Origin of the sequence: Hymenobacter edaphi (assembly GCF_003258365.1) — a bacterium.
In the GTDB taxonomy this organism is placed as follows: Bacteria; Bacteroidota; Bacteroidia; order Cytophagales; family Hymenobacteraceae; genus Solirubrum; species Solirubrum edaphi.
The window spans coordinates 395,429-509,499 of the sequence record NZ_QHKM01000004.1 but is presented as its reverse complement, the minus strand read 5'-3'; the positions used below and the strand labels follow the sequence as shown (position 1 = coordinate 509,499).

The 114,071-nt window shown below is 66.6% G+C and carries 91 protein-coding genes and 1 tRNA gene (2 of these 92 running past the window's edge); 42 read left to right on the top strand and 50 right to left on the bottom strand.

The window, feature by feature from the left end:
• The 6 genes from DLM85_RS15395 to DLM85_RS15370 form a co-directional block, all read right to left on the bottom strand.
• Positions 1-506, bottom strand: the 5' portion of a protein-coding gene (locus DLM85_RS15395) for a MerR family transcriptional regulator (RefSeq protein ID WP_111478993.1). The gene continues 397 nt to the left of window position 1, outside the view; 506 of the gene's 903 nt are visible here — the first part of the coding sequence; the start codon lies at positions 504-506; the stop codon falls past the left edge of the window.
• 24 nt (positions 507-530) lie between these two features.
• Positions 531-1,025, bottom strand: coding sequence for a sterol desaturase family protein (locus DLM85_RS15390; protein WP_111478992.1), 495 nt, complete (start codon positions 1,023-1,025; stop codon positions 531-533).
• Positions 1,026-1,389: 364 nt separating this feature from the next.
• Positions 1,390-2,199 (bottom strand): enoyl-CoA hydratase/isomerase family protein, encoded by an 810-nt coding sequence (locus DLM85_RS15385; protein ID WP_111478991.1) that lies wholly within the window; start codon positions 2,197-2,199, stop codon positions 1,390-1,392.
• 240 nt (positions 2,200-2,439) lie between these two features.
• Positions 2,440-4,695, bottom strand: coding sequence for a ComEC/Rec2 family competence protein (locus tag DLM85_RS15380; protein WP_111478990.1), 2,256 nt, complete (start codon positions 4,693-4,695; stop codon positions 2,440-2,442).
• Between the two features lie 112 nt (positions 4,696-4,807).
• A complete protein-coding gene (locus tag DLM85_RS15375; protein ID WP_111478989.1) occupies positions 4,808-5,254 on the bottom strand; it encodes a GNAT family N-acetyltransferase in 447 nt (148 codons plus the stop codon).
• Between the two features lie 137 nt (positions 5,255-5,391).
• The gene (locus DLM85_RS15370; protein ID WP_111478988.1) at positions 5,392-6,468 is read right to left on the bottom strand and encodes a PhoH family protein; all 1,077 of its coding nucleotides are present in this window, start codon (positions 6,466-6,468) and stop codon (positions 5,392-5,394) included.
• A 145-nt stretch (positions 6,469-6,613) separates the two neighbouring features.
• On the opposite strand from DLM85_RS15370, the gene DLM85_RS15365 reads away from it, so the two are divergent.
• The 5 genes from DLM85_RS15365 (at position 6,614) to DLM85_RS15345 (ending at position 9,490) form a co-directional block, all read left to right on the top strand.
• A complete protein-coding gene (locus DLM85_RS15365) occupies positions 6,614-7,387 on the top strand; it encodes an SAM hydrolase/SAM-dependent halogenase family protein (protein WP_111478987.1) in 774 nt (257 codons plus the stop codon).
• Positions 7,388-7,492: 105 nt separating this feature from the next.
• A complete protein-coding gene (locus tag DLM85_RS15360) occupies positions 7,493-7,840 on the top strand; it encodes a putative quinol monooxygenase (RefSeq protein ID WP_111478986.1) in 348 nt (115 codons plus the stop codon).
• A gap of 97 nt (positions 7,841-7,937) precedes the next feature.
• Positions 7,938-8,474, top strand: a complete 537-nt coding sequence (gene hscB, locus DLM85_RS15355; protein WP_111479123.1) for a Fe-S protein assembly co-chaperone HscB — start codon at positions 7,938-7,940, stop codon at positions 8,472-8,474.
• A gap of 24 nt (positions 8,475-8,498) precedes the next feature.
• Positions 8,499-8,580, top strand: a tRNA-Leu gene (locus tag DLM85_RS15350).
• Between the two features lie 256 nt (positions 8,581-8,836).
• Entirely contained in the window at positions 8,837-9,490 is a 654-nt protein-coding gene (locus DLM85_RS15345; RefSeq protein WP_111478985.1) for a beta/alpha barrel domain-containing protein, read from the top strand.
• Positions 9,491-9,588: 98 nt separating this feature from the next.
• On the opposite strand, the gene DLM85_RS15340 is transcribed toward DLM85_RS15345, so the two are convergent.
• From DLM85_RS15340 to DLM85_RS15315, 6 genes are all read right to left on the bottom strand, one after another.
• A complete protein-coding gene (locus DLM85_RS15340) occupies positions 9,589-10,431 on the bottom strand; it encodes an oxidoreductase (RefSeq protein WP_111478984.1) in 843 nt (280 codons plus the stop codon).
• Between the two features lie 370 nt (positions 10,432-10,801).
• Entirely contained in the window at positions 10,802-17,857 is a 7,056-nt protein-coding gene (locus DLM85_RS15335) for a tandem-95 repeat protein (RefSeq protein WP_111478983.1), read from the bottom strand.
• 454 nt (positions 17,858-18,311) lie between these two features.
• Entirely contained in the window at positions 18,312-19,229 is a 918-nt protein-coding gene (locus DLM85_RS15330) for a DUF6929 family protein (RefSeq protein ID WP_111478982.1), read from the bottom strand.
• 150 nt (positions 19,230-19,379) lie between these two features.
• Positions 19,380-21,440, bottom strand: coding sequence for an RICIN domain-containing protein (locus DLM85_RS15325; protein WP_111478981.1), 2,061 nt, complete (start codon positions 21,438-21,440; stop codon positions 19,380-19,382).
• A 141-nt stretch (positions 21,441-21,581) separates the two neighbouring features.
• Positions 21,582-21,803: a hypothetical protein gene (locus tag DLM85_RS15320; RefSeq protein ID WP_111478980.1), complete on the bottom strand. Its 222-nt coding sequence runs from the start codon at positions 21,801-21,803 to the stop codon at positions 21,582-21,584.
• Between the two features lie 338 nt (positions 21,804-22,141).
• The gene (locus DLM85_RS15315; RefSeq protein WP_111478979.1) at positions 22,142-22,813 is read right to left on the bottom strand and encodes a response regulator; all 672 of its coding nucleotides are present in this window, start codon (positions 22,811-22,813) and stop codon (positions 22,142-22,144) included.
• Between the two features lie 299 nt (positions 22,814-23,112).
• On the opposite strand from DLM85_RS15315, the gene DLM85_RS15310 reads away from it, so the two are divergent.
• The gene (locus DLM85_RS15310; RefSeq protein ID WP_111478978.1) at positions 23,113-23,325 is read left to right on the top strand and encodes a hypervirulence associated TUDOR domain-containing protein; all 213 of its coding nucleotides are present in this window, start codon (positions 23,113-23,115) and stop codon (positions 23,323-23,325) included.
• Positions 23,326-23,508: 183 nt separating this feature from the next.
• Here the strand turns inward: DLM85_RS15310 and DLM85_RS15305 are convergent, their stop codons facing one another.
• On the bottom strand, positions 23,509-25,080 hold the full coding sequence (locus DLM85_RS15305) for an amino acid permease (RefSeq protein ID WP_111478977.1): 1,572 nt from the start codon (positions 25,078-25,080) through the stop codon (positions 23,509-23,511).
• Between the two features lie 209 nt (positions 25,081-25,289).
• Here DLM85_RS15305 and DLM85_RS15300 point away from each other — a divergent pair, with 209 nt between their 5' ends.
• Positions 25,290-25,784: a hypothetical protein gene (locus DLM85_RS15300; protein WP_111478976.1), complete on the top strand. Its 495-nt coding sequence runs from the start codon at positions 25,290-25,292 to the stop codon at positions 25,782-25,784.
• Positions 25,785-25,886: 102 nt separating this feature from the next.
• Here DLM85_RS15300 and DLM85_RS15295 read toward each other — a convergent pair whose 3' ends face one another.
• Both DLM85_RS15295 and DLM85_RS15290 read right to left on the bottom strand, forming a co-directional pair.
• Positions 25,887-30,227 carry a T9SS type A sorting domain-containing protein gene (locus DLM85_RS15295; protein ID WP_133257083.1) on the bottom strand — a complete coding sequence of 1,447 codons (4,341 nt, stop codon included), beginning with the start codon at positions 30,225-30,227 and terminating at the stop codon, positions 25,887-25,889.
• A 338-nt stretch (positions 30,228-30,565) separates the two neighbouring features.
• The gene (locus DLM85_RS15290; protein WP_111478974.1) at positions 30,566-31,918 is read right to left on the bottom strand and encodes a T9SS type A sorting domain-containing protein; all 1,353 of its coding nucleotides are present in this window, start codon (positions 31,916-31,918) and stop codon (positions 30,566-30,568) included.
• Between the two features lie 219 nt (positions 31,919-32,137).
• On the opposite strand from DLM85_RS15290, the gene DLM85_RS15285 reads away from it, so the two are divergent.
• Positions 32,138-33,514: an MBL fold metallo-hydrolase gene (locus tag DLM85_RS15285; protein ID WP_111478973.1), complete on the top strand. Its 1,377-nt coding sequence runs from the start codon at positions 32,138-32,140 to the stop codon at positions 33,512-33,514.
• Positions 33,515-33,676: 162 nt separating this feature from the next.
• Here DLM85_RS15285 and DLM85_RS15280 read toward each other — a convergent pair whose 3' ends face one another.
• Complete coding sequence (locus DLM85_RS15280) at positions 33,677-34,411, bottom strand: MOSC domain-containing protein (protein WP_111478972.1); 735 nt, start codon at positions 34,409-34,411, stop codon at positions 33,677-33,679.
• A gap of 210 nt (positions 34,412-34,621) precedes the next feature.
• Here DLM85_RS15280 and DLM85_RS15275 point away from each other — a divergent pair, with 210 nt between their 5' ends.
• From DLM85_RS15275 to DLM85_RS15265, 3 genes are all read left to right on the top strand, one after another.
• Positions 34,622-35,893, top strand: a complete 1,272-nt coding sequence (locus tag DLM85_RS15275; RefSeq protein WP_111478971.1) for an exonuclease SbcCD subunit D C-terminal domain-containing protein — start codon at positions 34,622-34,624, stop codon at positions 35,891-35,893.
• Positions 35,894-35,912: 19 nt separating this feature from the next.
• Positions 35,913-36,368 (top strand): endonuclease domain-containing protein, encoded by a 456-nt coding sequence (locus tag DLM85_RS15270; protein WP_111478970.1) that lies wholly within the window; start codon positions 35,913-35,915, stop codon positions 36,366-36,368.
• 85 nt (positions 36,369-36,453) lie between these two features.
• Positions 36,454-39,891, top strand: coding sequence for an SbcC/MukB-like Walker B domain-containing protein (locus tag DLM85_RS15265; RefSeq protein ID WP_111478969.1), 3,438 nt, complete (start codon positions 36,454-36,456; stop codon positions 39,889-39,891).
• 15 nt (positions 39,892-39,906) lie between these two features.
• Here the strand turns inward: DLM85_RS15265 and DLM85_RS15260 are convergent, their stop codons facing one another.
• The gene (locus tag DLM85_RS15260; protein ID WP_111478968.1) at positions 39,907-40,986 is read right to left on the bottom strand and encodes a DUF6687 family protein; all 1,080 of its coding nucleotides are present in this window, start codon (positions 40,984-40,986) and stop codon (positions 39,907-39,909) included.
• A 39-nt stretch (positions 40,987-41,025) separates the two neighbouring features.
• Positions 41,026-41,343, bottom strand: a complete 318-nt coding sequence (locus DLM85_RS15255; protein WP_111478967.1) for an HNH endonuclease — start codon at positions 41,341-41,343, stop codon at positions 41,026-41,028.
• A gap of 246 nt (positions 41,344-41,589) precedes the next feature.
• Here DLM85_RS15255 and DLM85_RS15250 point away from each other — a divergent pair, with 246 nt between their 5' ends.
• Both DLM85_RS15250 and trxA read left to right on the top strand, forming a co-directional pair.
• Positions 41,590-42,024: a hypothetical protein gene (locus DLM85_RS15250; protein ID WP_111478966.1), complete on the top strand. Its 435-nt coding sequence runs from the start codon at positions 41,590-41,592 to the stop codon at positions 42,022-42,024.
• A gap of 117 nt (positions 42,025-42,141) precedes the next feature.
• Complete coding sequence (gene trxA / locus DLM85_RS15245) at positions 42,142-42,450, top strand: thioredoxin (RefSeq protein WP_111478965.1); 309 nt, start codon at positions 42,142-42,144, stop codon at positions 42,448-42,450.
• Between the two features lie 186 nt (positions 42,451-42,636).
• Here trxA and DLM85_RS15240 read toward each other — a convergent pair whose 3' ends face one another.
• Entirely contained in the window at positions 42,637-43,422 is a 786-nt protein-coding gene (locus DLM85_RS15240) for a tetratricopeptide repeat protein (RefSeq protein ID WP_111478964.1), read from the bottom strand.
• Between the two features lie 198 nt (positions 43,423-43,620).
• On the opposite strand from DLM85_RS15240, the gene lpdA reads away from it, so the two are divergent.
• Both lpdA and DLM85_RS15230 read left to right on the top strand, forming a co-directional pair.
• A complete protein-coding gene (gene lpdA, locus DLM85_RS15235) occupies positions 43,621-45,015 on the top strand; it encodes a dihydrolipoyl dehydrogenase (RefSeq protein ID WP_111478963.1) in 1,395 nt (464 codons plus the stop codon).
• 88 nt (positions 45,016-45,103) lie between these two features.
• Positions 45,104-45,748 carry a hypothetical protein gene (locus DLM85_RS15230; protein WP_111478962.1) on the top strand — a complete coding sequence of 215 codons (645 nt, stop codon included), beginning with the start codon at positions 45,104-45,106 and terminating at the stop codon, positions 45,746-45,748.
• Between the two features lie 61 nt (positions 45,749-45,809).
• On the opposite strand, the gene DLM85_RS15225 is transcribed toward DLM85_RS15230, so the two are convergent.
• The 3 genes from DLM85_RS15225 to DLM85_RS15215 all read right to left on the bottom strand — a co-directional run bounded on the left by DLM85_RS15225 (position 45,810) and on the right by DLM85_RS15215 (position 47,043).
• A complete protein-coding gene (locus tag DLM85_RS15225; protein ID WP_111478961.1) occupies positions 45,810-46,340 on the bottom strand; it encodes a hypothetical protein in 531 nt (176 codons plus the stop codon).
• A gap of 119 nt (positions 46,341-46,459) precedes the next feature.
• Positions 46,460-46,672, bottom strand: coding sequence for a hypothetical protein (locus tag DLM85_RS15220; RefSeq protein WP_111478960.1), 213 nt, complete (start codon positions 46,670-46,672; stop codon positions 46,460-46,462).
• Positions 46,673-46,719: 47 nt separating this feature from the next.
• Positions 46,720-47,043, bottom strand: a complete 324-nt coding sequence (locus DLM85_RS15215; RefSeq protein WP_111478959.1) for a hypothetical protein — start codon at positions 47,041-47,043, stop codon at positions 46,720-46,722.
• 171 nt (positions 47,044-47,214) lie between these two features.
• Here DLM85_RS15215 and DLM85_RS15210 point away from each other — a divergent pair, with 171 nt between their 5' ends.
• Positions 47,215-50,613 carry a DEAD/DEAH box helicase gene (locus DLM85_RS15210; RefSeq protein WP_111479122.1) on the top strand — a complete coding sequence of 1,133 codons (3,399 nt, stop codon included), beginning with the start codon at positions 47,215-47,217 and terminating at the stop codon, positions 50,611-50,613.
• Positions 50,614-51,194: 581 nt separating this feature from the next.
• The gene (locus tag DLM85_RS15205) at positions 51,195-53,660 is read left to right on the top strand and encodes a TonB-dependent receptor domain-containing protein (protein WP_243635971.1); all 2,466 of its coding nucleotides are present in this window, start codon (positions 51,195-51,197) and stop codon (positions 53,658-53,660) included.
• A gap of 42 nt (positions 53,661-53,702) precedes the next feature.
• Here the strand turns inward: DLM85_RS15205 and DLM85_RS15200 are convergent, their stop codons facing one another.
• A complete protein-coding gene (locus tag DLM85_RS15200) occupies positions 53,703-54,245 on the bottom strand; it encodes a GNAT family N-acetyltransferase (RefSeq protein WP_165822153.1) in 543 nt (180 codons plus the stop codon).
• Between DLM85_RS15200 and DLM85_RS25095 the strand changes: the two genes are divergently transcribed.
• Positions 54,235-55,740: a tail fiber domain-containing protein gene (locus tag DLM85_RS25095; RefSeq protein WP_165822152.1), complete on the top strand. Its 1,506-nt coding sequence runs from the start codon at positions 54,235-54,237 to the stop codon at positions 55,738-55,740. The two genes, DLM85_RS15200 and DLM85_RS25095, sit on opposite strands and share 11 nt — an antisense overlap.
• Here DLM85_RS25095 and DLM85_RS15185 read toward each other — a convergent pair.
• A complete protein-coding gene (locus tag DLM85_RS15185) occupies positions 55,706-56,812 on the bottom strand; it encodes a pectate lyase family protein (protein ID WP_111478955.1) in 1,107 nt (368 codons plus the stop codon). The genes DLM85_RS25095 and DLM85_RS15185 overlap by 35 nt on opposite strands.
• Before the next feature lie 497 nt (positions 56,813-57,309).
• Here DLM85_RS15185 and DLM85_RS15180 point away from each other — a divergent pair, with 497 nt between their 5' ends.
• Entirely contained in the window at positions 57,310-58,020 is a 711-nt protein-coding gene (locus tag DLM85_RS15180; protein WP_111478954.1) for a DUF1345 domain-containing protein, read from the top strand.
• A 150-nt stretch (positions 58,021-58,170) separates the two neighbouring features.
• Here the strand turns inward: DLM85_RS15180 and DLM85_RS15175 are convergent, their stop codons facing one another.
• The 3 genes from DLM85_RS15175 to DLM85_RS15165 all read right to left on the bottom strand — a co-directional run bounded on the left by DLM85_RS15175 (position 58,171) and on the right by DLM85_RS15165 (position 59,882).
• Positions 58,171-58,596: a VOC family protein gene (locus DLM85_RS15175; RefSeq protein WP_111478953.1), complete on the bottom strand. Its 426-nt coding sequence runs from the start codon at positions 58,594-58,596 to the stop codon at positions 58,171-58,173.
• 92 nt (positions 58,597-58,688) lie between these two features.
• A complete protein-coding gene (locus tag DLM85_RS15170) occupies positions 58,689-59,096 on the bottom strand; it encodes a VOC family protein (protein ID WP_111478952.1) in 408 nt (135 codons plus the stop codon).
• A 90-nt stretch (positions 59,097-59,186) separates the two neighbouring features.
• The gene (locus DLM85_RS15165) at positions 59,187-59,882 is read right to left on the bottom strand and encodes a helix-turn-helix transcriptional regulator (RefSeq protein WP_111478951.1); all 696 of its coding nucleotides are present in this window, start codon (positions 59,880-59,882) and stop codon (positions 59,187-59,189) included.
• Between the two features lie 388 nt (positions 59,883-60,270).
• On the opposite strand from DLM85_RS15165, the gene DLM85_RS15160 reads away from it, so the two are divergent.
• Both DLM85_RS15160 and DLM85_RS15155 read left to right on the top strand, forming a co-directional pair.
• Positions 60,271-61,050, top strand: a complete 780-nt coding sequence (locus DLM85_RS15160) for an MBL fold metallo-hydrolase (RefSeq protein ID WP_111478950.1) — start codon at positions 60,271-60,273, stop codon at positions 61,048-61,050.
• 576 nt (positions 61,051-61,626) lie between these two features.
• A complete protein-coding gene (locus tag DLM85_RS15155; protein WP_111478949.1) occupies positions 61,627-62,310 on the top strand; it encodes a hypothetical protein in 684 nt (227 codons plus the stop codon).
• A gap of 248 nt (positions 62,311-62,558) precedes the next feature.
• Here DLM85_RS15155 and DLM85_RS25090 read toward each other — a convergent pair whose 3' ends face one another.
• Positions 62,559-62,972 carry a hypothetical protein gene (locus DLM85_RS25090; protein WP_133257081.1) on the bottom strand — a complete coding sequence of 138 codons (414 nt, stop codon included), beginning with the start codon at positions 62,970-62,972 and terminating at the stop codon, positions 62,559-62,561.
• Between the two features lie 35 nt (positions 62,973-63,007).
• Entirely contained in the window at positions 63,008-65,326 is a 2,319-nt protein-coding gene (locus DLM85_RS15150; protein ID WP_111478948.1) for a GH92 family glycosyl hydrolase, read from the bottom strand.
• A 645-nt stretch (positions 65,327-65,971) separates the two neighbouring features.
• Here DLM85_RS15150 and DLM85_RS15145 point away from each other — a divergent pair.
• Positions 65,972-67,459, top strand: coding sequence for a pectate lyase family protein (locus DLM85_RS15145; RefSeq protein WP_133257080.1), 1,488 nt, complete (start codon positions 65,972-65,974; stop codon positions 67,457-67,459).
• Between the two features lie 138 nt (positions 67,460-67,597).
• Here DLM85_RS15145 and DLM85_RS15140 read toward each other — a convergent pair whose 3' ends face one another.
• Entirely contained in the window at positions 67,598-68,101 is a 504-nt protein-coding gene (locus tag DLM85_RS15140; RefSeq protein ID WP_111478946.1) for a nuclear transport factor 2 family protein, read from the bottom strand.
• Between the two features lie 186 nt (positions 68,102-68,287).
• On the opposite strand from DLM85_RS15140, the gene DLM85_RS15135 reads away from it, so the two are divergent.
• From DLM85_RS15135 to DLM85_RS15115, 5 genes are all read left to right on the top strand, one after another.
• Positions 68,288-69,481 (top strand): lactonase family protein, encoded by a 1,194-nt coding sequence (locus tag DLM85_RS15135; RefSeq protein WP_111478945.1) that lies wholly within the window; start codon positions 68,288-68,290, stop codon positions 69,479-69,481.
• Between the two features lie 335 nt (positions 69,482-69,816).
• Positions 69,817-70,500: a hypothetical protein gene (locus DLM85_RS15130; RefSeq protein ID WP_111478944.1), complete on the top strand. Its 684-nt coding sequence runs from the start codon at positions 69,817-69,819 to the stop codon at positions 70,498-70,500.
• A gap of 73 nt (positions 70,501-70,573) precedes the next feature.
• Positions 70,574-71,194 (top strand): hypothetical protein, encoded by a 621-nt coding sequence (locus DLM85_RS15125; protein WP_111478943.1) that lies wholly within the window; start codon positions 70,574-70,576, stop codon positions 71,192-71,194.
• Entirely contained in the window at positions 71,173-71,985 is an 813-nt protein-coding gene (locus DLM85_RS15120; protein WP_111478942.1) for a sensor histidine kinase, read from the top strand. The genes DLM85_RS15125 and DLM85_RS15120 overlap by 22 nt, the downstream gene beginning before the upstream one ends.
• Complete coding sequence (locus tag DLM85_RS15115; RefSeq protein WP_111478941.1) at positions 71,972-72,649, top strand: response regulator; 678 nt, start codon at positions 71,972-71,974, stop codon at positions 72,647-72,649. The genes DLM85_RS15120 and DLM85_RS15115 overlap by 14 nt, the downstream gene beginning before the upstream one ends.
• 133 nt (positions 72,650-72,782) lie before the next feature.
• Here DLM85_RS15115 and DLM85_RS15110 read toward each other — a convergent pair whose 3' ends face one another.
• The 6 genes from DLM85_RS15110 to DLM85_RS15085 all read right to left on the bottom strand — a co-directional run bounded on the left by DLM85_RS15110 (position 72,783) and on the right by DLM85_RS15085 (position 80,989).
• Positions 72,783-73,019 (bottom strand): hypothetical protein, encoded by a 237-nt coding sequence (locus tag DLM85_RS15110; RefSeq protein ID WP_111478940.1) that lies wholly within the window; start codon positions 73,017-73,019, stop codon positions 72,783-72,785.
• A 54-nt stretch (positions 73,020-73,073) separates the two neighbouring features.
• Positions 73,074-74,540, bottom strand: a complete 1,467-nt coding sequence (locus DLM85_RS15105; RefSeq protein WP_111478939.1) for an efflux transporter outer membrane subunit — start codon at positions 74,538-74,540, stop codon at positions 73,074-73,076.
• Positions 74,541-74,821: 281 nt separating this feature from the next.
• Complete coding sequence (locus DLM85_RS15100) at positions 74,822-78,025, bottom strand: efflux RND transporter permease subunit (RefSeq protein ID WP_111478938.1); 3,204 nt, start codon at positions 78,023-78,025, stop codon at positions 74,822-74,824.
• 324 nt (positions 78,026-78,349) lie between these two features.
• A complete protein-coding gene (locus DLM85_RS15095) occupies positions 78,350-79,567 on the bottom strand; it encodes an efflux RND transporter periplasmic adaptor subunit (protein WP_111478937.1) in 1,218 nt (405 codons plus the stop codon).
• A 105-nt stretch (positions 79,568-79,672) separates the two neighbouring features.
• Positions 79,673-79,939 carry a hypothetical protein gene (locus DLM85_RS15090; protein ID WP_111478936.1) on the bottom strand — a complete coding sequence of 89 codons (267 nt, stop codon included), beginning with the start codon at positions 79,937-79,939 and terminating at the stop codon, positions 79,673-79,675.
• A 291-nt stretch (positions 79,940-80,230) separates the two neighbouring features.
• Positions 80,231-80,989 carry an SDR family NAD(P)-dependent oxidoreductase gene (locus tag DLM85_RS15085; protein WP_111478935.1) on the bottom strand — a complete coding sequence of 253 codons (759 nt, stop codon included), beginning with the start codon at positions 80,987-80,989 and terminating at the stop codon, positions 80,231-80,233.
• A gap of 182 nt (positions 80,990-81,171) precedes the next feature.
• On the opposite strand from DLM85_RS15085, the gene DLM85_RS15080 reads away from it, so the two are divergent.
• Positions 81,172-81,471 (top strand): winged helix-turn-helix transcriptional regulator, encoded by a 300-nt coding sequence (locus DLM85_RS15080; protein WP_207891034.1) that lies wholly within the window; start codon positions 81,172-81,174, stop codon positions 81,469-81,471.
• Between the two features lie 79 nt (positions 81,472-81,550).
• Here DLM85_RS15080 and DLM85_RS15075 read toward each other — a convergent pair whose 3' ends face one another.
• Together DLM85_RS15075 and DLM85_RS15070 are read right to left on the bottom strand one after the other, a co-directional pair.
• Positions 81,551-82,927, bottom strand: a complete 1,377-nt coding sequence (locus tag DLM85_RS15075; RefSeq protein ID WP_111478933.1) for a sensor histidine kinase — start codon at positions 82,925-82,927, stop codon at positions 81,551-81,553.
• Between the two features lie 148 nt (positions 82,928-83,075).
• On the bottom strand, positions 83,076-83,753 hold the full coding sequence (locus DLM85_RS15070) for a response regulator (RefSeq protein WP_111479120.1): 678 nt from the start codon (positions 83,751-83,753) through the stop codon (positions 83,076-83,078).
• Between the two features lie 183 nt (positions 83,754-83,936).
• Here DLM85_RS15070 and DLM85_RS15065 point away from each other — a divergent pair, with 183 nt between their 5' ends.
• Positions 83,937-84,158 carry a hypothetical protein gene (locus DLM85_RS15065; RefSeq protein WP_111478932.1) on the top strand — a complete coding sequence of 74 codons (222 nt, stop codon included), beginning with the start codon at positions 83,937-83,939 and terminating at the stop codon, positions 84,156-84,158.
• A 33-nt stretch (positions 84,159-84,191) separates the two neighbouring features.
• On the opposite strand, the gene map is transcribed toward DLM85_RS15065, so the two are convergent.
• The 3 genes from map to DLM85_RS15050 all read right to left on the bottom strand — a co-directional run bounded on the left by map (position 84,192) and on the right by DLM85_RS15050 (position 86,493).
• Positions 84,192-84,959, bottom strand: coding sequence for a type I methionyl aminopeptidase (map, locus tag DLM85_RS15060; RefSeq protein WP_111478931.1), 768 nt, complete (start codon positions 84,957-84,959; stop codon positions 84,192-84,194).
• A gap of 102 nt (positions 84,960-85,061) precedes the next feature.
• Entirely contained in the window at positions 85,062-85,499 is a 438-nt protein-coding gene (locus DLM85_RS15055; RefSeq protein ID WP_133257079.1) for a hypothetical protein, read from the bottom strand.
• 52 nt (positions 85,500-85,551) lie between these two features.
• Positions 85,552-86,493: a DMT family transporter gene (locus tag DLM85_RS15050; RefSeq protein ID WP_243635969.1), complete on the bottom strand. Its 942-nt coding sequence runs from the start codon at positions 86,491-86,493 to the stop codon at positions 85,552-85,554.
• Between the two features lie 139 nt (positions 86,494-86,632).
• Between DLM85_RS15050 and DLM85_RS15045 the strand changes: the two genes are divergently transcribed.
• The 3 genes from DLM85_RS15045 to DLM85_RS15035 all read left to right on the top strand — a co-directional run bounded on the left by DLM85_RS15045 (position 86,633) and on the right by DLM85_RS15035 (position 91,080).
• Complete coding sequence (locus DLM85_RS15045) at positions 86,633-87,943, top strand: replication-associated recombination protein A (protein WP_111478928.1); 1,311 nt, start codon at positions 86,633-86,635, stop codon at positions 87,941-87,943.
• A 376-nt stretch (positions 87,944-88,319) separates the two neighbouring features.
• On the top strand, positions 88,320-90,086 hold the full coding sequence (sppA, locus tag DLM85_RS15040; protein WP_111478927.1) for a signal peptide peptidase SppA: 1,767 nt from the start codon (positions 88,320-88,322) through the stop codon (positions 90,084-90,086).
• 148 nt (positions 90,087-90,234) lie between these two features.
• Positions 90,235-91,080: a purine-nucleoside phosphorylase gene (locus tag DLM85_RS15035; RefSeq protein ID WP_243635968.1), complete on the top strand. Its 846-nt coding sequence runs from the start codon at positions 90,235-90,237 to the stop codon at positions 91,078-91,080.
• Between the two features lie 75 nt (positions 91,081-91,155).
• Here the strand turns inward: DLM85_RS15035 and DLM85_RS15030 are convergent, their stop codons facing one another.
• The 3 genes from DLM85_RS15030 to DLM85_RS15020 all read right to left on the bottom strand — a co-directional run bounded on the left by DLM85_RS15030 (position 91,156) and on the right by DLM85_RS15020 (position 94,865).
• Positions 91,156-91,566 carry a hypothetical protein gene (locus tag DLM85_RS15030; RefSeq protein ID WP_133257078.1) on the bottom strand — a complete coding sequence of 137 codons (411 nt, stop codon included), beginning with the start codon at positions 91,564-91,566 and terminating at the stop codon, positions 91,156-91,158.
• A gap of 92 nt (positions 91,567-91,658) precedes the next feature.
• Entirely contained in the window at positions 91,659-92,507 is an 849-nt protein-coding gene (locus DLM85_RS15025; protein ID WP_165822151.1) for a DUF4249 domain-containing protein, read from the bottom strand.
• Positions 92,508-92,528: 21 nt separating this feature from the next.
• The gene (locus DLM85_RS15020) at positions 92,529-94,865 is read right to left on the bottom strand and encodes a TonB-dependent receptor (RefSeq protein ID WP_111478924.1); all 2,337 of its coding nucleotides are present in this window, start codon (positions 94,863-94,865) and stop codon (positions 92,529-92,531) included.
• 316 nt (positions 94,866-95,181) lie between these two features.
• On the opposite strand from DLM85_RS15020, the gene fabG reads away from it, so the two are divergent.
• Together fabG and DLM85_RS15010 are read left to right on the top strand one after the other, a co-directional pair.
• Entirely contained in the window at positions 95,182-95,931 is a 750-nt protein-coding gene (fabG, locus tag DLM85_RS15015) for a 3-oxoacyl-[acyl-carrier-protein] reductase (RefSeq protein ID WP_111478923.1), read from the top strand.
• 145 nt (positions 95,932-96,076) lie between these two features.
• On the top strand, positions 96,077-96,757 hold the full coding sequence (locus DLM85_RS15010; protein ID WP_111478922.1) for a YiiX family permuted papain-like enzyme: 681 nt from the start codon (positions 96,077-96,079) through the stop codon (positions 96,755-96,757).
• 140 nt (positions 96,758-96,897) lie between these two features.
• Here DLM85_RS15010 and DLM85_RS15005 read toward each other — a convergent pair whose 3' ends face one another.
• Both DLM85_RS15005 and DLM85_RS15000 read right to left on the bottom strand, forming a co-directional pair.
• A complete protein-coding gene (locus DLM85_RS15005; RefSeq protein ID WP_111478921.1) occupies positions 96,898-98,055 on the bottom strand; it encodes a hypothetical protein in 1,158 nt (385 codons plus the stop codon).
• 98 nt (positions 98,056-98,153) lie between these two features.
• Entirely contained in the window at positions 98,154-98,885 is a 732-nt protein-coding gene (locus tag DLM85_RS15000; RefSeq protein WP_111478920.1) for a hypothetical protein, read from the bottom strand.
• A 138-nt stretch (positions 98,886-99,023) separates the two neighbouring features.
• Between DLM85_RS15000 and DLM85_RS14995 the strand changes: the two genes are divergently transcribed.
• The 5 genes from DLM85_RS14995 to DLM85_RS14975 all read left to right on the top strand — a co-directional run bounded on the left by DLM85_RS14995 (position 99,024) and on the right by DLM85_RS14975 (position 104,186).
• The gene (locus DLM85_RS14995; protein ID WP_111478919.1) at positions 99,024-101,102 is read left to right on the top strand and encodes a VWA domain-containing protein; all 2,079 of its coding nucleotides are present in this window, start codon (positions 99,024-99,026) and stop codon (positions 101,100-101,102) included.
• Positions 101,103-101,157: 55 nt separating this feature from the next.
• The gene (locus DLM85_RS14990; protein WP_111478918.1) at positions 101,158-101,679 is read left to right on the top strand and encodes a ferritin; all 522 of its coding nucleotides are present in this window, start codon (positions 101,158-101,160) and stop codon (positions 101,677-101,679) included.
• A 100-nt stretch (positions 101,680-101,779) separates the two neighbouring features.
• Positions 101,780-102,214 (top strand): hypothetical protein, encoded by a 435-nt coding sequence (locus tag DLM85_RS14985; RefSeq protein ID WP_111478917.1) that lies wholly within the window; start codon positions 101,780-101,782, stop codon positions 102,212-102,214.
• Positions 102,215-102,297: 83 nt separating this feature from the next.
• Positions 102,298-103,224, top strand: coding sequence for a pseudouridine synthase (locus tag DLM85_RS25510; protein ID WP_165822150.1), 927 nt, complete (start codon positions 102,298-102,300; stop codon positions 103,222-103,224).
• 8 nt (positions 103,225-103,232) lie between these two features.
• Positions 103,233-104,186: an alpha/beta hydrolase gene (locus DLM85_RS14975; RefSeq protein ID WP_207891033.1), complete on the top strand. Its 954-nt coding sequence runs from the start codon at positions 103,233-103,235 to the stop codon at positions 104,184-104,186.
• A gap of 66 nt (positions 104,187-104,252) precedes the next feature.
• Here the strand turns inward: DLM85_RS14975 and DLM85_RS14970 are convergent, their stop codons facing one another.
• Complete coding sequence (locus tag DLM85_RS14970) at positions 104,253-104,621, bottom strand: DUF4260 domain-containing protein (protein WP_111478915.1); 369 nt, start codon at positions 104,619-104,621, stop codon at positions 104,253-104,255.
• Between the two features lie 98 nt (positions 104,622-104,719).
• Entirely contained in the window at positions 104,720-105,304 is a 585-nt protein-coding gene (locus DLM85_RS14965; RefSeq protein WP_111478914.1) for a Crp/Fnr family transcriptional regulator, read from the bottom strand.
• A gap of 351 nt (positions 105,305-105,655) precedes the next feature.
• Between DLM85_RS14965 and dnaK the strand changes: the two genes are divergently transcribed.
• Positions 105,656-107,614: a molecular chaperone DnaK gene (gene dnaK / locus DLM85_RS14960; protein WP_111478913.1), complete on the top strand. Its 1,959-nt coding sequence runs from the start codon at positions 105,656-105,658 to the stop codon at positions 107,612-107,614.
• A gap of 64 nt (positions 107,615-107,678) precedes the next feature.
• Here dnaK and DLM85_RS14955 read toward each other — a convergent pair whose 3' ends face one another.
• On the bottom strand, positions 107,679-108,386 hold the full coding sequence (locus tag DLM85_RS14955) for a hypothetical protein (protein WP_165822149.1): 708 nt from the start codon (positions 108,384-108,386) through the stop codon (positions 107,679-107,681).
• A gap of 109 nt (positions 108,387-108,495) precedes the next feature.
• A complete protein-coding gene (locus DLM85_RS14950; RefSeq protein WP_133257076.1) occupies positions 108,496-109,176 on the bottom strand; it encodes a hypothetical protein in 681 nt (226 codons plus the stop codon).
• A 287-nt stretch (positions 109,177-109,463) separates the two neighbouring features.
• On the opposite strand from DLM85_RS14950, the gene DLM85_RS14945 reads away from it, so the two are divergent.
• Together DLM85_RS14945 and DLM85_RS14940 are read left to right on the top strand one after the other, a co-directional pair.
• Complete coding sequence (locus DLM85_RS14945) at positions 109,464-110,606, top strand: FAD-dependent monooxygenase (RefSeq protein ID WP_111478910.1); 1,143 nt, start codon at positions 109,464-109,466, stop codon at positions 110,604-110,606.
• Between the two features lie 143 nt (positions 110,607-110,749).
• On the top strand, positions 110,750-114,071 hold the 5' portion of the coding sequence (locus tag DLM85_RS14940) for a reprolysin-like metallopeptidase (protein WP_111478909.1). Its footprint extends 2,357 nt past the window's final position; 3,322 of the gene's 5,679 nt are visible here — the first part of the coding sequence; it begins with the start codon at positions 110,750-110,752; its stop codon lies beyond the right edge, outside the window.

Here is a 114,071-nt window from a genome sequence, read left to right as displayed (position 1 = left end):
ATGGGCAGCGCGTCGACGGCGGCCAGCAACTTCTGGCGCAGCAGGTGCGTGGCCAGGTGCTCTTGGGCCGGGTTCAGGCTGCCGGTCTGCCAGAGCACGCCCACTCTATATAGAAAGGGGTACACGATGTTCATCACCGTGGCCTCGAAGCCAATTTCGTCGGCCGCGTGCGACAACACGCAGCTCAGGCGCCGCTCGTCCATGTCGAGGGTAGCGGTGAGCAGGGCGGTAATCTGGGGGTTGAACTGGTGCGGGTCGTCGCAGCAGGCGGCCACGGCGCGGCACAGCTCCTGCTCCGAGAGGCTGGCCACGTGCGAGATGCGGTGCCCCCGCTCGCAGAGCGTGGCCACGTTAAGCAGGCGGCGTAGGTCCGAGTCGCAGTAGGTGCGGATGTTGGTGGCGGTGCGCTCGGGACAGAGCACGCCGTAGCGCTGCTCCCACATCCGGATGGTGTGCGCCTTGATGCCCGAGAGGCTTTCCAGGTCCTTGATTGAAAACTGTCCCACGATAATCGGGTGCTAATAGGTGGGCTAGGTGGTGCGAGGCGGAGCAGCGGCGGCGCGTTTGGCCGCCTGCCGGCGGGCCAGGGCAAAAAAGCGGGGCGACACCCACAGCAGGCCAAATTCCTCGCTGCCGTCGCGGCCGGTGGTTTTGTGGTGGGTTTTGTGGGCCATGTTCAGGGCCCGCAGGTAAGCGTTGTCGGCGCGTTTCCAGAAGCGCAGGCGGCGGTGAATCAGCACGTCGTGCACCAGAAAATACACGGTGCCGTAAGCCGCAATGCCCGCCCCGACCCAGTAGCGCCAGTCCTTGCTGGCCCCGCCGTACACCATCAGCAGCACCGAAATGGCCCCGTACACCACAAACGAGAGGTCGTTGCGCTCGAAGCGGTGCGGGTGGCGCACGTGGTGCGAGCGGTGCACAAACCACAGCGGGCCGTGCAGCACGAAGCGGTGCATGAACCACGCCACGAATTCCATTCCCAGAAACGTGAGCCCCGCAAGGGCCAGACCGGCAGGCAGATTCATGTGGAGCTAACCGCCGATGCGCGCAGATGTTTGCAAACCTTGCCGCGCCCGGCCAAAATGAACGGTTCGAAACCGGAAGATACGTAGCTCGGCCGCAAAAAGTAGCAGCCTGGGCGGCATCGATTTGGCAGCCAGCGGGATGTAGTAACCAGCACAGGACGGCGACACCAGCCGTCATTGCGAGGACGAAGCAACCCTTCCTCCAGCAGCCCCGCCGAGACAACTAGCACTACCCGAAAACGACACCGCCCGAAACTGTAGACGACAGTTCCGGGCGGTGCTCATGTGGTGGTTGGCACATTGATCAAGACCACTTGCTTCGGCTATGCCTCGCAATGATGGCGGGATGAACCAACGGCAACTGCTAGTTCCAGGTAATCTTTTCCTTGTTCAGGAAGGCCGAGATGCCGCGGCGGCAGTCTTCCGAGCCGCGGGCTTCGGCGTTGAGGCGGGCGGCGTAGCGCAGGCCTTCTTCCAGGGGCAGCTCGGGCAGGCGGGCCAGCATTTCCTTGGTCACCTCCATGCTCTGGGCCGAGTTTTCGACGCAGAGGCGGCGGGCAAAGCGGTAGACGTGACCGGCCAGCTCGTCGGCGGGCACCACCTCGTTGATGAGGCCGTAGCCCACGGCTTTGTCGGCGCCGAATACGTCGCCGGTGAGCAGCAGCTGCTTGGTACGGGCCTCCCCGATTTTGCGCAGCAGAAACACGCTCACGATGGCCGGCAGGAAGCCGATTTTCACCTCCGTGTAGCCGAATTTGGCCTCGGGCACGGCGAAGGCGAAGTCGCAGAGCGTGGCCAGGCCGCAGCCGCCGGCCAGGGCGTGGCCTTGTACCTGGGCAATGACGATTTTCTTGAGCGTGTAGATCTGGTGGAACAGCTGCATCAGGTGCGTGGAGTCGGCCAGGTTCTCGTTGTAGCCGAAGCCCTGCAGCTCCTGAATGTAGGCCAGATCGGCGCCGGCGCAGAAGGCCGGGCCTTCGGCACGCAGCACGATGACCTTGCAGGCCAGGTCGTTTTCAGCGTATTCGAAGGCTAGTTTCAGCTCCGAGACGAGCTCCGAGCTGAGGGCGTTGCGTTTTTCGGGGCGGTTGAGCGTAATGAAGCCGATGGAGTCATTGGCCTCGTAGCGAATGTACTGCAACGCTTCGAGCTCCTGGGTAGCCATGTCTTCCATGAGTTGTTGCGTGGTCGGTGTGGTGGAGGGCCCGGCGGCGCGTTGTTCTCCCGACCGGAGAAGTGGAGCCCGAACGGCCCGGTGCGCGGCAGTGGCCCGAAAAGGGCGTGAGTCAAACCTAACAAAAATGATGCGACAATGAAAGAAGTCAAGGCCGCATTGCCTAGGTTTGGGAGAATGTACGGAGTAACGAAGAATTTGGACGGCGTCGCCAATCAGATACTCGCTTGAAACGGACCGTTAGTTGCCCGCGCCCGGCCGCACCACTTCCACCCAGGCGCCCTGCATGGTCACGTCGTGCACGCGCAGGCCGGCGGCCTGCAATTGGGGCGTGAGTTGCTCCACGTACCAGCGCCGGCACGAGGAATCGAACACGTACACCGGCTTGGGGCCGAAGGTAGCGCGCAGCTGCTCAGGCCACACCCGGGCGTTGCGGCGCAGCACCACCACGTCGACGGCCGCCGGGCGCTGGCCCTGCCACAGCCGCCCGTGCACCCAGGCCACGCGGCGGCCGTGCCAGCTGAGCAGCACCGGGCCGCGCCGGGGCAGGGCCCGCACGGCGGCGGCCGTGGTGTCCCAGCCGGCCACGTAGCGCACCCGGCGGTTGCCGCGCCCGATCAGGCCGGGCAGCACGCGGTAGGTTTGCTCGGTGTTGTTGAGCGGCAACGAGTCGGGCGTCATCACCAGGGCGGCGGCGCCGTCGTGCAAACCCACGGCCGAGCGGCGCGGGATGCTGTAGATGATCAGACGCTGGTCCTGGGCGGTTTCGCGGGCCTCGGCCACGCGGCTGTAGGCGAAGCCCACGGCCACCGCCACGCCCGCGCCTAGCCACACCAGCCGCCGCCACGCCAGAAAGGCCAGCCCGGTGCCGATGAGCAGGTAGAGCAGCCAGGTCTGGGCGGGCGTAAGGTGAATGCCCTGCACCAGGGCACCCGGCAGGGAGCGGCCCACGAGGACGATATACTCGTTGAAGCACCAGATCAGCCCCTGAAACACCCAGCCAATGCCTTTCGGCACCCAGAGCAGCCAATCGGCGCCGGTTTGGGCCGCCAGCCATTCCATCGGCAGCGCCACGGCTTGCAGCAGCAGCCCCACGTACAGCGCCACCGAGGAAATCGGCACGGCTATCAGGTTGGAGAGTAGAAAGTTGAGCGGGAACTGGTGGAAATAGAACAGGCCCAGCGGAAACGTGGCTACCTGCGCGGCTATCGACAGGGCAATGGCCTGCCAGATACCGTCGAGCGACCAGCCGACCCAGCCCGTGAGCTTCTGCTGCCGCTTCGACTGCCAGGGCCGTTTTTTCTTCGCCATCCACTCCTGCGCGTCGATTTTGCCGCCGATGAGCGGCTGCAGGTATACGATGCTGAGCACGGCCAGAAACGAGAGCTGAAAGCCCACATCGACCAGCAAATAAGGGTCGTAGAGCAGCAGGCAGAAAGCGGCCACCGATAGCGTGTTGTACATGTTGCTCTGCCGCCCCGAAGCCTTGGCCACGGCCACGAAGCTAAACATCACCGCCGCCCGCAGCACCGAGGCCGAGAGGCCCGTCAGGAAGGCGTAGCTCCAGATAACGAGCAGCCCCAGCGCCGCCGACCAGTACCGGAAGCCGCGGGTGTGGCCGAAAAAGCGCCGTAGAAACAGCTGCAGCACGGCAAACAGCAAACCCACCTGCAGCCCCGACACGGCCATGATGTGCGTGGTGCCGGTGCTGGCGTAGGCCTGCTTGGTTTCGGCGTCCACGTCGTCCTTCAGGCCCAGCACCAGCGCGTCGGCAATGGCAAACTCGCGCGGGGCCGTCACATAGCGCCGGAACACGCCGTCGAGCCGCCGGGCGCACTGCATGCTCCAGAGGCGCAGCCAGCTGGGCGGCGCCTGCCCGATGATGCGGTACTGGTCGGGGTGAATGAACTGCTGGTGGTAAATCTGGTGGTAAGCCAGGTAGCGGCGGTAGTCGAACTCGCCGGGGTTGAGCGGGGCCTTGGCCGGGGCCGGGGCGCCGCGCACCAGCCACAGGTCGCCGTACTGCGGCGCGGCCACTGCGGCCTCGTAGCGCGGGATAGAAACGCGGATGCCGCCCCGCGCCGGGCGCCACTGCCCCGCCACCCGCACGGCCGACACCCGCAGCGTGGTAGCGTAGGTGTTGGGGCGCACCACCGGCCCGTCGTCGACCACGGCGCGGTAAAACTCGATATCGGGCTGCTGGTAGAGGTGGTCGGGCTGGCGGCTTTCGGTGGCGCGCTGGGCCACGGTGGTGCCGGCCAGCACCGTCATCAGTAGGCCTAGCACGCCCACGGCGTCGTTGAGGCTGGGCACGTTTCGGCGCACGGCCCATAGGTGCGCGGCCAGGAACAGGGCTACGGCGCCGGCCAGCCAGGGCAGCAGCTCCGGCAGCGAGGCGGCCCAGTAAAACCAGATGATAATGCCGGCAATCAGCGCCAGCACGAGGCGCACGGCCGGATGGGTAGCCCACGGAATCGTGGTGGTACGGATAGCCATTGACAGATCGAAACAAAAAATCCTAACCCGGTAATCACCGCCGAAGCAGCAAGGGCCGAGTTAGGAAAAATCTGTTGCGCAGGCAAGAGCCGGCTAGTACCGAGGCCGTCTATTACGCCGAAACGGGCCTTATCCAGCGCATCTTGTAGTGCTCGATGCCGGCTTCGGTGAACTTCTCCCCCACCGTCTCGAAGCCGTGGCGCAGGTAGAAATTCACCGCCGTCAACTGCGCGTGCAGATATACTTCGGCGTCGGAGTGTTCAGTGGCCACGTCGCGCAGCACGGCGAGCAGCAGGGCCGCACCCACTTGCTGATTGCGGTAGCCTTCGAGCACGGCAAAACGTTCCAGCTTCACGCCATTCTCGGTTACGCGCCAGCGAGCGGCGCCGCAGGGCGTGCCGTCGGCGGTGCGGGCCAGGTAGTGCCGGGCGTCGGTCTGATCGTGCTGGTCGTGCTCTTTTTCAGCCGGCACGCCCTGTCCTTCCACGAATACTTGGTGGCGGATAGCAAAAGCGGCTTCGAGGTCGGCAGGTGCGGTGACGCGGTGGGCAGTGGTCATGAGGAAATCAATTCAAAGGCCGCCGCGCGAAACGAAGCGGCACAACGGCTTAAAAATAGTGGTGCCACGGTTTTGAGCCGTGGCACCACCCGTTGAATCGTTCACGAAATCGGAGCAAGCCGACTCTACGTCGCCATTTAGCTCTGCTCGTGGTTGACGGGCAGCTCGTCGGCGGGCCGGTCGTCGGCCTGGTCGCTGGGGCGCTGGCCGGGCTGGTAGTAGCGGGCCGGACGCACGGGCCGCTCGGCCTGGGCGCGCTGCTGGTCGGCGTCGTGCTTGTCGTAGGCCAGCACGATTTGCTTCACCAGGCGGTGGCGCACCACGTCCTCGGCCGACATTTCCACGAAGGCAATGCCGGGCACATCCTGCAGGATATCCAGCGCCTGAAACAGGCCCGACTTGATTTTCGTCGGCAAGTCCACCTGGCTCCGGTCCCCGTTCACCATCACCTTCGCGTTCGGGCCCATGCGGGTCAGAAACATCTTCAGCTGCGAAGGCGTGGTGTTCTGGGCCTCGTCCAAGAGCACGAAGGCGTGGTTGAGGGTCCGGCCGCGCATGTAGGCCAGCGGGGCTATTTCGATGGTCTTGTTTTCGAGGTAGAACTTGAACTTCTCCGGCGGGAGCATGTCCTCCAGCGCGTCGTAGATGGGGCGCAGGTAGGGGTCGACTTTCTCCTTCATGTCGCCGGGCAAAAAGCCCAGGCTTTCCCCGGCTTCCACCACGGGGCGCGAAATGATGATTTTCTTGACCTCCTTGTTTTTGAGCGCGCGCACGGCCAAGGCCACCGAAATGTAGGTTTTGCCCGTCCCGGCCGGCCCGAGGGCAAACACCAAGTCGTTTTTGTTGACGGCATCCACCAGGCGCTGCTGGTTGGCCGTTTTGGCCTTGATGACGCCGCCCTTGGCCCCGAACAGAATCACGTCGGGGGAGGAAGCCAGGCGCGCATCCTGCATTTCCTCGTCGGAAGCGCCCACGTACTGGGCCACGGTTTTGTCCGTCACCTGCCCGTATTCGTGGTAGTGCTCGATCAGCGAGGAAAGGATGTCGTTGATGCGCTGGATGACGGCCGTCTGGCCCTGGATTTTTATTTCGTTGCCGCGCGAGATGATTTTGCTGCCGGGAAAGGCAGCGGCCAACTGGCGGATATTCTGGTTATCGGGCCCCAAGAAGTCGATGAGCGACACATTCTCGAGCGTGATGACTTTTTCGACCAAACTAATTAGGAGAGTAAACGCCTAAGGCGCAGTGATGGGAAGAAAAGAGCCCGTAGCGAAAAGCGGTCAGTCCGGGCCGAATGCCTACTTTTGCCGCCCCACGGGTGGGTAAAACAATAGTACGCATTCTTCTTAGAAACGGCGAATGGCGCTGATTACGTTCCTCTCGGACTTCGGCTACCGCGACCATTACGTGGCCGCGGTGAAGGCGCGCCTGCTGCGCCTGGCCCCCGCCGCGCCGGTGATGGACATCACCCACGCCATCGAGCCCTTCAACGTGGCCCAGGCGGTGCACGTGCTCGGGGCCGTGTTCGCCGATTTTCCGGAAGGCACCGTGCACCTGATCGGGGTGGATGACCACGGCGTAGGGCGCCGCGGCTGGCACGCGGCCAGCTGGCGCGGGCACCACTTCGTGGCGGCCGACAACGGTATCCTCACGCTGCTCACCGACGCGCGCCCCGACGACCTGGTGCAGCTGCCCACGCCCGCCGAGTGGCCCGCCTCCCCCACCCGCGACGTGCTGGCCCCCGCCGCCGCGCACCTCGCCCTGGGCCGCCCCCTCACCGACCTGGGCCCCTTGAGCACCGAGCTTTACCAGCTGCTCAACCGCCAGCTGCGCCTGCAGGACCACCGCATCACCGGCCACGTGGTGCACGTCGACCACTACGGCAACCTCATCACCAACATCACCCGCGAAGCCATCGAGGCAGTGGGCCACGGCCGCTCCTGCACCATTCACTTCGGCCGCGAGGCGGTGCGCGACGTGGCCCGCCACTACCAGATGGCCGACCCCGGCGACGCCGTGTGCGTGTACAACAGCCAGCAGCAGCTCTGCATCGGCGTCAACCAGGGCAACGCCGCCGAGCTGCTCGGCCTGCACTTCGACTCGCAGGTGGACGTGCGGTTCCCGCAGGAATAGGTGAAATGGTGAGGTGGTGAACTGGTGAGTGTTGTTCTATTTGCGCGAAATGCGCGGTTTGGCCTCCCAAACATCAAACTCACCACCTCACCATTTCACCAGCTTATGCTAATAAGAATCGTGCGCATGACGTTCCGGCCCGAGGCCGTGGCGGAATTTCTGGGCGTGTTCCGGGCCTCCGAGGACCAGATTCGGCAGCAGCCGGGCTGCCGGCACATGGAGCTGTGGCAGGACGCCGAGCAGCCGCACGTGTTCTGCACCCACAGCCACTGGGACTCCGCCGCCGACCTCGATGCGTACCGCCGCTCTACGCTGTTCGGCGAGGTGTGGCCGGCCACCAAAAAGCTGTTTGCTGCGCCCCCGCTGGCGTTTTCGGTGAACCCCGTCACGGCCGCCACGGCCCAGCTGCCGGCCGTACCCACGCCGGCCGCGCCGCCCGATTCGGTGCTGTAGCCCGCCGCGCCACCGGCCACCGACTTCAGCTGTCCGGGAGCTTTTCCCGTTGATGCTGTTTTACCTTTCGCGGCCCGTTTGCGCCGCGCTTCCCCGCATGCAGCCCGATTACTTCGCCTTCTACGACCTGCCCGAGAGCTTTCTGCCCGACGAAAAAGCCCTCAAAGCCAAATACTACGCCCTGAGCCGGCAGTACCACCCCGACTTCCACGCGACGGCCGCACCTGAGGAGCAGCGCCGCGTGCTGGAGCTGTCGACGCTGAACACCAACGCCTACCGCACCCTCAGCCACTTCGACCTGCGCCTGCAATACGTGCTGCAGCGCCACGGCCTGCTGGAAGAAGGCAAGCAGGAGCTGCCCGCCGACTTTCTAATGGAGGTGATGGAGCTGAACGAGCAGCTGATGGAGCTGGAGTTTGAGCCCGACCCGGCCGTGGCCGCACAAGTGCAAACCGAAGTGGAGCGGCTTGAAAATGAGCTGAAAGCCGAAGCCCGCCCGGTGCTCGAAGGCTACGCCGCCCTGCCCGCAGACCAGCGCCCGGCCGCCCTGCTGCGGGTGCGCACCTACTACCTGAAACGGCGCTACCTGTTGCGCATCCGCGAAAGTCTGGCTAAGTTTGCCACCCGATCCTGAACAACGGTCCGCGTTGTTCCTCTTGCCCAGATGGCGGAATCGGTAGACGCGTTGGTCTCAAACACCAATACCGCAAGGTGTGCCGGTTCGACCCCGGCTCTGGGTACAAAAAAGCCCCTCCGCAGCTCTGCGGAGGGGCTTTTTGCTTATCGACGCGGCAGTATCGTTAGCACGCTGATGTCATCCAGAAGCTTCTGTTCCCACGTTGCGTCAATGGATTTGCGGTGGTTTTGCCATGGCAGCTGCCAGTTTAGGGAAGGAGTAATTGAGCCCGGCAGTGCGCCGCCCTCTCGCCGCCGCCGCCGTATTACCGCGTAGCAGCTGCCCACACCGGGTAGTTTCCGACTTTATTCTGACTGCTTATGGCCCGATTCACCCGCGCCGATGCCGTGGCCCAGGGGCTGCGCAGCCCGCTGATTCCGGTGTTTTACCACGCCGAAGCCGCTTACGCCCGCCAGGTGCTGCAGGCCTGCTACGAGGGCGGCGTGCGACTGTTTGAGTTTACCAACCGGGGCCCGAATGCCTTTGCCATCTTTGCCGAGCTGCAGCGCTTCGTGGAGGCCGACTACCCCGACCTGCTGCTCGGGGCCGGCACCATTTACACGGTGGACGAAGCCGAGCGGTTTATCGGGGCCGGGGCCGATTACATCGTGCAGCCCGTCATCAGCGCCGAGGTGGCCCGGCTGTGCCAGCGGCACGACCTGGCCTGGCTGCCGGGTGTGCTGACGCCCAACGAAATCTACCAGGCCGATCAGTTGGGGGCGGCGTTTGCCAAGCTGTTTCCGGCCAACGTGATGGGGCCCGACTACCTGGCAGCCCTGCGCGGCCCGCTGCCCAAGGTGCGCATCATGGCCACCGGCGGCATTCAGCCCACCAATGAGGCCGTGGGCGCCTGGCGGCAGGCCGGGGCCGCGTGCGTCGGCATCGATTCGCGGCTGCTGGACACCGCCACGCCCGCCGCCCTGACCGCGCAGATCCGGCAGCTGCTGGCGGCCATGCAGTTGCCGTCGGCATAGGCCGGTTCTTCGGCAACGCAGAAGCGGCGCCCCGCGCCAGCCGATGGGGCCAGCTCCGGACGCTGCTTAGGCTAGCGCTGCCAGCGGGCAGCGAGGATTTACTCCGGGAAGTCGGCCGAGTCGCCGAGGCTGGCCACGCCTTCCAGTTCCTGCACCAGGGCCACGAACTTCTCACGGGCGCCTTTGACGGCGGCTTTGCCCAGGGGCAGGTGCAGCGGCGGGTTGTCCTGGCGCACGAGGTCGAACATGATCTGGGCGGCGCGCTGCGGGTCGCCGGGCTGGCGGCCGCTGTAGCCCTGGATGCCGGCCAGGTTCTTGCCCACGGTGTCCTCGTAGTCGGGGATGCTGGTCGTCACCACGTTGGCCGAGCGGCCGGCCCAGTCGGTGCGGAAGCCGCTGGGCTCGATGTTGGTGACTTTGATGCCGAGCGGGCCGACCTGCTGGGCCAGGCTCTCGCCGATGGCTTCGAGGGCAAACTTGCTGGCGTTGTACACGCCCACGCCGGGGAAGGTCTTCAGCCCGCCGATGCTGGTGATGTTGAGCACGTGCCCGCTGCGCCGCTCGCGCAGGTGGGGCAGCACGGCCCGCAGCACGCGCAGCGGCCCGAACACGTTCACCTCAAACTGCCGCTGCACTTCCGCGTCGTCGATTTCTTCGATGCTGCCGAGCGAGCCGTAGCCGGCGTTGTTGACCACCACGTCGAGGTGGCCCAGGGCCTGAATGGCCTCGGTGACGGCCTGCTTCACCTGCGCTTCGTCGGTAACGTCGCAGACGACGCCGCGGCCGTTGGCGCCGGCTTTTTGGGTGAATTCGTCGGCCTGCTGCTGCTGGCGGAAGGTGGCGGCTACTTTGTCGCCGTTCTGCAGGATGAGGTCGGCCAGCGCGGCGCCGAAACCGGTGCTGACGCCGGTAATAAACCAGTGCTTGGGAGTTGCGGACATTAGCTCTTGCGTAGAGAGTGAATGGAGCGCCGGGCCAAACGGCCGCGGCGGGGTTGTTCAACTGCCAGCGCCGGGCGAAGGTTTTGATTGGGCTGGTTTCAGCAACCACGTACGTTCCGCCAGCAGTCGTCCCGAGCGCAGCGAAGGACCTTGCTTGCACCCTGCACTGCCGTTACTTACGAAGCGCGGACAACTTTCCTGAAAACGCCATCTTGCCCGGGCGACGGGACGTTGGTGACTCCGTTTCTCGTTCGTGCGTGGTTCGACGAAGGTCCTTCGCGGTGCTCAGGATGACGGAATAGTATAACCTCAAAGCAAAAAAGCCGCTGCCCGGGCTGGGCAGCGGCTTTTTCGAGCTAATCAGCGAAGCTTACTGCTTCACCACGCGCTGGCTGAAGGTCTGGCCCTCGGCCGTGCGCACGCGCAGCAGGTAAGTGCCGGCGGGCAGCGTCGTCACGTCCAGGGTGGCGGGCTGCGCGGCGTCGAAGCTGGCGGTGCGCAACTGCTGGCCGGTGGCGTTGTAGAGGGTAGCCGTGGCCGGGCCGGTGGCGCCCGTCAGGCCCACGCGCAGACGGTCGGTGGCCGGGTTCGGGTAGGCGCTCAGCGTCACGCTGGCCGCTTTGCCGAAGCCCACAACGCGCACGTCCGTGGTGGTGGCCGTGCCGTCAGTATCCACCTGGCGCAGGCGGTAGTAGAGCGTGGCGCCGAGGCGGGCAGCCTGGGCATCCACGAAGCGGTAGTCGCGGGCTACGGTGCTGTTCACCTGGCCGGCCACTTCGCCTACTTTCTCGAAGCGGCGGCCATCCGTGGAGCGCTCCACCTCGAAGCGGGCGTTGTCCTTTTCCTGGGCGGTGGTCCAGGTCAGCAGCGCATCCTGCTGCTGGGCGCGGGCATTAAACTCCACCAGCGTGACGGGCAGCGGGCCGAAACCGATGCTGAAGGGCACGGCCTGGGTGTTGGTGCCGCCAAACTCGTCGACCGTCGTAACCGTCACCGAGTACGAGCCGGCGCGCAGGTTCAGCCGGGTGCGGTCCACCACGGTGATGGCACCGGTGGTCGAATTCAGCGCCAGGCCCAGCGTATTCAGCAAGGCGGTGCCGGCCGCGTCGGTGCTGGCCGCGCGTACGCCGGCGTCGGTGACGGTGGTCTGGCTGGTCGTGCTGTTGAAGCTGTACTCCCCGCCGTTAGCGTCGAAGGCGCTGGTAATCAGGTCGCCGTTCTGGTAGGCCGTGGCCAGGCTACCGCCCTTCAGCGGAGCCGCCGTGTACTGCGAGCTGTTGTCGAGGCCCACCGGAATGGCGTAGAGCGCGGCCGCCGATTCGGCCCCGGCGTTGTCGACGGCGAGGTAGCTGAAGAAGGCATTGCCCACGAAGCTGCTCACCGGATCGAAGCGCAGGTTGCCGGCGGTGGCGGCGGATACCGTAAAGCGGCCGCCGCTGAGTGTCACGGGGTTGTAGTTCACGCCGTCGGCCGCGTAGTAGAGCGTGCCCTGCGTGCTGGCATCCGGCAGGCTGGTCAGCACGAAGTTGCTGATCGAGCCGTCGGCGTCGCGGCCGCTGAGCGGGCTCAGGGCCTGGGCCGTGGCGGCGGTGTTGCCGTCGGGGGCAGTCAGCTGGTTTTGCAGCCCGTTGGCCACCGGCGCCTGGTTGAGCAGGCTGGTGGTGAAGGTCTGCGTGTCATCGGCCGTGTTCGACTGCGCCGTGCTGGTCGTCGTGGCACCGATTACCGTGAAGGCCGTCGTCGGCGCCGGGAACGTGATGGAGTAGGCCAGTGAGGCCTCCTGCCCGGCCGGCAGCGTGGCCGTCGGCGGGAAGGTCACCAGGCCCGAGGGGGCGTAGGTGCCGCCGCCCGAGATGCTGACGGTGGCCGGGTCGAGGCCGGCCGGAATCTGCACGCTGAAGCCCACGTTCTGGGCCGGCGAGGGGCCGTCGTTCAGGGCGCGCACCAGGTAGGTCACGGGCTGACCGGCCAGCACGGTGCTCGTCAGGGCCGTGCCCTGGCTGCGCACCACCGGGCGCACGTTGGTCAGCGCGTTGATGCCCACGCTCGTCACGGCCGTGTTGTTGGCGGGCGAGCCGTCGCTGCTGGCCGAGCCCACGCTGGCCACCGCCGTCAGCGGGCCCGTGCCGGGCGTCGTCATGGTGATGGTGTGGGTCAGCGAAGCACCGGCCGCCAACGACGCCGCGCTCGGGAAGGTCACCAAGCCGGTGGTGCTGTTGTAGGCATTGGCGACAACGGCCCCGCCGGCATCGGTTACCACCACCCCGCTCAGGCCGGCGGGCAGCGCCACCTGCTGCTGCACGGTGCTGGCCGCGGCGGTAGCATTGTTGGTCGTGGTCAGGGTGAAGGCCACCGGCTGACCGGCCGTCGGCGCCGCCGGGCTGGCCGTCAGCGTCACGCCCAAGTCCACGGCCGAAGTGGTGGGCCGCAGCACGCTGGTGGTGGCGGTGCTGGTGTTGTTGGCCCGGTTCAGGTCGTTGGTAGCGGCCGTGGTGCTGGCCACGACGGTAGCGCTGATGGCGGCCACGTCGGGGGCGACGAAGGTGATGGTGCGCGTCACGGCGCCGGCGTAGCCCACTGCTACTTCGGTGCGCGTCGGGAAAGTCACCACGCCGGTAGCGGCGTTGTAGGCGTTGCTGATAACGGCACCCGCGTCGTCGCGCACCACCACACCCGTCAGGTCGGTGGGCAGCTGCACGGTCATCGTCACGCTGGCGGCGGGCGAGGTGCCGTTGTTCACGGTGCGCACGCTGTAGACCACCGGCGTACCGCTCACCACCACGGCCGGACCAGCCACCGTCGTCACCACGTCCGAAGCCCGGGCGGTGCTGACGGTCAGGGCGCTGGTGTTGTTGCTGGTCACGTTATCGGCCGAGGCGCTGGTCACGTAGGCCAGGTTCGCGAAGGAAGCCGCGGCCGGAGCGTCAAAGGAAATCGTGTTCGTCACCGACTGGCCGGGGGCCAGGGCGGCAATAACCGGGTAGGTCAGCAGCGTCTGGTTGGGCTGCACGTCCACGGCGCCGGTGGTGCCGGCGGGCAGGTTGCTGGTGTAGCTCAGGCCTGTCACGGCCGGGGGCAGGCGCAGCATCTGCTGCACGTTGTAGGCCGTGGTGCCGCCGTTGTTGGTGGTCGTCAGGGTGTAGCTCACGCGCTGGCCGGCCGTCACGCTGGTCGGGCCCACCAGGCTGGTGGCCACGTCGGCGTTGGGGTTGATGGTCACGAGCGTAGTGGCGGCGTTGTCGCCCATCACCGGGTCGGCCGAGGTGCTGCTGACGCTGGCGGCGGCCATGAGCGGGCCGTAGGCCGGGGCGGGCAGCTGCACGGTGGTCGTCTGGGTGGCGCCGGCCTGCAGGCTGGTAGCGGGCCAGCTCACCACGCCGGTGGTGGCGTTGTAGCTACCGCCGCCCGCAATGGTCAGCGTGGCCGGGTTCAGGCCCGCGGGCAGCGTCAGGGTGCTCACCACGCCGGCCGCCGCGCCGGGGCCGGCGTTGTAGGCCGTGGCCGTCAGCGTCAGGGTGGTGCCGGGGGCTACGTTGCTCACCGGGCTGCCGCCGCTGGTGGCCGTTACCCCGGCCAGCAGGTTGGCTGCCGTGCCGCCGGTGGCCTGCACGGTGGTCGAGGCCGAGGCGGCGTTGTTGCCGGTGTTCGTTTCGCCGCTGGCCGACGTAGTCACGCTGGCCGTGGCCACGAAGGTGGTAGCCGTAGCCGGGGCCGGCACCGTGATGGTGTTGGTTACCGACTGCCCGGCCGGCAGTACGCTTAGGCTCGGGAACGTCACCACGGTGGTGTTGGTACCGGCGCTGTAGGCGTAGGTGCCCTGGTTCGAGACGAACAGGCCCGTCAGGTTGCCGGGCAGGCTCACCGTCTGCGTCACGTTCGTCGCGGCCGAGGGGCCGGCGTTGCGCGTCACCACGGCGTAATTCAGGGCCGTGCCGGTGCCCGCGCTGGCCGGTGCGCCGAGGGCGGTGGTCAGGTCGAAGCCGGTGGCCACGTTCAGCGTCGCGCTGCTGGTGTTGTTGCTGGTCGTCAGGTCGGGCGTGGTGGCCGTGGCGCTGGCCGCGCCGGTTACCGGGCCGCTGCCGGGTGCCAGGAAGGTGACGCTGTTGGTCACGCTGGCGCCGTTGGCGAGGCTCGTGGTCGGGAAGGTCACCAGGCCGGTGGCCGCGTCGTAGCTGCCGCCGTTGGAGAAGGTCAGCGCGCCGGCGGTGCCCGGGCCGGTGAGGCCGGCGGGCAGCTGCAGGGTGGGCGCCACGCCCGAGGCCGCAGCCGCGCCGTTGTTGGTCGTCACCTGGGTGAAGGTCACCGACTGCCCGGCCGTTACCGTCGAGCCGCTAGCCGGGGCCGTCAGGCTCACGGCCAGGTCGGCGGTGGTCGGCAGCACGGTCACGGCCAGGTTGGCCTGGTTGGTGACGGCGCCGGCCGCGTCCTGCACCGTGTAGCTGGCCGTAGCCGTGCCCACGAAGCTCGCCGTCGGGGTGAAGGTCACCTGCCCGTTGCTCACGGCGAAGGTGCCGCCGGTCACGCTCAGGCTGGTTTGCTGGCCCGCCACGTTCGGGTTCAGGTCGATGGAGCCGGTGTTGAAGCTGTTTTCCGGGTCCACGTCGTTGGCCAGCACGTTGATGGTCGTGCTCGTGCCGGTCATGGTCACCGCGTCGGCCACGGCCGTGGGCGAGAGGTTGCAGGTGCCGAAGTACACGTCGTCCACGGCCAGGTCGTTGCCGCCGATGGCCGTGCTCACGTTGCGGATTTCAAACGTGGCCGAGGTGCTCGTGCCCGAGTACCACACGTCGGAAAACTGCACCCACTGGTCGGGCGACTCGTTCAGGGTGATGGTGCCCGATACCGATTCGCCGTTGATGACGAAGCCCAGCTCGGGCACGCCGCTGTTGCTGCCGGGGGGCAGCAGGTTGTTGAAGAACGCCGAGAAGGTGTAGTAGCGGCCCGGCTGCACGGTCACCGTCTGCGCGTAGAGCGTGCGGATGGAAGCCGCCCCGTTTACCATCAGGAAGTTATCCGAAGTGCCGCCGGTGTGGCCGGTGCCCACGAAGCTCGGGTGGTAGGTGTTGGCGCTGGTACCCACCGCGTAGGTGCCCTCGGGGTAGATGCCCGAGGCGCCGTTGCCCACCACGTAGCCCGACGACACGTAGCGGTAGTTGGTGCTGAAACCGGTGTTGCCGCTGGTGAAGGCCGGGTTCTGCAGCAGGTTCGAGCCGGTGGCCGAGGTGCAGGCCGAGTTGGTGCTGAACACGCGCAGGCTCACCGTGGCCGCCGTCGAGCACAAAGACGGCGTGCCGTTGTCGCAGGCCGTGTAGGTGAAGAAGTCGGGGCCGGTGTAGCCGGTGGCGGGCGTGTAGGTGTAGGTGCCGTTGGCGTTGAGCACCACCGTGCCGTGGGCCGGGGCCGTGCCCAGCGTCACCGTGATGGGGTTCTGCTCCTGGTCGTAGTCGTTGAGCACCACGTTACCGCTCACGCTGGAGTTCAGCGGCACGTCGCGCGAGTCGTTCACGGCCACCGGCGGGCGGTTCACCACGTTGATGGTGTAGGTAGCCGCCGCCACCGAGCGCATGCCCTGGTCATCGACGGCGTAGTAGGTGAAGCTGGTGGTGCCGATAAAGCCCGCGTTGGGCGTGAAGGTGAGCTGCGTCAGGTTGGGCGTCTGAATCAGCTGGTCCACCGTGACGGGCGTGCCGTAGCTGGCCAGCGTGCCGTTGGCGGGCAGCGAGGCAATCTGGTAGCCGAAGATGCCGCCGTCGGGGTCGGCGCCGCTGGGCAGGGGCGTCAGGTTGTTGCCCACGGTCGTCAGCGCGCCGCTCACGTTGTTGGCCGTCGGCGGCAGGTTGCCGGGGCCGGCGCACAGGGCCGAGTTGGGCACTACCTGCTTCGAGATGCCCGCCGCCGTGTTGGCGTACTGCAAAGTCAGCACGTTGTCGGTCGTGCCTTCGCCGTAGAAAATCAGCAGGTGGTGCAGGCCGGCCGTCAGGTACACGGTGCCGCTGCGCTCCTGGGCGCTGTGGCCACCGCCGTTGTTCACGGTGGCCGAGGCCACGGTGGGCGTGGTGGCCAGCGCCGCCGCGTCCAGCCAGAGGTAGGCCGCGTCGTCGGAGTTCAGGTAGAAGGTGTAGGTGCCACTTGCGGGCACGTACAGGCTGCCGCGGTAGCGGGCGCTGTAGCCGTTGGCGTTGGCATCGGTGCCGGTGCCGGCGCCGGCCGAGACGAGGTTGCCCCAGCTGGCGTTGGTGTCAAAATCCAGCAGCGCGTCGTTGCGCCGGAGCGCGGGCGTGCGGCTGGCGAAGAAGCTCATGTCGTCGGCGTAGTAGCCGTTGTAGTACTCTGCCGTCAGGCCGCTGCGCGAGGTGCCGTCGAGGTACGAGCCGCCGCAGTTGCCGCCGGCCACGGCCACGGCCTGAATCGGAATGGTGAAGGTGGCCGCGTTGGAGGTCAGCCCCGCGTCGTCGGTGGCCGTGTAGGCGAAGGTGGCGTTGCCGCCCGAGAAAGTCGGGGCCGGGTCGAAGCGCAGCGTGGTGGCCTGGGCGGCCGTCAGCTGGATAGCGGTGGTCACTTCCACGTACCGGTTGGGGTTCAGGAAGGCCGGCGAGTTATAATACAGCACGCCTTCGTTGGCGGCGGGCAGCCGCGTCACGGTGTAGTAGCCGATAGGCCCGTCGGTGGTGGCGCTCAGCGCGCTGATGCCGGTCTGCCCGGCCGTGCTGGCCAGGCTGGCCGCGTTGGTTACGTTGTTGGCCACCGGCGCCGTGCGGCACCAGGTTATCTGCTCGACGCCCACGACCTGGTTGCCGGGCGCGCCGGTGTAGGTGTTGCGGTAGGTGAGCGTGATGCTGGTCACGGCGCCGCCGTAGGTCGCCGTCACCGTCCCGTCGGTGGTGTTGGTCACGTCGCCCGTACCGGTAGCCGTGGCCGTAGCGGCGGTCAGCGTGGGCGAGTTGATGTTGTTGTTGGCCTTGGCCAGCGTCGGCAGCACGGCCGCACCGTTGTTGCTGCCGGCAAACCTCACCTCGTCGGTAAACGTCGGGCCCTTGTCAATGTCCAGCAGCCGGATGGTGAGCCCGGTCACGGCGCGGTTGAAGGTGAACGTGATGGTGGAGTACCGCTCGGTCACCGCCGTGGTACCGGCGTAGATGTTCTGCCAGTACAGCGACGTAACCCCGTTGACACCCTGGGTGTTGAGCACGGCCGTGTTGCCGGCTTCGGCGGCGGCCGAGTAGTAGCCGCTGCTGCCGATGGTGGTCAGGCCCGCGCCCGTGGGCACGGCTACGGCGCTGCGGTTTTTCCAGTCGCCGCTGAAGTCGCTGTTGCTGAAGGCCAGCGTGGTGGTGGCCGCCGCCGAGCACTGCGCCGCCGCCCGGTTGGTCAGTCCCAACGAAAGGAAGACGCCCAGTAGCGTCCACAAGCGTAAGGTTCTTCGCATATGAATCAAGTGAAGTGAATCAAACTAGACTTTCCAAGGAATAACCCTCAGGCATCCAGCCGCAAATTTACTTCACTCGAATACAAAAAGTCCTATTACACCATAAGCCCAACCATTATACCCTGGTTAAAGAACGATTAAATTTAAACCTAATAATGACCAATATTGAACTAAATAATGACTATTCCCATAATTGGACTCATTCCCAATCCGGGAATCAACAGCTTAAATATATCCTATTACACAAAATCCAAGCGCTGACTATTCTCTACTAGCCTGTAGCTTATCTATTCAGTATTTTTTTGGGAAGAGCCCGAAAACCGGTCGGCGCAGCCTCAGCGGCTACGCCTGTATATACCGCAGCGGCGCCGCACAACGGAAGCGAGGATAGGTGTGCGCACGCGGCGCCCGACCACCACGGCACATTGGCGCAAGCTCAGCCGTGGGCGGCGGCCTACAGCGTCAGCGCTACTTCCACCGCCGTGGAGCCGCCCGCGTCGTCGTCGGTCACGAGCAGCAGCTCGTAGCGGCCGGGCCCGAGGCAGCGCCGCACCGCCACGCCCTCCACCTTGCCCCGGTACGGCTGGCCGTCGGGCCGGCGGAGCAGCGCCAGGTCCACCGGCACGGGCCGGGCGCTGCGCCGCTGCGGGTCGAGCACGCCCACAAAGGAGCCCAGCACGGCCCCGTCGGCCACGGGGTCGGTGGTATCCTCCACCGAGGCCGTCACGAACAGCCGCCCCTCGAACGCTACCGCACCCGACAGCCCGGCCGGCTTCCCGTCGATACTGGGCAGGGCGTAATACTGCACTTCAATGGCCGGGGCCTGCGCCGTGCGGTGCCGCACAAAATCGAGCGTTGCGGCCAGCGGGCAGTGAAACACGAGGTTGCCGGCGGCCGTGCCCACGCTGCGCTGCATCAGCAGCAGCGAATCGGCGGTGGTGGCGGCGGCCTCTAAGTTCAGCGTCAGCCCGGCCGGCAGCTGCGCGCGCAGTAGCTGGTAAAGCGGCGTCAGCGACAACGGATACACGGTAGCGGCGGCGGGCGCGTTGCCGCTCAGGGCTATCCAGTAGCCCACTTCGCGCGCCGCGGTGGCTCCCGAGCCCAGCGCCAGCAGGGCCGTGCCGCCCTCGGCCGCGGGCACGGCGGTCAGGCATTCCAGGTCAGGCTTAAGGCTTTTGGGAATGCGCCCGGCGCTGAAATGCGCCGTTTCAAACAACGTCACCGGCTGGCCGGCCTCCAGCTTCCGCGCATCGAAGCAGTAGAGCAGCGGCGCATCGTCCCCGATGATGTACACCGTGTCGCCCACCAGTTCCACCCCCGAGGCCGAGGGCAGCTTGGGCAGCTGAATTTCGCGCAGAATAGTGGCTTGCATGGGCGGGTTCGAGTTGTTAGTTGTTAGTTGTTAGTTGTTAGTTAGCTACGCCTGGACGCCGGTGCCGGGTTGTCCTGCTTTTTCTTTTTACTCATCTGGCGTCTGGTCTGCCCTGACAACCGACAACTCGCAACTGACAACTCCCCTCCCCTACTGCTTGGTGATGGTAAATTCCACGCGGCGGTTCAGGCGGCGGGTTTCCTCCCGCTCGTTGCTGGAGCGGGGCTTGCTGCCGCCGTAGCCGATGGTGCTGATGCGCTCCTCCCCCACGCCCCGGCTCACGAGGTAGCGCTTCACTTCGGCCACGCGCTGCTCGCTCAGCACCTTGTTTTTCTGCGCGTCGCCCTGGTTGTCGGTGTGGCCTTCGAGGCGAATCTGCACCGAGGCGTTGTCGAGCAGCGTGCGCGAAAGACGGTTCAGCTCGTTGTAGGAGCCGGCGAGCAGGCTGGCCTTGCCCTGGGCGAAGATGATGGTGGGCAGCTCCAGCTTGGCGCCCACGGCCGCGGGCAGCACCAACAGCTCGATGCTGCGCTGCCCGGTTATCAGCACGGTATCGGTGGCGGTGAGGAAGCCACCGGCGGTGGCCGCCAGGCGGTAGCGGCCCGCTGGCAGCGTAAACTGGAAGTTGCCTCCCGCCGCGTCGGTGCGGCCCGAGGCGTTGAACACCATGTCGCCGCCGAGGCGCTCGGCCTTCACCTCGGCCAGTACCGGCTTGCGGGTGCGCGCGTCGAGCACGCGGCCCGTCACCAGCCCGCGGGCCGGCTCGGCGCGGGTGGCCACGGGCACCGGGGCGGGCTTGGCCGTGTCGGCGGGCGGGGTCAGGCCCGCGGCGGCCCGCACAATGTCGGCCGGCCCGGTGGTGGTGCGCGACAGGGCCCAGTACGCCGATTTGCCGTCGGGCCCGAGCAGGAAATAGGCCTCGAAGCCGGCGCTGTTCACGCCGGGGCCCAGGTTTTGCGGCTCGCTCCAGCGGGCCCAGGTATCGTCCAGGCGCTCGGTCACGAAGATATCGGCGCTGCCGTAGCCGGCGTGGCCGTAGGAGGCGAAGTAGAGCGTCTTGCCGTCGGGCGCCAGCCAGGGGGCAAAGTCGAAGCCGGGCGAGTTGACCACCGGGCCCAGGCTGCGCGGCTCGCCCCAGCCCCCGGCGCCGTCGGGCAGGCTCACGTAGAGGTCGTTGCCGCCCTGCCCGTCGGCGCGCTCCAGGCTCATCAGCAGCGCTTTTTCGTCGGCGGGCTGAAAGAACGTGGTGGACGTGCCGGTGGAGTAGTAATTGGTAATTTCCAGCGACTCCACCTTGCCCCAGCCATTGCCCACGCGCCGCGCCCGTGACACCCCTTCGTCGCGCGAGCCGCCGTCGCGGGGCTCGTACCAGCCGCGCACCAGCAGGGCGTTGCCGCCGGCCAGCACGGCCTGCACGCCGTTGTGCTGCGGGGTATTCAGCGCGTCGAGGCGGGTGGCCGGGCTCCAGGTCTGCCCGCCGTCGGTGGTCTGGCTGGTCCAGATGTCGCCCGACTCGGCCACGCCCTCCTTGTTGCCGGCGTAGCGCGTGCGCACGAAGTACATGGTGTTGCCGTCGGGCGTGAGCACCGGGTGCAGCTCGTTGGCCGCCGTGTTGATGGCCGCCCCGAGCGGGCTGGGCTTGCCGAACGTGGGCGCGCTGGCCGCCACCTGCAGGCGCAATGGAAACAGCCGCCACTGCTGCGTGGCCCGGCCCTGGTAGCGCTGCAGCACCACGGCCGTGCCGTTGGCCTTGTCCGAGTTGGCCACGGCCAGGCACATGGCGTCGTTGCCGCGGCTCATCAGCGCGGCACTGCCCACCGGGCCGGCCGCCACCAGCTTCCACTGCTGAAACAGCCCGCCCGAGTAGGGCCGCTGCGTCACGGGGCCGTTGTCGGCGGGGCCGTCGGCCGTGAGGCACTTGCCGCTGTGGCGCACCTCAATGCGAAACCACTCGCTGCCGCTGCTGATGGGCACGAAGCGCCACTGCTGGCTGGGGGCCTGGGTGAATTCCCACTGCACCACGGCGGCGCCGGCTTCGGCCGCCGCGCCGCGCACCTCGAGGGCCCGCCCGCTGCCCCGGGCCACCACCCCGTACCAGGTGCCGACGGCCGGCGCGGCCACTGCCTGCGCCCCGGCCCGCAGCGGGCCCAGGAGCGTGAGTATCCAACATAATCCAGCTACGCAACGCAACAGCACGGGGGGAGTAGGCATGAGTAAGCACACTTGTTCTGGTGCGCAAGTTAGCCGAAATACGCCCCGGCGGCTGCCCCCGACACGCCGCCGCCCGGCTTGCGGGGGCAAGTCGGGCGGCCAAAGCGGGTCGGATCGACGAATCAGGGGCGGGGCCGCTGCCTAACTCGCATTGCTGATATACTTGAAACGCACAAACCGTTCGTTTTCGTAAATGGCGGTGAAATGGCCGCCCGGATCGGCAGCGGCGGCGGAAGCGGTGCTGCGCCGCGGCTCACTCACGGAGCGGGCGGGTACCCCGGCATCGGTGGTCGGCACAGCCGGATACGCACCGGGAATCACGCCGGGTACGTGGCAGATGAACGAGAGTATCTTTGAAGCCATGACGTTGAACAGGTGAAGTGGAGGTGGAAAAGAGGCAAAAAAGAGGTCAACCCAGGAAGCGCGCCGTTCAATATGAAGTAAGACTTATTTTATTGAACGATGCTAAGATAAATAAATATCTGGCAAAAAGCATATCCGTACTAACCCGTAATTTCAGCTACGTGCCAGCACTTATTAGGAACTGATTATCAGGGCTTACATTCATCATTTCACTCCTTATCGGCCCCCAGACCCCGATTTTCCAGGTCAGGCCCGGCTTTTCCTGGTCCAAACCAACCTAAACACAAACGCCCGGCCTTGCGTAGGCCGGGCGTTTGCGCTGCACGCAAGGGCTGCTTTTAGTCGATGAGCTTGTGGCGCAGCGCGTACTGAATCAGCCCCACTACCGACTTGGAGTTGGTCTTGGTCAGCAGGTTTTTGCGGTGCGACTCCACGGTCCGCTCACTGATAAACAGCTTTTTGGCAATCAGCGAGTTGGGCAGCTCGTCGGCAATCAGCCCCAGCACCTCCTTTTCCCGGGCCGTCAGCTCCACCGGGCGCTCCTCGCGCACTTCGGCGGGGGGGCTGGGCCGCGGCAGGTTCTGCAGCAGCGTGTCGCCCACTTCCTGGCTGAAAAAGCGGTGGCCGGCGTATACCCGCCGGATGGCTTCGATCAGCTCCTTTTTGCTGGTATTCTTCAGCAGGTAGCCCGCCCCGCCGGCATCGAGCACGTCCGTCACCGAGCTGTAGTCGAAATACACCGACAGCGCCATGGCACGCACGGCCGGGTGCCGCTGCTGCATCAGCCGGATCAGGTCGACGCCGCCCATGCCGGGCATGTTCAGATCGACGATGGCCACGCGCACGGCGGGCTGCTGCTGCAGCTGCTCCAGAGCTTCGTAGCCGCTGCTAGCGGTGGCTACCACGCGCACATCGTCGAGGCCCTTGAGCAGGGAGCTGATGCCCTCGATGACGAGCGGATGATCATCGACCAGTAATACCTGAATGATTTCGCGGAGAGGTTCGCTCATACAATCGATTTGTGGCTTCTATAAACGAAGGCGGGTGGCCCGGCCAGCCCGCCGATACGGCCCGTTATCAACGGCGGACGGCTAATTACATTGCGTGCGAAACGGTGGGTGCGGTGCATGAGCAAGCGGGTCGCGGAGGGCAAAACACTGCAAAATAAGCACGGAAGCGCGCATTCGGCTGCAAACCTGTTCAGTTTCCGCTGCGTATCGGGCGCCGCCACGCGGCGCGGCGGCCGGCCTTCGACCAACGCGCTCCGGCAGCCGTACAACATCCGGGCCATCCGCTAACGGCCCCTGGTATGCGCAAAGGCACTTTGGTTTCCTGGAAATACGGCACCGGCCGGGCCACCGGCAAGATCGAGCAGACCTTCAAGGAGTCCGTTACGCGGCAGCTGAAGGGCGCCAGCGTCACCCGGCACGGCACCGCCGACAACCCGGCGTTCCTCATTGTGCAGGCCAGCGGCGAACGGGTGCTCAAACTCCAGAGCGAGCTGCAGCGCACCGCCGACTGACCACGCCGCCCGGGTTGCGCCCCGATTTCTGCGCCCCGCGGGGCCGATTCATGCTCTTTCACCGGTGTCAGGAGCCGCGGGGCCGGCCGGCGGTTGCATAGCCGGCCCGGCATATTTATTTCCAGTAAAAAAGCCCCGCCGGAAGGTCCGGCGGGGCTTTTTTAGCGGCTAACGAAAGCGCGGTTATTTCTGCTCGATAAACGCCTGCTCTTCCAGCTCCGTCGGCACCACCACGATGCCCTGCTGCAGCTTGGAGTTCTGCCGGCCGTAGATGAAGTACACGATGAAGCCCAGCAGCATCCAGCCCAGGGCCAGCTTCAGGGTGTTCGAGTCGAGGGCCAGGATCATGGCCAGGCAGATCAGCGCGCCCAGGACCGGCACCAGCGGGAACGAGGCCGAGGACAGCGGCGAGCGGAACGGCCGCGGCTGATCCGGGTCGGAGCGGCGCATGATCCACACCCCGATGGACACGAGCACGAAGGCCAGCAGGGTGCCGAAGGAGGTCAGGTCGCCGGCCAGGGAGCCGGGCACGAAGGCCGCGAAGGCGCCCACGAACACCAGCAGAATCAGGTTGGACTTGTAGGGCGTGTGGAACTTCGGGTGCAGGTCGGAGAAGGCCTTGGGCATCAGCCCATCCTTGGCCATGGAGAAGAACACGCGGCTCTGGCCCATGAGCATCACCAGGATAACCGAGGAGAAGCCGGCCAGAATGGCCACCACCACGGCCGTCGACAGCCACTCGTAGCCGGGCATGTGCTCCTTGATGGCGTAGGCCACCGAGGCTTCGCCGCCCTTGGCCGGGTCGGCAAACTCGCGCCAGTTGGCCACGCCCGTCAGCACGTGGCCGAACAGGATGTAGAGCACGGTGCACACGGCCAGCGAGCCGAGAATCCCGATGGGCATGTCGCGCTTGGGGTTTTTGGCCTCCTGCGCGGCCGTCGACACGGCGTCGAAGCCGATGAAGGCGAAGAACACGATGGCGGCGCCGCCGAGGATGCCGCCCCAGCCGTGCTTGTTCCAGGCGGTGTATTCGCGCACCACTTCACCGGCGGCATTTTTCACCGGCTCGGCGTTTTCGGGAATCAGGTAGGGCGTGTGGTTGGCGGGGTTGATGAACTGCCAGCCTACCGCAATGAATACCAGCACGATGGCCACTTTCACCACCACGATAACGGCGTTGAAGGTAGCCGACTCCTGCGTGCCTTTGATCAGCAGCAAACTCAGCATGATGATGATGAACAGGGCCGGCAGGTTGAGCACGCCGGTGTGCATCACGCCGTTGACGGCGGCGCTTTCAAAGGGCGAGTGGCTCCATTCGTAGGGTATACTGGTGCCAAAAACCGCTAAGAGCTTGTTGAGGTACTCGCTCCAGGCAATGCTGACAGTGGCCGCCCCGAGGGCGTATTCCATGATCAAAGCCCAGCCGATAACCCAGGCCACGAACTCGCCCATGGTGGTGTAGGCGTAGGTGTAGGCCGAGCCGGCAATGGGAATCATGGCGGCGAATTCGGCGTAGCAGAGGCCAGCGAAAGCGCAGCCGATGGCGGCCACGATGAAGGCCAGCGTCACGCCCGGGCCCGAGGCCTGGGCGGCCGCGGCGGCCGTGCGCACGAACAAGCCGGCGCCGATGATGGCCCCGACGCCCAGCGCGACGAGGTTGGCCGCGCCGAGGGTGCGTTTCAGCGCGCCTTCGCCCGAGGCGTTGGCTTCGCCCAGCAGCACGGCCAGCGGTTTTTTGGCGAAAATGTTTGCCATTAGATGATTGGGATGGGGAGAATTTTAGAGAGAAGGTGGTCGTGAAGCGGCCCGATATGCGGCAAGCCGACACCCCGGGGCCCGAATATAGGCAGAATCCGGCTCCCGCAGATGTTGGCCCGGAACTTGTCAAAGCCTCCGCGGGCCGATTAAACCCCCGGGCCCGCCGGCCCTCTAAGCCGGTAGATTTTCCAACTGACTCACTTCCGATGAAAAAGATGCTTTTCCTGCTGACGGTTGCCACCCTCAGCTTCGCCAGCGCCCAGGCCCAGACCACCCCGCCCGCCAACGGTGGCGGCTACCAGGGCCAGGGCCGCGGCATGGGCCGCGAGCAGCGCACCCCCGAGCAGCGCGCCGATATGCAGACGCAGCGCCTGACCAAGCAGCTTAGCCTCACGACCGAGCAGCAGCCCAAGGTGCGCGCCATCTTCCTGGCCCAGACCAGCGAAGTCGATGCCGCCCGCGCCCAGATGACGCCCGGCAGCCTGGACCGCGACGCCATGCGCCAGAAGATGCAGGAAGGCCGCGCCCGCTACGACGAGCAGCTGAAAGCTGTGCTCACCCCCGAGCAGTTCACCACCTACCAAACCCAGCGCGAGGACCGCATGGAGCGCACGGGCGAGCTGAAAGACGCCCGGAAAGAGGGCAAAAAAGAAGGCAAGGTGAAAGCCAAGAAGGACAAGGTGAAAGTGAAGGCCGGCTAAGCCCTGCTCCTGCCCGGCCCCATAACACAGCAACGCCCGTCCTCGGCCGAGGACGGGCGTTGCTGTGTTATGGGGCCGGGCAAGCGCCGTAGCGCCGGCGTGCTATTCCACCACCAGCCGAACGGCCCGGGCGCCGGAGCGCACCAGGTACACGCCCGCGCGCAGGCCAGCCGGCAGCACCAGCCGGGCATTGCCGGCGGCGTCGGCCGTGGCTTTGGCTACCGGGCGGCCCAGCGCGTCGAGCACCTGGACGGTGGCCCCGGCGTCGGCGCCGGTGAGCAGCGTGGCGGTGCGGGCCGGATTGGGGTACAGCGCCAGGCCGGCGGCCGACTGTCCACTGGCCGCCACGGTGCGCACCGCCGAGTAGGTGGCCGTACCGTCCTGATCTACCTGCCGCAGGCGGTAGTACAGCTGGCTGGCGCCCACCGGCAGCTGCTCGTCGAGGTAGCCGTACTGGCGCGTGGTGCTGCTGTGGCCCGCGGCGGCTACCGAGCCGAGGCGACGGAACTGCTGCCCGTCGAGGCTACGCTCGACCTCGAAGGCGGCGCTGTTTTTCTCGGAGGCGGTGGTCCAGGCCAAGCGCACCGCCTGCTGGCGCCGCGCGGCCGTGAAGGCGGTCAGCTCGACGGGCAGCACGACGCTGCCCTCGGTCACGTAGAACTCCGAGAAGTGGTCGGCCACGGTGGTTTCCAGCCCGAACCAGCCGGCCGCGTCCGGGTCGGCGGCGATGAGCGTGGCGGGCAGCAGGCGCACCTCGCCGGTCGTGGCGTTGTTGCCCAGGGCGCAGTCTTCGTTGGTGCCGCTGTACTGGGTCAGGCTGAGCCCGGTGCGGGTGGCGGCATACTGCAGGCGCGTCAGCTCGCTGGGCGCGCCGAACACGCGCAGCATCACGGTGCGGCCGTCGAAGCGCACGACTTCGCGCACCCCGTTCCCGTTCACCATCGTGGCGTTCAGGTGCCAGTTGCGGTCCAGGTAGTACTTGCCCGCGTCGTCCTGGCGCACGGTGCCGGTCGAGCCGGTGCGCAGCACATCCACGGAGAAGTCGCCGAGGCTGGGGCCGCTGTACTTGTAGCCGAGGACCACCTGCCCGCCGGAAGTCAGCAGGTAGTGCCAGGCATCGTCGTTGATGCTGGGCGTGGGGGCCACCACGGTGGCGCAGTCGTTGGGCGTGCCGCTGTTGTACACGTTCAGCGGGGCAAAGGCCAGCCCGGTGGTGGTACCGGCGGCGGTGGTCACGCTGATCGGGCCGGCGGTGGCGCCGACCGGCACCTTCACGCTGATGCTGGTGGCCGACAGCCGCGTGACGTCGGGCGCGGACAGGCTGCCGAAGCGCACCGTGCTGGCGCGGGTGAAGTCGGTACCGGTGAGGGTGAGCGACAGGCCGGGCAGCTCGCTGGGGGTGCTCAGGGCCGTGAGCGTGGGCGTGGTCTGCAGCGCGGCGAAGAAGGCCGTGGGATTGGCCTCGGTGCCAGGCCGGGTGAAGCTGCCGAAAGTGGCGCTGCCCTCGTAGTCGCCCACCATGTAGGCGCTGCCCTGGTTATCAACGGCTACGTTGCGGGGGTAGTCATTGGTGGCGCCGCCGGCCCGTACGGCCCAGGTGCAGGCACCGGTGGCGCCGGTGTAGCGCGCCAAAAAGGCTTCGACCGTCCCGCTGCCGGGCGCCGTCAGGCTGGTGGTGGCCACGGGGCTGACGCCGTAGGCCGAGGTGCGGAAGGTCGTCGTGCCCGTGAAGCCGGCCGATACGAACACGTTGTGGTCTTCATCGGCGCTGACCTCGCAATTCTGCCCGAGCACGCCCCCGCCCGGCACCACCCACTCGCAGGCGCCGGTGGCGGCGTTTAGCCGGGCCACGTACAGGGTTTGGCCCGTACCACTCGGCAGCGTGATGGTGGTAACGGGGGTGACGCCGGGCGCCGAGGAAGTGAAAGCAGCCACGTTCTGGTAATAGCCCGCGACATAAACTTTACCGCCCTGCACGGCTACGCCCGAACCGGCGTCCCCGCTGTTGCCCCCGCCCTGCACGGCCCAGGCGCAGGCGCCCGTAGCCTGGTCGAACCGGGCCACGTAGCTGTCGGTGCTCCCGGCGACGGAGGTCAGGAGCAGGCTGGTGGCCGGGCTTACGCCGAAGCCGGAGGTGGGGAAGCTGGCCGTGCCGGCAAACTCGCCCGTCACGTACAGGTTGCCGAGCGTATCGAGGGCAATGCCCCGGCCGTGCTCAAACTGGTTGCTGGTGCCCGCCTGCACGGCCCAGGCGCAGACGCCGGCGTTGCTGAACCGGGCCACGAAGATGTCCCGGCTGCCAGCCGAGCTAAGGGTAAACGTGGTCGGGCTCGGGGCACCGGGCGCGGAGGTCGGGAAAGCCATGCTCCCGGCAATGCTGCCCGTAATGAAGGTCGTGCCCGCCTCGTCTACCGCCAGGCCAAAAACGTAATTGAAGCCGCTGCCGCCCGCTCTTGTCGCCCAGGCGCAGGCCCCGGTGGCGCCGTCGAAGCGGGCCAGCAGTACGTCGCCCGTGCCGCTGGCCGTCAGCGTCTGGCTGGTAGCAGGCGCCGCGCCGGGCGCGGAAGTAGTCAGGACGGCCGTGCCGTCGAAGATGGCCGTCAGGTACACGTTGCCGGCGGCATCGGTGCCGATCTGGCACTGCTTGTTCATGTGGTTGTTGGTTCCCATCTCGGCCTGCACCGCCCACAGCCAGTTGCCGGCCGCGTCGCGCTTGGCGAGGAACATGTTTTCGCCGGTGCCCTTGCTGATCAGCCGGGTGGTGCCGAACTGCAAATGCCCCCGAAACCGGCCCGCCACGTACTGCTTGCCCGCGCTGCTGGCCACGGCGTCGCCGTAGGAGTAGCCCCCGGTGCCGATTTCCGTCGCGGCCGGGGCCTGCCAGACGCCGGCGGCCGTGAGCTTGCCCAGAAAAGCACTATTGCTGGCCGAAACAGCATCTCCAGGAGTTACAAACTGGGCCACGCCGTTGACGATGCCCGTCGAGTACACGTTGCCGCTGGCATCGGCCGCCACGCCGTAGCCTACGTCGAGGCCTTCGGCGCTACCGGCTTCCGCGGCCCAGGTGCAGGCGCCGGTGCTGGCAAACTTGGCCACGAACACGTTGCCGCTGCTCCCGCCGATGCCGCTCAGCGTCGTCGTGGTCACGGCCGGGTTGGAGGGCCCGGAGGTGGTGAAGGTAGCCGCTCCTTCGAAGCTGCCGGTCAGGTACACTGTGGCGCCGGTACCAGTGCCGATGCTCGTCACGCCGTAGCCATAATCACTGGTAATGCCCCCGGCTTTCACCGCCCAGGAGCAGCTGCCGTCGGCGGTGCTGAAGTTGGCCAGGAAAACATCCGTGTATCCCGCACTGCTCGTAATCAGCCCTCGGCCCCCAAAAGAGGCCGGGGCTGCCGCCGTGCCGTTGAATGAGCCGGCCACAAAGACGTTGGTGCCGTTGACGACCAGGCTGCGGCCCTCCTCCAGGTTGTAGCCAACGCTGCCGGCCTGCACGGCCCAGGCCCAGAAGCCCGTGGCCGGGGTAAGCTTGGCCACGAAGATGTTTTCGCCGTCGTTGGCCGCCAGGTTCAGCACGGTCGGGGCATTGCCGCCGCCGCGCACGAAGCTGGTGTTGCCCTTGTGCCGCCCCGTGATATACACGTTGCTGCTGGCGTCCAGGGCAATGTCGTAGCTGACTTCGTCGTTATAGCCCCCCGCCTTGGCCGTCAGGTTGCAGGCGCCAGTGCTGGCAAACCGGGCCACGAAGATGTCGTTGGAATAGTCGTTGGCGACGTTCGGGGTGAGCGTGGAGGTGGTGACAGCCGCGCCGGGCGCGGAGGAAGTAAAGGTGGCACTGCCCGTATAGAAGCCCGTTACGTAGGCGCTGCCCGTGGCATCCACCGCCACGCCGTAGCCGGAGGTATTGCCGCCCGTGCACGCCCAACTTACGGCCCAGCCGCAGGCGCCCGTGGCCCCGTTGAACCGGGCGAGGAAGCCGTTGTTGCCACTGGCAGGCTGCGGTAGCGAGGTGGTCGTAGCCGGCGAAACACCAGGCGCCGAGGTATTGAGCGTCACGGTACCGTAGTAGCTGCCCGTCACCAGCACGTTGCCGCTGGCATCCAGGGCCAGGGCCTGCGCCGAAGCCGAGCCGTAAATGCTGGTTTGCACCTGCACCACCCACTGCCACGTGCCGGCGCTGTTGCGCTTGGCCAGGTACATGTTCGGGTTGGTGTTGGTGGCCGAGAGCGACACGCCGCCCAGCCGAACCTGCCGGTTGAAGATGCCCACCACGTACTGATTGCCGGCCGCGTCGACGACGACGTCCCGACCTACAGCCGAGCCATTGAGTCCGTCGGGATTGACGCTTACGGCTTGGGAGAAGAGAGGCGTTTGCGCCCGCACGGGCTGGAGCAGGCCCAGCAGCGCGGTGACAAATAGCAGGAGAAAACCGTAGGCGTGCTTCATGCGCATTACTCAGGAGTGAAGAGATGTTTGCTCTGGCTGCAACCCGTGGGCATCAGCCGAGAAAATCATTCAAAGTTCCGCTCGCTGGTCAGGCTACACAATACCCGGAAGTAGGTAATTACGGAAGGAGCGGACGCCGGCAGGCAGCCTCGCCTGATTTCCCAACTCAAGCCCGATTGAGTCCGGCCGGCACGGCATTGGACAGGCAGAGGAGGGCGCACGTTTCCGCCACCTGCCGCACGTATACATACATGCGACAGTAGTTTACAAGCCGTACGGTGCGGGCTTGTAGCTCACGCTTAGGCAAAAATGACCCGTACTGCCCCGATACGCCGCCCTTAACGCTGCACGGCCAAGCGCTGCACGGCCGTGACCCCGGCGGCGGTGCGCAACTGCAGCTGGTAGAGCCCGTCGGGCAGCGTGCCCAGCTCGAGCTGCGCGCTGCCCGGGGCCAGGCGCAGCGTGCGGCAGAGGCGGCCGGCCGGGTCGTAGAGCCGGGCTTCGCGGTAGCTGTGGCCGGCCGGCAGCTGCACGGTGCCGGCCGTGGGGTTGGGGTACACGCCCTGGCCCGGCGCCACTTGCGCAGGCCGGGCGCGCAGCAGCGTGCCCGTCAGCTGGTAGACCTGGTGATCGGTGCGCGGCGGGTAGGGAGTGGAATTGTACGTCAGGCAGCCCCACACCCGGGTAGGGCTGGTGGCGGCCAGCCGGGAAAAAGGCAGGTCGGGGCCCGTGCGTTGCCAGGTCTGCCCTTCGTCGGTGGAATACGCCAGGCCTAGGTTTGCCGGACTGGCAAAATCGGTGCCCCCACTCAGGTACATGCTGGTGCCGGGCACGGCGGTCATCTCGCTGGTGAGCACCGGGCCGGTCGGGGTGCGGCGTACCCAGGTCAGCCCGCCGTCGTTCGTGGCGGCTAGCAGGCGGGCCGACGTGCCCCCCGAACCGGTCTGCGCGTAGGCCAGCCCGTGCAGGGCGTCGCGAAAAACCAGGTTGCTCCCAACGCCCAGGCCGGTGTTGGTCAGCGCCCAGGTAGCCCCGGCATCCGCCGAATGCAGCACGCCGCCCTGGTCGGTGGCAAACCAGACGTTGCTGCCCAGCACCACCTGCTTGCTGAGCAGGTAGCCCACCCCGGCCATGGCGGCGGGCAGGCTGACCGGCGCCCAGGTCGCGCCGCCGTCGGTGGTGCGCTGCATGACCACCTGCTGCGCCACGGTTCCGGTGGCCAGGCCGGTGCTGGCGTCGAAAAACGTAACCGACGCCAGCCCCGCCGGGATGGGCGTCGTTACGGGCTGAAACCCCGCGGGGCCCGTAGTGCTGCGCTTGAGCACGCGCGTGCCGGTTACCACGTCGCGCACGACCAGCCAGGCGTTCTGGTCATTCAGCACAAACAGGTCGACGCATTCGGTGCCCACGTTGGGGTAGGTCGTGTTGGGCCCGTTGGGCGCCTGCTGGCTGACCTCGGTTACCTGCCAGGTCTGGCCGTTATCCGGGGAATAAACCACCTCCACGCTGGAAGCGGCCCGCACCGGGTACAGCGGCCGCAGCATCCAGACGCTGGTGGCCGAGGGCACATACAGGCGCTGGTAGCTCAGCCGGGCGCCCCCCGGCAGGTCGGTAATGGCCTGCCAGCCCTGCTGGGCCGTGGCGGAAAGGCTGCCGGCCAGGAGGGCGGCGAGGAGTAGGCGTGCTTTCATGGAAAACGAAAAATAACGTGGGGTATCAGCGCCTGTTACGGCCGGCAGAATAATGGTGGCCAAATATGGTTATTTCCTGCAACACCCCGCCCGTTACCCGGTTATTCTACCCAACTGCCCCGGCCCGGATGGTTGCCCATGCACGCCGGCCCTTATATTTGACCAACGCCCGCCCGCCAGAACCGATGGCGCCGCCGGGCTTCACCAACCGTCCATTCCATGAGTCCGCTGCCTTCCACACAACCGTTCCGGATCCATCAGTTTTACGACAAGGGCCTGGCCCACGCCTCCTACGCCGTGCTCAGCGGCGGCCGCATGGCCGTCATCGACCCGGGCCGCGACCCGCAGCCGTACTACGATTTTGCCGACGAGCAGGAGGCCCGCATTGTGGCCGTCATCGAGACGCACCCCCATGCCGACTTCGTCTCCTCGCACCTGGAAATTGCGCAGGAAACCGGGGCCGCCATCTACGTGAGCCGCCTGGTGAAGGCCGGCTACCCCCACCGCCCCTTCGACGAGGGGGACCGGATCAGCCTCGGGCAGGTGGAGCTGCACGCCCTGAACACGCCGGGCCACTCGCCCGACTCCATTACCATTCTGCTGGTCGATGAGCTGGGCCAGATCCGGGCCGCCTTCACCGGCGACACGCTCTTCGTGGGCGACGTGGGCCGCCCCGACCTGCGCGAGGACGAAGCCGTGGGCGGGCACAAGCGCGAGGAGCTGGCCGGCCTGATGTATGACAGCACCCGCGACAAGCTGATGACGCTGCCGCCGACCACCAAGGTGTACCCGGCCCACGGCCCGGGCAGCCTGTGCGGCAAAACCACCTCCCCCGACCTCGACAGCACCATCGGCAAGGAGCTGCGCACCAACTACGCGCTGCAGCCCATGACGCGCGCGGAATTCGTGCAGGTGCTGCTCGAAGACCAGCCCTTCGTGCCCAAGTACTTCGGCCGCGACGTGCAGCTCAACAAGCAGGGCGCCCCGGCCTTCGAGGATTCGGTGCGCGCCGTGAAGCACCTGCCCGGCGGCACGGCCCTGGAGCCCGAGGTGCTCATCATCGACACGCGGCCGGCGGCGCAGTTTCGCCAGGGCCATTTGCCCGGCGCCATCAACCTGATGGACGGCGGCAAGTTCGAAACCTGGCTGGGCTCGATTCTGGGCCCGCAGGAGCCGTTCTACCTGGTGGCCGAGTCGCAGATTGCGCTAGACACGGTGATTCGCAAGGCGGCCAAAATCGGCTACGAGGGCAACATTCAGGGTGCCCTGCTCACGCCCCGCGAGGTGCCCACCACCAGCCCCGCCGTGGACGTGGAGCGCGTGCGCCAGCACCCGGAGCAGTTCACCGTCGTCGACATTCGCAACCGCACCGAGGCCAAAAAGCAGGTCTTCGACGGGGCCCTGCTCATTCCGCTGCCCGAGCTGCGGGAGCGGGCCCACGAAGTGCCCACCGACAAGCCCGTGCTGGTGCACTGCGCCGGCGGCTACCGCTCGGCCGCCGGGGCCAGCATTCTGCAGGCCGCCCTGCCCGCCGGTACTGAAATATACGACCTGGGCGAGGCCATCAACGAGTTTCAGCAGCAGGCGGTGCACTAAACCGGATCCTGCCAGTCAAGCAAAAAGCCCCAGTCGGATCCGGTTGGGGCTTTTTTTGTAGCCCGGGCTTCCGCCCGCGTCCGTTCGGCCGGTTGGGCCAGAGCGGACGCGGGTGTGGACGATTACGCGTACCGATCGGGCTGACGCGGGCGGAAGCCCGCGCTACTCCGCGTTCGGCCCGACGAGGCGGTTCGCGTCGTCGTTCAGCGGCAGCGCGCCGCTGAGGCGGCCCTGCAGCTTGCGGCGCCACTGCCCGCCCAGGGCCGGACACGTCAGCAGTTCGGCCACCAGGGCCTGATCGTGGCGCTGCTCGTACTTGGCGGCGTTGACGCGCGTGAGCGGCCACTCGGGAAACGGGCGGCTTTGCAGCACCAGCGCATCCGTCGGGCCGACGCGGCCGGGCTGCAGCACCCGCATGTACCAGCCGGTAAAGCCCGTTTCCTGCAGCCAGAGCGAAAACAGGGGCTGCTGCCAGCGGCGGGCAATTTTCCAGCAGGGCGAGCGGGGCTGGCTGACCTGTACCAGCGCTTCGCCCAGGGCAAACACGTCGCCCAGGCACACGTCGGCTTCGGTGAAGGTGCCGCCGATGGTCAGGTTTTCGCCGAAGCTACCGGGGCTCAGCTCCCGGCCCAGCCGCGCCGTCCAGTAGGCGTAGTGCGCGGCGGGGTAGGCGCACAGGGCCTGGTCGGGGCCGCCGTGGTTGCGCTGGTCGGCCTGCTCGTCGCCGTCGAGGTTCAATGCCGTCAGCCACACCGGCGCCGTGACTTCGCTTTTGTGAATGGCGGAAGTCCACGGCCGGGCCAGGGCTTCGGTGGCGCCGGGCGTACCCAGCTCCTGCGGCCGCCCCGCGCGCAGCGACAATACGGGCAAGGTCAGAGCGGGCAAGGATGGGGTCATGGCAAGGATGGTAAGTTGGGCGACCAAAGATGGTGGCGCGCAAGGGGAAGTAGAAAAACTATTGACATACAATAACAAGTAACCGTTCTTACAATAATCAAACAGTAAACTATATTACCAGATAACATTCCCGCTTGGCGCCGCCAAATTGCAGAGAAAAACAACGCGGCAAACGTTAATTTTGAAGTTGCATCAGCCCCGCTTCTGCGCATGAAAGTTCTACACACCGCCGACTGGCACCTGGGCCAGCGCTTTATCAGCGGCCACGAGCGCACCGAGGAGCACCGCCAGTTTCTCGACTGGCTGGTGGCCACGGTGCAGCAGCGCGGTGTGGAGGTACTCGTCGTGGCCGGCGACGTGTTCGACACCGGCTCGCCCAGCAGCGCGGCGCTGGAGCTGTACTACTCCTTTCTGGTGCAGCTGCGCCCGACGGGCTGCCGCGAGGTCGTCGTCGTGGGCGGCAACCACGACTCGCCGGCCACGCTCAACGCCCCGGCCCGGCTGCTGCGCCACCTGCGCGTGCACGTGGTGGGCGGCGTGCCCGAGCGGTTCGAGGACCAGGTTATCGTCATCGACGACGCCCAGGGCCGGCCGGGCCTGGTGGTGTGCGCCGTGCCGTTTCTGCGCGACCGGGACATCCGCCTCTCGGTGCCGGGCGAGTCGGCGGAGGAGCGCGAGGCCCGCATCCGCCAGGGTATTGCGGACCATTACCACCGCCTGGCCGAGCTGGAAGCCGTGTGGCAGCAGCGCGACGCGGGCGTGCCGGTGCTGGCCACCGGCCACCTCTACGCCGCCGGCGGCGCCGCGTCGGATTCGGAGCGCACCATTCACATCGGCAACCTCGGCCAGGTGACGGCCGACCACTTCCCCGCCGTCTTCGACTACGTGGCGCTGGGCCACCTGCACCGCCCGCAGCGCGTGGGCGGCACCGGCCACATCCGCTACTGCGGCTCGCCCATTCCGCTGTCCTTTTCCGAAATCCACGACCCGAAGCAGGTCTTGCTGCTCGACTTCCAGGGCCCCGGCTGCCCCACCATCGAAACCATCGAGGTGCCCACGGCGCGGCGGCTGGTACGCTTTCAGGGCGAGCTGCAGGAGGTTATCGAGCAACTCACGGCCTACGACAACGCCGACCTGCACCTGCCCGCCTGGGCCGACGTGGAAATTCGCTCGGAGCTGGGGCAGCTGGAAGTGGCCGAGCAGCTGCTCCAGTGCATCGAAGGGCTCGACCGGAAGTGCATCGAAGTGCTGGCGAGGCGTCACTTCCGCCTCGTGGCGCTACGGCCTTTGGGCGAAGCAGAAGCCGAACCACTCACGCGCAGCCTGCACGACTTTACCGAACGCGAAGTATTCGAGCGGCGGCTGGAAGACGAGCCGGCGGAGGCGCGCCAGGAGCTGCTGAGCACCTTTGATGAACTGATTCAGTTGATGCACGAAGCCTCACCCCCCGGCCCCCTCTCCAAGGGGAGAGGGGGAGCCTGACGATTCGTATTCTATTCGCATGATTATGGTCGACGAAACGAACCTGCCGGATACTGACCCAACCGCTCGGGCTGCTAGCGCTGATGCGAAAGCGCTAGCTTATGCCTGGAGCACGGCCGACCGGGTGCAGTACGATCTGTCAAAGGCGTCGGCGCAACGAATGCGGCAGGCACCTACGCTGGCGGAAGATGTGCTGTGGCAGCACGTACGAGGCGGGCAGTTGGGGGCCCGATTTCGGCGTCAGCACGTCATCGACCGCTACATTGCGGACTTCATCTGTCTGAACAAAAAACTCATTATCGGGGTGGATGGTGACTACCACCACGACCCGGAACAACAAGCCGCCGATGCCCAACGCACTGCTGATTTAGCCACATTAGGCTTCGTGGTCATTCGCTTTTCAAACGAGGCAGTCATCTACGACACCAAGCAAGTACTAACGGTCATCAGCCAGTATCTGACACAAGCATCCTAGCTCCATTCACTTTAAAACCAGCCTCCCACAGTCGTCAGGCTCCTCCTCTCCCCTTGGAGAGGGGGCCGGGGGGTGAGGCTTCCGTATGAAAATCCTCCGCGTCCGCTTTTACAACCTCAACTCCCTGCGCGGCGAGCATGAAGTGCACTTCGGCGGGGCGCCCCTGGCCGACGCGGGCCTGTTTGCCATAACCGGCCCCACCGGCGCAGGCAAAACCACCATTCTCGACGCCATCACGCTGGCCCTCTACGGGCAGGTGCCGCGCCACGACGGCGAGGTGGCCCAGGTGATGAGCCAGGGCACCGGCGAGAGTTGGGCCGAGGTGGAGTTTGAGGTCGGGGGCCGGCAGTTTCGGGCCAAGTGGGGCCAGTACCGCGCCCGCAAAAAGGCCGATGGCAAGCTGCAGGACCCGAAAATGGAGCTGAGCGAGCGGCAGCCCGAGCTGGGGGAAGACGGCGCGGAACGCTGGGAGTTTCTGGAAACCTACAAGTCGCGGGTGCCGCTGAAGGTGGCCGAGCTGAGCGGGCTGGAGTACCGGCAGTTTCTGCGCTCGGTGCTGCTGGCCCAGGGCGAATTTACCAAGTTCCTGAAGTCGAGCCCCGGCGAGCGGGCCCAGCTGCTGGAGAAGATTACCGACACGCGCAAGTACTCCGACATCTCGCGCTTCGCCTTCGAAAAAGCCAAGGAGGAAGACAAGCGCAGCGAAGCCCTGCGCGCCGGGCTGGCCGGCGTCACCCTGCTCACGGATGAAGAGCTGGCCGCGCTGACGGCCGAAATCGAGGCGCTGCAAACCGAAACCACGGCCGCCGAGCAACGCCGCCATCAGCTCAGCGAAGCCCAGACCTGGCTGCGCCGCCTCGACGAGCTGACCCACCAGCACCAGCGCAGCCAGTCGCGCCTGCACCAGCTGGCCGCCGAAGCCGAGACGCTGACGCCCATTCGGCAGCGCGTGGCCCGGCACGAGCAGGCGGTGCCCTTCCAGCCCTCCTGGGCCCTGCTACGCCAGACCGACGAGCACATTCAGCGCCTGCGTACCGAAGCCGAACAGCTGCGCCAGCAACTGCCCCAGCTCCAGCAACAGCTGGCCGCCGCCGAGCAGCTGCGCGCCGCCGCCGCCGCCGCCCGCGACACCGCCCAGGCCGCCCAGGCCGCCCAGGAGCCGCAACTGCGCGAAGCCGAGCAGCTCGACCGCGTGGTGGCGGAACGGGAAAGCCAGCTGCGCGCCGAAAAGCGGAAGTACGATGAGCGCAACGAGCAGTGCAAGCGCCAGAAAACCGACGTCGACCAGCTCACGGCCCACACGGAGGCGCAGCAGCAGCAGCTGACTACCCTTGACGGCTGGCTGCGGCAGCACGCCCGCCTGGCCGCCTTGCCCGAAGCGCTGCCCGAGCTGACGGCCAACCTGCAGGACTGGGACCATCTGCTGGGCGAAACCGGCCAGCTGCGCCAGCGGCAGGCCGAACTGGCCCAGCGCCAACAGCAGGCCGCTGGCACCATCACGCGCCTGGAGCAGCAGGCCCGCGCGGCCCGCGCCCAGCTCACCCAGCTCGACGAGCAACGCCACGCCGCCGGCCAGCAGCGCGACCAGTGGCTACGCCGCCTGCATCACCATCACCTCGGCCTGCAGCGGGAGCACGACCAGCAGCAGCAGCACTTCGACGACTTGCGCCGCGCCACCCAGCTGCAGCAGCTCATCTTGTCGCACGCCGAAACGCGCCAGCTGCTGACGCCCGGCGAGCCGTGCCCGGTGTGCGGCGCTACCGAGCACCCCTTCGCGGCCGGTTTGCTGGGCGTCAGCGAAGAATCCTGGCAGCGCGACAAGGAGCGCGAGGAAGAGCTTAGCCAGCGCGTGCGCGCCCTCAACGCCCGCCGCAACCACGTAGCCACCTACCTGACCTTGCTCGAACAGGCCGGCGGGCAGCTCTTATCGGCCGAGCCGGCCACTTTGGCCCTGCTCACGGAAACCGATGAAACGGCCGCCGGGACGGAGGTCAAGGCCCTGGTGCAGCAGCTCCGGACTCTGGAGCAGCAGCGCCCGCAGCTGGAAATCAGCCTGGCGCAGGCGTTGAGCCAGCTCGAAGCCACCCAACGCCAGCAGCAGGAGTACCAGCGCGACGTGGCCGCCGTGGCCGCCGCCTTGGCCGATGCCGCCGAGCGCGGCCCCCAGGTGCGCGGGCAGATCAGCAGCCTGCTCAGCAACTTCGGCCTGAGCTTCGACGGCGACAACGGCCGCGCCCTCACCGAGCGCTGCCGGCAGCTCAGCGCGGAGTACGAGCAGAACCGCACCCGGCACGCCGCGGCCCAGGGGCAGCTGGAAACCAGCCGGGCCCGGCTGGAGCAGCTGCTACTGGCGCATCAGGAGTCGCACCAGTGGCTGCAGGCCAACCGGCAGGAACTCATCGACCGGCACGCGGCCATTCAGGCGCTGCGCACCGAGCGGCAGCAGCGCTTTGCCGGCCCCGACGTGGCCCAGGCCCGCCAGCAGCTCCTCGACGAAGTGCAGCGCCGCAGCACCGAGCTGGACCGCGCCGCCCAGCAGCAGCAGGAGCGCGCCACCCAGCTGGCCCGCGCCGAGGAACAGCTACGCCAACGCGAGCAGGACACCCAGCAGCAACAGCTGGCTCGCGAGCAGCAGCACCAGCAGCTGGTGAGCAGCCTCGATGCGGCCGGCCTGCCCCCCTCCCCCGCCGCCCTGGCCGAACTGCTGCTGTCCGAACCCGAAGTGCGCCGCCTGGCCGAGCAGCTTCGTCAGCACGACCAGGCGCTGGCCGTCACCCAGCAAAGCCTCACCGATGCGGCCCAGCAACTGCAGCAGGAACAGGCCAAGGCCCTGACCACCGAGCAGCTGGCCATCATCACCGAACAGCTGACCACCAGCCAGCAACAGCTGGCCCAGCTGCACCAGCAGCTCGGCCAGCGTCAGCAGCGCCTCACCGACCACCGCGCCGGGCAGGAGCGCCACGCCCAACTGGCTCTCGATCTGGAGCGCCAGCAGCAGGAAGCCCGCCGCTGGCGCCGCCTGGCGGAGCTTATCGGCTCGGCCGACGGCAAGAAGTTCAGCGAATTTGCCCAGGGCCTGACGCTGACGCGCCTCGTGGAGCTGGCCAACCGCCACCTCCACCGCCTCAACGACCGGTACCGCATCACCCGCAACCCCGAGGAGCACCTCGACCTGCTCATCGCCGATGAGTACCAGGCCGGCAGCACCCGCTCCATGAATTCGTTGTCGGGCGGGGAGAGTTTTTTGGTGAGTCTGGCGCTGGCACTGGGCCTTTCGGAGCTGGCCGGGCACCGCACCCAGATCGAGACGCTGTTCATCGACGAAGGCTTCGGCACGCTCGACCCCGAGACGCTGGACGTGGCCCTTTCGGCCCTGGAAACCCTGCAGGGCTCGGGCAAGATGGTGGGCATTATCTCGCACGTTGAGGCCCTGAAGGAGCGCGTGAGCACCCAGATTCACGTGCGCAAAGGTGCCGGCGGGGTGAGCACGCTGCGCGTCGTCGGCTTCGGATCAGATACCTGATTCGACGCCGGCTGCTTACCCGCTGACGGCCGCCCCGGCTGCCCGCACTTCCTCCCAGCTCCAGTACCGCCGCGGCGCGATGTGGGCATAGTGGCGCCGGAAAAAGCTCACTACCAGCTCCTCCATTGCCTCCGGGCCAATGGACGAGGCGTAGATGGGCCGCTGGCCGGGGTCGGCGTAGCGCTGCGCTTTGCTGAGGCGGCGGCCCGCCAGGCGCAGCAGCGGCCCGGTATCGGTGACGCCGTCGGCGGCCCAAAGCTGGCCACTGGCTTCCCGCGCGTTCAGGGCAGCCACCAGCGCATCCAGCGGCAGGCGCGGGCGCGTGGGGCGGCTTTCCAGGTCCACCCAGGTGGTGTATTTGTACTCGAATTCGTAGCGCTGCCCGTCGTAGAGGCTCAGCACCATATCGGTGCCGGCGGTGGGGCCGAACAGGGCGTAGTACGGCAGCGGCTCGGGCGTGCGCACCACCGTCAGGCCGATGGCGGGGTAGCGGCGCAGCGCGGTGGCAGGGCGCTGCATCGCGGCTACGGCGGCCCGTACCCGCTCGTATTCGGGCAGCCAGGCGGCGCGGCCGGCTTCGGGGTCGAGCAGCACTTCGGCGAAGCGGGGCAGAAACCAGGCGAACTTCTCGGCCGAGGCCTCGTCTTCGCGCCGCCGGCGGGCCGGAGCGCCGAAAGGCTCGTAGAAGCGGGCTTTTTCCTCGGCGTTCAGCCAGCACACCAGCCGCAGGGCGTGGTCGGCCCGCGGGTCTTGCCAGTCGATTTCGCGGAAGTCGCCGAGCGTGGCCACCAGCCGCAGCAGGTGCTCGTGCTGCCGGGCCAGCTCCGGGTGCAGCAAGGCCCACACCCCCACGAAGCCGTCGACGTCGAAGTGGTTGGCGGTGACAAAGCGGGCGGCGGCCAGTGCGGCGGGCGGCGCGGCCAGGGCGCGCAAGGCCGAGCCGGCGCTGGTGTCGTCCTGAAAGGCCCCGGGCGTGGGCGCGGCGCGCCAGTGGGCCAGCGTGAGGGCAGCGCGGGGCAGAATGCTGTCGACCACCACCGTGACGGCAGCGTGGCGGCGGGCTTCGGCGAAGGGCAAAAACTGCAGGTGGGCCATAGGGCGGCAAAGAAACGCCAGCGCGGGCATAAGCGCCCGTTAGCGGCGCCGGCGGCGGTTGGTGAGGCGCTCCACCCGGCTGCGCCGAATCCAGTGCAGGTATTTCTGCAATTCCTCGGCCCGCTGCAGTTCCTGCACGGACGAGTAGCGCCGGGCCAGCTCCCGGTTGGTCAGCAGCAGGTGCACCGAGCTGTGGCAGGGTTGGCAGAGGTCGACGGTGGGGCCGTAGCGGCCGCCTTCCTCGCGGGGCACCAGGTGGTGGCGCGAGGTGTGCTGCACGGCCCGCTCGCAGAGCTGGCAGCGCGTTTCGGCCGGGGCTGCCGGCGCGGCGACGGGCGGTTTGGAACGGCGGGCCATGCGGGTTTTTCTACGGTGGCCCCGCGGCCCGGGATGCAGCGGACGAACCCGCCCAGCCGCGGGTCAAAAAAATATTCTCCTCATAATGCCAGTTCTCTTACCTGATTGATATATTTGGTAGAGTGCGGTGTTGCAGCACCGCCACTCCCCGGCTCTTCCAGCCGTTTTTCACTTTCTCGCCCCCCTCTGCCCGCCCCCACCGTCACGCTCACACTGCTCTCCTCACTCTCCTACCTTTTCCGCTCTATGCAAACCTCTACTTCTGTCATCGGGAAACGCTGCGGCAGCCTGCTCGGGCTGCTGGTCGTGCTCCTGTTTCTTTCAGCACCGAAGGCCCAGGCCCAAACCTGGCTGGTGTCGACTGATCCGTTCGTCAAAATCGGTGTCTCGGACAAATTCGGGCAATTGGGGGCGTATACGGCCAAGTTCATTGTCAGCGGCAACGGCAAGGAATACTCGCTGGTGAAACAGGTGGAAAAAGGCCAGAACGGCGTCGACGTGCTGTTTCCCTCGCCGCCCACCGAAGCCGACTTCTTCCAGACCAGCGCCGGCATTGCCGCCGGTCCCGCGCCCGGCAGCTACACCTGGCAGTGCGAGGTAAACGGCAAGAAAGTAGCCGGCGGCCGCTTCGTGATGCCCACCGTGGCCAACGACGTGACGGTGGTGGAGCGTAACCGCTAACCCCCGCTGCTTTTCGTATTTCGGCCGGCGCCCGGCTCTGCACGCAGAGCCGGGCGCCGCTGTTATCCGGCGGGGCGCCTGGCTCGTATAGCTCCTTACTCACCAAGTCCTTTCGCAATGGCCAAAAAATCCTTCGCCGAACTCATCAGCAGCCCCGGTATGCCGGTGCTGGTCGATTTCTACGCCGACTGGTGCGGCCCCTGCAAGGCCATGGCGCCCATCCTGCAGCAGGTGGCGGCCCGGCACCAGGGCAAGCTCAAGGTCGTCAAGGTGGACGTGGACCGCAACCCCGCCGCCGCCCAGCAATTCCGCGTGCAGGGCATTCCCACCCTCATTCTCTTCCACCAGGGCCAGCCCGTGTGGCGGCAGTCGGGCGTAGTGCCCGAGCCCCAGCTAAATCAGGTGCTAGCCGGCTACGTGAGCTAGTTGTCAGTTGTCAGTTGTCAGTTGTCAGTTGTCAGGGATACTTGGGTAGCTGACGGCGGTTGTTACTGCTGACAAAAAAACGCACCGGCCGCCGTCCTAATCGGGCGGCGGCCGGTGCGTTTCAAGACCTGAAGTTGAAGTCGGCAGGCCTCGTCTGGGACTGTCAATCCGCAACTGACAGCTATACTACTGCTTGGCGTAGCGTTTCAGGCTTTGGGTGGCTTCGGGGTTGAGCTGGGCGGCTTTTTCCAGGTCGCGGCGGGCGTCTTCAGGCTTGTTGATGCTGGAGTAGCAGATGCCGCGGTACTCGTAGGCGTCGGCGTAGCTGTTGTCCAGCTCGATGGCCTTGTTGAAGTCGGGAATGGCGCCCTTGAAGTTGTCGAGCGACATTTTGGCCAGGCCGCGGCCGAAGAAAGCCTCCTTGTCCTCGGGGCGGTAGCGCAGCACCTTGCCAAAGTCGCTGATGGCGGCATTAAACTCCTTGGTTTTCACCCGCGTCAGGCCGCGGTTGTAGAGCGCATCGGCGTTGGTGGGCTTCAGGCGCAGGGCCATGTTGAAGTCCGTCAGGGCCTCGCGGTAGTTTTTCAGGGCGGCGTTGGCCCGGCCGCGGTTCAGGTAGGCATCGAAGTCACGGGGCTTGGTTTTGAGCGTGGCCGTGGCCGTTTTGATGTCGGTCTTGTACTCGGCGTTGCTGCGCTTAACCGCCACGGCGGCCGGCGCAACGGGGGCCGCCGCGGCAGTAGCCGTGCCCGGCGGGTTGGCCGCGTCGGCGGGGGCCACGGCGGCATCGGTGGCGGGCGTGGCCGGGGCCGCCGGCGCGGCGACGCTGGTGGCGGCCTGCGTTTCGTTGGCGCGGGCCCGGGCGGCCATGCTCGGCGTTTCGTTTTCGCGGGTGGCCGAGCACTGGGCCATCAGCAGCACTGCCAGCAGGCCGCCGGCCACGGCCTGGAAACGAGGGAAGAAGTGGTTCATGGAAGTCGAGCGAAGAAAAAGTCAGGAAAAGCGGCAAAACCCAACGGCGGATTCGGGGTTGTATACGGCTGTTTCCGACTTAGGTCGACTTCGTTCCTGCCGATTGGGGCGGTAAGGCCGGGGCGGCTATCTTTGCCGGCCCGGTGCCCCGGCTCCGGCCCCCATTTGCTCATTTTTTCCCCTTCAGAACAGTTTACTATGGCATTGCAATACGACGTAGTCGTGATTGGCTCGGGCCCCGGCGGCTACGTGGCAGCCATTCGCGCTTCCCAGCTGGGTCTCAAAGTAGGCGTGGTGGAGCGCGAATCCCTCGGCGGCATCTGCCTCAACTGGGGTTGCATCCCCACCAAGGCGCTGCTGAAGTCGGCGCAGGTATTCGACTACCTGAAGCACCCGCAGGACTACGGCCTCTCGGCCGAAAACGTGGGCTACGACTTCGGGGCCGTGGTAAAGCGCAGCCGCGGCGTGGCCGAAGGCATGAGCAAAGGCATCAACTTCCTGTTCAAAAAGAACAAGATTGACGCCATCATGGGCACGGCCAAGGTGCTGAAAGCCGGCGAAGTGGACGTGACCAAGGCCGACGGCGGCAAGGAAACCATCCAGGCCAAGCACATCATCCTGGCCACCGGCGCCCGCGCCCGCCAGCTGCCCAACCTGCCCATCGACGGCAAGAAAATCATCGGCTACCGCGAGGCCATGGTGCTGCCCGAGCAGCCCAAGTCGATGGTGGTGGTGGGCTCCGGCGCCATCGGCGTCGAGTTTGCCTACTTCTACGCCACGATGGGCACCAAAGTGACCATCGTGGAGTACTTGCCGCGCATCGTGCCGGTGGAAGATGAAGAGGTGTCGAAGCAGCTGGAACGCTCGTTCAAGAAAGCCGGCATCGACATCCTGACCTCGGCCGAAGTGACCAAAGTGGACACCGCCGGCGCGGGCTGCAAGGTGAGCATCAAAACCGCCAAGGGCGAGCAGCAGCTGGAAGCCGACATCGTGCTGAGCGCAGTGGGCATTCAGCCGAACCTGGAAAACATCGGCATCGAGGAGCTGGGCATCGTGGTGGAGAAGGGCCGCATCAAGGTCGACGAGTATTACCGCACCAACGTGCCGGGCGTGTACGCTATCGGCGACATCGTGCCCGGCCCGGCGCTGGCGCACGTGGCTTCGGCCGAGGGCATCACCTGCGTGGAGGCCATTGCGGGCCACCACCCCGAGCCCATCAACTACGGCAACGTGCCCGGCTGCACCTACTGCTCGCCGGAAATTGCCTCGGTGGGCCTCACCGAAGAAGAAGCCAAAAAGCAGGGCTACGACATTCTGGTGGGCAAATTCCCCTTCTCGGCTTCCGGTAAGGCTTCGGCTTCGGGCGCCAAGGACGGCTTCGTGAAAGTCATCTTCGACAAGAAGTACGGCGAGTGGCTGGGCGCCCACATGATTGGCGCGGGCGTCACCGACATGATTGCCGAAGCCGTGGTGGCGCGCAAGCTCGAAACCACCGGCCACGAAATCATCAAGGCCATCCACCCTCACCCCACCATGTCGGAGGCGGTGATGGAGGCAGCGGCCGCCGCCTACGGTGAGGTGATTCACCTGTAGTCCAACGGCTGCCGAAACTTATTTAACGGTCTTGCCGGGTGCGCCCGGCAAGACCGTTTTCGCGTCTACGCTCCTCATTTTATTTCCGATGCCCTCGACATTCCGCCTCCGCTTCGGTCTGCTGGCTGGCCTGCTGGCCCTGCTGAGCACCGCCGCCCAGGCCCAAACCGCCCCGGCCGCCCTCCCCGACACGCTGCGCAAGGCGGAGGTACTGCAACACCCCAACGCCCCGGCCCAGCAGACGCCGGGCACGCTCACGCTCCGCCCGGTGGCCGGCGGCCGGGCCCGTATCCTGGTGCCCGCCACCTTCCGCCCGCTCGATAAGGATGCCATCAGCCTGAAATACCCCATCCAGGGCGGCCCGCAGGAAGCCTATTCCGACAACGCCCTGGCCGTGAACCTGGCGTTTCGGCAGGGCCCGAACCCGATGACGCAGGCCCAGCTGTCGGCCGACATAGCCGACAAAATGGTGAAGGCATTTTCGGCTCGCCAGCCCGGCTTCCAGGACCTTGGCCACGGCCTCAAGACCATCAACGGCCGGCAGGTGGTGTACCTGGAATTTATGTCGGACGTACCCTTGAGTGACAAGCCCAACGATAAGGTGTACAACCTCATGTTCATCACCGACGCCGGCGGGCAGGTGCTGGTATGCACCTTCAACTGCGTGGAGCGGCTGCAGAAGCAGTGGCAACCCGCGGCGCAGCAGATTATGAACTCGCTGCAGGTGCCGTAGCCCGGCTGAAATCGGCCGAAAACACCCCGCTGGAACCTGGTTCCGGCGGGGCGTTTTTGGTTCAGCACGGCCAGTAGTCGATGGGTGAATCGACCCGGGCGCGCAGGCGGCCTTTCAGCAGCCGGTTCAGCAGTACAAAGCCGTGGAGGTAGTTGCGCTTGACTTCCTGAATGGCCGAATGCTGCCAGCCGCCGTCGTTTACTGCTCGTTGGAAGTCGTCTTTGCTTCCGGATACCAGCTCACCCGTTTCCCACAGCAGCTGCATGGCCCGGTGCCGGAAGCGGTGCCGGGTGGGGCCGGTCAGGTAATCGGGCGCCTGCCGGATACGCCGGATGATTTGCTCGTTCAGCCGGCAGATAAGCGCCCGGCGCGCCGCCGTAGTCAGGTGCTCGTCCAGCTCCAGCGACGTGCCGCCGTAAATCAGCGGCAACGCCTGCAGGGCCAGACGGCGCTTGTACGTCAGCAGCCAAGGCTCGGTATCCAGCCGGCGGGCTTCGATTTCATGGATCAGACACAGCTGGATGGCCTCGATAAAGCCGTCCTGCGCCCAGAGCCCTACGTCGTCGCCGAGCCCGCTAAAGCTGCTTGCCATGCGTGAAGGGTGGAATTGGAAGCTACCCGAAAGTAGCGCCTTTGCGGGCGGGTAAGCCAACGGCCCGGCAGCGTGGTGCTAGCGGGCCGTTTGCGGGAAGGGCTCCGTGGGGCAGTGCGCTACCGCCGGCCCTGGTCGCGGGAGGAATCCGGGCCGCTCCAGCCGCGGCTGGAGCGGCGGCGCGCGGCGGGGGCATTGGCTTGGTACGAATCGGGACCGTGGTTGTAGTCGAGGAAGTCGTTGGGCGCCCGGTGGGGCTGCTGGGGAGTCTCAGGACGCCCATTGGCAGGCTGGGTGCGGGCTTTATCGTTGGATTTCGGGTGGTAGCTCATTGCAGTAGGTTGAACGGTGGCAGGAGACGGAGCGGTACTGGCAGCTCTTACAGCGGCTGCACGTCGCCGGTGTTGCTGGCGCCGGGGTCCGCGTCGCCGCGGGTGTCGGGCTGAATGTCGGCGGCCGATGGGTCGGCGGCGGGGGCGGCATCCTCGGCGGCTTCGCTTTCGGCCGTGGGCGTTTCGCCCGAGGACTCCGGCGCGGCGGGCGGGGCCTGCCCAGCATCGGGGACGCTGTCGGGGCGGGGCTGGTTGGTCAGGGCGGCGTTGTCGGCGCTTTGGCTGTCGGCGGTACCCTTGGTGGGCAAGGTGGTATCGGCGGGGTTGGGCTGCTTGGGGTGTTTGGGGTCGGGCTGCGGGGTGGGTTCCATGATGGCGGGTGCGGCTAAGTAGAAAAGGACGCGGCGCGGCGGCCGGCGTCTTTCACCAGGTGTACGTTGCAAACGCCCGGTGGGCTGCCGGTTCGGGGCATTTTGGGCCCGGGCGGCGCACGGTATCTTTGCCGCAGCGGCCGCGCCGGCGCGCTGCTTACGCCCCTGCCCGTGCTCTTCCCGGACGACGCCTTTTCTACCACCCCGGACTCGCCCCCGCCCCACCGCTACCAGCTGCCCGGCCTGAGCGTGCCCACGCTCACCAGCACCGTGGTGGAGCTGCACGCGGCCGCGCCCCTGCCCGCCGAGGCCCGCCCCCGCGCCATTCAGCCCGAGGCCCTGACGCTCGACGCGGGCACTTTCGGCCGGACGGTGGAGGGCCTGGGCGCTACGCCGTTTCCGCCGGTGACGGTGACGCAGACGACGGCGGGCCTGGCCCTGAGCTGCGCCTGCGGCCCGCCCTTGCCGGGCCTCTGCGCGCACCAGGCCGAGGTGCTGCTGGCCCTGCTGCAACGCAGGGAGCTGCGCCTGTTTTTCGATGCGCCGGCCCGCCACGCCTACCTGCGCCCCCTGGCCCGCGACTACGGCCTCGACCAGGCCGCCGACCTCGATGCGCACTTCGAGCTGCGCTACGACCAGCGGGCCGGCCTGACGATAACGCCCCGGCAGGCAGCGCTGTACCCCGTCACGCCCGCCGCCAAGCAGGAGCTGCTGGCGCAGCTGCTGCCCGCCGCCCGGCCCACGCCGACGGGTGCCGTGGGCGCCGCGCGGCTGGTGGTGCTCGGCCGCCACCGCTACTACGGCCACCTGCAGCTGCAGCTGGCCGAAGCCGCCAGCACCGCCACCGGCAAGCTCAAAAACCCCATCGCGCTGCTCAACCCGCTGGACGAAGTCTGGGGCCTGGCCGATCCGGCGCTGGTGAAGTTCTACTCGGGCCTGGCCCGGCTGCAGCAGAACTACGACGACGCCCGCTCCCTGGCCACCCTGGAGGCCCTGCGCGCCGTGGTGCTGAACCCGGCCGCACTGCCCGTCTTCGCCCACGACCCGGACGTGGCCGAGAAGCCCAGCGCCGCCTCGCTGCGCCCCGTGGAGCTGCGCCGCGTGCCGCCCGAAGTGCGCCTGGAAGTGCGCCAGCGCGAGGAGTTCTACGAAGTCAGCGGGCAGCTGCTGCTCCACGACCAGCCCTTCGACCTGCGCGAGCTGAGCGTGGCCTTCGAGTACTTTGTGGCCGCTCACGGCGCCTACTACCTGCTCGACGACCTGCACGTGTGGCGGGTGGTGGAGTTCTTTCAGCGCCGCAACAACACCCTGCTGATTCACCAGAGCCGCTTCGAAGAGTTCCGGCAGGACGTACTGGCAGGCCTCGAAACGCGCCTGCACATCAGCTACCACCACGCCCGCCCGGCTACGCCCGCCCAGGCCCAAACCAGCGGCCTCGCGGCTCCACCCGAAGCCCTGCTCTACCTCACCGAGCGCGGCGCCCACGTGGAGCTGCTGCCAGTGATGCGCTACGGCCCGCGCGAGGTGCCCGTCCGCTCGCGCCAGCAGCTCTACGCCACCGACGAGCTGGGCCGGGCCTTCGTGGTGCAGCGCGACGCGGCGGCCGAGCAGCGCGTGCTGGATGCGCTAATCGACCAGCACCCGGATTTCGCGGCGCAGCTGGCGCAGCCTTCGGACGCGCTGCACCTGCCGCGCCCCCAGTTTCTGCAGCCCGAGTGGTTTTTGGCCGCGTTCGACGAGTGGCGCCGGGCCGGGCTGACCATCCTGGGCTTCAACGAGCTGCGCCAGAACCGCCTGAACCCGTACCGCGCCGAGGTGGCGGTGCAGGTGCACTGCGGCGAAAACAACTGGTTCGATACCGAGCTGCTGGTGCGCTTCGGGCCTCAGCAGGCCAAGCTGCGCCATTTGCAGAAAGCCGTGCGCCAGCGCAGCCGCTACGTGCCGCTCGACGACGGCACCCAGGGCCTGCTGCCCGAGGAATGGGTGGCCCGCTTCGCCGCCTACTTTGCCGCCGGCGAGGTGGTGAACGAACGGCTGCGCACGCCCAGCGTGGGTTTTTCCAACCTGCTGGAGCTCTACGACCCGGCCGCGCTATCGGCGGCCGCCCGCGCCCGCGTGGCCCGGTACCAGGCCGCCGCGGCCGACTTCACCGGCATTGCGCCCGTGGCCGCGCCCGCCGCGCTGCGGGCCACCCTGCGCGAGTACCAGCTGCTGGGCCTGCGCTGGCTGAGCTTCCTGAGCACCTTCGGCTTCGGTGGCATCCTGGCCGACGATATGGGCCTGGGCAAAACGCTGCAGGTGTTGGCCCTGCTGCTGCACCGGCGCGAGCAGGGCCACCGCGGCGCCTCGCTGGTGGTGGTGCCCACTTCGCTGCTCTTCAACTGGCAGGCCGAGGCCGCCAAGTTTGCCCCCACGCTGCGGGTACGCACCCTGCACGGCAGCAGCCGCCCCGGCGCCGCGGCGTTTGAGGAAGCCGATATCGTGCTGACTACCTACCACACGGTGCTGGCCGACATCCGCTGGCTGCGCGAATACCGGTTCGATTACGTGGTGCTCGACGAGGCCCAGGCCGTCAAAAACCCCGATTCGCAGCGCTACAAGGCCGTGAGCCTGCTGCAGAGCCGCCACCGCCTGGTGCTGACGGGCACGCCGGTGGAAAACCGCACCACCGACCTCTACGCCCTGCTGTCCTTTGCCTGCCCGGGCCTGCTGGGCAGCCGCCAGCATTTCCGCGACCAGTACGCGCTGCCCATCGACAAGTTCAAGGACCTGAAGCGGGCCCGGGCGCTGCAGCAGAAAATCAGTCCTTTCGTGCTGCGGCGAACCAAAAGCCAGGTGGCCGCCGAGCTGCCGGCCAAGACGGAAATGGTGCTCTACTGCGAGCTGGACGCCGAGCAGCGCCGCCTCTACGAAGCCTGCCGCCAGGACGTGCGCGCCCGCCTCATGGGCCAGCTGGAGGAGCTACCCGGCAAGCAGGGCCTGCACCTGCTGCGCGGCCTCACCCGCCTGCGCCAGCTCTGCAACGCCCCCGCCCTGCTCCCCGACGAGGCCGACTACGGCCGCAGCTCGGCCAAGCTGCAGGTGCTGCTGGAGGAGCTGGAAACCCGCGCCCCGCAGCACAAAATTCTGGTGTTTTCGCAGTTCGTGGGCATGCTCGACCTCATCCGCCCCGAGCTGGAGGCCCGCGGCATCGGCTACGCCGTGCTCACCGGCCAGACGCGCCGCCGCGCCGAGGCCGTGCAAGCGTTCCAAGAGGATGAGCAGGTGCGGGTGTTCCTCGTGAGCCTGAAAGCCGGCGGCGTGGGCCTGAACCTGACCGCCGCCGACTACGTGTACCTCGTGGATCCGTGGTGGAATCCGGCCGTGGAAAACCAGGCCATCGACCGCAGCCACCGCCTCGGCCAGACGCGCCCCGTGGTGGCCGTGCGCCTCATCTGCCCCGATACGGTGGAGGAAAAGATCATGACCCTGCAGCAGGGCAAGCGGGAGCTGGCCTACGAGCTGGTGAAAACCGACGCGGCCCTGCTCAAAACCTTCAGCCGCGAAGACCTGCTGACCCTGCTCAGCTAAGCGTCACGGACGCTAATTAACATAGCGCGTCATGCTGAGCCTGTCGAACCGAAGGAAGGCGTAGCCAAGCCTCTCTACCGCTTCGTCCGGTTCGTCATTCCGAGCGAAGCCGAGGACCCGAAGGAAGGCGTAGCCAATCCCGCGTGCTGACGGCCGATACCTTCCTCTCCCTCTGGAGAGTGGACGGGGAGTGATGCGCCCCGATAGAGACGCTTCGCCCAGGCGGACGCCAGATCAAGCATGACGTTTTAGCATCAGCTGCATCTGCACGCAAGACGCCCAAGCCAGCTTTCGGCATAGTGAAACCGAATACATTTCCGACCCTTACGAAAAAGTTGGCCGTAGCCTGTAACCATCCGCGGCGGGCGCAGTGTCCACAGCTGAACGCCGACTTCTGCCCCTTTACGCTAGCCGACCAATGCCCCGTGGCGCCGCTTCTGGCTAAGCCAACGCCGCCCCCCGCCTCCATCTGATTTGCAGGCCACCGACGCCGGTTTTCGGGCGTCGCGGGGAGGTATTGTCGCCACGCAAGGGAGTCCGAATAGCGGTGACGCCCTGAACCGTTCCAACCTTTCTGCGCCTTGAAAACGAACTTTCCCCACCGTTCCTGCTTCGTCGCGCCCGGCGTCCTGGCGGCCTTCTTATTGTCCCCCGCTTGGGTGCAGGCCCAGAGCGCGGCTACCGTCAGCGGCGCCGTGCGCTCGGCCGCCGGCGCGCCCATCGACTACGCCACCGTGACGCTGCACCGGGCCCAAGACTCTACCGTTGTCAAAACCGAGTTCAGCGACGCGCAGGGCGGGTTTCGCTTCGAGGCGGCGCCGGCGGGGCAATACCTCGTGTCGGCTTCGCAGGTGGGGTTCGGGCGGCAATGGTCGCGGCCGTTTGACGTAAGCGGCGAGAAAGTGAGCATGCCGGCGCTGACCCTGGCGGCCAGCGCGGCCACCCAGCTCAAGGAAGTGCAGGTGGTGGGCCAGAAACCCTTGTACGAACGCCTGGCCGACCGCACCGTGGTAAACGTGGAAGGCTCGACGCTGGCCGCCGGCAACACCACGCTGGAAGTGCTCAGCCGCGCCCCGGGCGTGTCGGTGGACGGCAACGACAACCTGGCCCTGCGCGGGCGCACCGGCCTGCTGGTGCTCATCGACGGCAAGCGGCAGCCGATGACGGGGTCGGAGCTGGCCGACTACCTGCGCGCCCTGCCCGCCGACCAGCTCCGGAGCATCGAGCTGATAACCAACCCGCCGGCCAAGTACGACGCGCAGGGCACGGCGGGCATTATCGACATCCGGCTCAAGAAAGACCAGCGCCAGGGCCCCAACGGCAGCGGCAGCCTCAGCTACGGCCGCGGGCGCTTCGGGCGCTTCAGCGGCACCATGAGCGGCAACTACCGCCGCAACCGGCTCAACCTGTTTGCCTCCACCACTTACACCAAGCGCCAGAGCTACAGCATCCGCAACACCCAGCGCACCTACTACGAAACCCGCGACGGGCAGCCGGCCCTGGCCAGCACCACCGACCAGCGCAACTACTACGTCGGGCAGGACCACTTCCTGATTTACCGCCTCGGGGCCGACTACGACCTCTCGAAGAACACCACGCTGGGCGGGGTGGTGACGGGCTTCGCCGTGCCCCGGCCCCATCCGCACGGCTACAGCACCAACCTCAGCCGCTTTTACGACGCCACCGGGCAGCTGACGGATTCCTACACCGGCCCCGGCACCGGCCGCGGCTACAACCCCAATATCACGGCCAACCTCAACTTCCGTCACACCTTTCCCGGCAGCGCCGCGGGCAAGCGCGAGCTGTCGGCCGACGCCGATTACGCCTACTACTACACCAACCGCCTGCAGACGCTGCTGACGGCCTTTCCGCTGAGCGGCCGGCCCGAGCGGCTGCTCCGCGGCGACCAGACCGGCACTCTGAGCATTCAGGCCGCCAAAGCCGACTACGCCCAGGCCCTGAGCGCCGGCACCACGCTGGAGGGCGGGGCCAAGGTCAGCCGGGTGCACGCCGACAACGACCTGCGCTTCGACAACACGGTGGAGGGCGTCACGATGGTGGACCCGGGCCGCACCAACCGCTTCCGCTACGACGAGGTCATTTCGGCCGGCTACCTCACGCTCACGCACACCCACGCCAAGCTGAACCTGCAGCTGGGCCTGCGCGGCGAGCAAACCCACGCCCGGGGCGTGCCCCTGGACGCGGCCCAGGCCTTCCGCCGCGACTATTTTCAGCTGTTCCCGAACGCCTCGCTGAAATATACCGCCAGCCCCCGCCACGAGTGGACGCTGGCCCTGAGCCGGCGCATCAACCGCCCCTCCTACCGCCAGCTGAACCCCTTCCGCTTCGTGCTGGACCCGACCACGACCTCCGCCGGCAACCCCGGCCTGCTCCCCGAAACCTCCTACAACCTGGAGCTGAGCCACACCTTCCAGCAGAAGTTCACGGCTGCCGTCAGCTACAGTCGCACCGCCGACCCCATTACCGACGTAGCCGTGCCCGAGTCGACGACGTCGACCGTGTCGAAGTACGTGAACCTGCGCCGGCAGCACTACGCGGCCCTCACGCTCACGGCCCCGCTCACGCCCACCAAGTGGTGGCAGGTGTACAACAACGCGGTGTTTTTCTACGTGCGCTACCAGGGCGAGCTGGCCGGCACCGCGCTCAACCGCGGGCAGGGCGCCTTCAACGCGAGCAGCAACCACACCTTCGCCTTCGGCCCGGGCTGGGGCGCCGAGCTGAACGCCAGCTACTACTCCGCCCAGCGCGAGGGGTTCTTCGTGTTCCGCGACTTCGGGCAGCTGAACCTGGGCGTGAAAAAGGACCTCTGGAACCGGAAAGCCACCCTGAAGCTCGCCGCCAACGACGTGCTGCGAACCACGCCCCTGCACGCCGTGTCGCGCTACACCAATTATGAAGAGCGCCTCTACCTGCGCCGCGACGCGCGCACCCTCACCCTGTCGCTGAGCTGGCGCCTGGGCGGCGACGGGCCGACGCCCGCCAACCGCCGCCGCGGCGCCGACGACGAAATGCGCCGGGCCCAGTAAGCCAAGCGGCGGACGGCGCGTAACCGGGGCACGCGGGCCTGATTATTTCGGCTGCTCCGGGTCGGGCTGATTCTGCCGCTCGTACCAGTACCACGTGGCGCCGTCCTGCTCGAATTCCGCCGTGCGCCCGAAGCCGAGCCGTTCCACCACCCGCTGCGAGGCCACGTTGCCCTGCATCACGGTGGCGTGCAGCGCGGGCAGCTTCAGGGTATCGAAGCCGTGGCGCAGGCTGGCCGCCGCGGCCTCCGAGGTGTAGCCCTGTCCCCAGTGCCGGGGCAGCAGGCGGTAGCCCAGGTCGTGGTAGTTGGTGCGCCCGTTGGTGGTGGCATCATCCACGAACTTGAGGCCGCACCAGCCCAGGAAGGCGCCGTCGGCCTTGCGCTCCACCACCCAGCGCCCCACGCCGTTGCGCGCGTATTGCGCCTGGATATAGTCGACCACCCTGACGGCCTGTTCCAGCGAGGTCATCAGCGGCATGGGCACGTAGCGCAGCACTTCGGGGTCGGAGTCGAGGGCCAGGATGCCGGGCGCGTCGGCGGCGGTGAAGGGGCGCAGCAGCAGGCGGGGTGTATCGATGGTGGTCATATCGTGCAGGGGCGTACGAGCGAAGATAAGCGGCCGAACGCGCCATTGCATCTGCCAGAACCCCGGCTACGACGGCACCGGCTCGGCCATCCGCATCGTCGACGGCACCCAGGGCGCGGGCAAGGTGCTTACGTCCAATGCCCAGGGCTACGGCACCTGTCGGCCGGTGCCCGCCCCCACGGCGGCCGGTGGCAACTTCAACCTGGGCGCGTACTACCTGGTGGGCAACGGCGGCAGTACCGGCCCCAGCCTGACCAGCACCGGCCGGGTGGGCATCGGCCTGATTACCCCCTTCGGCCAGCTCGGCAACTCCTCCGACAACATGCCCGGCAGCGACGTGGCCGGTGGCAACCCCGGTTCCCTGAACTGGCAGGCCAACCAGCAAGGCTACGCGGCAATGGTGTTCAACGACGGTACGGTGGGCAACTCGGGCGCGCTGGCGCTGCAAGTGGCCAACAACACGACGGCCGGCGCCCTCGACGTGAGCCGGGGCGACGACGCTACCACCACCGTGGGCACGTCCCTGTTCCGGGTCAACGGCAACGGCCGCGTGGGCATCGGCACCAACAACCCGGGCGCGCCGCTGGAAGTCAGCGCCCTGCCTACCTACGGCACGACCAATTATGCCTACGGCTGCCTGCTGTCCAACGGCCGGACGAATACGTTCTCCGGCCCGCTGACCAACACCAGCATCAAGGCGGCCGGTCGGGTGGTGACCAGCGAGTTCAACGCCCTGTCCGGCGCCCGCCTCAAGCGCGTGCTCGGCCTGAGCAACGCCGCCCAGGGCCTGGCCCGGCTCCAGCGCCTGCGCATCACCGACTACCAGATGCGCGAACGGGTGCAGTTCGGCGACCAGTCCTTCAAGAAGGTCATTGCCCAGGAGGTCGAGGCCGTGTACCCGCAGGCCGTGACGCGGCAGCGCGGCTTCCTGCCCGGCATCTACGCCCGCGCCACCGCCCCACCCTGCTGCCCGCCGACTCGCTGCTGCTCACCCTGCCCCCCCGCTGCCCACGGCCGCTACCGCCGGCCAGCAGTTGCGCCTCATCGGTCCAGCGGGCGAAGTGGTAGCCGCCCTGGCCCATCCCGCCGCCGCCGGCAGCCGGCAGCTCACGCTGCGCCACGCCCGGCCGCTGGCGGGCCAGCCGGCATTCGTGTTTGGGCGGGAGCACCCGGACGTGCGCGCCGTCGACTACGAGGCGCTGAGCAAGCTGAACGTATCGGCCACCCAGGAGCTGGCCCGGCAGGTGGCCGAGCTGCAACGCCAAAACGCCTAGCTGCAGCAGCAGACGCAACCCCAGGCCACCCAAACGGCGGAGCTGAACCAGCGCCTGCGGACCCTGGAAAGGCTGCTGGGCGCCAAGGCCGCAGCGCAGTAGTGCCCGGCGCCCAAGCCACTTCACCGGGGCAAAAAAGGCCCGTCGCGGCGGCGACGGGCCTTTTTTGTTGCGGCTGCGGGCTACTCAGATGCCGCTGCTGGCGCAGGTGTTGCCACTGATGGTAGCCCCGGCGCCGGTGGCGGCCGTCACGGCCGCCTTGACGCTGCTGGCGCTCAGGACCGACAGCGTGTAGGGCGGTGCGAAGGCCGTTTTGCCGTTGCCGGCGGTGTTGCCGGACGTGCTCGTGAAGATGTTGCCCGTCACCTGTACGGCCGTGGAGTTGTTAGCCATCAGGTCGATGGGGCGGTTCACGCCCTCAAACACGTTGTTCTGCACCAGCAGGTTGGCCTCGAAACCCGCCTGCACGCCCGAGCTGCTGCTGCTGCTGTTGAACAGGCTGTTGACCACGTGCACCTTGCCGAAGCGCACCCGGGGCATGCGGGCCACGCAGCCCGGCGCCCACCAGCAGCGCGCAAAAGTGATGTTGAGCTTGCCCCGGTCGCCCGTAGCGTCGTCGCCCGAGCCGATGAGGTTGCTGAAGCGGTGGTCGTCGGAGCCGCCGGGGCCGTCGGGGCGCGGGGCTTTCAGGTAGCCGAACTTGGTCCACGACACGGTAATGTAGTTCGAGGTGTTCTTCACGTCCAGGTTGCCGTCGACGCCGTCGCGGAACTCGCAGTGGTCCACCCACACGTTGGTGCACGCGTCGAGGGTGCAGTTGTCCTGCCCGTCCACGTCGTAGGCCCCGGCCCCCTCAAAAATCAGGTTGCGGATAACCAGGTTGCTGCAGCGCTTCACGTACAGGATGCCCGAACCGGCCTGGGTCTGGTCCGCCGATACCAGCCGGGCGCCAGCCGTGCCGAACAGCGTCTTGCCCGTTTGATCCTGCAAGCTGATGCGCCCGCCCGAGGGAACGGTGATGACCCCGTTGACCTGCACCACCTTCACCGAGGCGGTAGTCAGGGCCGTTTTCAGCTGGGCGTAGGTAGTCACCACGGTGGGCGTGGCCGTACCACCGCCGGTGGTGCCGCCGTTCTGCGAGGCCCAGCCCTTCGCGGCGCAGTTGGCTTCGACGTCGGCGGATGCCGCCGCGTCGAGCGGCTTGGTGGTGGGGGCCGGGCTGCTCCGGTCGCAACCGGCGAGCATGGTGGTGCCGGCCAGCAGGGCGCCGGCCAGGAAGGCGGATACGTTCATTGTGGTGGGAATTGGTTGTGGAAATCCGCTGCCACGACCGTGGCAGACAGGTAAGAGCGGAGCGAGCGAGGCCCGGCGCTGAAGCGCGGGGCCGGGGTAAGCGGGGCCGCGTGGGCGGGCGGCGGTGGGCACTGGCGCAACGCTGCGGAAGCCGCCAACTGCCCGGGTAATTTTACATCGAAGGAAAGGCCACGCGGCAAAATCCAATGCACGGCCCGGGGATAAATCTGCGCAATCGATGCCGGCAACGTTGTCAATCCAGGCACCTGTTCGCCGCCAAATTCATAACGACGCTGTGGTTTCATTAGAATCACCACAATCCCCCACTGCTACCGACGGCACCGGCCGACATCGACCGCCGATTTTATTCGCGGCCCGGCATACTCCTTCGTAATTCCCGGAATGCCAGGCAGCCGGCTGGGGTTTTGGAGAGTATCAAGCCCCCCGAAATGGATTATCTTTAAGGAACGGCCGTTCTGCCCGCGGGCCGCTGCGCCATGAACACGATATCCCCCGTTGCCCGTAAGCTGCACGCTCCGGTGGTGGCGGCGCAGCTTTCTGCCCGGGGCCGCACCTGGCGGCTGCTGCTGAGCCTGCTGGTCGGGCTGGCGGCTTTTCTGCTGGCACCCGATCTGATGCTCGGCGCCCGCCTGATGCTGGCCTGGGACGGCTACGTGGTCAGTGCCCTGGCCATGTCCTGGCACCTGATGGCCCACGCCGACCTGGGCTTTATCCGGCGCTCGGCCCGGGCGCTGAACCCGCGCCAGAACTGGACGCTGATGTCGGTGCTGCTGGTGCTGGGCAGCATCGTCAGCCTGGGCGCGGTGCTGCTGCTGCTCCACGGCCTCGACGACCTGGCCTACAAGGAGCGCCTGCAGTACGTGCTGCTGTCGGTGGGCTCGGTGGTGGGCTCGTGGTTTTTGCTGCACACGCTCTTCACGCTGCGCTACGCCCACCTGTATTTCTGCCAGGACCCCGACCGGCCGGGCCACGAGCTGGGCGGCTTCCGCTTTGCCGGCGCGCCGCCGTGCAGCTACTGGGATTTTGCCTACCTGGCCTCGGGCATTGCCATTACGGCCCAAACTCCCGACGTGCTCATCACTACCAAGACCATGCGCCGGCTGGTGATGCTGCACAGCCTGCTCTCCTTCGCCTACAACACCACCGTGCTGGCCCTGGGCATCAACATTCTCTCGGCCCTGCTCTGAGGCGTGTGCTTGAACATTCAGGGCTGGAGCATACGGAGCCCCGCGAAGCATCTCTGCCGCTTCGTTGTTCGGCAGAGAGCTTCGCGGGGCTCCGCAGGACGTTCAGCCGGCCTTTCAGGTCAAATTCAAACCGGCTCCTGGCCGGCGCTATCAGCTAGGCTCCCACAGCTCAATTTTGTTGCCTTCCGCGTCCATGATGTGCACGAATTTTCCGTAGTCGTAACTGGCAATTTCGTCAAGCACGGTCACCCCGTTTTCCTTGAGCTTGCTTACCAGGCCTTCGATATTCTGCACCCGGTAGTTAATCATGAATTCCTTGGTGGAAGGCGCGAAATAGTCGCTGCCTTTTTCAAAGGGAGTCCATTGCAGCGCGTTGACTTCATCCGGTTTATCCAGGTTTCTGGATTCAAACGTTGACCCCCAGTCGTTGACTTCGATGCCCAGATTGTTGGCGTACCATTCCCGCGTTTCTTTTGGATTATCCGAGAAAAAGAAGATTCCGCCAATTCCCGTCACTTTAGGCGGGACGGCAGTGGCCGATGGCGTGTTGGCCGGTTCGTTTTCGTGCTCGTTCATGGTGGCTGTTGGTGGGCTCGTGGAGCCACAATTTGCAGGATTACGGGGAGAGTTTCAGCGGGCGGGCTGCCAACTTGCCCGCCCGCCGGGGCTTACCCGTCGTAGCGGCGCCGGGCCTCCGGGGTGACGGGCGCGAACAGGTTGACCAGGTTGCCGTCCGGGTCGCGCAGCAGCAGGGAGCGGTTGCCCCAGGGCATGGTGGTGGGGGCCTGCACCACGGCCGCCGCGTCGAGGCCGGCGGCCAGGCGCTGGTAGTCGGCATCCACGTCGGCCACGCGGAACTCCAGGAACACCGAGCGGTTGGCGGCCGGCTGGACCAGCGCGGCGCTGCCTTCTGGCCCCAGGGTGCGCGGGGTGCCCAGGCCCAGGGTGGCGGTGGGCGTCAGCAGCTCCACGAAATCCTCGGTGTAGCGGGTTACCGCGAGGCCGGTGACGTGCTCGTAGAACTGCACCAGGCGCGGCAAGTCGGCGGTGATGATGCGGGCAGAAACAAATTTCATGGGGCGTGAAAAAAGATGAATGATGCTGCAAAGCACCTCCCGCCCACTGACAACCCTATGGCAGTCGGTTTTTCAGCCCGAAAAAAAAGTTTACCCCGCCGGCGGCAGGTGCAGCTCGGCTATGTACTGGGTGAGCAGCTGGTGCTCGGCTTGGCTGAAGAGCCGGCTGGTGGCAGTGAGCCGGCGGATGCGGGCCACCTTGAAGTCGCGGTAGGCCTGGCGCAGCTGGCACCAGCCGATCAGGTGCCAGGCGAAGTTGTAGAAGGCCAGGCCGATGGGCTCGACGTAGCGCTGGCTGCTCTGGCCGGCTTTGTCGCAGTAGTCCAGCTCCACGGCCCGGCGCTCGGCCAGGGCCGTTTGCAGGGTCGCCAGGTAGTCGGCCGGGCCGCGGAAGTACTCCGGCAGGTGCAGCTGGATGCTGCTGGTAAACTGCTGGAGCCGGGTGCGGTCGGGCTCCCGCAGCACCGCCTTCACCTTGCTCAGGGCCGTGCCGACGTGCGCCTGGATGCTGGCGTCGGTGAGGGTGGCGGCCAGGGCTTCGAGCAGCACCAGGGCGTTGGCCTCGGCCGGGGTGAAGGCTACCGGCGGCAGGAAGTAGCCCTGCACCAGGAAGTAGCCCTTGTTCGGCTCGAAGCTCACCGGGATGCCCTGCTCGCCCAGGGCCTTGATGTCGCGGTACACGGTGCGCACGCTGATACCGAACTGCGCGGCCAGCTCGTCGGCCGGGACGTATTTTTTGGCCTGCAAGAGGGTGGTCAGGCCGAAGAGGCGCTCAATGCGGTTCATGGCGCAAGGTAGCGGTGGGTTGGGGTTTCGGATCAGCGCGTTGTCTGGCGCGAGTTTAGCGCAGCGTAACTCGTGCCGAAGCATGACGCGAGTTTTCAACTCGCCCGCCTGAACGATGCTGCCCGAACGGCGCGGGGCCGGCTTGCCGCCGTTGGCGGCAGTGGAGGCGCGGCCTCCACGTCAGGGCTGGTCACGAGTTACGCTGCGCTAAACTCGCGCCAGTGAGGGGAAGCGGCTCGCCCGAGCCGGTACCGCTCTAGCTGCCGGTCACCCGCAAAACTTGTCGCGGCCCATCGGGTTATGGTCAGGCTCGGTGGCAGGGCGGGGCGGAAATCACCGCGTTACCCGCCGTCCGCACCTCTCCCTACCTCACCACTAACCAAACCCGATGAAGCTTACCCCCCTGCTGCTGGCCGCGCTGGCGGCCCTGACCACGCCCGTACTCGCCCAGACGCCGGCGGCCCCGCGCGTAGCCCCCGACCAGATTGCGACCAAAAACGGCCCGCTCACGGTGCAGCCCATCACCCACGGCAGCGTGGTGCTGACCTGGAACCGTAAGACCATCTACGTCGACCCCTACGGCGGGGCCGAAGCCTACGCCGGCCTGGCCGCGCCCGACGTGGTGCTCATCACCGACATCCACCCCGACCACCTGGACCCGAAGACGCTGGCCGGCCTGTCGGTGGGCAAGGCGCTGATGCTGGTGCCGCCCGCCGTGGCCGAGAAGCTGCCGGCCGAGTACAAAAAGCAGGTGCGCGTGCTGCGCAACGGCCAGAAGCTCGACACGCTGGGGATGAGCATCGCCGCCATTCCGATGTACAACCTGCCCGAAGCGCCCGACGCCATGCACACCAAAGGCCGGGGCAACGGCTACGTGCTGGGCCTGGGCGGCAAAAACGTGTACCTCTCCGGCGACACCGAGGACACGCCCGAAATGCGCGCCCTCAAGAATATCGACGTGGCGTTCGTGTGCATGAACCTGCCCTACACCATGGACGTGCAGCAGGCGGCGCAGGGCGTGCTGGCCTTCAAGCCCGGCATCGTGTACCCCTACCACTACCGCGGCCAGAACGGGCTGAGCGACGTGGCGGCCTTCCAGAAAACCGTCAACGCGGCCAATAAGAAGATTGACGTGCGGCTGCGCAACTGGTACGCCGGCGCCAAGTAGCTTCGGCGGCACCCCAAGAAAAACGCCCTGCTGAGCACGCGCTCGGCAGGGCGTTTTGGCGTGTACGGCGGCCGACGGCGGCTGCGGTCAAGCGCCCTGAAGCCGCCAGCGGAGCCGGGTACGCCCGCACCGGGCCGCAGGCGCGGCGGCGCTGCCAGGGGCATGGGATTGGTGTCAGGAGGGGTTTGGTCGATGCCGGGAGTGGTGGAATCGATGTCGGGAGTGGTTGAACCGACGCCGGGAGTAGTTAGGTGGATGTCGGCGGGCGTTGAATCGATACCGGGAAGGGTTGGACCGATGCCGGGAGCCGTTGAATCGATGCCGGGAAGGGTTGGGTCAATGCCGGAAGCCGTTGGACCGATGCCGGGAAGGGTTGCAGCGGGGCCGGGGGTGGTTGGACCGATGCCGGGACGGGTGGAGCCGGTGCCGGGGTCGGTTGTGCCGGGGCCGGGACGGGGAAAGGTAGCTGGACTGTAGGGGGTTGTTTGCTTGGCGGTTCCGGTTATCTTGGCGGCCGCAAGAAATGCTTGCGCCGCTCCCGGGAGCGGCTTTATACCATGTTTACCTAGCTGTTCGATGGAGAAATACAAAGAAGACCAGCTCGCCATGTGCGGGCGGGTGGCAACCTACCTGGCCGAACACGCGTCCGACCTGGCCGTCAGCGAGGTAGCCGCCCAGCAGGCCGCCGACGTGCAAACCCTCTACGCGCAGGTGGCCCAGGCGCGCAGCGGCACCGCCCGCCGCACCGAGGACCTGACGGCCGCGGCCCAGGCCGCGCAGCAAACCCTCTACGACCTTCTGCCCGCCTTGCTCGGCCCCCTGGGCCGGGTGGCCGAACGCCTGGGCGACGCCGACCTGCAAGCGGCCGTGACGCTGGGCAGCAAGCAGCTCCGCAAGCTGCGCCCCGTGCCGTTTGCCTCGGTGGTGGGCGCCATCATGGCCAGCGCCGCCCGCCCCGACGTGGCACCCGAGCTGGCCAAGCAGGGCCTCACCGCCAAGGCCCTCCAGCCGCTGACCGATGCCCTGGCCACCTTCCGCACCGCCCAGCCGGCCGTGCGCAAAACCATCAACGAGCGGGCCGTGTCGGGCGCGGCCCTGGAAGACCTGCTGGCCGACCTGATGGACGAGCTGCGCACCCTCGACGAGGACATGAAAGCCTTCAAGCTGCTCGACCGCCCGCTGTTCGACGGCTACACCCAGGCCCGCAAGATTATTGAGTCCGGCGGCCGAGGCAGCAAATCGAAACCGGCGGCGGGGTAAGGCCCGGCCGGGATGGAAATGAAGCCGCCCGCTTCCGGTTGGGAGCGGGCGGTTTTGTTTTGGGGCAGGGCTGGCGCGAGTTTAGCGCAGCGTAACTCGTGCCTGAACATGATGCGAGTTTCCAACTCGCCCGCCCGAACGATGACGCCCGAACGGCGCGGCACCGGCTTGCCGCTGGGGCGGCAGTGGAGGCGCAGCCTCTCCGTCAGGGCTGGGCACGAGTTACACTAGACCCGCGCCAAGTGAGGCTATTGACTGTACTTCTCAATTTTCAGAGCATTTGCTCTTTTCATAATTACCCTACATTTCAAAGTGTCCGCATACAGATTTATTTCCCTCAAATGGTTATCCTTGATACTCCACGCTTTCGACCCAATGTCTGCGCTATAAAGAACTACTGTGTCACCGTTTGGCATCCAGCCAGCAGCCCATTTGGAAGCATCACCAGCTTTTGAGTTTACGCTGTCAATAACTTGTTTCTCTCGGTTCAGGAGCAGCAGTTTCACATCAGCGTAATCATCCCGCTCCTTATGCATCCTGTTGACTTTTGCGACAACAGCATAAGCCCCAGAAGGCGAAGGGAAAGGGCCTTCTTTAAAATCAGAAAAGAAACAACCTGTCACTAGACAGACCAAGCCGCAGGGCCAAAGTATATTTTTCATTACAAGCAGTTTCCTTTAAAGTCAGAATCATTATATCAAGGCCGCGCCGCCATTGTAAATACCAGTTCCCCGCCGTTCATAATAGCCTCGTGCGCGAGGAAGGGCCGGGTGAGTTTCTGGCCATTGAGGCGGGCTTCCTTCACGTAGACGTTTTTGTCGCTCTGGTTTTTCACCGTGATGCGGAAGGTTTTGCCGTTTTCCAGGTTCAGCACCGCGCCGTGGATGGCGGGGCTGCCCAGGGCGTACTCCGGGGAGCCGGGCGCGACGGGGTAGAAGCCCAGGGCGGAGAAGATGTACCAGGCCGACATCTGCCCGCAGTCGTCGTTGCCGCCGAGGCCGTCGGGGGTGGGGCGGTACATCTTGGGCAGGATCATGCGCACGCGGGCCTGGGTTTTGTAGGGCTGGTCGGTCCAGTTGTAGAGGTAGGCGGCGTGGTGGGCGGGCTCGTTGCCGTGCACGTAGTTGCCGATGATGCCCTCGCGGGTGATGTCCTCGGTTTCGGCGAAGAACTTATCGGGCAGGTGCATGGTGAACAGCGAGTCGAGGTGCTCGGTGAAGCGGCGGTTGCCGCCCATTTTGGCGATGAGCGCGGCCGGGTCCTGGGGTACGTAGAGGCTGTAGTTCCAGGCGTTGCCCTCGATGAAGCCCTGGTTGTGGGTGCTCAGCACGTCGAAATTCGGGCGGAAGGAGCCGTCGGCCAGGCGGGGGCGCATGAAGCCGATGCGCGCATCGTACACGTTCTGCCAGTTCTGGGCGCGCTTGCTGAACTCCTGGTAGATGTCCTGCCGATTGAGCTTCTGGGCCATCTGGGCGATGCACCAGTCGTCGTAGGCATATTCGAGGGTTTTAGACACCGAGGAGCCGCTTTTGTCCTCGGGCACGTAGCCCAACTGCATGTAGTAGCCGATGCCGTCGTAGCGGGCGGTGCGGGCGGTGGTCACACAGGCGTCCAGGGCCTTGTTGGCGTCAAAGGGGGCGTTGCCTTTGAGCACGGCGTCGGCCACCACGGGCACCGAGTGGTAGCCGATCATGCACCAGTTTTCGTTGGCGTAGTGGCTCCAGACGGGCAGCATGTGCTCGGCGCTCTGCTCGAAGTGGGCCAGCATCGAGCGCACCATGTCGGCGTTGCGCTTGGGCTGCACCAGGTTCAGCAGTGGGTGCAGGGCGCGGTAGGTGTCCCAGAGCGAGAAGGTGGTGTAGTTGGTAAATCCCTCGGCGCGGTGGTTGTTCTGGTCGAGGCCGCGGTACTGGCCGTCGGCGTCCATGTAGGTCGTCGGGCTCAGGAAGGCGTGGTACAGGGCCGTGTAGAAGTTCTCCTTGTCTTCCCGCTTCGGCGACTCGATGACGACCTTGCTCAGCTCCTGCTGCCAGAGCTGCCGGGCCTGGGCTTTGATGACGTCGAAGTCCCAGCCGGGGGCTTCGGTGCGCAGGTTCTGCAGGGCGCCGGCGGTGCTCACGGGCGAGAGGGCGAATTTGACTTTGACCTTCTCCCCGGCCGCGGTGGTCTTGAAGTTGAAGTACATCCGCAGCTGCTCGCCGGCCAGGTCGGGGAAGTTCCTGGTCTGGTCGAACTTGCCCCAGAAGCCGCGGTAGGCCTGTTTTTTGGCGTAGTTGCGGCTGCCGTAGTCGGTGAAGGGCCGCGAAAACGACATGGCGAAGTACACCGTGCGGGTGCGCGCCCAGCCGTTGGTCTGCCGGTAGCCGGTCACCAGCGTATCGTTTTCCACCCGCACGAAGGTCCACACGTTCTTATCCGGGTAGTTGTAGATGCCGTGCATCAAATCCAGGATGAGGTGGGCCTGGTCGGTGGCCTGCGGGAAGGTGTACTGGTGCAGGCCCACGCGGTTGGTGGCCGTCAGTTCGGCCAGGATGCCGTGGTCTTCCAGCTTCACCCGGTAGTAGCCGGGCTCGGCCACTTCCGAGTCGTGGCTGAAGCGGGAGCGGTAGCCGCGCTCGGGCTGCTGGGCGGTGCCGGGGCCCAGCTGCAGCGGGCCGGCGGTGGGCATCAGGAGGAAGTCGCCGAGGTCGGAGTGGCCGGTACCGCTGAAGTGGGTGTGGCTGAAGCCGACGATGGTGGGGTCCTGGTACTGGTAGCCAGCGCAGTATCGGTACACGTCGGGGTTGTACTTGCCGTCCTGCTCGTAGCTGAGCGTATCGGTATCGGGCGAGAGCTGCACCATGCCGAAGGGCACCGTAGCGCCCGGAAACGTGTGCCCCATCTTGGCCGTGCCGACGATGGGCTTGGCGTACTGGGTGAGGTTTTCGGCGGGTTTGGCGGCTTTGGGCGGCTGCTTCTGGGCGAAGGTTGTAGCAGTGGCGAGCAGCAGGGCGGCGAGGTGGAGCGAGCGGAGCATCAGCTTCAGACGAGGGGTGGCGTTGAAGCGGGCAAGGTAGGAAGTGACTATTGCTTACCTCAAGAATAATCTTCCTCCAGCACCCACTCCGTTTTTTCCCCTCTTTAGCCATGTCCCGCTTGTAAAGCTGCATTGCAAAGGTGTACTGCTGAAAGATTACGACGCAGTCTTCCTCAAAATCTATTGCATAGGTGTCATCTCTCGACACCAACATATATTCCGTTTCGGCGTCCAAAAGAACTTCAACGCAGGTCGGTTCAAACCAAAGCCGCTTGAGTTTACCTGTCTTATTTTTGAATTGCACTGCCGTTAGCTTCGATTCAGCAAACGGTATTTTATCGTTTGCATCTTCTTCAAAGAATAACCGGTTTAATATCCCCATAATAGCACTTAGTGGATGTAACAGGCTACCGCAGCGGGCCGGGCGTCGGCGGGGCCAGGATGATTCTACGGCCGCAAGTAAAGCAGTTTCCCAATCGGTTCAGCCCGCGTCCGGTTAAACGAAATCGGACGGCTGCGGGCTGAGCAGAAGGTCGGCGTAGCCAAGCCCGCACTACACCGCTCCCGAAACCGCCATAAGCATGCAGCCGCAACGAATCAGCCGTAGCGACCTACCTTGCGGCCAGCACCTTTCTTCCCCGCAGCATGGCAGCTTATGCGCGTTTGTGCCCGGCACGGCTCGGGTTTGGGACCGTGGCGCTGGCACTGAGCCTGGGCACTCCGGTGGCCACGGCGCAGCAGCCAGCCTTTCCGGGGGCTGAGGGCGCGGGCAAGTTTGCCAGCGGCGGCCGGGGCACCGCGGCCGTGCCCACCACCGTATTCGAGGTCAGCCGCCTGGCCGACGACGGCGCGCCCGGCAGCCTGCGCTACGCCCTGACGCAGCCGGCCGCGGCGCGCACGGTGGTATTTCGCGTCTGCGGCACCATCCACCTACTCAAGCCGCTGCGCATTCCGGCCAACACCACGCTGGCGGGCCAGACGGCGCCCGGCGAGGGTATCTGCCTGGCCGACCGGCCCGTGAGCATCGGCGGCGACAACGTGGTAGTGCGCTTCCTGCGCTTCCGCCTCGGCGACCGGTACCAGAACGGCGGGCGGGTGGACGGCAGCGGGCACGACGACGCGCTGGGCAGCTACCAGCACCGGCGCATCCTCCTCGACCACTGCTCCGTGAGCTGGAGCACCGACGAGGCGCTGTCGGTGTACGCCGGCGACTCCACGACCGTGCAGTGGTGCCTCATCAGCGAGCCGCTGAACTACTCCTACCACTACGAAACCGGCGCGCCCGACTTCCAGCAGCACGGCTACGGCGGCATCTGGGGCGGGCGGCGCGCCTCGTTTCACCACAACCTGTTTGCCCACTGCCAGGGCCGCAACCCGCGCTTCGACGGCAGCCTGAACCTGCCGCCCGGCCCCGCCGGCCCGGAAACCTGCGACTTCCGCAACAACGTCATCTACAACTGGGGTGCCTACACCATCGACGGCGGCGCGGGCGGCCAGTACAACCTGGTGAACAACTACTACAAGCCCGGCCCGTCGACGAGCAAGGGCAGTAAAAGCGGGGTGCCCCGCCGCGCCGAAATCATCCAGGCCGACCGCGGCACCAAGCAGCCGCCGCTGCCCTACGGCCGGTATTTCCTGCGCGGCAACTACGTGGAGGGCGCCCCCGCGGTGAGCCGCCGCAACTGGCTGGGCGCGGCCATGAGCGGCGGCTCCCTGGCCGACACCGCGCGGGCCCAGGCCGCCGCGCCCTTCGACGTGCCGCCCGTGCCCACCGAAACCGCCGCCCAGGCTTACGCCGCGGTGCTGCAGCACGTGGGCTGCGTGCTGCCCGCCCGCGACACGCTGGACCAGCGCATCATCCGCGACGTGCTTAACGGCACCGGCCGCCTCATCGACGTGCAGGGCGGCTACCCCCACGGCACGCCTTATGCCGTGTCGCAATCGGCCTGGCCGGTGCTCCGCTGCGGCCCCGCCCCCGCCGATACCGACCACGACGGCATGCCCGACAGCTGGGAAAAAGCGCACCAACTCAACTTGCGGGACGCGGCCGACCGCAGCCGCCCCGGCCCCGATGGCTACACCGCGCTGGAGCAGTACCTGAACAGCCTGGTGCGCCTGCCGCCCGCGCAATAAAGCTGATAAGCCCGCCGCGGCAGCGGCCTGGCAACGTCGCAGCCGGCGGCTCTTACCAACCATGCCCCGGAAGCCAGCCCGCTGAAACGGCAGTGCTTACCGCGTATTTCAGCCGCCGCGCCACTGCGCAACGGCGGCTTAGTGGTCGTAGCTCACGACGCGGCTGACTTTCCACTGCCCGCCCTGCAGGCGCCACACCATCAGGTTGCGGAAGGTGCCGCAGTCGTCGCGGCCGTTTTCCTGGTGGCAGAAGCGGTGCTGGTAGGTTTCGACGGCTCCGTAACCCTTGATCGGGTACACTTCCAGGGTGCCGGGCACCAGCTGGCGGTTCAGGCCGGTGGTGCGGTTTTGCTCGAACAGCCGCCGGAAGCCCTGCATGGTCTGCTCGAAGTTGCTCAGCCCGCCCTTGTCGTGGTAGAACTCCAGGTCCTCGGCAAAGAAGGCCTGCAGCTTGGCCGCGTCGTGCTGGTTGAAGGCCACGAACATGGCGCTGTCGAGCCGGGCAATGGTGCGGTACAGGGCTGGGTCGGCGGGCGCGTGGCCCGGGGCGGTAGCGGTTATGGGGGCGGCGGGCGGGGCCGTGGCGCAGGCGCCGAGCAGCAGGCTGAGGGCCGCGGGCAGGGTGCAGGACAGCTTGTTCATAGCAGGGGGTAGTTGGGGGTGGTACCGGCCCGCAGCCCGGCACCCACGCGGCGAAAATACCGCGCGGCCCGGCTAGATTGTCCTGCTTCACATGCATATGTGGGCAGACGTGCGCCGGACGGGCGGGCCGGCGGCCGGACCATCCCCGGGCCTTACCTTGCAGCCCGCACCATTTCCCGCGTTTCTATGCCCCTGCACCCTACCTGGACGCGCCGCGCCTTTCTGCAGCGCACGGCCCTGCTCACCACCGGCGCGCTGCTGACGGGCTGCGCCGCCGGCCGCGCCGGCCGCCCGCCCGCCGGCTGGCTGCTGTATGTGGGCACCTACGGCCCGGCCGAGCAGGACAACCTTTTCCTCTACCGCCTGCACCCCGGCACCGGCGAGCTGACCCGCGTGGCCGGCTACCGCGGGGGCGTGAAGCCCGGCTTCCTCACCCTCTCGGCCGACCACCGCTTCCTCTACGCCATCAATGCCAGCCTGGAGTTTCGGGGCCAACCCTCGGGGGCGGTGCGGGCATTCGCCGTGGAGCAGGGCACGGGCGCGCTGGCCCCGCTCAACGAGCAGCCCTCGGCGGGAGCCGGCCCCTGCTACATCAGCCTCGCACCCGGCGGGCGGGCGGCGCTGGTGGCCAACTACTTCGGCGGCACGGTTTCGGCGCTGCCGGTGCGGGCCGACGGGCAGCTGGACCTGCCCGCCGTGGTCGACCAGCACCAGGGCGCGGGGCCGCACAAAAACCAGGACCGCGCCCACGCCCACTGCATCCTGCCCGACCCGGCCGGCCGCTACGCCCTGGCCGTGGATCTGGGCAACGACCAGGTGCTGAGCTACCCGCTGACGGGCGCGCCCGGGGCGCTGCAGCTGCCGCCGCGGGTGGCTTTTCGGGCGCAGCCGGGCGCCGGGCCGCGCCATTTGGCGTTCCACCCCGGCGGCCGCTGGGCCTACCTGATCAACGAGCTGAACTCCACCGTGACGGCCCTCGCCTACGACGCGGCGGCGGGCACGCTGCAGGAACTGCACACGGTGCCGGCCCTGCCGCCCGACTTCACGGGCCCGAACGCCTGCGCCGACGTTCACGTGTCGCCCGACGGGCGCTTCGTGTACGGCTCGAACCGCGGGCACGACAGCCTGGTGGTGCTGGCCGTGGACGCGGGCACCGGCCGCCTGACGCTGGTGGAGCACGTGAGCACCCGGGGCAAGACGCCGCGCAACTTCACCCTGGCCCCCGACGGGCGCCTGCTGCTGGTGGCCAACCAGAACTCCAACAGCATCTTCAGCTACCACGTGGACGCGCAGAGCGGCCGGCTGCGGCCCACCGGCTTTGCGGCCGAGGTGCCGGCGCCGGTGTGCCTGCACCTGCTGCCCGATTTTACGGCCCGGTAAGGCCGCACAGCCGGCGCGCTGACGGCCGCGCAGCCCCGCCGGATACCGGGCCCGCCGGCTGGCGAAAAATTATTCCCGGGCCTTCTTGTGTCATTTTGGGAATAGGCCAACCCGCCCTAATCAGCTGAAGCTCCAGCAACTGGTCCCGCAAAGCCCAGAAGGCTACTGTCGAGCTGCGCGGGCGAAGGCACGCTTTCCCAAAATGAAACAGACCTTGGCTCCGGCGAGCGAGGCCCACCGAAAAACCGGCTCTGGAAGGCAAAATCAAAGAATAATGCCGGTTTGTTAGAGGCAAATTCTAACTTTGATCGGTTTAAACCGTCTTCCAAAACCCTATGAACACCACTACAATTCCCGGAATAATCACACAGGAACAATTCGACACCGCCACCGAGCAGTGGCGCGAAGCCGTCGGCACCCACAACGTGGACGAGCTGCAGCAGGGCTTCGCTCAGGGCGGGCAGATTCTGTCGTACGTGAGCTTTCCGATCAATCAGATTACCAAGCTGATATCCACCGTTGGCATCCACAAAGTGAAGGCCAAGTTCGGCCTGATTCCCGACGCCGCCACGGGCGTTCTGCACTTCGCCGTTATCCTGTTTGCGGCCGATATCGAAGGCGCCCGTATTTCGTCGTACTACGTCAACGCCTCCTACTGGGGCGGCAGCAGCCCCGTCCGCCCGCTGCCCAACGCGAAAGTGCCCAATTCCCTGGCGCAGGTGTGGCTGGACAACTGGCACGGCCTGACGCAGATCGAGCCCAACCTGTTTGAGGTCTACAACACCACGCTGGAGGGCTACACTTTCGACGCCGAAGATTTTATCCGCCCGTTCTTCAACCTGCAGGTCAGCGACCAGTCGGCGCTGCGCGTGTATTTCGGCCTGCACCAGTACTACCAGAGCGGCCCCAGCGGCGACGCGGAAACGCGCACCCTCGGGCTGGTGCTGCAGCTGTACAGCGTCGGGCAGCCCTCGGAGCCCTACTTCGACATCTCGATGCCGTGCCCGAAGACCTGCTAAGCCGGTCCGGCCCGCCGCCTAGCCTCCGCCAAGCATGGTAGCCGCGCAGCCATTTTCCGTTCAACTGCTGCTGATGAAAGCTTCGGTAGCCCCGATCATTCTGGCCGGGGCTATCGGGCTTTACCGCTGGCGGCAGCTGCCCCGGACGCTGCGCTACCTGTTGGCGCTGGTCGGGCTGACCCTGCTCACCGAGCTGGTGTCGCGCCTGCTCTGGCTGCAGCACCGGCCCAATCTGTTTCTGCAGCCCTTCTACACCGCCGGCGAATTCGGCCTGCTGGTGTTGCTCTACCGGCAGGTGCTGCGCTCCGCCGCCTTCGACCGGGCCACGCCCTGGCTGCTGGGCGGCTTCGGCACCTACATTCTGGTCAGCAGCCTGCTCGCCCCCGACCTGGCCCAGCACAGCTCGGTGCTGCGGGTGGTGGAAAGCGTGCTCGTGCTGGGCCTGCTCGGGCTATACTTCCGCAAGCTGCTCAACGAGCTGACGGTGGAGCACCTGGAGCGGGAGCCCATGTTCTGGGTGTCGCTGGGGCTGCTGCTGTACTTTCTGGGCGACGTGCACATTTTCCTGTTCAGCAATTTCCTGCTGAATTACTCCAAGCAGTTCAACATGACCGTGTGGGCCATTCACGCGGTGCTCTACATGGTGCTGTACTGCTGCATTTCCCTGGCCCTATGGCTCCCCCGGAGGAAGTAACCTTCAGCTGGCTGCTGCTGAGCGCGGTGGTGCTGATGCTGCTGCTCGGGGCGGGGCTGGTGATGTTTCTGGTGGTGTACCAGAAGCGCCTGCTGCGGCAGCAGAAGCAGCAGCGCGCCGCCGAAATGGCCTACCAGCGCCAGCTGCTGGCCGCCACCATCGAGGCCCAGGAGTACGAGCGGGAACGAATCGGGCGCGACCTGCACGACGGCATCGGCTCCACCATTGCCACGGCCAAGCTGCTGGTGCACCGGCTGGAGCAGATGGTGCCGGGGGGCCACGCCGAGCTGTTTACCATGGTCACGGATATCCTGAGCACGGCGGTGCAGGACACCCGCCGCATTTCGCACAACCTCTACCCCGCCGTACTGACTCACTTCGGCCTCGCCGAGGCCCTGCGCCACCTGGCCAAGGTCAGCGACGAGGCGGGCCCGCTCCGGGTGCAGCTCACGCTGGACTACGCCGGCCTGCTGCCCGTGCAGCAGGAGCTGGCCCTGTACCGCATCTGCCAGGAGCTGGTCAACAACGCTATGAAACACGCCCGGGGCGCCACCCTGCTCACCGTGAGCCTGCAGCCCCAGGGCCAGGTACTCACCCTCACCGTGGCCGACGACGGCTGCGGCTTCGACCGGGCCACGCTGCCCAGCGGCGGGGCCGGCCTGCGCAGCATCGACGCGCGCGTGCGCATGCTCGGCGCGCAGCTGCTCAGCCAGTCGGCGCCGCAGCAAGGCACCCGGATTAGCATCGAGATTCCCACTGCCTCCGCTTCCTTATCCCATGCCCAACATTGACTTTCCGGTTCAAATTGCCCTGCTCGACGACCACAAACTCTTCCGGCAGGGCATTGCCTTCATCCTGAAAACGCTGCCCTACGTGGAGTCGGTGGTGGACACGGCCGAGCTGCCCGAGCTGCTCACCGCCTTCCGCCAGCGCGTGCCCGATATCCTGCTGCTCGACCTGCAGATGCCCGGCATCGACGGGCCCGAGGTGGCCCAGCGCCTGCTGCAGGAGTACCCCGACCTGAAAATCATCGTGCTGTCGATGTTTTCGGCCGATAAGTTTATCACCCAGATGATCAAGCTCGGCGCCCGCAGCTACCTGCCCAAGGACGTGGACCAGCAGCAGCTGCGCCGCGCCATCGAGGAGGTGCTTACCACCGGCTACCACTTCACCGACCAGGTATCCAGGGCGCTGATGCTGAGCGTGCAGCAGCCCGTCCGGCCGGCCGCCGAGCCCGCCGTGCGCAAGGACTTGGTGCAGCTTACCCCGCGCGAAAAGGAAATCCTGCAGCTGATCTGCGAGGGCCGCACCGCCGCCGAAATTGCCGAGCAGCTCTTCATCAGCCGCCGCACCGTGGAGGGCCACCGCCAGAACCTGCTAGAGAAAACCCAGGCTCCCAATGCCGCCGGCCTGGTGCAGTACGCGGCCAAGCACGGGCTGATGGAGAAAAGCTAGCGGCTGCCCAGCGGGCTTGGCCGGCGAAGCCCCCCGCCCCGGCTTCGTGCGACCTGCGGGGCTTCGCCGGCGGCTCGGCGCGCATCGTTACGGCGCTTACGCCGGCAGGCCCGCGCCCTGGCCGGGCCTGCCGCTACAGCAGTGCCTGCAGCAGCGCGGCCACGCCCTCGAGGGCGCCCACGTAATGCACCACCGGCTCGAACAAACTGCCCGACGAGACTTCCACCTCGCCCCCGCCCTCGGGGATGAACAGGCGCAGGCTGCCCCGGGTGCTCATGCGCACCAGCAGCTCGCCGTGCCGGTAAGGGGTGCCGCTGGGAATCCAGTCGGCGGGAAAAAAGCCAGCCAGGGCCAGTTCTTCTCGACTCATGCGGAAAAAAGCCGGGAAGCCGGTCGGGCTTCCCGGGAGTAAAGGATAAGCAGATCAGCTCGTGGCCGGGGCGGCCTCCCAGCCGCCGCCGAGGGCCCGGTACAGGTCGATGAGCAAGGTAAACTGCTCGCGGCGCAGCTGGGCCGCCTCCAGCTCGGCGTCGAGCACGCTGCGCTGGGCCGTAATGACTTCGAGGTAGTCGGCGCGGTTGGCGCGGTACAGGTCGCCGGCGGCCTGCACGGCCTGGTTGAGGGCGGCGGCCTCCTGCTGCTTGAGGGCGTAGGCGCGGCGGTAGTGGGCCAAGCCGCGCAGGCTGGTGTGCACCTCGCGAAAGCCGGTTTGCAGCGCCTTCTGGTAGGCGAAGAAGGCTTCCTGGTCGGCGGCGGTGGCGCGCTGGTAGTCGGCCTTTACCAGGCTGCGATTCAGCACCGGGGCCGTCAGGCCGCCCAACATGCCCAGGGCAATGGACTCGGGCCGGAACAGCAGGGCGCCGCTGTAGGCGTTCAGGCCCAGGTAGGGCGTGATGGTGAGCGAGGGCAGAAACGCGGCCCGGGCAGCCGACACGTCGGCGTGGGCGGCGGCCAGCTCCAGCTCGGCCTGGCGCACGTCGGGGCGGCGCAACAGGGCGCGGGCGGGCAGGCCGGCGGCCACGGTGTCGGGCAGGGGCTGCTGGCGGATGGGGGCGCCGCGGGCAATGCGGCGCGGGTAGCGGCCCAGCAGTTGATTGAGCTGATTTTCGCGCTCCACCACCCGCTGCCGGGCCTGCTGCTCCAGGCCGCGGGTGCGCAGCCACTGGGCCGTAAACTGCTGCACGGCCAGCTCGGTGGCGCGGCCGGCCAGCTTCTGCACCCGCACGATTTCCAGGGCCCGCGCCTGAAAGTCGGTGTTGCGGCGCAGCACGTCCAGCTCGTTGTCGAAGGCCAGCAGCTCGTAGTAGAGCGTGGCCACCTGGGCCACCACGGCGGTGGTCACCAGGTAGCGGCCCTGCTCGGAGGCCAGCACGCGGGCCGTGGCGGCGCGGCGGCGCTGGCGCAGCTTGCCCCAGATATCCAGCTCCCAGGAGCTGCGCAGCCCGAGGAAGAAGTCGGGCGTGTAGGGCGTCGGGATGCGCTGCCGCCGCTCGATGTTGGGCGAGAGGTTGGTGTCGTAGTTGCCCACGCCGTTCAGGGTGTAGTCGCCCCACTTGTCGACGCCGGCCGCGGCCACGCCGTTGACGGCGGGCAGCAGCGCCCCGCGGGCGGCAGTGAGGCCGGCGCGGGCCTGCTCCACCCGGCGCACGGCCATCTGCAGGTCCAGGTTGTTCTGCAGGGCCGTGTCGATGAGGCCGACGAGCTGCGGGTCGTTGAAAAACTCGCGCCAGGGCTTGTCGGCAATGCTGGCCGAGTCGGTGGGCGCGAGCGGACCGAAGGCCGGCGGCAGCGCGGCGCTGACGCGCGGCGGCACGGGCTCCGAGACTTTGCAGCCGCCGAGCAGGCCGCCGGTGAGCAGGACGAGGGCGAAGTATACGCGTTTAAGAGGCATGATGAAGGTGACAACGGCGTGTAGCGCGGACTTGAGCCCGCGTTTGGCCGGACGATTGTCGCAGCACAATGGACATTCTGGTTAGTTGGGCTTCTAGCTGCCGGACGCGGGCTGAACCGAAGGTCGAGAGGGGGCCCAAGCCCGCGCTACACCGCGCCCCGCTCCTTCCGGCCAAAACACCCCCGCCGCGTGCCTTGCTGGCGGTTCCCCAACCGTAACCCTCAGGCGTAGGCGGCAAGGATGCTTCGGCCGGACGAGCCGGGCCATATGCTGGCTCTGAATCAGGCATGGGTCGGCTCCAGGCGGCGCACCACGGCGGCTTCTTCAGCTTCTTCATCGTCCTCATCCGTGGCGGGCTTGCTCAAGGAAGCAAAGAGCACGTACAGCCCGGGAATTATGACCACCCCGAACAGGGTGCCGATGAGCATGCCGCCCGCCGCCGCCGTGCCGATGCTGCGGTTGCCCAGCGCACCGGCGCCGGAGGCAATGCAGAGCGGAATCAGGCCGGCAATAAAGGCGAAGGAGGTCATCAGGATGGGCCGCAGGCGCGACACGGCGCCTTCCACCGCCGCGTCGAGCACCGAAGCGCCCTGCTGCCGGCGCTGGTTGGCCACTTCGATGATGAGGATGGCGTTTTTGCCGAGCAGGCCGATGAGCATCACCAGCGCCACTTGGGCGTAGATGTTGTTTTCCAGCCCCAGCAGCTTCAGCGACAGGAAGGCCCCGAACACACCCACCGGCAACGACAGCAGCACCGGCAGCGGCAAGAGGAAACTTTCGTACTGGGCCGCCAGCAGCAGGTACACGAACACGATAACCATCAGAAACACGTACACCGCCTGGTTACCCGACAGAATCTGCTCCCGCGTCATGCCGCTCCACTCGTAGCTGAAGCCGCGGGGCAGCTCCTGCTTGGCCACCCGCTCGGCGGCCTGAATGGCTTCGCCGGAGCTGAAGCCCGGGGCGGCGTCGCCGTTGAGCATGGCCGAGGTGTACATGTTGTAACGCGTGAGCTGCTCGGGGCCGTACACCCGCTCCATCGTGAGGAAAGTCGAGTACGGTACCATCTCGCCCCGGTCGTTTTTGACGTAGAGCTTGAGCACGTCCTCCGGGGCGGCGCGGTAGCTCGGGGCGGCCTGCACCATCACCTTGTACATCTGCCCGAAGCGGATGAAGTTGGAGGCGTAGTACGAGCCCAGCAGGGTCTGCAGGGTGCTCATGGCCCGGTCCACGGTTACGCCGCGCTTGGCCGCCATTTCCTGGTCGACGTGGATCAGGTACTGCGGGAAGTTCGGGTCGAAGGTGGTGAAGGCGGCCCCGATTTCGGGCGTCTTGGCCAGGGCGGTGATGAACTTGTTGGTGGCCGCGGCCGTCTGCTGCAGGTCGCCGCGGCCGGTTTTGTCGAGGATGCGCAGCTCGAAGCCGCTGCTGTTGCCGAAGCCCGGCACGGTGGGCGGCGAGAAGAACTCGATGCGGGCGTCGCGGATGCCCGCCGTGCGCTTGCGCAGCTCCTGAATCAGCTCGTCGACGGATTCCTCGCGCTTGTCCCACGATTTCAGGTTGATCATGCCCATGCCGTAGGAGGCGCCGGCCACTTCGTTCAGCAGACTGTAGCCGGCCAGCGTCGTCACCGATTCCACCGGCCCGAGCTTGGCGGCCTGCCGCTGAATTTGGTCGAGCACCTGCTCGGTCCGCTCCACGGTGGCGCCGGCCGGGGCCGTCACGTTCACGTAAATCATGCCCTGGTCCTCGTTCGGAATAAAGCCGGAGGGCAAAATCAGGCTGATGCCCCAGGCCGCCGCGCTGAACGCCACGAACAAACCGATGGTCAGCCAGCGGCGCGGGGCCAGCCGGTAGAGCAGCCGCTCGTAGCCCCGGGCCAGCCGGTCGTAGTAGTGGTTGAAGCCCCCGAAGAAGCGCGCCAGCAGCCCGGCCCGCTTGGCCTCCGCCGCATCGGCCGAGTCGCCTTCGATGGCGTGGGTGGGCTTGAGCATCAGCGCGCACAGGGCCGGCGTCAAAGTCAGGGCGTTGACGCCCGAAATGACGATGGAAATAGCCAGCGTGAGCGAGAACTGCCGGTAGAACACGCCCACCGGCCCGCTCATAAAGGCTACGGGCACGAATACCGCCGTCATTACCAGGGTAATGGCCACGATGGCCCCGCCGATTTCCTGCATGGCCGCCAGCGTAGCCTTGCGCGCCGACAGGTGCTCTTCGTGCATCTTCACGTGCACGGCCTCCACCACCACAATGGCGTTGTCGACCACGATGCCGATGGCCAGCACCAGCGCGAAGAGCGTGAGCAGGTTGATCGAGAAGCCGAACATCTGCATAAAAGCCAGCGTGCCGATAAGCGCCACGGGCACCGCCAGCGCCGGAATCAGCGTGCTGCGCCAGTCCTGCAAGAACAGGTACACCACGATGAACACCAGCACGAAGGCTTCGAACAGGGTCCGCAGCACCTCGTGAATCGAGGCGTCGAGGAAGCGCGACACGTCGTAGCTGATGTTGTAGGTCATGCCCGGCGGGAAGCTGGTTTTCTGCAGCTCGGCCATGCGGGTTTTCACGTTCTCAATCACCTCGCGGGCGTTGGAGCCGGGGCGCTGCTTGAGCATGATAGCGGCCGAGGCCCGGCCGTCGGTTTTGGAGGCCATGCCGTAGCTGAGCGTGCCGAACTCCACCTCCGCTACGTCGCGCAGGCGCAGCACCGAGCCGTCGGCGTTGGCGCGCACCACGATGCTCTTGTACTGCTCGGGCTCGAACAGCTTGCCGGTGTAGCGCAGCACGTACTGCAGCATCTGGGCCGAGCGGCCGGAGCTTTCCCCGGTCTGCCCCGGCGCGGCTTCCACGTTCTGGTTGCGGATGGCGTCCACCACCTCGTCGGCCGACACGTCGTAGGCCAGCAGGCGGTCGGGCTTGAGCCATACGCGCATGGAGTACTCGCGGGAGCCCATGATTTCGGCCCGGCCCACGCCCTCGATGCGCTTCAGCTCCTGCAGAATGTTGATGTCGGCGAAGTTGTAGATGAACTCCTCGTCGGCCGACGGATCGGTACTCATCACGTTCAGGTACAGCAACATGCTGTTCACTTCCTTCTCCGTGGTCACGCCGGCCTTGATGACCTCCTCCGGCATTTCGTCGATGATGGTCGTGACGCGGTTCTGCACGTTCACGGCCGCCAGATCCGGGTCGGTGCCCACTTCAAAGAACACCTGAATGGCCGTGATGCCGTTGTTGCTGGTCACGGTCGACATGTAGGTCATGCCCGGCACGCCGTTGATGGCCCGCTCCAGCGGCGTGGCCACGGCCTTGGCGCAAACTTCGGCGTTGGCGCCGGTGTACTTGGCCGTCACCGTCACCGAGGGCGGCACGATTTCGGGAAACTGCGTGATGGGCAGCGAGAAAAACGCCAGCCCGCCCAGCAGCAGGAATATCAGCGAAATGACCAGCGACAAAACCGGCCGTTTTATGAACAGTGCGAGCATGGTAAGGCGGTTGCCAGTTGACAGTTTTGAGTTGTCAGTGACGTGAAAGGATACCCCGAAAACCTCACCCCCCGGCCCCCTCTCCTCGGGGAGAGGGGGAGCCTGACGGACCGCTAGGTGGAAGGGTTCGTCAGAACGCGCCCCGCTCCCGCAGGAGAGAGGCCGGGGGTGAGGTCCTGCGCCTGCCGGCGGCGCTTCGGCGGCGGCCCGGGCCTCGTTCCGTCCTTTCTCCCAAAAGAGAAGTTCGGCCCGGGGGCAGCCGGCACCGCGCGGCAGGCGGACGCGCCGCCCGTTGAGAGCAGGGCGGGCGCGTCGGGGGCGGTATTAGTGGGCATGGGCCACGGCGCCCGCACCGCCGCCACCGGTATGGCGCGGCGCGGGGGCCAGCAGGCTATCCATGCCCACGGTTTGCGGGCGAATCAGCATTCCGTCGCGGGCGTCCTGCACGCCTTCGTACACCACCCGGTCGCCGGGCTGCAGGCCCGATTCTACCAGGTAGAAGTGCGCGAGGCGGGTGCGCGGCACGAAGTGGCGCTGGTGCAGGCGGTTCTGCTGGTCGACCACGAACACGTAGTTCTTGTCCTGCAGCTCAAACGCGGCTTTCTGCGGCAGCAGCAGCGCGTCGTCGACTTCGCTGCTGAGCTGCACGCGGCCAGTGGCGCCGTGCTTGAGCAGGTGATTGGGATTGGCAAACCGCGCCCGGAAGGCAATGGAGCCGGTATTGGCGTCGAACTCGCTTTCCACCGTCTCGATGCGGCCGGCCTGCGGGTAAGTCGAGCCGTCGGCCAGAATCAGGCGCACGTCGTCGGAGCTTTCGGCGCTGGTTACGCCCTTGGGGTGGCGCTTCACGTAGTCGAGGTACTCGCCCTCCGATACGGTGAAGTAGGCGTACACCGAGCGGATGTCGGACACGGTGGTCAGCAGCGTGCCGTCGTCCACCAGGCTCCCGACTTTCAGCGGAATGCGGTCGATGATGCCGTCAAACGGGGCCCGCACCTGGGTGTAGCTCAAATTCAGCCGGGCCGAGGCCAGTGCGGACTGCGCCTGCGCCACGTGCGACTGGGCGGCTTTGAGCTTGGCCTTGGCCACCTCCAATTCAGTATCGGAGACGATGTTTTTCGCCACCAGCATGGTCACCTGCTTCACCTCCAGCTCGGCCACGCGGGTGTCGGCCTGGGCGCTGGACAGGGCGGCCTGGGCCCTGGTAATCTGGGTGCGGAAGGGCGCGTCGTTGATGCTGAAGAGCAGCTGCCCGGCTTTCACCGGCTGGCCTTCGTCGACGTGAATCTTTTCGAGGAAGCCGGGCACGCGGCCGCGCAGCTCCACGTTGCGCAGGGCCTGAATGTCGGCCACGTACTTGCGAAAAAGCACCGTGTCGCGGGTCACCAGCCGCGTAACGGGCAAGGTGGGCTGTTCGTCGGCCGCCGTTTGGGCGGCCGAGGCTTCGGTTTCGCCCTTGGCCGAGCAGCCGGCGAGCAGGGCGCTCAGGGCCGCCGCGGCCAGCGGCAGGGTCAGGGTTCGGAGTAAGGGACGTATGGGCATTGGCGGGGGCGCCGGACAGGGCTAATTGCGAGGGGTTGTTCCGCAAAGGAGGCGCCGGGGCATTAGAGCCGTGTGAGAACGGCATTAGAAAACATTAAAAGCCGGTTAAAGCTTCACCGCGTTGGCGTGGGGCCGGCCGAGCAAGCTCACCAGCACGCTGTCTTTGCGCAGCTGCTCCACCTGGCACTGGGCCAGCTGCGCCTGCGCCAGGCGCAGCTCCAGCTCCGATTCCACCACGCGGGTATCCGTCTCGAAGGCCTGTTCGAGCGGGGAATGGTCGGCCAGCAGCAGGTAGCAGTTCAGGCCGGCCGAGAGCATCAGCGCCAGCAACAGCAGAAAGGCCGGCAGCTGCAGACGGTCGTGTTTCTTCATGGGCACTACGCGTGGATCGGCCACAAAACAGGCCGCCGGGCATTAGAGCCGCGTGAGAACGGGATTAGAAAAGATTAGAGAGTCATCCCCCGGCGGCTCCCCGCCTCCAAAGCCGCACCGACTGCGGCGGGCCTGGGCGCGGCTGCTTAGCAGCGCCAACGGGAGTTAATGAACCGAAAAATGGCTGGGAGCCGCGGCTCCCAGCCATTAGCTGGAGTTGATAAGATTCCAAGGGGGCAAGAACCAGGGCGGGCCTAGTGGTTTGCCGCTACGCCCGCCCTTTTCTCTTGCTTACACCTGCGCTATGCCGCCGTCGACGAACAGCTCCGCCCCGGTCACGAAGCTGCTGTCGTCCGAGGCCAGGAACAGGATGGCTTTGGCCACTTCATCGGCCTCCCCCATGCGCCCCAGCGGCATCACGCTCGTCATCTGAGCCTTAAACTGCGCACGTTCCTCGGGCGAGCTGATCAGGGCGTTGAGCCCGGGTGTTTCGATGGGCCCCGGGCTGACGGCATTCACCCGAATATGGCGGGCTTTGAGGTCGACGGTCCAGCTGCGGGCCAGGGAGCGGATGGCCGCCTTCGTGGCGCTGTAGATGCTGCTGTAGGCCGAGCCCTTCACGCCCGAGACTGACGACAGGAGTACGATGGTGGAGCCGTCGGGGAGCAGCGGCAACGCTTTCTGCACCGTAAAGACGATGCCCTTCACGTTGACATCAAACTGCCGGTCGTAGTGGTCCTCCGTAATGGCCTCCACGGGCAGAAACTCGGCAATGGCCGCGTTGGCCACCAGCACATCGAGCCGGCCTTTCTGCGCCTTGATGGCGGCCACTACCCGGTCCAGATCGGCCAGGTTGCTCACGTCGCCCTGCAGCCCGGCCGCGGCGTTGCCCAACTGCTGCACCGCCGCATCCAATTCGGCCTGCCGCCGCCCGGTGATGAACACGAATGCGCCTTCGGCCACGAAGCGTTGGGCCGTTGCCAGGCCGATGCCGGTGCTACCACCAGTGATGAGGGCAATTTTACCGGCGAGCTTTTGAGAAGTTGTCATGAAAAAAGAGAGAGGTTATTGGTTAGTTTCGGCAAGGAACTATCGATAGTTTCTTTTAGTTACTAAAGCCAATCATTTTGCCCTACAAACTGGTTACCCGCCTGTAACCAACGACTTTTGCCCCACCCGTTTCCCCAAGCCACCCCATGCGCGACGCTGCTTTTTGTGGTTCTACCTGCCCCATGACCCGCACGATGGGCGTGCTGGGCGGCAAATGGAAGCTGATTATCGTTTCCAACCTGGCCGGGCGCCGGCTGCGTTTCGGCCAGCTGGCCCAGCGCCTGTACCTGACCTCCCGCAAGGTGCTGACCGAGCAGCTCAAGGAGCTGGAGGAAGACGGCATCGTGCGCCGCGAAGCGTTTGCCGAGCTGCCGCCCCGGGTGGAGTATTCGCTGACCGAGCACGGCCTGGCGCTGCTTCCTATCCTGGAGCAGCTCTGCGCCTGGAATAGCAGCGCCCCGCCGGTGGAAGCAGCCAGCTGAACAGTAGGGGCGCCACGAGCCGCAGGCGCTGCCCACATATAATAGGCAGCCTGCTTGCAGCCAGCGGGCCGGGGTTCCTCTACAGCACCGGGGCCGCGGGCAGGCGCACGGTGGCCGTGGTGCCCTCTCCTACTTGAGACTCCACCGTCAGCTCGCCCCCGTGCAGGCGGATGATTTTGCGCGTCATGGGCAGGCCCAGGCCGAAGCCGCTGGCGGTGGCCCGGCCGCCCTCGGCCCGAAACAGCGGCTCGAAGATGCGCGGCAAGGCGGCCGGCTCGATGCCCACGCCCGCGTCCTGCACCGTCACCTGCAGGGTGCGGGCGCCGGCGTAGCTCAGCTCCACCTGCACCGGCGCCTGGGAGTACTTGCAGGCGTTGTCGAGCAGGTTCAGCAGGGCCGTGGTGAGCAGCGGGGCGTTGCCACGCACCTGAAACGGCTCGTCCAGCTCCTCCGGTACCTGCCCGAACGAGAGGCGCACCGAGCGGCCGGGGTACTTGGCGGCGCAGTGGTCGAGGGCCTGGGTGAGGCAGTCGTCGAGGCGCACGAGCTGGCGGCTGAGGGTGGTTTCGTCGGCGCGGGCCAGGGCCAGCAGGCTGTTGGTGAGGCCGATCAGCCGGCGGATTTCCTCCTGCGCCGACTGCATGCTGCGCTTGGCTTCGGCCAGGTCCTGGTCGTAGAGCACCGAGGTTTCCAGCGTGCCCAGGGCGTTGGCCAGCGGGGTCCGCAGCTCGTGCGAGGCGTGCGACACGAAGCTTTTCTGACTCTCAAAGGCCTGCTCCAGGCCCGCCAGCATGCGGTTGAAGGTCATGGCCAGCTGGGCAATTTCGTCCTTCTGGTTGCCCTCCGAGAGACGCTGGCTGAGGTTGGAGGCCGTGATGCGCCGCACCTGCCGCACGATGCGCGCCATGGGCCGCAGCGTATCGGCCGCGAAAAACCAGCCGGCCACCACAATCAGGGCCAGGGCGCCGAGGTTGCCGGCCAGCAAGATCAGGCGCAGCTTGTCGAGCTGCTGAAAGCCCTCGTCGTCGTGGGCGGCCACGAAAATGCGGCTGGGGTAGCCCGCGTAGCTGTACTCGGCCCCGATGACCTCGCGGCCGGCGTAGCGGAAGCTCACCGGCTGCGGCCCGCTGATGCTGCTCAGGTGGGCCAGGTTGCCGCGCTGGTCGATGTGGTCGTCGCTGGCGTAAAGCAGGCGGCCGTGAGGCGAGTAGATGCTGATCTGCTCCCGCGGCATGGTCAGCAGGTCGCGGCGGCGCACGGTGCGCAGGATGCCGCTGCGCAGGTTGGCCCGCTGAATGAGGATGCGCCCGGTCAGGGCCACCTTGCCCGCCAGCCGCGCGTGAAACCGCTGCTCCCGCGTGGCGGCGTGGAAGTAGTACACAAACAGCGAAAAGCACAGCTGAATCAGCAGCACCAGCAGGGTAAAGCGCAGGATGAGCTTGTTGCGAATCAGCATTGGCAATCAACGTATCATCAGGCCGTCATGTCGAGCTTGTCGAGACATCTCGCGTGCTGACGTGAGGTAGCAACCTATCAATTGGAATACTATCCAGCGAGATGTCTCGGCTGCGCTCGACATGACGTTCTTCGTTTGCCATTCCCTCCTACCCCTCCCGCATCACGTAGCCCATGCCCACCACGGTGTGAATCAGCTTGGGCTCGAAGCCCTTGTCGATTTTTTTGCGCAGGTAGCTCACGTACACGTCGATGACGTTGGTGTTGGTGTCGAAATTCAGCTCCCACACGCGCTCGGCAATGTCGACGCGCGAGACGGTTTTGCCGCGGTTCAGCAACAGGTATTCGAGCAGGGAGTATTCGCGGGTGGTCAGCTCGATGCGCTGCCCGGCGCGGGTCACGGTTTTGGCGTCGAGGTTGAGCTCCAGGTCGGCCATGCGCAGCAGGTGCTTCACGGCGGGCGCGTCGGTGCCGCGCTTGGCCAGGGCCCGGGTGCGCAGCAGCAGCTCCCGAAACTCGAAGGGCTTCACCAGGTAGTCGTCGGCGCCGGCCTCGAAGCCCGTCACTTTGTCATCGATGCTGTCGAGGGCGGTGAGCAGGAGCACGGGCACCTGCCGGTCGTGCTGGCGCAGGCGGCGGCACAGCTCGAAGCCGTTGACGTAGGGCAGGTTCACGTCGAGAATGACCACGTCGTAGCGGTTTTGCTCCAGCAAGGACTGGCCCACGCGGCCGTCGTAGGCCACTTCCAGCTCGTAGGCCTCGTTTTCGAAGCCCTTTTTGATGAACGAAGCCAGCTTGGGCTCGTCTTCGACCAGCAGTAGTTTCATACGCATCGGGCGGGCCGCCCCGGGGCCACGGTGGCCCAAAGTAACGGCGCGCTGGGCTTGCATACGCAGCCCGGCACAATAAGCCGCCCCGCTGCGTACGTTAACGCAGGAGTTGCCGGCCCCGGCTGGCACACTTCCTGCAAGGCTCCGCCGTCGTCATCACCCCTCCCAAAACGCCCGCTGATGCAACCGCTACCCCGCTTCCGTCACCTGCTGTTTCTGCTGCTCAGCGGCCTCGTGCTCGTCGGCCTAGGCGGCTTCTTCAAGGTCGCCCGCCTGCACCCGCTCTGGGCCGACGGCGGCCTGCTCGTAGGTATGGTGGGCGTGCTGCTGGCCCAGGTGCTGCTGCTGATGCAGGCCGTGCGCTGGGCCGTGCAGGTGAATCGGCGGCTGGAGGAGGCGTAAGCCGGCCGCGCGTTTTTAGGGCACATCGGCCCGCTAGTCCCAGATGCGGTTGTCGGCGGTGAGGATGATGGGCTGCCCGTCGGTGACGACGAGCGTGTGCTCGTGCTGGGCCACGAAGGAGCCGTCCTTGGTGGCCAGCGTCCACCCGTCGTTGTTGAGCTGATGAGCCAGGCTGGCGCGGGTGGAAATAAAGGTTTCCACGGCCACCACCGAGTTTTTCTTGAAGCGTTTCAGGTTGTGCCGGTCGTAGTAGCAGGGAATTTCCGAGGGCTCCTCGTGCAGGCTGCGGCCCACGCCGTGCCCGACCAGGTTTTTGATAACCCGAAACCCCGCCTTACGCGCCTCCGCGTCGATCAGCCCGCCGATATCGGCGATGCGCACCCCGCCGCGGATGCGGCTGATGGCCGTGCGCAGGATCTGCCGGGAAGCGTCGACCAGCGGGCGGTGGTTGTGCAGGTCGGCGCCGAGCACGAAGGAGCCGCCGTTGTCGGCCCAGAAACCGCCCATTTCCGCCGACACGTCGATGTTGACCAGGTCGCCCTCCCGCAGCACCTTGCGGGCCGAAGGAATGCCGTGGGCCACTTCCTGATTGACGCTGATGCACGTCCAGCCCGGAAAGCCGTAGGTCAGGCGCGGGGCCGAGCGGGCGCCCAAGGTCGTCAGCAGGCGCCCGCCGTACTCGTCCAGCTCCAGGGTGCTCATGCCCGGCTGGGCGTATGCGCGCATCTGCCGCAAGGTGGACGCCACGGCGGCGCTGATCAACTGCAGGCCGGTCAGTTCGGCTTCGGAGGTAATGGACATCGGGAAGGGAAGTTAGTTTCGTAGCGCCGTAGCTGCGAATGGCTGACCGGGGCTCTATTTCGATGGAAAGATGCAGCAAAACCGGTGAACGGCGCCTCCTGCTCAACCAAGCAACGGCTCATTGGTTTGGTTGGTCTCGGCTGCCAGCAGTTCCACCGTGACGGCTGAACTATCGGGTAGCAGGCAGGTCAGCAGGCTCCCGCTGCCCCGCAGCGCCAGCAGCAGCTTGGCCTCGCCCAGTCGTCTGCCGTAGGCCAGATGATGATGGTTGCGCACCTGCTGCATTAGGCCGCCAAAGTCCGGACTGGGCACGTAGACGCCGTGTTGAACGGCTAGCACGGTACTTAGCTCTGTAAGTTCGATAAAGCAGGTGCAGGAAACGGAGTTGTGCTTCAGCGCCCGGTTGTCGACGGCCACTTGGTCGGTTCGGACTCGGATCAGCGCCGATTGGTGCAGTTCGTACACATCGAGAACAATGCTCAGCACGCCCTGCTGGTAATGGTAGTAGCGCAGAGTAGAGTCGCCGCTAATAGCGGCCAAATCTTCTATTCGCATTTGTTATCCGAGACTCGTTCGGCAGAGAACAATCTTATCAGTCCGGCACCGGCTCCAGCGGCACCGGGGCGGCCACGGGCTTCGGCTTCTGGCTCACCAGCCACACGCCGAGGAAAATCAGCAACCCCTCGCCGGCCCGTTCCCAGGTCAGATGGTCGCGGCCCAAACTTACGGCAATGAGCACGGCCAGGATGGGCTGCAGGTAGATATACACGCCCAGCAGGGCCGGCGAAGCGTATTTCAGGGCCCAGTTGTTGAGCAAATAGGCCACGATGGTGAGCATCACCACCATGTAGACGATGTCGGCCCAGATGCGGCCCGGCAGGTGGGCGTAGTCGATGGCCAGGGCCTCGTGCCAGCCGAAGGGCACCACGATGAACGCGCCCACCAAAAAGCTGCGGGCCAGCACCGTGAAGGCGTGGTACTTCTTCATCAGCGGGGCCGCCAGCACCAGGTAGAGGCCGAAGAACGTGGCGTTGAGCAGAATCAGCAGGTTGCCCAGGGCCACCTGCTCGCCCGCTGCCCCGGCCGGCCCGCGGCTGAGAATCACCAGCGCCGCCCCCACCCCGGCCACCACGATGCCGGCGGCGCGCAGCAGGGTCACCCGCTCGCCGAGCAGCACCACCGAGGCCAGCACCACCACGATGGGCGACACCGTCTGAATCAGCGAGGCGCTGATGGGCGTGGTCAGGTTCAGCCCGCCGAAAAACAAGAGCTGGTTTAGCCCGATGCCCGAGATGCCGCAGAGGATGGAGCGGATGGTATCGGCGCGGCCGGTGATGGGCGTTTTGGTAACGAGCTTGTCGAGCAGGCCGAACACCACGGCGGCCGTCACCACGCGCAGCACCACAATGCCGTTGGGGTGGGCGAAGCGGGGCATCACCTCCTTGGCCAGGGAGTAATTGGCGGCGTAGATGGCGGCCACCACAAACAGGGCGGCGTGCACGCGCAGGGCAGAAGTTGAGGGAGAAGTTGTCAAGCCAGGAAGGAGAAGCGGACGGCGCGCAGAACCGCCGGTTGGCGGGTCTACCTTTGTGGTTCGCGTATTCAGGTCGACTTCGGGTGCCAACTCATCGTACTTGAATGCGCGAACTACAAAGTTCGCGCTACTTCTGTTCATGGCTTCCCTATTCGATCCGCCCGCCGACCAGCCCCGGCCCGGCGCCCCGCTGGCCGAGCGCCTGCGCCCCCGCACCCTCGCGGAGTACGTGGGCCAGCAGCACCTCGTGGGCGAGGGCGGCGTGCTGCGCCGCTACCTCGACGCCGGCCGCCTGCCCTCCCTCATCCTCTGGGGCCCGCCCGGGGTGGGCAAAACCACCCTGGCCCACCTGCTGGCCGCCCAGCTCAAGCTGCCCTTCGTGGCCCTGTCGGCCATCAACGCGGGCGTGAAGGACGTGCGCGACGTGATTCAGCAGGCCCGCTCGCGCCGCGGCACGCTGCTGTTCATCGACGAGATTCACCGCTTCAGCAAGTCGCAGCAGGACGCCTTGCTCGGCGCGGTGGAGCAGGGCATCGTCACGCTCATCGGCGCTACTACCGAAAACCCCTCGTTCGAGGTGATTCCGGCTATTCTGAGCCGGGCGCAGGTATACGTGCTCGAAGCCCTGGGCAAGGACGACCTGACCGGCCTCGTCGACCGGGCGCTGCGCGAGGACGAGGCCCTGCGCCGCCGCCCGGTGCGCGTGGAGCAGTACGACGCGCTGCTGCGCATCTCGGGCGGCGACGCGCGCAAGCTGCTCAACCTGCTGGAAATCGTGGTACAATCGGCCCAGGCCAACCCCGAAACCGGCGAGGTCGTCATCACCGACGAGGTGGTGCAGCAGCTGGCCCAGCAAAACCTCTCGCGCTACGACAAGGGCGGCGAAATGCACTACGACGTCATTTCGGCCTTTATCAAGAGCATCCGCGGCTCCGACCCGAACGCGGCCCTCTACTACCTGGCGGTGATGCTGGAAGGCGGCGAAGACCCCAAGTTCATTGCCCGCCGCCTGCTCATTCTGGCTTCCGAAGACGTGGGCAACGCCAACCCCAACGCCCTGCTGCTGGCCCAGAGCACCTTTCAGGCCGTGACGGTCATCGGCATGCCCGAGTCCGATATCATTCTGGGCCAGGCGGTGGTGTACCTGGCTACGTCGCCCAAGAGTAATGCTTCCTACAAGGCCATTCGGGAAGCCCGCGCTTACGTGCGCCAGCACGGCGTGGCCGCGGTGCCGCTGGGCCTGCGCAACGCGCCCACCAAGCTCATGAAGCAGCTCAACTACGGCGACACGTACCAGTATTCCCACGACGGCGCGGGCGGCTTCATCTACCAGGAATTCATGCCCGAGGGCCTGGGCCAGCACCGCTTCTACACCCCCGGCGACAACGCGGCCGAGCAGAAGATTCAGGAGCGGCTGCGCTACTGGTGGGGCGAAAAGTACGGGTATTGACGGGCGCGTATTTGCGCTGATCTGAAGGCAGAACCTACGCGAAAAACCAGTTTACCAAGGCAACCGCCCGTCGAACGACTTCGGCTGGGCGCCGGCACGAGTTGGCAGCTGGAGAAGCTACTCCCTCCGCCGTTTAAAGTAAATGCCGCACGGCTACGACTCTGAAATCAGGGGCACGGCGTCGCTATTACCAACGCCAGCCAAACCGCTGCCGGGTCATCCACCGGCTTTCAGCCCGCCGGAAGGCCCGGTTGTCGATTAGGCTCGGCCGGACCAGAAAACCCTGCCGTATTTTGGGCACCGGGCCGGGCGGCAAGCCGCCCCCAAACCCGGCTGGCATTTGTTTCCCTACCGCTGATTCTCATTTCCCTCAACAATGCTGCAATTCCTCAAATACGTGCTGGCCACCATCGTGGGGCTGGCGCTGTTTTCCTTCGTCGGCTTCCTGATTTTCGTCGGGGTGGTGGCCGCCATTGGCTCTTCCTCCGACGAGGTGACGGTGGCCAGCAACTCGGTGCTGCAGCTGAAGCTCGACCGCCCGCTGACCGAGCGGAAGCAGGAAGGCGAATTCACGCCCTTCGGCCTGCGCAGCTCCTCCATCGGGCTGACCACGCTCAAGGAAGCCATCAAGCGCGCCAAAACCGACGACGACATCAAGGGCATTCTGCTCGACCTGGACGTGGTATCGGGCGGGCTGGCCTCGCTGGAAGAAGTGCGCGACGCGCTGCTGGACTTCAAGAAGTCGGGCAAGTTCATCGTGGCCTACCACGAAACCGGCTCCGAAAAGGGCTACTACCTCTCCTCGGTGGCCGACGAGGTGTACCTGCACCCGCAGGGCTTGCTGGAGTTCAACGGCCTCTCCTCGGAGGTGTTCTTCTACAAGCGCCTGTTCGACAAGCTCGGCGTGGAGCCTTTCATCTTCCGCGTGGGCTCGTTCAAAAGCGCCGTGGAGCCTTACTTCCGCGAGAATTTCAGCGACTCGGCCCGCTTTCAGACGGTGTCGTTCCTGAACTCCATCAACAACCACTCCGTCGAGCAGATTGCCGCCGCCCGCAAGCTGCCGGTGGGCCGCCTCAAGACGGTGCAGGACTCGATGCTGGTGCACAACGCCCAGGACGCCAAGCGCCTGGGCCTGGTAACCAAGCTCGGCTACTACGACGAGGTGCTGGACTACCTGCGCGAGAAGCTGCACCTGGACGGCGACAAAAAGCCCAGCCTGGTGAGCCTGAGCACCTACGAGAAGGCCGATAAGGACGACAAGGAAGTGTCGGGCAACAAGATTGCCGTGGTCTACGCCGAGGGCGACATCGTGGGCGGCAAGGGCGGCGAGGAAAGCATCGGCGGCACCAAGTTCGCCGAAACCATCCGCAAGGCCCGCCTCGACAAGAACGTGAAGGCCATCGTGTTGCGCATCAACTCGCCCGGCGGCTCGGCCCTGGCCTCCGACGTGATTTACCGCGAGGTGATGCTGGCCAAGAAAGTGAAGCCGGTTATTGCCTCGATGTCGGACGTGGCGGCCTCGGGCGGCTACTACATTGCCATGGGCTGCGACACCATCGTGGCCCACCCGAACACGATTACCGGCTCCATCGGCGTATTCGGGGTGCTGCCCAACCTGGGCCCGCTGCTGTCGGATAAGCTCGGCATCACCGTGGACCGCGTCACGACCGGCAAGTTCAGCGACATTCCGACGGTGACGCGCCGCCTCACGCCCTTTGAGCAGCAGAGCCTGCAGCGCGAAGTGGAGCGCACCTACGCCGACTTCACCAGCAAGGCCGCCATCGGGCGCCGCATGCCGGTGGAGCGCCTGCGCCGCCTGGCTTCGGGCCGGGTGTGGTCGGGCACCGAGGCCAAGCAGCGCGGCCTGGTGGATGTGCTCGGCTCGTTCGACGACGCGGTGGCCATTGCCGCCCGCCGCGCCCACCTCAAGGCCGATGACTACCGCCTGCAGGCCCTGCCCCGCCGCAAATCGGCCATCGAAAGCCTTGTGAGCATGCTTTCGGGCGGCAGCTCGGAGGAAGCCGAAGCCAAGGCCCTGCAAAGCAAGCTGGGTCCGCTCTACCCGGTGTTTCAGCAGTACCGCACCGTCACGCAGATGCAGGGCGTGCAGGCCCGCCTGCCCTACGAGCTGACGATTCAGTAGGGCCCGTAGCGCAAACTTTTGGTTTGCGTACCGGCTGCTGATGCGTGAACGATTGACGCTTGGACGCGTGTCGTTCAACGACACGCGAACTAAAAGTTCGCGCTACTTTTACCGCGCCGCCGACACCTAAAGTCGGCGGCGCTTTTTTATGCACCTCTCCGCCGCCCAGCAAATGCAGCAGCTCCGCGAAGCCGCCGCCTATATCCAAACCCAGACCAACCAGTTTCAGCCCGAGTTCGGCATCATCCTCGGCACCGGCCTCGGCGCGCTGGCCAAGGAGGTGCAGGTGGAGCATAGCCTGAGCTACGCCGACCTGCCGCACTTCCCCGTCTCGACGGTGGAAAGCCACGCCGGGCGCCTGCTGCTGGGCACGCTGGGCGGGCGCCGGGTGGCGGTGCTGCAGGGCCGCTTTCACTACTACGAGGGCTATTCCATGCCCGAGGTGGTGTTTCCGGTGCGGGTGCTCAAGCTGCTGGGCATCCGGAAGCTGTTCGTCAGCAACGCCGCCGGCGGCCTGCACCCCGACTTCGCCATCAGCGACCTGATGCTCATCGACGACCACATCAACCTGCAGCCGACCAACCCGCTGGTGGGCCCGAACCTGGACGAGCTGGGTCCGCGCTTCCCCGACATGTTTGCGCCCTACGACCACCAGCTGCTGGCCCAGGCCGAGTCGGCCGCGCGCGAGCTGGGCTTTGGCCAGCGGGTGCGCCGCGGGGTGTACGCCTCGCTGCCCGGGCCCATGCTCGAAACGCCCGCCGAGTACCGCTACCTGCGCACCATCGGGGCCGACGCGGTGGGCATGAGCACGGTGCCCGAGGTCATTGCCGCCCGCCACCTGGACTTGCCGGTGCTGGCCATTTCCGTCATCACCGACCAGGCCTCGCCCGCGCACCTGAAGCCGGTGAACATCCAGCACATCCTGACCGCCGCCGCCGATGCCGAGCCCCGCCTGACGGCCCTGCTCCGGCGCGTGGTGGAGCAGCAGGCCTAGGCCCGCCACGAAACGCCAACGCCCCGGCCCGCTGCGTGCGGGCCGGGGCGTTGGCGTTTTCAGACCAGCCGCGGGCTATTTCGCGGTGTAGATATCCTCGTGCAGCTCGCCCGCCCGCTCTTCCCAGCTCAGGCGCAGCGTGGCGTTGTCGACCTGCTGAATGGCGTAGTCGTGGGCGTCGCCCTTGTGGTCGACGACGTGCAGGGTGTTGGGGTTGTTGACCTGCCACCGGCCCTGCACCACCGCGGCATCGGCCAGGTAGGTCAGGTGGTAGCTGCCGCCGCTCACGAAGTGCCAGTCGTACCGGTCTTTCACGGCGGTGTCGCGGGCGGTTACCACGCCGTTGAGGCGGGTTTCGCTCAGGCGCCACTCGTGGGCCAGCAGCAGTTGCTGGTCGACATTCTTGGGGCTGGAGTTGTCTTTCTGGCAGGCGCTGAACACGGCTGCCGACGCCAGGGCGCCGAGTACCAAACGGGAACGAATCATTACGAGAAAAATAAACGGTGGTACCGGCAAGATAACGGCCGGACCCGTCGCGGTTGCACGCCCGGCCGGCGGCCGCGCGTAGTAGCTCAGGCTCAACGCACAATAATTTGGCGGCGCTGGTAATTCAGGATGGTAAATACCCCGATACCGCCCTGCACCGTGCTCTGCACCGCGGCGGGCTGCCCGAAAGGGTTACCGTTGGCCGACTGCGCGTCGTCGACGGACTGCAGGAAGCGGTAGTAGGGCCGGTCGAGGTGGTAGAGCGTGACGAAGAGCGTGTCGTCGGGCTCGAACTCGTAGCTGGTGCCCAGCGTGATGAGCTGGCCGTCGAGCAGGCGGTCATCGGGGGTGTAGTCCACCTCGCGCGCGCCGGAAATGCTGTCCCGGTGAATCTGAAAGCGGTAATAGTCGCCCACGCCGGGCGGGTCCTGAAACCGCGCCGTTACCAGGGCACGGCGCTCATCGAGGGGCCGGTCGTTGAACTTCCACTCCACCGTATCGAAGGGCACGGCGGCGGGCATGGTGGCCGCGCCCGTCACCACGCGGCCCTTGGTGTCCTTCACCGTCAGCTGCCAGGTGTCGCCGGGCTGCATGCGCAGGATGCGCTGGCCGCGGTGGGTGTAGAGCTTGCGGGTGACCGGGTTGCGCCCGGGCCGGAACGTGAGCGTCTCGACGCGCCCGGTGGGGCTGGTCAGCGTCACGGTCACGTCGGTGAGCACGGTGGCGGCGGGCGCGCTCAGGTAAGGCACCGTTTCCGACACCGTCATTTCCGGCACCCGGCCGTTTTCGAGGTAGCACTCCACCACCAGCTGGGCCGGCTCGGCGGGCAGTTCCACCTCCACGTCCTTCTGCAGGCCGCAGCCCGTGGTCAGCAGCGCGGCCACGGCCAGCAGCAGGCCCAGCGCGGCGCGGCGCGGCGCCGGCAAAGGGGCTAAAATCATCCGTATCGGTTTCATCCCCGCTCAGAATTTGAAGTTGTAGGTCAGCGAGGGAATAACCGGGAACAGCGACACCTGCCGGGCGCGGTAGCTCTGGGGCAGGCCGGTTTCCTCGTTTTTCACCTCGTCGATGTAGATGAAGTAGGGGTTGCGCCGGTTATAGGCGTTGTAGATGCTCAGGGTCAGGTCCGACTCGCCGCCGATGCGGCGCCAGGGCCGCAGCTTGTACACCACGCCGAGGTCGAGGCGGTGGTAGCTGGGCAGGCGGTAGCTGTTGCGGTCGGGGTAGATGGGCACCACCTGCAGCTCGCCGCCGTACACGTCCTGCACCCCGATGCGGGCCGTGGGCAGGGTGGTGGGGTTGCCGGAAGTGTACACGAAGGAGCTGGTCAGGTTCACCCGCTTGTTGAGCTTGTGCAGCACGACCAGCGTGAGGTTGTGGCGCCGGTCGTAGGTCGGGAAGAAGGCCCGGCCGCCGTTGATGCCGTTGGTGCCGCGCTGGGGCTCAAACTCGCGCTTGGTCCAGGCCAGGGTGTAGCCCAGCCAGCCGGTGGTCTTGCCCTGCTTTTTCTCCAGGTAGATTTCGTTGCCGTAGGCCCAGCCGCGGCCGAACAGAAACTCCTGGTCCAGCTCCGGATTGACGAACAGCTGGGCCCCGTCGCGGAAGTCAATCTGGCGCTGGGCCCACTTGTAGTACACCTCGTCGGTGAGCAGAAACTGGCCCGAGCCGATCAGCCAGCTGAAGCCGGTGGACACCTGCTGGGAGCGTTGGGGCTTTACCGAGAGGCGCGAGGGGTACCAGATGTCGGTGGGCAGCGAGGCCCCGGAGTTGGTGACCAGGTGCACGTACTGGTACATCAGGGCGTAGCTGGCCTTGAGCGAGAGGCTGGGCGTGAGGCTGTAGCGGGCCGCCGCGCGCGGCTCCAGCCCGCCGTACTCGTTCGAGCCCGACTGAAAGCCCGTCAGGCGCAGGCCGTAGTCGAGGGCCAGCTTGTCATTCACGGTGAAGTTGTCGGCCGCGTACAGGCCGCCCTCCAGCCCGTCGTACTCCACGTTCTGGCCGATGTTGAACGAGCCGCCGTTGGCCTGCAGACGCCCCACGCCGAAGTGGTGCAGGGTGCCGCTGCCCCCGAAGCGCACGACGTGCTTGGCATTGGGGCGCCACTCCCAGTCGGAGCGCAGGTTCCAGTCGCGGATGTTGCTGCCCAGGCCGAAGCTGAACTGGTCGAGCTTGTTGGCAATGTTGTAGGTGTAGTACGACCAGGTGGCCGAGCTGTTGGTGAACAGCCGCGGGTTGAATACGTGGCTCCAGCGGGCCGTGGCCGAGCGGTTGCCCCAGTTGAAGTCGAAGTTGAAGCCGCGGGTGGAGTTGAAGCCGAACACGTCGTTGCCGAAGTACCCGCTCAAAAACACCTGGTCCTTGTCCGAAAGCTGGTAGTTGGCCTTCAGGTTCAGGTCGTAGAAGTAGTAGTCCGGGATGGGGTTGTAGTCCTTGGTGTCCTCGTTGAGCTTGTTGATCTGGCGCGTAAACACGTCGAAATACGTGCGGCGCCCGGCCAGCAGGATGGAGCCCTTGCCCTTGGCAATGGGCGTTTCCACCGCCAGGCGCGAGGAAATCAGCCCGATGCCGCCCGACACGCCGGCCGAGTCGCGGCTGCCCTCGCGCAGCTTCACGTCGACCACCGAGGAGAGGCGCCCGCCGTACTGGGCCGGGAAGCCCGATTTGTAGAGGTCCACCGACTGCACCACGTCGGAGTTGAAGGTGCTGAACAGGCCGAACAGGTGGTTGGGGTTGTACACCACCGCGTCGTCGACGAGGAACAGGTTCTGGTCGGCCGAGCCGCCGCGCACGAACAGGCCGCTGGTGCCCTCGCCGCCGTTCTGCACGCCGGGCTTGAGCTGCAGCGTCTTCAGGATGTCGACCTCGCCGAACAACGCCGGCAGCAGCTTGGCCTCGCGGGCCGAAAGCCGCTCCACCCCCATCTGGGTGGTCTGCAGCTTCTGCTCCAGGGTGCCCGAGCCTTCGATGACCACCTCCTGCAGCTCGGTGCCGGCGCTGAGCACCAGGTCGAGGCGTTGATTGGCGCGCAGGTTCAGGTCCTCGGTCACGGTTTTGTAGCCGATAAAGGAGCACACCACGCGGTGCCGGCCGGCGGGCAAACTCAGCTCGTAGCGGCCGTCGGCATTGGCGGCGGCGCCCAGGCCCAGGGCGGGCACGGCCACGTTGGCGCCGGGCAGGGCCGAGCCGTCGGTGCCGCGCACGGTGCCGCGCAGCAGGTACTGCGCCTGGGCCAGCAACGAAAGGGGCGCCAGCAGCAGGAGCAGCGCCAGCGCGGCCCGGGAAAAGTAAAAACGCATCATCAAGGGGGTGGATTGGCCCGCCGCAAAGGTCGGCAGCAGGTCAGTGGCTAACGCCGGGGCCGGCCGATTAGTTTGAGGCCGCGGAAAGCAAAATGGTTGCCTGCCGGGCCGATTTCAGCCATAAAAATGCCCCGCAGCGGCTACAACGGCCGTACCGCTCTGCTGACCGGCGCCAACGAAATTCGGCGGCATGAGCGGTTCACCCCGCCGTCGTTGCGAGCGAAGCCCCCCGCAGGCAGGCGCAGGCAGCCGGGTGCCCCTGCCCTGCCGCAACGCCGCGTTACCGCCCATTCGCGGGTTTGCGTAGCTTTGCCCTATGACCAAACTGCTCGACGGAAAAGTAGCGCTGATTACTGGCGCATCGAAAGGAATTGGCCGGGCCATTGCCCAGCATTTTGCCCAGCTGGGCGCCCAGGTGGCCTTCACCTACCTCTCCAGCGTGGAGAAAGGCCAGCAGCTCGAACAGGAGCTGGCCCAGCACGGCTCCAAGGTGAAGGGCTACCGCTCCGACGCCTCCGACTACGCCCAGGCCGAAAAGCTGGTGGAGGAAGTCGTGGCCGAGTTCGGCAAGCTGGATATCCTCGTCAACAACGCCGGCATCACCAAGGACGGCCTGCTGATGCGCATGAGCGAGGAGCAGTGGGACCAGGTGCTGACGGTGAACCTGAAGTCGGTGTTCAACCTGACCAAAGCCGCCACCAAGCCCATGATGCGCGCCAAAGCCGGCAGCATCATCAACATGACCTCGGTGGTGGGCATCAAGGGCAACGCGGGGCAGGCCAACTACGCCGCCTCCAAGTCGGGCATCATCGGCTTCACCAAGTCGGTGGCCCTGGAGCTGGGCTCGCGCAACATCCGCTGCAACGCCATTGCCCCGGGCTTCATCGAAACGGAAATGACCGGCGAGCTGGACCAGAAAGTGGTGGACGAGTGGCGCAAGGCCATTCCGCTCAAGCGCGGCGGCTCGCCCGAGGACATTGCCAAAGCCACCGCCTTCCTCGCCTCCGACGACTCGAGCTACATCACCGGCCAGGTGCTGCAGGTGGATGGCGGCATGCTGACGTAGGCCCCGGCTGTAGCTGGTTGCTATTTGTAGAACGTCATGCGGAGCTTGTCGAAGCATCTCTACCGAACGATTTCGTGCAAACGGAGCGGTAGAGATGCTTCAACAGGCTTAGCATGACGTTCTTTTGTTTTTGCTTTCTGCATCTATGCGTCGCCCGCTTTCCATCGTCCTGGCCGTCCTGTTCATCGTGCTGGCCGTGTGGGCCTGCCCGCGCCGGAAGAAGCGGCCGGGCTACCACAAGCGGGCCCGGCGGGCGGAGTTGACCACCCTGCTCATCACGCTGAAGCTGCACGAAGGGGACCTGATCTTTCACACCTCGCAGTCGGCGCAGAGCCGGGCCATTCAGCTGGCCACGCACTCGCCCTACAGCCACTGCGGCCTGCTGTTGCGGCAGGGCGGCGAGTGGCAGGTGCTGGAGGCCGTGCAGCCAGTACGCCTTACGCCGCTGGAAGAGTGGATTCCGCGCGGCCAGGACGGGCACTTCGTGGTGAAGCGCCTGCGCGACGCCGACCAGGCCCTGCCCTACGCCACCCTGCGGAAGCTGAAACGCGCCGGCCTGAAGTACCAGGGCCGCGACTACGACCAGTTCTTCGGCTGGTCCGACGAGCGGATTTACTGCTCGGAGCTGCTCTGGAAAGTGTACCACGAGGCCACGGGCCGCCGGATCGGCCAGCTGCAGAAGCTGCGCGAATTCGACCTCTCCCACCCCGCCGTGCAGCAGAAAATGCGCGAGCGGTACGGCCAGCGGCTGCCCCTCGACGAGCCGGTCATTTCGCCGGCCAGCATGTTCGCCAGCCCGGAGCTGCGGACGGTGGTAGAGAAGTAAGGAGCCTATGCGGAAACGCTAGAACGTCATGCTGAGCGCAGTCGAAGCATCTCTACTGATAGTAATCTGCTCGTTGAGATTAGTATCTGCCGAAGCGGTAGAGATGCTTCGACTGCGCTCAGCATGACGTTCTTTTTGCCTTACGGCTTCACCTCCTTGAAGCCCATCTTCTTCACTTCCTCCTCCGAGAGGTTTTTCACTTCCGAAATCACGCCCACGTCGGACTTCTGCACCAGCGAGGCGTCGGTGGCGGCGGCTTTGGCCTGGGCCTGCTGCTGCTCGGAGTTGGCCAGCACCACTTTGGTGGTATTTTCCACCTGCTTGAACTCGATGTTGACCTGGTTGACGCGCGCCTGGGCCGTTACTAGGTCGCGGCGCAGGGCTTCCACCTGGTTGCGGTAGTCGTCGGTGGTAATGGCCTGGCGCTTCAGGCTTTCCTGGATTTCGGCCACCTTTTTCTTCAGGTCGTCGGCCTCGGCTTTGGCCGATTTCAGCTCGCTTTCCTTCTGGCGGCGCTCCTGCTCGGCGCGGTCGGCCTCCTGCTTGGCGCGGTCCTGCTGCTGGCGGCCGGCCAGCTCGTTGCTGCTGATCAGGTTGTCGCAGTTCTTGGTCAGCAGCAGGTTGGTCAGGCTCACCAGGTCCACCGACACCACGTAGTCGGTCTTGAACTGATCCGACGAGTGGTAGACCTTGCCGCCGGCGCTGAACACGGTGCCCGTCACCCCGGATTCAGCGTTGACTTCCTGGTAGGCGCGGCTGTGCACGCTGGTGAGCTTGGCCGAGCGGATGTAGTAAATCTTCTTTTTCAGCTCCTTGTCCACGTTTTTGGCCGCCCGGCAGATGTCCAGGTACGGAATCGAGGCCTCGGGCACCAGCACGCCGTTGATGTCGGTGACAATCAGCTCGACCACCGACGACGTGCTGGCCGCCACCGAGGCAATCATGTAGCTGCCGTTCATCTTGAATGTCGCGCTGATTTTGGAGCTGTAGAGCACGTCCGACAGGGCCTGGTTTTTCAGCGGCGGCTCCCCCGATTTCACGTACTGCCCGATGATGCTGGCTTTGTCGCGGTCTTCGAGCAGGATCAGGCAGCCCGCCAGGTCCTCGATTTTGTTGCGGTACATGGCCAGGCCCTTGATAAAGGTCCGGTCGGTGTAGTCCTTGGGAAAGTTGGCGTTGAGCGTGGCCGCCCCGTCGCCGAGGCGCACGCGCACGATGCGCCCCTGAGCGCGGGCGGAGGCAGTAAGCAGCAGCGCCGCGAAGAGCACGGCGAGGGTGGCGAGTAGCCCTTGTTTCATGTGAGTAGACGGCCGAGGCGCAGGTGGCGCGCGTCGGGCCTAAGCAAAATTAGGGAATCGGCGGTGGCGGTCCATGCCTGTACTCTCCTGCGGTGTAGTCACGACTTCGCCCGGTGCCGTTCGGCCTCTAGCAGTTGTATAGCCGCCGACAGTTGCTCGGCCTGTTCCTCGTCGGTCACGGAAAAGAATGCGGCTTCCAAGCGGGCTACCGTGGCTTCGGTGGTCAGCCAAGCGTAGAAAGCAGGCCCTCGTTCGGCTGAATTGTAGAACCCCGGCAACATTCTTTTCGCCAACATCACTTCCGCACTCCAGTATACCCAGGTACCTAGCGCCACCTGCTTGCGCGCATCGGCCTGCTCCCAGCGCAGCAGCAGTTGCTCGAAGTCGGGGTATACGCTGGCAATAGCGGCTAAACAATCACCGCAGCGGAAGTCGTTGCCAGTGTTTGGAGTGGTTAGCATGTATTCCCAGAGCGCCCACAGATAATCAAGGATGGCTTGCTGCTCGGTTTCGGGCCAAGTGCGCCAGCGGCCGTAGTTCAACTTATCGATAACTATCCATTCTTCCGCAAATTCACTTGGAAACTGCGGCAGTAGCTCGAAGATGCGGGGCAGAAAGTGTTTAAAGTCAGTTTCCTCACCCCAAGTAGTAAGCGACTTATAGGTAAAGATGGACAAGTCTTCGGCTGTCAGGGCCCGCAGCGGCTTGGAAGCTAGTTGCTGGTTCCACTCGGGCAGCTCGGCGTACATCGGACTGCCGTCCATGTTGGGGTTGAGCGGGTAGCGGGCAAAGACCTTGTACAGGTTATCAATAGCGGCTTGTAATTCCATATTCCTAAGGCCCCTTCAGCAATGGGCGGGTTAACTTAGCGGATTAGCCGATATTCGCGCACCGCCTTCCTCCGCCCCCGCGCAACTGTTTAGCCGGCGGCGGGGTTCTTAGGCTCTCCATCTGCTGACTTCCGGTCCTTGCTGACTACTGCCTACTCTTCCTGGTTTATCCTGCTGTGCCTGGCCGTTGGGGCCGGCTACGCGGCGCTGCTCTATTCGAAAAAGGCTCCCTGGAGCCGGGCCGTCAACCTCGGCCTGGCCGCCCTGCGCTTCGTATTGGTGAGCGGGCTGTGCTGGCTGCTGCTGGGCCCCATCTTCCGCCGCGACACCACCTCGCAGCAGGCGCCCACTGTGGTGCTGGCCATCGACGATTCGCGCTCCGTGCCCCTGTACTCCGCCGATTCGGCCGGCCTGCGCCGCACCCTGCGCGGCCTCGACGGCCTGGCCGAGCGCCTGCGCCAGGCCGGCTACGCGGTGCAGCTACGCACCCTCGACTCGGTGGCGCCCGCCCGGGCCGCGCAGCTGCGCTTCCGGCAGCCGGGCACCAACCTCGACGCGCTGCTTACTTCGCTGCAGGACGGCTACCAGGGCCGCAATCTGGCCGCCGTGGTGCTGGCCTCCGACGGGCTGGCCAACCAGGGCCGCCCGCCCGTCTACGCCGATTTCAGCTACCCCATTTACCCCGTCGCCCTGGGCGACACCGTGCCGCGCCGCGACCTGCGCGTGACCGACCTGCGCTACAACCGCGTGGCCTTCGCCGGCAACCGCTTTCCGCTGGAGGCCGAAATCGGCTACGACGGCTTTCCGCGGGGCGGCACGGCCACGGTGCTGCTGCGCGAAAACGGCCGGGTGCTGGAGCGGCGGCAAGTGGCGCTGAGCCCCAGCCAGCGCCTGCAGCGCACCCGCTTTCTGCTCAGCGCCGCCGCGCCCGGCAAGCACCGCTACGAGGTGCTGGTGGAAGGACAGCCCGGCGAGTTTACCCAGCTCAACAACACCCGCAACGCCTACATCGAAGTGGTGAAGGGCCGCCTGCGGGTGCTGCTGGCCGGCGCCGCGCCCCATCCCGACCTGAAAGCCCTGCGCACCGCCCTGCTCGGCAACGACAACTTCGACGTGACGCTGGTGCTGCCCGGCATCGAGCCGTTGCGCGCCCAGCAGGACTACGACGTGGCCATTCTGCACCAGCTGCCCAGCCGCACCGGCGAGGGCCGCGACGTGCTCAACTACGTGCGCAGCCGCCGCCTGCCGGCCCTGTTCGTGCTCGGGGCGCAGTCGGACCTGGCGGCCTACAACGGCCTGGGCACCGGCCTGCGCGTGGCGGGCGGCGCGGGCGCGGAAGTCTCGCCGGTGGTCAACGGCACCTTCACCCGCTTCACCCTCGACGCCGACGCCCAGGCCCGCGTGGCCGACTATCCCGCCGTGCCCGTGGCCGCCGCCAGCGCCCAGCTGGGCGGCGGGGCCGAGGTGATTCTGCGCCAGCAGCAGGGCAGCAGCAGCACGGCCCGCCCGCTGCTGCTGGTGGCCGGGCCCGCGGGCCAGCGCCAGGCCACGCTGCTTACCGAGGGCAGCTGGCAGTGGCGCCTGCACGAGGCCGCCACCCACCCCGACGACCGTGCCCCGGCCTACGACGGGCTCTTCACGCGCCTCTTGCAGTTGCTCACCCAGGACGCGCGCCGCAAGCGCCTCGACGTGTACCCCACGCAGGACGCCTTCAACACCACCGACGACGTGACGCTGGGCGTGGAAACCTACAACGCCGTGTTTGAGCGCGTCTACGGCCAGCAGATCAGCCTCACGCTGACCGACGAGCAGAACCGCCCGCGCACCTTCCGCTTTACCAACCGTGAAAACGGCGGCCCGCTGCGCCTGGGTCCGCTGCCCGGCGGCGTGTACCGCTACACCGCCCGCGCCGCCGTAGCCGGCCAGGCCCAGCAGGACCGCGGCGAGCTGCTGGTGCAGGAGCAGCAGCTGGAAGCCGCCGCCGCCCACGCCGACCACAACGCCCTCTACCAGCTGGCCCAGCGCAGCGGCGGCCGCCTTTACTACCCCGCGCAACTGCAACAGCTGGAGCAGCAGCTCGTGCAGGCCAAGTTCAAGCCGGTCATTTACGCCCAGCAGGAGCTGAAAGACCTGATCGACGAGCCCTGGCTGCTGGTGCTGCTGGTGCTGCTGGCCTCGGCCGAATGGGCCGGGCGGCGGTATTCGGGCAGTATTTAAAGTTACTGCGGCCGGCTGTAACTTACCGGCTCCACCGCTTTCCACCCCCTTCGCCATGCTCAAACAGTCCGTTCAGGAAGCACTCAACAACCAAATTGCCATGGAGGCCCGCTCCTCCCAGGCTTACCTGGCCATGGCCTCCTGGGCCGAAGTGCAGCCCGGCCTGGACGGCGTGACCGACTTTTTTTACCAGCAGAGCGACGAAGAGCGGGTACACATGCTCAAGCTGATTCGCTACGTCAACGAGCGGGGCGGCTTTGCGCTGGTGCCGGCGCTGCCCCAGCCCGTCGTCACGTTTCAGTCCCTCAAGCGGGTGTTCGAGGACTTTCTGAAGCACGAAATTGCCGTGTCGGAAAGCATCAATGAGCTGGTGGGCCTCACGCTGCAGGAGCGCGACTTTGCCACCCACAACTTCCTGCAGTGGTACGTATCGGAGCAGCTGGAGGAAGAAGCCCTGGCCCGCACCCTCAACGACAAGCTGGAGCTGATTGGCGACGACAAAGGCGGCATTTACCTGTTCGACAAAGACATCATGCTGTTCCGCGGGCACTCGGCGGCCGAAGCCCCCAAAAACTGATGGCCGCGCCGGGCCCCGAGCGCCCGGCTTTGGCAGCCCGCCCGTTGCCTGCACCGCCGGCTTGTTTCCTAGCCCACCCGCTCCTGCCCACGCCGCACTTATGGATTACCCCACCGCCCTCGAACAGCTCCTGCGCCACGCGGGCCTGAGCAAGCACAAGCCCGCCGCCGAGGACTTTCAGTACGCGCTCTACCTCATCAGCGACAAAAAAGCCTTCCGCCCGGTGCAGCCCCTGGCCGACAATGTGCTGGCCGCACTGGAAGCAGTAAATCAACACCTGAACGGCGCCACGCCGGCTGATACGGACGACGCGGCCAAAGCTGCGGCGCTGGACCGCCCGCTGGTGTACGCCCTGAACAGCCTGCTCACCACGGGCCGAAAATATGCCGCCTGGATGGCCGCCGAGTCCGGTTTTGCCCCGGCCGACGTGGCCGAAATGCAGCGGGCCGTGCAGGCTATCGAATTAGGGTGGAACTTTGTGCTGGCCGGCGACTCCAATTCCATCCGGAAGGACGTCGACACCTGGCTTGATTAGCGGCGCCGCGTAGCACCGCCCCCAAACCCGGCTTCGGCCGTTATTCCCCGCCGGGCGCCCCCTTGCGCCCCTACCCCGCTCCCATGCGCTACCTGCTCGTCAACAAGCCCTTCGAAGTCCTGCCCCAGTTTACCGACGAGGCCGGCCGCGCCACCCTCAAGCAGTTCGTGCAGGTGCCCGAGGTCTACCCCGTCGGCCGCCTCGACTACGACTCCGAGGGCCTGATGCTGCTCACCGACGACAAGCAGCTGCAGCACCGGCTGGCCGAGCCGCGCTACAAGGTGCCCAAAACCTACTGGGTGCAGGTGGAAGGCGAGCCGACCGAGGAAGCCCTGGAGCAGCTGCGCCGCGGCGTGCAGATCAAGGACGGCTTCACCTCGCCCGCCGACGTGGAGCTGCTGCCCGGGCCGCCTGCCGGCCTCTGGGAACGAAGCAAGCCCGTGCGCTTCCGCGCCGCCATTCCCACCAGCTGGCTGGCGCTGACCATTTCGGAGGGCATGAACCGGCAGGTGCGCAAAATGACCGCCGTGGTGGGCTTTCCTACCCTGCGCCTGGTGCGCGCCGGCCTTGCCTCGCTCACGCTCGGCAAGCTGGAGCCCGGCCAGTGGCGCGAGCTGACCTCGGCCGAAGTGCAGGAGCTGAAAAGCCTGACGGCCGCCGCGCTGCCCGGCGAAGTTGCCCCCGCCCGCAAGAAGCCTACGGTGAAGTACGACCCCAACTACGAGCAGAAAGTGGCCGCCGAAAAAGCCGCCCGCGCCCGCCGCGCCGCCGAACGAGCGGCTTCCGGCCGGGGCCCCAAAAGCGGCGGCCGCTCGGGAGGCCGCTCGGCCGCTGCTGCCTCGGGCGGTGGCCGCCCCGGCGGCAGCCCGGCCGGCAGCGCCCCGCGCAGCGGCAAGCCCACCGGCAGCGCGGGCACGCCGCGGGCGGGTGGTAAAACCGGGGATGCCGGCCGCCCCGCCTCCGGTCGGCCCTCGTCGCCCGCAGGCCGCACGCCCCGCCGCGGCAAATGAAGTCCGCTGTGAAGCGCCGCCGATTGGGCCTGCGGCTGTTGCTGGCGGGCCTGCTGCTCCTGTTGCTGGCCAATGTCGTCGCGTTCAACCACGCCTGGCGCTTCACGCACTTCTCCGCCGAGCCGGGCACGCACACGGCCAACCCCGAGCAGCTCTCCGCGGCCGATAAGCTGTGGGTGCTGACTACGGGCATCAAGAACCCCAAGCCCCGCAACGGCAAGACGCCCGCGTTTTTCTTCCAGACGGTCAGTATCAGCAGCCCCAACGGCCGGCTGGAAAGCTGGTACAGCCCCGTGGAAGAGGCCCACGGCACGGTGGCGCTGTTTCACGGCTACGCCTCTGACAAATCCAGGCTGCTCACCGAAGCGGCTTACTTCCGCCAGCTTGGCTACTCGGTACTGCTCACCGACTTTGCGGGCAACGGCAACTCGGCGGGCTACCGCACCACCGTGGGCTACCGCGAAGCCGACGACGTGGCCGCCGTGGTGCAGTGGCTGCGCGAGCGGCAGCCCGAAGCGCGGCTGGTGCTCTACGGCGTGAGCATGGGCGCCGTGGCCATCCTGCGCGCGGAAAGCGAGCTGGGCGTGCAGGCCGAGGCCAACATCGTGGAGTGCCCCTACGGCAGCATGCTGCAAACGGCCGAAAACCGCTTCCACTCCATGGGCGTGCCCGCTTTTCCGATGGCCAACCTGTTGGTGTTCTGGGGCGGCGTGCAAAACGACTTCTGGGCCTACGACCTGTCCGCCGCAGCCTACGCCCGCCAGGTCAAGGTGCCGACCCTGCTCCTATGGGGCACCGCCGACCCGCGCGTCACCCGCGCAGAAACCGATGCCATCTACGCGGCCCTGGCCGGCCCCAAGCAGCGCCGCGACTTTCCCGGCAGCGGCCACGAGCCTTACTGGCGCCGGCACCAAGCTGCCTGGCAAAGCGCCATCTGGGAGTTTCTGCGCCAGCCCGAATAGAACCACATAGGCTGTTCCGGGCTTCTGCGGGTTCCGACGGCCCACCAGAAAATCCGCGTCCAACACTTAGGCTACCGGCCGTTCGGCGCGGCCGATGCGGCCCAGGTGCGTATGCTGAAAACCCGTAGGATACTTCAGCCCGTAGCCCAGCAGGCGGTCGAAGGCGGCGTGGGCGAGCAGCACGGCGCCGGCTAATAGCAGTACCGGAATGCTGAGCAGCCAGCCGGCCACTCCGCAGGCTACGGCCAGGGCCTTGTGGTGAAACAGGTTGTAGCTCACGGCGCCAACGCGCGGCCCGGCCAGATAGCCCAGGGCGCTCAAATCGGGCAGCAGAAAGGTGGCCGGCAATACCCACCAGGCGAAGGGCAGGTAAGCGAATACGACCACGGCCAGGAGCAGTTCGGCCAGTTCTTCGATTTTCAGCAGGGTTTTCATGGCGTCGTTGGGGTGTTGGTGCGTGATACACGGTACACTCCAAAGGTCCGCCCGACCGCCGGCCGCCGACGATAACAAAAGCTAAGAAACGCGCCGCCCTACCCGCCCCGCGCCACCCGGGCCCGGATACGGCTCAGCGACACCGGCGTAACGCCCAGATAATTGGCCACCAGGTGCTGCGGAATACGCTCCAGAATCTTGGTTTTCCCCGACACCAGCAGGGCCCGGTACCGCTCCTCGGGCGACAGCAGCAGCTGCTCGGTCAGGCGGGCGTCGGTGCCGAGCAGGTGGTACTCGGCCACGAGGCGGCCGAACCGCTCGTACACCGGAAACTGGTCGTAGAGCCCGCGCAGCACGGCGTAATCGAATACCAGCAGCTCGGCCTCGGTCAGAGCCTGAATGCTGAGCTGGCTGGGCCGGCCCGTCAGGCAGCCGGGGTAGTCGGCCAGCAGGTGGTTCTCGAAGAAAAAGTAGGTGGTGCGCTCCTCGCCGTCGGGCCGCGGGTAGTACAGGCGCAGCGCTCCGCTGAGTACCAGCGCCAAGGCGGGCCGGTGCTGCCCCGCCTGCACAAAGTGGGCGCCCCGGGCCAGTTGCTCCGTGCGGAGCGCGGCGGCCAGCGGGGCCCACTCCTGCTCGGTGAGGCCCGGCACGAAACGGAGCAGATACGCGCGCAGTGGATTCATACGGCAAACATAAGCGGCGCCTGGGGCCGGAGGACGGGACATCGTCTGCCGCTGCGCCTTCCGCGGGCCCGCTGCGGGCTAACGTCGCCGGCCCGGCTGCCCGGCCGCCTGCCAACGCTGTCAGCCAGACCCAGCCGAAAAACCGACCGAATCCGGAATATCTGTCGGCCGGCGTCCTGCGTACAACCTCATCCGGCATAAAACCGCCCGGCGCGGCGGCCGTACGGTGACATTGTGGCAGCCAAAAAGTCAATTTCCGGCCTTGGTACGCTGCTTGTAATCAGCCCCGCAGCTGCCCCGAGCGGGGCGGCGCTGAACTAAGACATCTTCACCCTACTCACCACCATAACAATGGGAAAAATTATCGGTATTGACCTCGGCACGACCAACTCGTGCGTGGCCGTGATGGAAGGCAACGAGCCGGTTGTAATTCCGAACAGCGAAGGCCGCCGCACGACGCCGTCGATTGTGGCTTTCCTCGATAACGGTAAAGGCGAGCGTAAAGTGGGCGACCCCGCGAAGCGTCAGGCCATTACCAACCCCACCAATACCATTGCCTCGATCAAGCGCTTCATGGGCCGCCGCTTCACCGAAGCGTCCGGCGAAGCCGGGCACGTGGCCTACAAAGTAACGCCCGGCACCAACGACACCGCCGTGGTGCAGATCGGCGACCGGCAGTACACCCCGCAGGAAATTTCGGCGATGGTGCTGCAGAAAATGAAGCAAACGGCGGAGGACTACCTCGGCCAGCCCGTCACCGAAGCCGTTATTACGGTACCGGCTTACTTCAACGACGCCCAGCGCCAGGCTACCAAGGAAGCCGGCGCCATTGCGGGCCTCGACGTGAAGCGCATCATCAACGAGCCCACGGCCGCGGCCCTGGCCTACGGCCTCGATAAAGACCACTCCAACCACAAAGTCGCCGTGTACGACCTCGGCGGTGGCACCTTCGATATTTCGATTCTGGAGCTGGACAACGGCGTGTTCGAAGTGCTCAGCACCAACGGCGACACCCACCTGGGCGGCGACGACTTCGACCAGGTTATCATTAACTTCCTGGCCGAGACTTTCTCCAACGAGAACGAAGGCCTGGACCTGCGCAAGGACCCGATGGCCCTGCAGCGCCTGAAGGAAGCCGCCGAAAAGGCCAAGATTGAGCTGTCGTCGTCGAACGAGACGGAAGTCAACCTGCCCTACATCACCGCTACCGCCTCGGGCCCCAAGCACCTGGTGGTAAAAATCAGCCGCGCCAAGTTCGAGCAGCTGGCCGATTCGCTGATCCGCCGCTCGATGGAACCCTGCAAAAAAGCCCTGCAGGACGCTGGCCTCTCCGCCGCCGACATCAACGACGTAATCCTGGTGGGCGGCTCGACGCGCATTCCGCGCATCCAGGAGGAAGTAGAGAAGTTCTTCGGCAAGAAGCCCTCGAAGGGCGTGAACCCCGACGAAGTGGTGGCCGTGGGCGCGGCCATCCAGGGCGGCGTGCTCACCGGTGAGGTGAAGGACGTGCTGCTGCTGGACGTGACCCCGCTGAGCCTCGGCATCGAGACGATGGGCGGCGTGATGACCAAGCTCATCGAGTCGAACACGACCATCCCGACCAAGAAATCGGAAACCTTCTCCACGGCTTCGGACAACCAGCCCTCGGTGGAAATCCACGTGCTGCAGGGCGAGCGGCCGCTGGCTTCGCAGAACCGCACCATCGGCAAGTTCCACCTCGACTCGATTCCGCCCGCACCGCGCGGCGTGCCGCAGATCGAAGTAATCTTTGACATCGACGCCAACGGCATCCTGCACGTGACGGCCAAGGACAAAGGCACCGGTAAGGAGCAGAAAATCCGCATCGAAGCCTCGTCGGGCCTCTCCGACGCCGACATCGAACGGATGCGCCAGGAAGCCCAGTCGAACGCCGAAGCGGACAAAGCTGAGCGGGAGCGAATCGAGAAGCTGAACCAGGCCGACTCGATGATCTTCCAGACCGAGAAGCAGCTGAAAGAGTACGGCGAGAAGCTGAGCGCCGGCAACAAAACGGCCATCGAATCGGCCCTGGCCGATCTGCGCTCGGCCCACGAGAGCAAGGACGCCGCCCGCATTGACGCGGCCATGACGGCCATCAACGCGGCCTGGCAGGCAGCCTCGCAGGAAATGTACGCCCAGGGCGGCCCCGAAGGTCAGCCCCAGGGCTACCCCGGCGGCGACGGTGGCTTCCAGGGCGGCCAGCCCGGCGGCAACGGCCAGCAGGGCCAGCCCGGCGCCGGCCACGACAACGTGACCGACGTGGACTACGAAGAAGTGGACGGCCAGAAGTAATTCGGTCCGTTTCGATAAGTAAAAAGGCCCCACAGCTAACGCTGCGGGGCCTTTTTTTTGCGGCTTAGTCGAAGAAACCCGGCGGCAGCCAGGCGGGTATGGTTTTGCGCAGGTTGACATCTTCCAGGTGCAGCTGGGGCACGTCGACGGCGCGAGTGACCGGTTTTTCCATGGTGGTAAACCAGCGGCCCCGGCCCCGGCGCACGATTTGCTGCCCGGTCAGGAAATACGTCGTGGCGCTGACGAATCTTGCCTCGGCCCGGTTGAGGCAGCTGTAGTCCTCCATCACCAGGCGGACGCGGCCGGTAGCGCTTTCGTAGCGGTAGTGCTGCGTTTGCGTCAGCCGCTGGTTGGTGCCGAATATGTGCTTGACCAGGACGTCGCCCCGTTCCAGGCTCACGCCGGGCGTTCCGACCTGGGACGAGTCCCGGGCAAGGCACTTGGTGCAATACAAAGCCCCCACGCCCACCCCCACGCGCTGAAGCGCCCCGTTTGGCTCAGCCAGAATGATCAGCAATGCCCGGTGGCGGTTGCTGTCTTCGCCGCCGTCCTGGCTGACGTCCCCGGATTTCTCGACCAGCACCAACACCGAATCGGGCTGCTGGTCGCCGTTCAGGTCGCCGCCGATACGACTGTCGATGCGCCAGCCGGCGGGCACAAACGCGGCGGTCTGCCGGGCGTTGGCAGGTAGTTGGGAGATAGATATGATCTGGCTTTTGCGGCTTTGGGCCGCCACCGCGCCGCTGAGCAGCGGCAAGAGTCCAATGAGCAACCCGGCAGCTCGCATAGCATTCCTAAGATACGCTGCCGGCCGCTCACAACAAAGGCCGGAGCGTCGCCCCGGCCTTGTGCTTGCTATGTGAGCAGATGGAATGGCACCGTTACAGATTCAGGCTGGCCACGTTCACGTCCTCCAAGAAGCGCGGCGCGGTGGGCACTTTCGCGTCTTTGCGCGTCACCAGCTGCTTGGCGCCGTTCGGGTCCGCGGGGTCGGCGGTGATGTGCTCGGTTTGCTGCTGGCCGGTGAGGTAGTCGGTGCGCTTGTAGGTGGTGTCGAGCTTGAGGCGGCTGCTCTGCATCACGCTCTCGCCCACGAGGCGCACCCGGCCGGCCTCGAAGCGGTAGCGCTGCGTCACGTCCAGGGTCTGCGCCACGCCCGAGAGGTGGCGCACCGAGAGGGTGCCTTTGGTGATGGTCAGGTCGGGGGCGGCGGTGCGGTCGGAGTTGAAGCAGCCGGTGCAGTAGAGGGCCGTGCCGGAGGCAGCCACGCGGCGCAGCTGCCCGCTGGGCTCGTTGAGAAGCACCACCAGGGCCCGCTCACGCCGGGCTTCGGGGGCCGAGGCGCTGGGGCGCTCCACCAGCATCAGCACCGGGTCGGGGCGGTTGTCGCCGTTCAGGTCGCCGTTGATCTGCTTTTCGAGCAGCCAGCCGGTGGGCACGAAGGCCGCCGTGCGCACGGCCGTGGCCGGCACCATCTCGGGTTTGAAGACCGGGCCGGGCTCCGGGGCGGGCGTGCTCAGGCCGGCCAGGCCGATCAGCAAGGGGGTGAATAGAAAAGTCATATTTCTGCGCTACTTCAGGTAAACCTACTCGCTCCAAACTCAGGGCTACTAGGCTTTAGTTCAATTCCGCTCATCCCTATTTGAGAGGCAGCTTTCCCTATCTGGGAATCGAAGCGGCCGCCGCGGCTGGGCCGCTTGCCGCCGCCAAAGTAGGCCCGGCGCGGGGGCGTTGGTGCCCGCCTCCCCCGATCATGTGGTAGGCGGGGCGGCAGCGGCTGCGTAAGTTGCGGCCGGATTGGCGCTGCCCCACATCATTGGGCGAGGGTGGCGCCCAACGGCGTTACCGCATGGACTTTCTCATCATCGGCGCGGGCATCGGAGGCCTGGCCACGGCCCTGGCCCTGCGCCAGCTCGGCCACCAGGTACGGGTATACGAAGCGGCCGTCGAGCTGCGCGAAATCGGGGCGGGCGTGGTGCTGGGCGCCAACGCCATGCGCGCCCTCGACCGCCTGGGCGTGCACGCGGCAGTGCGCGCGGCCGGCTACCCCGTCACCAGCATCGGCCTGCTCGACGAGCGGGGCCGGGTGCTCAACGACGTGGACACCCGCGCCTTCACCGCGCCGCTGGGCTACGACAACCTCGCCATTCACCGCGCCGACCTGCAGCGCCTGCTGCTGCAGCAGCTGCCGGCCGGGGTGCTGCATTTGGGCAAGGCCCTCACGCGCTTCGAGGAGCACGCGGCGGGCGTCACGGCCTACTTCGCCGACGGCACCGCCGCCAGCGCGCCCTACCTGCTGGCCGCCGACGGCATCCGCTCGGGGGTGCGCCGGCAGCTGCTCCCCGCGGCGCGGCCGCGCTACGCGGGCTACACCTGCTGGCGTGGCATCACCGAGGCGGCGGCGCTGGGACTGCCGCCGGGGCGCAGCACCGAAAGCTGGGGCCGCGCCGGGCGCTTCGGCGTGGTGCCGCTGGCCAACGGGCAGGTGTACTGGTTTGCCTGCGTGAGCAGCGCCCTAGCCCAAAACCCCGCGTACCGCGCCTGGCGCCTGCCCGAGCTGCGCCGCCACTTCGCCGGCTTCCACGGGCCCATACCGGAACTGCTGGCCCTGACGACCGACGAGCAGGTTATCTGGGGCGACATCGTGGACCTGGCCCCGCTGCCGCGCTTCGACTTCGGCCGCGTGCTCCTGCTCGGCGACGCGGCCCACGCCACCACGCCCAACATGGGGCAGGGCGCCGGGCAGGCCGTGGAAGACGCCGCCATGCTGGCCCGCTGCCTGCAGGAGCACCCCGCCGACGGGGCCGCGGCCTTTCGCCAGTTCGACGAGCGACGCCGGCCGCGCACCACGCGCATCGTGCGGCAGTCGTGGCAGCTGGGCCGGGTGGCGCAGCTGCGTCACCCGCTGCTGGTGGGCCTGCGCAACGCGGTGATGCGCCGCCTGCCGGCCGCGGTGAACCAGCGGCAGATGGCCTTCCTCTACGCCGAATAAGCGGCCGGGCGCCGCGCCGCACGAAGCCACCGCCCGCCGGCCGGGCCGGTACTGGATTATTTTTTTATCCGCTCGTCTTTTTCCGGTCTCCAACCCTGAATTTTGTCCATACTTTCCCACCTTTTCTTCTCACTTGCAGTCATATGTATAAACTCTACTTCCGGGCGGCGGCTTGCTGCGTAGCCCTGGGCGTCGCACTCACGGGCGGCGCGCAGGCGCAACGACGAGCTGCGGCCTATTTTCAGGACGACGCCACGGCCGGCCGCTCGGCCCTGGGGGCGGCCCTGCAGCACAGCCGGCCGCTGACGCTGAACGTGGCCGGCCTGCGGGCCGCCCTGGCCACGGCCCCCGCCGAAACCCAGCCCGGCGCGGCCCCGCTCACCCTGGCCCTGCCCCTGCCCGACGGCACGACCGGCCGCTTTGCGGTGACGGAAACGGCGGTGATGGCCCCGGCCCTGGCGGCCCAGTTTCCGCAGATCAAAACCTACCGCGGCGTGGGCCTCGACGAGGCCGCGGCCACCGTGCGCCTGGATATGACGCCCCAGGGCTTCCACGCCCAGATTCTGTCGCCGACGGCGGGCACCATCTACATTGATCCGGCCACGCGCGGGGACCAGCAGCACGTGCTGAGCTTTTTCCGCCGCGACATGAACCGGGCGGCGGCCGGCGCGGTGCCGGTATGCCAGTTTCAGCCCACGGCCGCCGAGCTGGCCGCCAGCCAGATGCGGCGCATCGCGGCCGGCGGCAGCCAGCACCGCACGCTGATTGCCACGGGCCCCACGCTGCGCACCTACCGGCTGGCCGTGGCCGCCACCGGCGAGTACACCACGTTTCACGGCGGCACGGTGGCGCTGGCCCAGGCCGCCATCGTGACGACGGTGAACCGGGTGGTGGGCGTGTACGAGAAGGAGCTGGCCGTGCGCCTGCAGCTGGTGGGCACCAACAGCCAGATTATCTACACCAACACCGGCTCTGACCCGTACACCAACGGCAACCCGAACGCGATGATCGGCGAGGCGCAGAGCAACATCACCACCGTCATTGGCACGAACAACTTCGATATCGGGCACGTGTTCGGCACCAACTCCGGCGGCCTGGCCGGCCTGGGCGTGGTGTGCAACGCCTCGAACAAGGCCCGCGGCGTGACCGGCAGCAGCGCCCCGGTGGCCGATGCCTTCGACATCGACTACGTGGCCCACGAAATGGGGCACCAGTTCGGCGGCAACCACACCTTCAACAGCGCCACCGGGCCCAACTGCGGCGCCAACAACGGCAACCCCAGCACGGCTTTCGAGCCCGGCTCGGGCAGCACCATCATGGCCTACGCGGGCATCTGCGCGCCGGATAACCTGCAAAACAACTCCGACCCGTACTTCCACACGGGCAGCTTCCAGGAAATTGCGACGTTCATCGCCTCCACGTCCTGCGGTACTTCCACGGCCACCGGCAACACCGCCCCGGTGGTGACCATTCCGGCCAGTCGGACGCTGCCCATCGGCACGCCCTTCCGCCTCACGGCCAGCGCCACCGACGCCAACAACGACGCGCTGACGTACTGCTGGGAGGAAATGGACCTGGGCCCGTACGCCACCCTTACCGCCGCGCAGGCGGCCAACAGCAACGTGCCGCTGTTTCGCTCGTTTCTGCCCGTCAGCTCGCCCACGCGCTACTTTCCGCGCCTGAGCGACATCATCAGCAACACCAGCAGCACCAGTGAGCGGCTGCCCACGGTAACGCGCACGCTCAGCTTCCGTTGCACCGCCCGCGACCAGCACAGCGGCCCGGCCGGCGTCATCGGCGGGGTGAACTACAGCGCCAACCTCAACCTGAGCGTGACCAGCGCGGCCGGCCCCTTCCTGGTGACGGCCCCGAACACGGCCCTGACCTGGACCGGCGGCTCGACGCAGACCGTGACTTGGATCGTGGCCGGCACCTCGGCCAACGGCGTGAACTGCGCCACGGTGAACATTCTGCTCTCGACCGACGGTGGCCTGACCTATCCCACCGCGCTGGCCAGCGGCGTAGCCAACGACGGTAGCCAGGCTGTTACGGTGCCCAGCGTGGCCACCACGACGGCCCGCATCATGGTGGCGGCGGCCGACAACTACTTCTTCGATATTTCCAACACCAACTTCACCATCACCGCCCCGGCCGCCTGCAACGCCCCGACCGACCTGAGCGTGGGCAGTGTCACGCAGACCACGGCTGCGGTGAGCTTTACGGCCAGCGCCTCGGCCACGGGCTACACGGTGACGACCACGCCGGCCAGCACCACGCAGACCGTCGCGGGCGGGCCCGTCACGCTCTCGGGCCTGACGCCGGGCACGGCCTACACCGTCAGCATCGTCTCGAACTGCGCCGGCGGCACCACCTCCACCGCCGCCACGGCCAGCTTCAGCACCACCGCGCCGCCTCCCTGCAACGCCCCCACCAACCTGGCGGCCAGCAGCATTACGGCCAGCTCGGCCGTCGTCAGCTTCACGCCGAACGGCACCTCCAGCAGCTACACGGTGACGACCTTCCCGGCCACCACCACGCAGACCGTCACGGCCTCGCCGGTGACGCTGACCGGGCTGACGGGCGCCACCAGCTACACGGTGAGCATTGTGGGCAACTGCGCCAACGGGGTAACCTCGGCGCCCGGCACGCTGACCTTCGCCACCCGCGTGCCCAACGACGAGTGCGCCACGGCCATCAACCTGGCCTCGGCCGTCAGTTGCTCGACGACCACCGGCACCGTGACGGGCGCCACCCAGTCGCAGGCTCCCTCCTCGTGCAGCGGGGCTACCAGCGCTTCGGCCCTGGACGTGTGGTATTCGTTTACGGCTACTGGGCCCACCCACACGGTAACGACCAACAGCGCCTTTGATGGCGTGCTGCAGGTGTTTTCGGGCAGCTGCGGCAGCCTCGCGTCCCTGGGCTGCCGCGACCTTAACTTCTCGGGCGGCGAAACCCTCACCGTCAACGGGCTCACGGCCGGCACGCGCTACTACATCCGTTACTATCCCTACGATACGGCCCCGGCTGATGGCAGCTTTACCATCTGCGTGACCGGCGCGGTGGCCCCGACGGCCGCCCCCGTGGTGCTGACGCCGGCCAACGGCAGCCTGACCAACAACAACCGGCCGCCCGTTACCGGCACCGCTCCGACCAGCACCACGGTAACGGTGTACGTGGACGGCAGCAGCATCGGCTCGACCACGGCCGACGCCAGCGGCAACTGGACCCTGACGCCGGCCGCCAGCCTGGCCGACGGCTCGCACACGGTGTACGCCACGGCGGCGGTGGGCGGCAACGTCAGCGCCAACAGCAACACCAACACCTTCACGGTAGACACGACCCCGCCCGCGGCGCCGGTGGTGGTGGTGCCCGCCAACGGCAGCCTGACCAACAACCCCACGCCCCTCTACGGCGGCTCGGCCGAAGCCGGCACGACCATTACCGTGGTCGTCGACGGCACGCCGG

Excerpts from the sequence above, each read along its gene's own strand:
- DLM85_RS15390 (WP_111478992.1), bottom strand. The coding sequence starts at position 1,025 with ATGAATCTGCCTGCCGGTCTGGCCCTTGCGGGGCTCACGTTTCTGGGA.
- DLM85_RS15385 (WP_111478991.1), bottom strand. The coding sequence starts at position 2,199 with ATGGAAGACATGGCTACCCAGGAGCTCGAAGCGTTGCAGTACATTCGC.
- DLM85_RS15380 (WP_111478990.1), bottom strand. The coding sequence starts at position 4,695 with ATGGCTATCCGTACCACCACGATTCCGTGGGCTACCCATCCGGCCGTG.
- DLM85_RS15375 (WP_111478989.1), bottom strand. The coding sequence starts at position 5,254 with ATGACCACTGCCCACCGCGTCACCGCACCTGCCGACCTCGAAGCCGCT.
- DLM85_RS15365 (WP_111478987.1), top strand. The coding sequence starts at position 6,614 with ATGGCGCTGATTACGTTCCTCTCGGACTTCGGCTACCGCGACCATTAC.
- DLM85_RS15360 (WP_111478986.1), top strand. The coding sequence starts at position 7,493 with ATGCTAATAAGAATCGTGCGCATGACGTTCCGGCCCGAGGCCGTGGCG.
- hscB (WP_111479123.1), top strand. The coding sequence starts at position 7,938 with ATGCAGCCCGATTACTTCGCCTTCTACGACCTGCCCGAGAGCTTTCTG.
- DLM85_RS15345 (WP_111478985.1), top strand. The coding sequence starts at position 8,837 with ATGGCCCGATTCACCCGCGCCGATGCCGTGGCCCAGGGGCTGCGCAGC.
- DLM85_RS15340 (WP_111478984.1), bottom strand. The coding sequence starts at position 10,431 with ATGTCCGCAACTCCCAAGCACTGGTTTATTACCGGCGTCAGCACCGGT.
- DLM85_RS15335 (WP_111478983.1), bottom strand. The coding sequence starts at position 17,857 with ATGCGAAGAACCTTACGCTTGTGGACGCTACTGGGCGTCTTCCTTTCG.
- DLM85_RS15330 (WP_111478982.1), bottom strand. The coding sequence starts at position 19,229 with ATGCAAGCCACTATTCTGCGCGAAATTCAGCTGCCCAAGCTGCCCTCG.
- DLM85_RS15325 (WP_111478981.1), bottom strand. The coding sequence starts at position 21,440 with ATGCCTACTCCCCCCGTGCTGTTGCGTTGCGTAGCTGGATTATGTTGG.
- DLM85_RS15320 (WP_111478980.1), bottom strand. The coding sequence starts at position 21,803 with ATGGCTTCAAAGATACTCTCGTTCATCTGCCACGTACCCGGCGTGATT.
- DLM85_RS15315 (WP_111478979.1), bottom strand. The coding sequence starts at position 22,813 with ATGAGCGAACCTCTCCGCGAAATCATTCAGGTATTACTGGTCGATGAT.
- DLM85_RS15310 (WP_111478978.1), top strand. The coding sequence starts at position 23,113 with ATGCGCAAAGGCACTTTGGTTTCCTGGAAATACGGCACCGGCCGGGCC.
- DLM85_RS15305 (WP_111478977.1), bottom strand. The coding sequence starts at position 25,080 with ATGGCAAACATTTTCGCCAAAAAACCGCTGGCCGTGCTGCTGGGCGAA.
- DLM85_RS15300 (WP_111478976.1), top strand. The coding sequence starts at position 25,290 with ATGAAAAAGATGCTTTTCCTGCTGACGGTTGCCACCCTCAGCTTCGCC.
- DLM85_RS15295 (WP_133257083.1), bottom strand. The coding sequence starts at position 30,227 with ATGAAGCACGCCTACGGTTTTCTCCTGCTATTTGTCACCGCGCTGCTG.
- DLM85_RS15290 (WP_111478974.1), bottom strand. The coding sequence starts at position 31,918 with ATGAAAGCACGCCTACTCCTCGCCGCCCTCCTGGCCGGCAGCCTTTCC.
- DLM85_RS15285 (WP_111478973.1), top strand. The coding sequence starts at position 32,138 with ATGAGTCCGCTGCCTTCCACACAACCGTTCCGGATCCATCAGTTTTAC.
- DLM85_RS15280 (WP_111478972.1), bottom strand. The coding sequence starts at position 34,411 with ATGACCCCATCCTTGCCCGCTCTGACCTTGCCCGTATTGTCGCTGCGC.
- DLM85_RS15275 (WP_111478971.1), top strand. The coding sequence starts at position 34,622 with ATGAAAGTTCTACACACCGCCGACTGGCACCTGGGCCAGCGCTTTATC.
- DLM85_RS15270 (WP_111478970.1), top strand. The coding sequence starts at position 35,913 with ATGATTATGGTCGACGAAACGAACCTGCCGGATACTGACCCAACCGCT.
- DLM85_RS15265 (WP_111478969.1), top strand. The coding sequence starts at position 36,454 with ATGAAAATCCTCCGCGTCCGCTTTTACAACCTCAACTCCCTGCGCGGC.
- DLM85_RS15260 (WP_111478968.1), bottom strand. The coding sequence starts at position 40,986 with ATGGCCCACCTGCAGTTTTTGCCCTTCGCCGAAGCCCGCCGCCACGCT.
- DLM85_RS15255 (WP_111478967.1), bottom strand. The coding sequence starts at position 41,343 with ATGGCCCGCCGTTCCAAACCGCCCGTCGCCGCGCCGGCAGCCCCGGCC.
- DLM85_RS15250 (WP_111478966.1), top strand. The coding sequence starts at position 41,590 with ATGCAAACCTCTACTTCTGTCATCGGGAAACGCTGCGGCAGCCTGCTC.
- trxA (WP_111478965.1), top strand. The coding sequence starts at position 42,142 with ATGGCCAAAAAATCCTTCGCCGAACTCATCAGCAGCCCCGGTATGCCG.
- DLM85_RS15240 (WP_111478964.1), bottom strand. The coding sequence starts at position 43,422 with ATGAACCACTTCTTCCCTCGTTTCCAGGCCGTGGCCGGCGGCCTGCTG.
- lpdA (WP_111478963.1), top strand. The coding sequence starts at position 43,621 with ATGGCATTGCAATACGACGTAGTCGTGATTGGCTCGGGCCCCGGCGGC.
- DLM85_RS15230 (WP_111478962.1), top strand. The coding sequence starts at position 45,104 with ATGCCCTCGACATTCCGCCTCCGCTTCGGTCTGCTGGCTGGCCTGCTG.
- DLM85_RS15225 (WP_111478961.1), bottom strand. The coding sequence starts at position 46,340 with ATGGCAAGCAGCTTTAGCGGGCTCGGCGACGACGTAGGGCTCTGGGCG.
- DLM85_RS15220 (WP_111478960.1), bottom strand. The coding sequence starts at position 46,672 with ATGAGCTACCACCCGAAATCCAACGATAAAGCCCGCACCCAGCCTGCC.
- DLM85_RS15215 (WP_111478959.1), bottom strand. The coding sequence starts at position 47,043 with ATGGAACCCACCCCGCAGCCCGACCCCAAACACCCCAAGCAGCCCAAC.
- DLM85_RS25095 (WP_165822152.1), top strand. The coding sequence starts at position 54,235 with ATGGTGGTCATATCGTGCAGGGGCGTACGAGCGAAGATAAGCGGCCGA.
- DLM85_RS15200 (WP_165822153.1), bottom strand. The coding sequence starts at position 54,245 with ATGACCACCATCGATACACCCCGCCTGCTGCTGCGCCCCTTCACCGCC.
- DLM85_RS15185 (WP_111478955.1), bottom strand. The coding sequence starts at position 56,812 with ATGAACGTATCCGCCTTCCTGGCCGGCGCCCTGCTGGCCGGCACCACC.
- DLM85_RS15180 (WP_111478954.1), top strand. The coding sequence starts at position 57,310 with ATGAACACGATATCCCCCGTTGCCCGTAAGCTGCACGCTCCGGTGGTG.
- DLM85_RS15175 (WP_111478953.1), bottom strand. The coding sequence starts at position 58,596 with ATGAACGAGCACGAAAACGAACCGGCCAACACGCCATCGGCCACTGCC.
- DLM85_RS15170 (WP_111478952.1), bottom strand. The coding sequence starts at position 59,096 with ATGAAATTTGTTTCTGCCCGCATCATCACCGCCGACTTGCCGCGCCTG.
- DLM85_RS15165 (WP_111478951.1), bottom strand. The coding sequence starts at position 59,882 with ATGAACCGCATTGAGCGCCTCTTCGGCCTGACCACCCTCTTGCAGGCC.
- DLM85_RS15160 (WP_111478950.1), top strand. The coding sequence starts at position 60,271 with ATGAAGCTTACCCCCCTGCTGCTGGCCGCGCTGGCGGCCCTGACCACG.
- DLM85_RS15155 (WP_111478949.1), top strand. The coding sequence starts at position 61,627 with ATGGAGAAATACAAAGAAGACCAGCTCGCCATGTGCGGGCGGGTGGCA.
- DLM85_RS25090 (WP_133257081.1), bottom strand. The coding sequence starts at position 62,972 with ATGAAAAATATACTTTGGCCCTGCGGCTTGGTCTGTCTAGTGACAGGT.
- DLM85_RS15150 (WP_111478948.1), bottom strand. The coding sequence starts at position 65,326 with ATGCTCCGCTCGCTCCACCTCGCCGCCCTGCTGCTCGCCACTGCTACA.
- DLM85_RS15145 (WP_133257080.1), top strand. The coding sequence starts at position 65,972 with ATGGCAGCTTATGCGCGTTTGTGCCCGGCACGGCTCGGGTTTGGGACC.
- DLM85_RS15140 (WP_111478946.1), bottom strand. The coding sequence starts at position 68,101 with ATGAACAAGCTGTCCTGCACCCTGCCCGCGGCCCTCAGCCTGCTGCTC.
- DLM85_RS15135 (WP_111478945.1), top strand. The coding sequence starts at position 68,288 with ATGCCCCTGCACCCTACCTGGACGCGCCGCGCCTTTCTGCAGCGCACG.
- DLM85_RS15130 (WP_111478944.1), top strand. The coding sequence starts at position 69,817 with ATGAACACCACTACAATTCCCGGAATAATCACACAGGAACAATTCGAC.
- DLM85_RS15125 (WP_111478943.1), top strand. The coding sequence starts at position 70,574 with ATGAAAGCTTCGGTAGCCCCGATCATTCTGGCCGGGGCTATCGGGCTT.
- DLM85_RS15120 (WP_111478942.1), top strand. The coding sequence starts at position 71,173 with ATGGCTCCCCCGGAGGAAGTAACCTTCAGCTGGCTGCTGCTGAGCGCG.
- DLM85_RS15115 (WP_111478941.1), top strand. The coding sequence starts at position 71,972 with ATGCCCAACATTGACTTTCCGGTTCAAATTGCCCTGCTCGACGACCAC.
- DLM85_RS15110 (WP_111478940.1), bottom strand. The coding sequence starts at position 73,019 with ATGAGTCGAGAAGAACTGGCCCTGGCTGGCTTTTTTCCCGCCGACTGG.
- DLM85_RS15105 (WP_111478939.1), bottom strand. The coding sequence starts at position 74,540 with ATGCCTCTTAAACGCGTATACTTCGCCCTCGTCCTGCTCACCGGCGGC.
- DLM85_RS15100 (WP_111478938.1), bottom strand. The coding sequence starts at position 78,025 with ATGCTCGCACTGTTCATAAAACGGCCGGTTTTGTCGCTGGTCATTTCG.
- DLM85_RS15095 (WP_111478937.1), bottom strand. The coding sequence starts at position 79,567 with ATGCCCATACGTCCCTTACTCCGAACCCTGACCCTGCCGCTGGCCGCG.
- DLM85_RS15090 (WP_111478936.1), bottom strand. The coding sequence starts at position 79,939 with ATGAAGAAACACGACCGTCTGCAGCTGCCGGCCTTTCTGCTGTTGCTG.
- DLM85_RS15085 (WP_111478935.1), bottom strand. The coding sequence starts at position 80,989 with ATGACAACTTCTCAAAAGCTCGCCGGTAAAATTGCCCTCATCACTGGT.
- DLM85_RS15080 (WP_207891034.1), top strand. The coding sequence starts at position 81,172 with ATGACCCGCACGATGGGCGTGCTGGGCGGCAAATGGAAGCTGATTATC.
- DLM85_RS15075 (WP_111478933.1), bottom strand. The coding sequence starts at position 82,927 with ATGCTGATTCGCAACAAGCTCATCCTGCGCTTTACCCTGCTGGTGCTG.
- DLM85_RS15070 (WP_111479120.1), bottom strand. The coding sequence starts at position 83,753 with ATGAAACTACTGCTGGTCGAAGACGAGCCCAAGCTGGCTTCGTTCATC.
- DLM85_RS15065 (WP_111478932.1), top strand. The coding sequence starts at position 83,937 with ATGCAACCGCTACCCCGCTTCCGTCACCTGCTGTTTCTGCTGCTCAGC.
- map (WP_111478931.1), bottom strand. The coding sequence starts at position 84,959 with ATGTCCATTACCTCCGAAGCCGAACTGACCGGCCTGCAGTTGATCAGC.
- DLM85_RS15045 (WP_111478928.1), top strand. The coding sequence starts at position 86,633 with ATGGCTTCCCTATTCGATCCGCCCGCCGACCAGCCCCGGCCCGGCGCC.
- sppA (WP_111478927.1), top strand. The coding sequence starts at position 88,320 with ATGCTGCAATTCCTCAAATACGTGCTGGCCACCATCGTGGGGCTGGCG.
- DLM85_RS15035 (WP_243635968.1), top strand. The coding sequence starts at position 90,235 with ATGCACCTCTCCGCCGCCCAGCAAATGCAGCAGCTCCGCGAAGCCGCC.
- DLM85_RS15030 (WP_133257078.1), bottom strand. The coding sequence starts at position 91,566 with ATGATTCGTTCCCGTTTGGTACTCGGCGCCCTGGCGTCGGCAGCCGTG.
- DLM85_RS15025 (WP_165822151.1), bottom strand. The coding sequence starts at position 92,507 with ATGATTTTAGCCCCTTTGCCGGCGCCGCGCCGCGCCGCGCTGGGCCTG.
- DLM85_RS15020 (WP_111478924.1), bottom strand. The coding sequence starts at position 94,865 with ATGATGCGTTTTTACTTTTCCCGGGCCGCGCTGGCGCTGCTCCTGCTG.
- fabG (WP_111478923.1), top strand. The coding sequence starts at position 95,182 with ATGACCAAACTGCTCGACGGAAAAGTAGCGCTGATTACTGGCGCATCG.
- DLM85_RS15010 (WP_111478922.1), top strand. The coding sequence starts at position 96,077 with ATGCGTCGCCCGCTTTCCATCGTCCTGGCCGTCCTGTTCATCGTGCTG.
- DLM85_RS15005 (WP_111478921.1), bottom strand. The coding sequence starts at position 98,055 with ATGAAACAAGGGCTACTCGCCACCCTCGCCGTGCTCTTCGCGGCGCTG.
- DLM85_RS15000 (WP_111478920.1), bottom strand. The coding sequence starts at position 98,885 with ATGGAATTACAAGCCGCTATTGATAACCTGTACAAGGTCTTTGCCCGC.
- DLM85_RS14990 (WP_111478918.1), top strand. The coding sequence starts at position 101,158 with ATGCTCAAACAGTCCGTTCAGGAAGCACTCAACAACCAAATTGCCATG.
- DLM85_RS14985 (WP_111478917.1), top strand. The coding sequence starts at position 101,780 with ATGGATTACCCCACCGCCCTCGAACAGCTCCTGCGCCACGCGGGCCTG.
- DLM85_RS25510 (WP_165822150.1), top strand. The coding sequence starts at position 102,298 with ATGCGCTACCTGCTCGTCAACAAGCCCTTCGAAGTCCTGCCCCAGTTT.
- DLM85_RS14970 (WP_111478915.1), bottom strand. The coding sequence starts at position 104,621 with ATGAAAACCCTGCTGAAAATCGAAGAACTGGCCGAACTGCTCCTGGCC.
- DLM85_RS14965 (WP_111478914.1), bottom strand. The coding sequence starts at position 105,304 with ATGAATCCACTGCGCGCGTATCTGCTCCGTTTCGTGCCGGGCCTCACC.
- dnaK (WP_111478913.1), top strand. The coding sequence starts at position 105,656 with ATGGGAAAAATTATCGGTATTGACCTCGGCACGACCAACTCGTGCGTG.
- DLM85_RS14950 (WP_133257076.1), bottom strand. The coding sequence starts at position 109,176 with ATGACTTTTCTATTCACCCCCTTGCTGATCGGCCTGGCCGGCCTGAGC.
- DLM85_RS14945 (WP_111478910.1), top strand. The coding sequence starts at position 109,464 with ATGGACTTTCTCATCATCGGCGCGGGCATCGGAGGCCTGGCCACGGCC.